Here is a 110686-nt window from a genome sequence, read left to right as displayed (position 1 = left end):
AGCGTCTCGACGAAGGCGCGCACGTAAGGCCGTTGTGACAGGCCGGCCTGTCCGGCGGCATACAGGCGCGAAGTCAGGCCGCGTTTGCCCACGGGGCGGGTGCTGATGTAGCCGCGTTCCACGTAGGGCTGCAGCGTCCAGCTCGGCAGCACCGCGATGCCGCGGCGGCTGGCCACCAGCTGCAGGATCGCCACCGTCAGCTCGGACGTGCGGCGCTGCGGGTTGATGCCCGCGGGCCCGAGCACCCGCATGATGTCGAGCAAGGCATCGGGCACGGGGTAGGTGATCAGCGTCTCGTCGGCAAAGTCGCGTGGCGTGAGGTGCGTGCGCGCCGTGAGACGGTGGTCGTTGGCCATCACCGCCAACATCGGGTACTGGAACAACGGCGTGAACTCGATGCCGCCGCTGTCATCGATCTCGGAGGTGATCGCGAGCTCGGCACGCTGGCTCACGACCAGGCCCACCGGGTCGGCGTGAAAGCCCGAGACGATGTCGAGTTCGACATCGGGCCAGTGCGGGCGGAACGCGTCCATCGCCGGCATCAACCAGTCGAAACAGGTGTGGCATTCCACCGCGATGCGCAACGTGCCCGCGCTGCCGCCGGCCATGTTGGCCAGGTCGCGTTCGGCCAGCTGCACCGCTGCCGTGACTTGCTCGCCCAGTTGCGCCAGGCGCAGTCCGGCCGGTGTGAGCCTCACCGGCTGCGTGCGCCGCTCGAGCAAGGGCACGCCGTACACGCCTTCAAGCAACTTGAGCTGGTGAGACAGCGCCGACTGCGTGAGGTGCAGGCGTTCGGCTGCAGCGCTCAGGCTCGATGCTTCGAGCAGCACGGCCAGGGTGCGCAGATGGCGCAGCTCGAGAGGAGTCGTCATGGCGGTATGAGCAAGATTCAAGTGAAGGCTGAAATACTTTCGCTTGAATCATAAAGGTGAGCTGCCTAGCATTCGCGGACTTTGCACATTCGAGGCCGACGATGAAGACGCACACCCTGGGTTTCCCGCGCATTGGCGCACACCGTGAACTGAAGTTCGCGCTCGAGCGCCACTGGCGCGGCGAATCGCAACCCGAGGTGCTGCCGCAGATGGCGCAAGACCTGCGCGCACGACATTGGCTGGCGCAGCGCCATGCGGGCCTCGACTTCGCGACGGCCGGTGACTTCTCGCTCTACGACGCGATGCTCGACCACGCGCTGATGTTCGGTGCGGTGCCTTCTCGATTCGGCTTCGAGCCCGGCACGCTGAGCCAGCAGCAGTACTTCGAGCTTGCGCGCGGCAATGCGGCGCAGGGTGCGATGGAAATGACGAAGTGGTTCGACACCAACTACCACTACCTCGTGCCCGAGCTCACGCCGGACCAGAGCTTCAGCCTGCATGCCGGGCCGCTGCTCGACGCGGTGCGCGAGGTCGAGCACCGCAGCTTCACGCCCAAGCCGGTGGTCATCGGGCCGCTGACCTTTCTGTGGCTCTCCAAGATGCGTGGCCTGCCGGCCGGGGCCGATGAAGCCGAGGCCAAGTTGGCGTTGTTGCCGCGGCTGTTGCCCGTCTACCAAGAGCTGCTGGCCAAGCTCGGCGCGAAGGCCGTGAGCTGGGTGCAGATCGACGAGCCGGTGCTGGCGCTCGACCTGCCGGAGGCCTGGGTCAATGCGCTCAAGGGCGCTTATGAGGCCATCGCGCCGCAACACCTGCAGGTGTTGCTCGCCACCTATTTCGAGTCGGTGGAACGGCATCTGCCCTTGCTGGCCACGCTGCCGATCAACGGCCTGCATCTCGACCTGGTGCGAGCCCCGCAGCAGGTAGCCGCGGCGCTTGCGCACTGGCCGCGCAATAAGGTGCTGTCAGCGGGCGTAATCGATGGCCGCAACATCTGGCGGGCCGACCTGCGCAAGGTGCTGACTCAGCTCAAGCCGCTGCATGAGCACTGGGGCCATCGCCTCTGGCTCGCGCCGAGCTGCTCGCTCCTGCATTGCCCGGTCGACGTCTCGGTGGAGTTGCGCCTCGACAGCTCGGTGCGCAGCTGGCTGGCGTTTGCGGTGCAGAAGCTCGACGAACTGGGCACGCTCAAGCGCACGCTGCTCGACGGCGAAGCGGCCGAAGCCAAGGCGCTGGACGGGAGCGACGCCGCTCAGCGCTCGCGCCGCGAGAGCCCGACGGTTCATCAAGCGGAGGTGCGCCGCCGCGTCGACGAGCTCAAAGCGGCCGATGCGCAACGCGCGCAACCCTACGCCGGGCGCAGCACCCAACAGCGCCAGCGGTTGGCCCTGCCGCCGTTCCCGACGACGACCATCGGCTCGTTCCCGCAGACCAACGAGATCCGTGTGGCGCGCGCGCGTTTCAAGCGCGGCGAGCTGCGCGAGCCGCTGTACCGCGAGCAGATGCAGCAGGCCATCGAGCAGGCGGTGCGTGAACAGGAAGCGCTCGGGCTGGACGTGCTGGTGCACGGCGAAGCCGAGCGCAACGACATGGTCGAGTACTTCGGCGAGCAGTTGTCGGGCTACGCCTTCACCGAGAACGGCTGGGTGCAGAGCTATGGCTCGCGCTGCGTCAAGCCGCCCATCATCTATGGCGACGTCGCCCGCCCCGTGGCCATGACGGTGGCGTGGACGCGTTACGCGCAGAGCCTGACCCCGCGCTGGATGAAGGGCATGCTGACCGGCCCGGTGACCATGCTGCAATGGTCCTTCGTGCGTGATGACCTGCCGCGTGAGAAGGTGGCGCTGCAGCTGGCACTGGCCTTGCGCGACGAGGTGGTCGACCTCGAAGCGGCAGGCATTGCGGTGATCCAGATCGACGAACCCGCGTTCCGCGAAGGTCTGCCGCTTCGCCGCGCCGACTGGGCGGCCTACCTCGAGTGGGCGGCACGCGCCTTCCGGGTGAGCGCCAGCGGCGTGCGCGACGACACGCAGATCCACACCCACATGTGCTATTCGGAGTTCAACGACATCTTGCCGTCGATCGCGGCGATGGACGCCGACGTGATCACCATCGAGACCTCGCGCTCGCAGATGGAGTTACTGCGCGGCTTTGGTGAGTTTGCGTACCCGAACGAGATCGGCCCGGGCGTCTACGACATCCACTCGCCACGCGTGCCCGACGCACAGGAGATGCTGGCGCTGCTGCGCAAGGCACGCGAGGTGATCCCGGACGATCGACTGTGGGTCAACCCCGACTGCGGCCTGAAGACACGGGGCTGGGAGGAGACACGTGCCGCCTTGCAGCACATGGTGCAGGCGGCGAAGGCGCTGCGCGAGGAAGCCGGCGCAGCGTAGCCGCTACGGCTTGGCGTCGGGCTTGGGCTCGGCCACGAACCCGATGCGGTTCAGGCCGGCCTTCTGCACCATGCCGATCAACTCGGCCACACGGCCGTAGGGCACGGTCTTGTCGGCGCGCAGTTGCACCTCGGTCTGCGGATTCTTCTTGGCCGCTTGCGTCAGGCGCTCGGCGAAAGCGTCGGGCGCGACCGGCTGGTCGGCAAGGTAGAGCTGGCCGCTCGGGTCGATCGCGACGGCAATGAAGTCGGGGGTGTCGCTTGCGGCCGCCGCGTCGGCCTTGGGCAGGTCGAGCTTGAGGCTGGCCGTCATCAGCGGCGCGGCGATCATGAAGATCACCAGCAGCACCAACATCACGTCGATCAGCGGCGTCATGTTGATGTCGCTCATCGGCGGCGGGGCCGTGCTGCGTTCGAGTCGGCCGAAAGCCATGGTCAGGTCGCCGTGTCGGCCATCATCTCGCGCAGGTCGTGCGCAAAACCTTCGAGCTCGGCCTCGCACGCACTCACGCGCTTGTTGAAGACGTTGTAAGCGAGCACGGCGGGAATCGCGACGGCCAGGCCGGCGGCCGTCATCACCAGTGCCTCGCCCACCGGCCCGGAGACGCGGTCGATGGTGATGCTGCCCGCGGCCGAGATGCTCAGCAGCGCGTGGTAAATGCCCCAGACGGTGCCGAATAGGCCAATGAAGGGGGCGGTGCTGCCAATCGAGGCGAGCACGACCTGGCCGAACTGCAGCTGCGTGAGCACGCGGTGCAGTGCATCGCGCAGACGGCGTGTGAGCTGCGAGGCGAGCTGGCCGCGGGCTTCAAGGGTCTCGCCTGTCGGGCTGGCGGTGGCGGCAGCCAGCAGGGGACGAAGCACTGCTTCGCGGTCGAACGCAGCGAGCTGATCCCGGCCGTTGTCGAGCGAGGGAGCGGACCAGAAGGCCGGCACGGCACGCGCGATGTCGGCACGCACGCGGTGCAGCAGCCAGCCTTTCCAGAAGATCAGCACCCAGGCGCTGATGGACATCAACAACAGGAGGGCAGCCACGCCGCAAGTGATGGCGTCGCCTTGCTGCCAGAAGCGGAGGAGGCCGCTCATGCCTCAGTTCAACCCGAGCACGTCGTTCATGCTGAACAGGCCGGTGCTGCGATCGGCCAGGAAGCGCACCGCGCGCAGGCTGCCCTGGGCATAACCCGCGCGGCTGCTGGCCTTGTGCGTGATCTCGATGCGTTCACCGGTGCCGGCGAAGAGCACGGTGTGGTCGCCGACGATGTCGCCACCGCGGATGGCGGCGAAGCCGATGGTCGACGGGTCGCGCTCGCCGGTGATGCCTTCGCGGCCGTAGACGGCGCATTCCTTGAGGTCTCGGCCGAGCGCGGTGGCCACGACCTCACCCATCGCGAGCGCGGTACCGCTGGGAGCGTCGACCTTGTGGCGGTGATGGGCTTCGATGACCTCGATGTCATAGCCCTGGTGCAGCGCGCGCGCCGCAGTGTGCAGCAGGCGCATCACGACGTTGACGCCCACGCTCATGTTGGGCGACATCACGATGGCCATGTGCTGCGCGTACGCGGCGATCTCGGCCCTTTGCGCATCGCTGAAACCGGTGGTGCCGATCACCATCTTCACGCCCAGCTCGCGGCACGCGGCGAGGTGCGCCATCGTGCCTTCGGGGCGGGTGAAGTCGATCAGCACTTGGGCATTTGCCAGGCCGCTGCGCGCATCGGCGCTGATGTGGACGCCGCTCGTGCGGCCGAGAAAGGCTGCGGCATCCTGGCCCAGCGCGGGGCTGCCCGCGACATCGAGTGCGCCAGCGAGAACGCAGTCGTCGGTGTTCGTGACGGTTTCGATCAGCATGTGGCCCATGCGGCCGGAGGCACCGGCAACCGCCACGCGAATCGCGCCGCTCACGTGCTGGGCTCCAGCGGCGGGTAGGTGCGTTGCGGCCCTTCGGGCGCCGATGCAGCGGGTTCAGGCTTGGGCGGAATCGGCAGCGCCTTGATCTCTTCGGGGCTCAGCGAGAGCGGCGGAATCTTGCCGGGCTTCTTGAAGGTGTCGATCGACGCCACGAAATCGCGCTCGGAGGGCAGGTCTTGTGCGCTGATGCTCTTGAGCTTGTCGCCGTCGAACATCACGACCACCTTGCGCTGCTGCGGCTCGGCACCTTGGCGGCGGATGGTGAAGACGTAGTCCCAGCGGTCGGCATGGAAGGTGTCGGTGAGCAGCGGCGAGCCGAGGATGTCGCGCACCTGGGTGCGGTTCTGGCCCGGTTTGATCAGCGCGACCTGCTCCTTGGTGAGCACGTTGCCTTGCACGACTTCGACGCGGTAAGGCGTGATGAAGCCGAGGAAGTTATCGCTCGACTGCAGTGAGGCGCAGCCGCCCAGCCAAGTGGCGGCGAGCAGGCCGGCTGTACACAGGATAGGAATGCGCATGATGATGGTGAGAGGGCGCGCACGGCACGCCAACCTCGATATGATTCATCGATTCTAGCGGCTGACCCTCTCCCGGCCGACCGCGTTCCACGCTGAGAACCCCGCTATGTCCAACGCCGAAGACCTCAAGAGCAGTGGCCTGAAGGCCACCTTGCCACGCATCAAGATCCTCGACGTCTTCCAGCACACCAACCAGCGTCACATGACGGCTGAAGACGTGTTCAAGGCCTTGCTCACCGAAGGCGCCGACATCGGTCTGGCCACGGTGTACCGGGTGCTGATGCAGTTCGAGCAAGCCGGCATCCTGTCACGCAACCATTTCGAGTCTGGCAAGGCTGTCTTCGAGCTCAACGAGGGCAAGCACCACGACCACCTGGTCTGCATCGACTGCGGCCGCGTCGAAGAGTTCTACGACCCCGAGATCGAAAAACGCCAGAACTGCGTCGCCCACGCCAGAGGCTTCGAGCTGCAAGACCACGCGCTCAGCCTGTACGCCGTCTGCACCAAGAAGAACTGCCAGTACAAAGGTAAATAGCACCCTGCCAGCGCTAGCGAAGCAACGCGCCCATCAAGCAACGCCCGCGGAACCGGCTTTGCCGGGCCGCTAGGCGGCGCCCCTCGGGGGCAGGAGCGCAGCGACTGGGGGGCCCTATTCCGATTTCTGCATCGCCTTCTGGTGCCGCTCGATGAACTCGCGGTAGGTGTCGATGCCGCGCAGCTGCAGGATGGTGTTGCGCACCGCTGCCTCGACCAGCACGGCCAGGTTGCGGCCGGCGTCCACCGCGATCACCACCTTGCGGACGGCGATGTTCAGCACGTCTTCGTTCAGCGGCTCGTAGGGCAGGCGCTCGAAATCGCGTTCCAGCGTCTCCTTGCGCACCAGGTGCACGATCAGCTTGAGCCGCATCTTGCGGCGCACCGCCGTCTCGCCAAAGATGGACTTGATGTCCAGCAGGCCGATGCCGCGCACCTCGAGCAGATTCATCAACAGCTCGGGGCAGCGACCTTCGATTGCGGTTTGCGAGATGCGGTACAGGTCGACCGCGTCGTCAGCCACCAAGCCGTGACCGCGAGAGATGAGCTCCAGCCCGAGTTCGCTCTTGCCGAGACCTGATTCCCCGGTAAGCAGCACGCCGACGCCGAGAATGTCCATGAAGACACCATGGCGGGTGGTGCGCTCGGCGAACAACTGGCCAAGGTAGCCGCGCACGACGTCGATCACGTGGCCGGCCGAACCGTCGGTGACGAACAGCGGGATGTCCGCTCGGTCGCACAAGGCCACGAGTTTGTCGGGCGGCGTCTGGTTGTCCGCGACGATGACGACCGGCGGCTCCAGGGTCACGATGCGCTGAATGCGCCGCTCCTGGTCTTCGGGGGACGAATCCTGCAGATACGCCACCTCGCGCCGGCCGACGATCTGCACCCGGTAGGGGTGGATGTAGTTCAGGTAGCCGACCAGGTCAGCGGCCGACTGCGCATTGCGCACGGCGGCCTCATCGAAACGCCGCTCTGGGTGAGCGTGCCCGGCGACCCATTCCCAGCGCAGGGCGGCGCGGTGTTCCTCGAACAGCGCTTCTGCGCTGATGACGGTGGGTTTCACGCGGAGAGGTCGGGTCTCGTCATCAGGCGACGGACTTCAACGGTTCCCAGTTGGAGATGAGTTCGTGCACTTTGCCGGCAGTGCCTTCGGTCTTCAGGCGCTCGCGCAACTCGCGGTCGCTCAGCATCTCGGCGATCTCGGACAGGATCTCGAGGTGACGCTGGGTTGCCGCTTCGGGCACCAGCAGGAAGATCAACAGGCTGACGGCTTCGTCGTCGGGTGCGTCGAATGGGATGGCCTGCTGGACTCGAACCACGGCGGCCAGAGGGTTCTTCAGGCCCTTGATACGACCATGCGGAATGGCCACACCGTGACCTAGGCCGGTCGAGCCCAGGCGTTCGCGGGCGAACAGGTTGTCGGTGACCGTGGCACGTGCAATCGCATGCTGGTTTTCGAACAGCAGGCCTGCGTGCTCGAACGCGCGCTTCTTGCTGGTGGCCTCTACGTCAACGAGCACGTTGCTGAGAGGCAAGATCGCGGAAAGTCGGTTCATCTGCAGGTCACGTCAGCGACGGGGTGGTCAATTATAAAAATCGCCCCCATGCGGGGCTAGGTCTGGTTGGACCGATCGGTGGAATTGTGCACTCGCTGCTGTATCGCAGCAACGAATACGGCCCCGCATCCACAGGGCTGCTGTTCCCAAGCGTGAAAAAAGCGGCCCGAGAGCCGCTTTTTGCGCCAGGAGGAGGCTGTTTAAGCCGTCGCGTCGAGCCGCTTGGCGGCCACGTGATGATGATCCTGCAGCTTGTCTTTGTGGCGGCACACCTGCCGATCCAGCTTGTCCATCAGCTGATCGATGGCGGCGTAAAGGTCCTCATGCGAGTTCTCCACGAAGATGTCTTTGCCCTTCACATGCAGCGTGACCTCGGCCTTCTGCCTTCGCTCCTTCTCTTTTAGCTTCTCCACCGACAGCAGCACATTGATGTCTACGACTTGATCGAAATGCCGCGTGATGCGATCCAATTTTGTAAGCACATACTCACGCAATGCAGGCGTCACTTCAAGATGATGGCCGCTGATCGTCAAATTCATGAGGGCTCCTTTCGCAGGGGGTGGGGGAAGCGGGAAAGGCGGGGAGTTGGAAGCGAGGATGGGGTGGAACCGAAGTCCCGTGCGAATCAGTGTGCGCCCGAACAGCCGGTGTGACAAGCGGGTGACAGCGCCGCGAGTAGGCATGTTGATAGAAGCATTTTTGCAAGCTGAATAAGCGTTTATTCGTCACATTTCGAGTTGAAGCGAAGTAAAGACGAGGGCGATCTGCGGCTTGATGGGTGTTTGAGGCGGGTGTGATAATTCGACGTTCCATTCACGGAGTGCGAATCACGCATATGGACAGCAGTCACCCTCGGTGACCGTCCGCTCTGAATTCCCTTGCGGCGCGTGAGCGCCCTGGGCCGGGGCGAGTCGGTTCTCCCACGATCTACCGTCTTGTCTTCCCTGGCCATTGCAGCAGCGCGCTCAGCGCCTGCCGGCCCCGTCGGAGCCCCCGCATGCTGAATGTGTTTTCTCTGGCCAATGGCCGGCTGTTCCAAGAAGAAATCGAAAGCCCCGATGCATTGGCCAATGTCCAGCCGGTGTGGGTGGATCTGGAGTCGCCCACTCCGGAAGAGAAAAGCTGGATTGCCCAGCACTTCGGCGTCAGTATTCCGGAAGATGTGGTCGACGACGACCTGGAAGAGTCCGCACGCTTCTACGAAGAAGACAACGGCGAACTGCACATCCGCTCAGACTTCCTGATCGATGACGACGAGACCCCGCGCAACGTGCGGGTGGCCTTCATCCTGCACAACAAGGTGCTGTTTTCTATCCACGGCGAAGACCTGCCGGTGTTCCGGTTGCTTCGCTTGCGGGCACGGCGAATCCCGGCCTTGATCGAAGATGCGAAGGACGTGCTCCTCAAGCTCTACGATGCCGACGCCGAATACAGCGCCGACGCGCTGGAGAACATCTACGAAAGCCTGGAGAAGGTGAGCGCGCGGGTGCTCAAGGAAGAGGTGAACGACCAGGCTGCTGGCCAAGCACTGGCGGCCATCGCGCGTGAAGAGGACCTGAACGGCCGCATTCGCCGCAACGTGATGGACACCCGCCGCGCGGTGAGCTTCATGATGCGCAGCCGCATGTTGAATGCCGAGCAGTTCGAAGAGGCGCGGCAGATCCTGCGCGACATTGATTCGCTCGACAGCCACACCGCGTTCCTGTTCGACAAGATCAACTTCCTGCTCGATGCGACCGTCGGCTTCATCAACATCAACCAGAACAAGATCATCAAGATCTTCTCGGTTGCCAGCGTGGCGCTATTGCCGCCGACGCTCATTGCCAGTATTTACGGCATGAACTTCAAAGCCATGCCGGAATTGGAGTGGCGGCTCGGTTATCCGTTCGCCATCGCGTTGATGCTGGTGAGCATCGTGTCGCCTTTCTGGTACTTCCGGCGCAAGGGCTGGCTCAAGTAGACCGGTGTGTCAGCTCGGGTTCACGAGAAGTGCGCAACCATGGCACGGCGAATGCTCGTTGGCGCCTACTGACAGACAAAGGGGGGCGAATGGTACCGAGCATCTTCCACCTCACGGCTCCCACCAAGCAGTTGACTTGGGAGGAGCGCAAGGTGCGGGCTCGCTTGCAAAAATTGCTGCCCGATTGGACCGGGCACCTGTGGGACGACGCAGACAATTCCGCCCTCGTCCGCGACGCCTTTCCCCACTACGCCACGCGCTACGAGGCCATCCGGTTTGGCGTCATGAAAGCAGATATCGCCCGGTGCGCTTATATGCACGCATACGGCGGCTTTTATTTCGATACCGACTACAAGCTGCTGAAGCCCATCTCCAAGGAGTTGCTCGAATGCAACTGCCTCCTCCCCATCGAGGAGGGTTCGGTCGGCAGCACGGACTTCAAGATCGGCAACGCCGTCTTCGGCTCTGCGCCCGGGCATCCCTTCTGGGCTGCGTTCATCGGCCACATCTTCGACGTGCACGCCCCGGAAAACCTGGTGGACCATCGCGGCATCCCCGACATCTCCGGCCCCCGGGGCGTGACGCTGTTCTATACGGCCAACCAGCATCGATTCCCAGACATCGTCTTCCCGAATCGCAACCTGTTCCACCCGTCGCGCACCTGGTTTGGGCTGTCGCACCGGGGCGGGCCCGACACGTTCGGCTCGCATCTGTGCTGGGCGTCCTGGCGAGGCAAATCCAAGCGTCACGCGGTGACCAATTTCTTGCGGCGCAAACTGTCTGCACCGCTTTGATGCTCAGGCGTTGGCGCGTCTTTTGAGCCAGCGCATCAACGAGCCCAGCAGCGGCAGCTTTTCATAAAGCTCCTCGGCGGCGTCCCAGTAGTCGCGGTGCAGGGTGATCAGCCCGATGGCGTCGAGTTGCAACTGCGAGCCACCTCGCACGGTCTGCAGCCCTTGGCGCAGGCGCTTGAAGCGGAAGCTGAAGTCCCAGCTGAGAAAGCACTGGTCACCTTGCACGATGATGTCGCGGACCCTGAAGCGCGGCTCATCGAGCGCGACGTACATGTGGCGGAACACGTCCTGAATGGCGGCGAGGCCGACGACGTCGTTGAACGGGTCCTTGAAGTGCGCATCGCGCGCGTAGAACTGGTCGAGCCGCTCGATATCGGCTGGCTGCAATTGCTCGAACAGATCAACGATGCGCGCCACCCGCGCATCGCTGCAGCGTGCCTGCGTCACAGGCCGGTGCTCCGGCGGATGGCACGGAAGTACAGCGCGTCACTCACGTGCGTCAACGCCTTCAGCCACAGGGTGAAGCGCTTCGGGAAGTGGATCTCGAAGCGGCCCTGGGCCCAGCCCTTGAGAATCTCCTGAGCTGCTTGCGCAGGCGTCAGCAAAGCCGGCATCGTGAACTCATTGCCTGCCGTGAGAGGTGTCTCGACGAAGCCTGGGTTGACCACCGAAGTGCCGATGCCAATCGGTTGCAGATCCATGTACAAGGTCTGCGCAAGGTTGATGAGCGCGGCCTTGGTTGGCCCGTAAGCCAGCGAGTTGGGCAACCCGCGGTAACCCGCCACGCTGGAAACCAGGCTCAGGTGGCCCGCCTTCTGGCGCAGCAGGACCGGCAAAACGGCGCCGAGCATGTGCAGCGCACCCACGTAATTCACTTGCTGATGCCGCAGCGCTTCGGCCATGTCGAACTGCGTAGCGCGCATCGCCTTGTAGTAGCCGGCGCAGTACAGCGCGAGGTCGATGCGCCCGAAGCGCTGCTCCACCTGCTGCGCTGCGTCGGTGAACGCTGCAGCGTCGGTGACGTCGAGCACCAGCCCCAGGCTCCCGGGGTGGGCTGCCTCGAAGGCCTGCAGGGCCAACGCGTTGCGCGCAGACACCACCACCTTGGCGCCGCGAGCGTGCAGCAAGCTGGCCGTGGCGCGGCCGATGCCGGTGGATGCGCCGATCAGCCAGACAACGCGGCCGTTCCAGTCGGTGATGCGGGGATTGAGTGACATGTCGGATTCAGCGTTTGTGGAAGGAGAGCGTCACTTCACCCAGGCGAATGCCGAACTTGCTCATCACCGCCTTGTTGAGCATCACGTGCTCGTCGATGAGGTACATCCAGTCGTCGAACTGCACTTCGTAGACCTTGTCGTCGACCGGCAGCTTGAGCGTGTAGGCCCACTGGAAGGCGTTGCCCGCAGCCAGGCCTTCGGCTGCGCCGACCACGTCACCGGCGGTGCCTGTGTAGCGGCCGCCCGGCAGCTTCTTCAGCTTCCAAATGCGGCGATCGGTCTTGCCGTCGCTGTAGCTGAAAGCTTCATCGAGCACGCCCTCATCACCGGTCCACTGGCACTTCATCAGCACGGTGAAACGGCGCACCACCTTGCCGGACCGGTCTGTGAAGATGCCGTGCGCGGTGACGTCGCCATTGAAATAGCGTTGCAGATCGAGCGCCGGCTTCTCAGCCGCGTAGTCCGCTGGTGCAGGTGAGGCACAGGCCACGAGGCCGAGTGCGATGGCCATCAGGGCGAGGATTTTTTTCATGTCGGAGCCTTGATCCATTGAAACCATAAAAGCGCCGCTGCCGCGAGTTTCAGCAGGCAGGGCAGCACGCAGTACGCGACCGTGAGCGCGCTCAACGCCTGCAGACTCTGGCTGCCGGGTGCGTACCCGAACGCCTGCAACACTGGCAAGGCCACGCCGGCGGCGAGCGCCAGATTGAGCTTGGTCGCGAAGTTCCACCAGCCGAAGTAAGCCCCTTCTGCGCGGCCGCCGTGGCCGGCTGTCTGGATAACACCGGCCAGCAACGCAGCCGGCAGGCTGAGGTCGGCACCGAGCGCGATGCCGCTCAGCACGCACACCACGGTGTAGGCGGCGACGTCGCCCGCGCCGAGCAAGGCCGCCCAGGCGAACACCGCGATCGCGAGCAACATGCCGGCGAGCCACGCCCGCGCGAGCCCGAAGCGGGCCACCACGCGCACCCACAACGGAATCGACAGGGCCGCCGCGGCGAAGTAGCTGGCCAGAAAGAGCGGCTCATAGCTTGGTGATTGCAAGCGGTCGCGAATGAAGAACAGGACCAGCGTCGCGGGCACCGCACTCGCGATGCCGTTGAGCAGATAGATCGCAAGCAGGCGGCGAAACGCAGAGGTCTGCAGCGGCAGCTGTAGCGAGGGTGTTGGTGAGCGCAGCAGAGCCACAGGCTGCGGCGCTTGGCGCAGCATGAACACGCCTGCCGCGAGCGCGAACGCAAACACCAGCGTGGTCGCACCCAGCCCGGCCACCGAAGGCAGCACGCTGGCCACCAGCACACCGCAAAGCGCCAGGCCTTCTCGCCAGGCGACCACGCGGGCGCGTTGGGCTTCGTCGCCACCGAGACGCGCCCCCCACGCCTGGTGGATCACCGTGATGACGCTGTAGCTGAGGTAGGTGACGGCCAGCAGGGCCGAGCACCAGATCAGCAAGGCGGAGGTAGTGTGTGGCACCGCTGGAAAGAAGAGGCCGTGAAAGCCCAGTGCCAGCACGATCGCGGCGATCGCCATCGCTCCCCAGGCCGCTGCCGCCGAGCGATCGAGCAGCTTGTCGGCCCAGCGGCCGATCAACGGGTCGACGACGGCGTCGAACAGGCGCGCACCCAGCAACACGGCGCCGAGCAAGGCGAGCGGAACGCCAAACTCGCGTGCGTAATGGTTGGGTAGCACCACGTAAAGAGGCAGCGCGACGAAGGCCAGCGGAAAGCCCGGCGCTCCGTAGCTGAGGCCGTTCTGCCAGCGCTTGGTCCAACCTGATGCGCTTGGGGCGATGGCGCTCATGAGTTGCCCAGCAGGGCTCGCCGCAACTGCGGTTCCGACGTGCGCGGCGAGAGCCAGATGCCGACGAACAGTCGCGCGAACTCCGGGTCGCGGACCTCACCGCTCGGCTTGCCGTTAAAGTAGAAGCGCATCCCCTCATCGGGCTTGTGGACGCCGGTGATGCGATCGCCCTTGGCCACGTCGGGGAAGGTCTGCGTCATCGCGGCCAGCCAGGCGGCGCTCTTGTCGTCGCCGACCTTGCCGACCTTCTTCATCTCGACCAGCGAACGCTCGGCGATGAGCTTGCCGACCAGCGAGCGGGCGTATTCCAGCTCGAGCGCCAGGGGGCGGCGCTCGAAGTCGTCGGCCTGGAAGCCTTCGGCCACCCACAGCTTCGCGCTGTAGACGTTGAGGCCGAAGTAGGTCAGCTTGCCCTGGCCAAGCAGGCGGACACCGGGGATTTCGCTGCCGAGTTCAACGGGCTGCGCGTTCGCACGTGCCCACGGCAGCCAGGCCAGTGCCAGCAACGTGCTTCGGCGTGAGAGCCCTGTCATCTCAGTCGCGCTGCAGCGTGAACTGCATGACGCCGGTGTTGCCGGTGGCGAAGGCCGCTTCGCAGTAGCCGAGGTAGAACTCCCAGATGCGCATGAAGCGAGTGTCGAAGCCGAGGCGGCGCACACGGGCCTCTTGCGACAGGAAGCTGTCGCGCCAGCGCCGGAGCGTCTCGGCATAGTCCTCGCCGAAGGAGAGCTCGTTGACGACCTTCAGGCCGGCCTTGGCGGCTGCTTCGCGGAAGGCCTGAGGGCTCGGCAACAGGCCGCCGGGGAAGATGTACTGCTGGATGAAGTCGGTCGACTTCACATAGCGGTCGAACAGGTCGTCGCGAATGGTGATGCTCTGGATGCAGGCCTTGCCGCCCGGCTTGAGCTGGCGCTTGAGCGTCTCGAAGAAGCTCGGCCAGTACTCGCGTCCGACGGCTTCGAACATCTCGATGGAGGCGATGGCGTCGAAGGGGCCGTCATCGATATCGCGATAGTCTTGGTAACGCAGGTCACCCTCGATACCGGCGTTCTTCAGGCGTTGCTGGCCCCAGGCGAGTTGTTCATGCGAGAGGGTGACGCCTGTGACGCGGGCGCCGAACTCCTTCGCTGCGCATTCGGCCAGCGCACCCCAGCCGCAACCGATCTCGAGCACGCGGTCGCCTGGTTTCGCACCGCATTCCTGGAGCGCACGCCGCACCTTCGCCCACTGCGCGTCGACCATGCTGCCGCTGCGGTCGCCTTCGAACCAGGCGCTCGAGTAGTTCATCGTCGGGTCGAGCCACAGGCGGTAGAACTCGTTGCCCAGGTCGTAGTGGGCGTGGATGTTCTTCTTGCTGCCGCTGCGCGAGTTGCGGTTGAACAGGTGCTTGGCGCGGTAGAGCAACGAGCCCCACCAGGTGCCGTAGACCACCGACTCGATCTCGTCGCGGTTGGCGATGAAGAGCGTGAGCAGGCTCGCGAGGTCTGGCGTGGTCCAGTCGCCGGCGATGAAGCTCTCGGCAAAGCCAATGTCGCCCGACCGGAGCGCGGCGGCGCAGACGTTCCAGTTGCGCAGCCGAATGGCAGCGCGCAATTCGCCGCCCGCCGGCGAGCCGAAGCGCGCGTGGCTGCCGTCGGGCAACTGCACATCGCAGCTGCCATGCTTGAGGTTCTTCATCAGCCGGAAGACGGCGCGCGCAGCGGCCGGCGCGCTGTCGGGCAGGGCAGACTCGGGCGTGGCGAGCGGGCGGAAGCGGGATGGGCTGCTGGTCGTGTTCATCGCGGTCTGTTCTCAGCGAGTGACGAATGCCTTCGGAGGCGCGGGCTTGCGGAAGAACGGCACTTGCTTGGTCCACAGCTTCAAGGCCTGCCAGTGGATGCGTGCGACAACGAAGAACGTCATCAGTGGCATGCCGAAAAAGGCCTTGAGGGCGCTGTGCCGCGACAACGGCACCAGGTGGCCCGAAACGCTGGTTTGCAGCAGCGGGCCGTTGTCGTCGTCGTGGTCGATGCGCACCACCGTTCTCTGGGAGTCCATACGCAGGCCCTCTGCCGCTGGATGCAGATGGGTCCGCAGGAAGCGGAAGCGGTAGCTGCCGGCCACATCACAGAAGGGCGACACATGAAATACCTTGGCGGCAGTCAGTTCACGGCCGAAGGCGAGTTCGGGGCCGTACAGCAAGTAGCAGTGGCGCTCGCCGAAAGTGTTGTTGACCTCGACGACGATGGCGGCGAGCGACTCGTCGGCACGGTGGCAATACCAGAAGCTCACCGGCTTGAAGGCGTAGCCCAGCACGCGCGGATAGCAGTGCAGCCAGGTCTCTCCGACCGCGTCGGTGATGCCTTCGTGGGCGAGCAGTTCGTCGAGCCATGCCAGGCTGTCGGCCCGGCCGTCGCCGTGGTCTCTGTCGTTGAAACTGAGCAGGCCGAAGCGGTTGCGCTTCAACTCCGCCGAGGGCTGTGCGCGCAGGCGGCGCATCGGCAGCATCAGGAAATAGGTGCCATAGGTGAAGCTGTTCAGGGCGGGTCGCAGGCGCGTGTGGCGCACGTGACCGGTGCCGATCAGCGGCATGGGCGGCGTGGTCACGTTCATGTGGCAACCTCTTCGGCCAAGGGCGCTTCGGCGACCCATCGCCGACGCAGCTGATCCACCACGGCGAGACCCGACATCAGGCCGTCTTCGTGGAAGCCATAACGCGTCCATGCGCCGCAGAACCAGGTGTTGCGTTGACCCTGCAATGAAGGCACGCGCTGCTGGGCCGCGATGGCAGCGGTGTCGAATACCGGGTGGGCGTAGTCGAACTCGCCGTGCACGCTGGCGGCCGAAGGCTCGCGCACCGGGTTCAGCGAGACGATCACCGGCTGGTGGAATGGCAGCGGCTGCAGGCGGTTGATCAGGTAGTGCAGGCACACGGCGGCCTGTTCGCGAGGGCCGTGCGCGGCGCGCTCGTAGTTCCAGGCTGCCCACGCTAATGGGCGCTTGGGCAGCAGCGAGGTGTCGGTGTGCAGCACCGCGCGGTTGCGGTGATAACGAATGGCGCCCAAGACCTCGCGTTCGGCTTCGCTGGCATCGGCCAGCAGCGCAAGCGACTGGTCGCTGTGGCAGGCGAGCACCACGTCGTCGAATTGCTCGGTGCTGTGATCGGTGATGACGATGGCACCCGCGGGTATGCGCCGCACGCTGCGCACCGGCGTGTTCAACCGCGCGTCGTTGATGCGCGGCAGCATCTTGCGAACGTAATTGCGTGCCCCGCCCGTCACGGTAAACCAGCGCGGCCGATCGGCCACCTGCAGCAGGCCGTGGTTGTGGCAGAACCGGATCATCGTTGCGATAGGGAAGCGCAGCATCTGGTCGGTCGGGCAGGACCAGATGCAGCCGATCATTGGCAGGAAATACCAGTCGCGGAACTGCGCCGAGAAGCGGTGCTCCGCCAGAAAGTCGCCGATCGGCTGTTGCAGCGAGGCCTCTTCCCCGCGCTCGGCCAGCGCCGTGGTCAGTTTGTTGAAGCGAAGAATGTCGGCCAGCATCTTCAGGAAGCCGGGGCGGACCAGGTTGCGCCGCTGGGCGAACACCGTGTTGAGGTCACTGCCGCTCCACTCCAGGCCGGTGTCGGGCACCTTGACCGAGAACGACATGTCGGAGGCGGTGGTCTGCACGCCCAACTCGCCGAACAGACGGATCAGGTTCGGGTACGTGCGCTCGTTGAAGACCAGGAAGCCGGTGTCGACGCCATGATTCACACCATCGAGCGTGATGTCGACCGTGTGGGTGTGGCCTCCGAAGTAGCTGCCGCCCTCAAAGAGCGTGACCTGTGCTTCCAGCGCCAGCGAATGCGCGACCGACAGGCCCGAGATGCCCGAGCCGATGACGGCGACGCGGCGCATCAAGCGATGCTCCGCGGTGTGCAGGCAGTGGGGGTTCGGGGAATGCCGCCGTCGGCGACACCCCGCTGAATAAAGATTGCTGCACAGCGCCCCAGGGGGAACAAGGGAGGGAGGAGGGAGGAGGGAAACCGCCCTGGGATTCCAGCCGGTGAAACCGACCGGCTGTGCAGCATAGAACTCGTTATGGCCGATGCACTCAGTGCGCCGACGCCGGGTTTGAGGGCTCGACTCGCCTGGAGTTCCTTCAATTTGATGAAGTTTTTTTGCACCGACGCCGCCTTGGTTTGCGAGTTGAACTTGTCGGTATCAAATATAACTCATCAGTCTTTATTTTGCATCCAGTAGTTTTTCGACGGTTTTCACGAAGCTGGCGCTGTCGGGCGAGATGCTGGTGCCGAAGCTCTGAACCGTCTTGCCGTCGCGGGCGATCAGGTACTTGTGGAAGTTCCACTTCGGGGCTTCACCGGTGACCTGCTTCAGCTCGGCGAACAGCGGGCTCTTCTGCGCACCGGCCGACTCCGCCACGCGCGACTTGATGAACATCGGAAACTTGACGCCATAGGTGTTCTCGCAAAAGTCAGCGATCGCCTTGCCGTCACCCGGCTCCTGAGAGAAGTCGTTCGACGGAAAGCCCAGCACGACGAAGCCGCGCTCGCGGTACTTGCTGTACAGCGCCTCCAGGCCTTTGTACTGGGGCGTGAAGCCGCAGAAGCTGGCGGTGTTCACCACCAGCACCACCTGCCCCCTGTACTGGCAGAGGTTTTGCGGCTTTTCGTCTTGCAGTCGGGGGATCTCGCGGTTCAGCAGTGCCGGGCAATCGGCGGCTCGGCTGGCGCCGCTCGCGGTGCACAACGCAGCGAGAACGAAGGGAAGAATGGCGGAAGCGTGGCGCATGGATTTGTCCTCGGGTGTGAAAGATCGGCCGATGTTGCGCTGAAGGCCTTTCTTACGCATGCCGGGGTTTTCTGGATGCGGTATGAGGGTTTGCGCTGGCCGGCGTGTGGGGTGAAAGACGACTTGTCATGAAGGGCGCGTCTAAAATGCCCGGTCAACCAACCAAGGCTGAACCATGCTTTACCCCGAACTCTTCAAGCAACTCGAAGCCGTGCGCTGGAACATGGACACAGACATTCCATGGGATGAGTTCGATGGCAGCCAGCTCTCCGAAGAGCAAGCCCAGACCATCAAGATGAACGCCATCACCGAATGGTCTGCCCTGCCTGCCACCGAGATGTTCTTGCGCGACAACCGCGATGACAGCGACTTCTCTGCCTTCATGAGCGTCTGGTTCTTCGAGGAACAGAAGCACTCGCTGGTGCTGATGGAGTACCTGCGGCGCTTCCGCCCCGACATGTGCCCGACCGAAGCCGAACTGCACGAAGTGCGCTTCGAGTTCGACCCGGCGCCGGCGCTCGAGACACTGATGCTGCACTTCTGCGGCGAGATCCGCCTCAACCACTGGTACCGCCGTGCCGCCGAATGGCACACCGAGCCAGTGATCAAGGCCATTTACGAGACGCTCGCGCGTGACGAAGCCCGCCACGGCGGCGCCTATCTGCGCTACATGAAGCGTGCGATGCAGAAGTTCGGCGACGAAGCCCGTGCAGCCTTCGCCAAGGTGGGCGTCCTGATGGCCAGTGCGCGCCGCACGGCGCAGGCACTGCACCCGACGAACCTGCACGTGAACGAGAAGCTGTTCCCGCGCGACACCATCCAGAGCCGTTTGCCCAATCCGCAATGGCTGGAGCAGTGGCTCGACAAGCAGATCCAGTTCGACGCCGTGTGGGAAACCAAGGTCGTCGAGCGCATCCTGCACAACATGAGCCTGTTGATGGAGCGCAGCTTCGCCAGCGTCCAGGAGCTGAATCGCTTCCGCAAGGAAGTGACGGCCGCCGTGGCCGCCAAGGTCGCTGCCGGCAAGCAGTCTGGCGTGCTACCCGCCTGAGCTTCAACGCTCAGTCAACAACGGCCCGCCTCGTGCGGGCCGTTTGCATTGACGCCCCACTCAACCCGCTTGAGAGGCCTTGCCCTTGTCCTGATCCGCTTTGCGGTCCGCCTTCACCTTCTGTGCCGAGGCCCGTTCGTCGATCACCTTGGCGTAGGCCTTGACGTCGATGCCGGCCTTGGCCAGCAGGTCTTCACCGTAAACCGCCTTGGTGGCCATCACGACCAGCGGCAGATTGGCCCAGGCTGCGCAATCGGCCATCGTGAAACTGTCGCCCGCGACGTAGGGCGAGAACCTGGCCAAGCGCTTGAAGCCGGCGATCTGCTTCTCGAGCAGCGTGCGGATGCGGACCGCGTTGCCCTCGCTCAACTCGCCGCCGAAGAAGGCCTTGGGGTAGAGCTGACGCGCAGTGAGCTCGAGGTGGGTGTCGATGAAGGTGACGAGTTCGCGCACCTTGGCGGCCTGCCATGGGTCGGCAGGAATCAGCGCCGGTTGGGGGTGCGTGGCCTCGATGTACTCGAGGATCACCTGGCTCTCGCACAAGCTGCCCTGCGCTGTGAGGATGAACGGTATCTTGCCCAACGGCGAGGCGCTTAGCACCGCTTCGTCAAGGCTGTGCGTGGGCACCTTTTCTTCGGTGAAAGGCAGGCCCTTTTCCAGCAACGCGAGTTTGACCTTGTTGTAGTAGTTCGAGGTGGTACTGCCGCACAGTGTGATCATGTCGTGTCTCCAGAATCTTGTGGCCGAAGTCTATGGCGACGAGCTCGCGGCACGTGCCACGCAGGTGACAATCCGCGCCATGACGACCTTCCTCGACAAGCTCTGCAGCCGCGATCAACTGCCCATTCGGCTCGCCGCACTCGGCCGGCCGATGGTGTTCACCAACGGCGTCTTCGACATCCTGCACCGCGGCCATGTGAGTTATCTTGAGGCGGCGCGCGCCTTGGGTGGCAGCCTGGTGATCGGGCTTAACAGCGACGCATCGGCTCGCATGCTCGGCAAGGGTCCCGACCGCCCGTTGAACGCAGAGGCAGACCGGGCTTGCGTGCTGGCCGCACTGGAAAGCGTGAGCCTCGTGACGCTCTTCGACGAGCAGACGCCGGTCGAACTGCTCAAGCTCGTGCGCCCCGACCTGTACGTGAAGGGCGGCGACTACGACATCGAAACGCTCGCCGAGACAGCCGTGGTGCGCAGCTGGGGTGGTGACGCGCGTTCGATCCCGTTCATCGACGGCTACTCGACCACGTCGCTGGTCAAGCGCATCCGCAGCTAAGGGACTTGTTCAGCGTTGCCCGAACGCGGCTGGCGGTTCACCAACACCATTCCCAGCGTCACCCCAGCCAGGGCCAGCAGCAGCCTTGCGGTGATCGGCTCGCCCAGCAGCACCACGCCCATCAGCAGGCCGAACACCGGCGTCAGCAGCGTGAATGCGGCAAGCCGCGTGGCGGGATAGTGGCGGACCAGCCAGAACCACAGCAGGTAACTGGCGAACACCACGATGACGACCTGGAACGCCAGTGAGCCGATGGCGAGTGCTGACAACCGCTGCGGCCAGGCATCTCCGTGCCACAGCGCACCCAGGCCGAGCAGCACGCCCGACACACCGAGCTGGTAAGCGAGCGTTTTCTCCGCCGACGCGCTCGCCAGCTTGGTGGCACGAATGCTCAGCGTGGTCGCCGCCCACAGGAAGGCGGCCAGCACACCGAGCGAATCGCCGATCCACTGCCGCGGCCCGATAGCCGGCTTCGTGAAGCCTTCCGCGAACGCGCTCGCGACACCGGCGAAGGCGAGCACCAGCCCTGCTGTCTGCAAAGCAGACAAGCGCTCGGAACGCGCGATGAAGGGCATGCCGAGCGCCACCAGGAACGGTGAGAAGTAGATGAACACCACCATGCGTGACGCGCTGGTGTACTGCAATCCGATGAAGACACACGCGAACTCGGCTGCGAACAACGAACCCGCGAGCACGCCGCCCGGCAAGGTGCCATCTCGCTGAAAGAGTGGGATGCCGCGCAGCCGTGCCCACAACAGCACCAGCGCCACGCCGCCGATCGAGCGCACAGTCGCCTGCACCAGCGGCGAGACTTCGCCGAACACCGCCTTGGCCGCCACGCCGTTCAAGCCCCACAAGAAGCTGCAGGCAATCAAGGAGATGACGGCGAGCCCGTCGAGATGAGATTTGCGGTCAGACATGTGAGTTTGTCGTCGGTTGGCGCAGCGACCATGCGTACGCGATCAGCACGCAGAGCGCGCCCGACAGCACACCCGTCACGTGGGCGATCGGCGCGATGCCGATGTCCCAGCCTTCGAGGTGCTGCACCGGAGCGCGCCACGGGGTCTCGGTGATGATCTTGGCGATCAGGCCGACGAGCACGCAGCCGACCACGAAGCGCTGGCCACGTGTGCCGGTGATGAGCATGTGCGCGATGACGATGGCGACGCCCGCGTGCACCACGCCCGACAAGCCGCCGTAGTGCATCAAGCCCGGCGCCATCCACAGGAAAGCCAGGTGTGTGAGCGGCCATGCGGCAAGCCAGGCGACGGCCGTGCGCGGCGGCACCCGTGACACCCAGCCGAACGCAGCCGTCAACGCCAGGCCGGTGAAATTGCCGACCACATGCATGGTGCTGTAGTGCACGAAGGCCGCTGTCCACCAGCGCCAGGGTTGCAAGGTGACGAGGCTCGGTCGCCACTCCAGCGCGCCCGACGCATCGAAGACCAGCGACAACACGCTGCCCGCCAGCAACAGCAATGCAAGAGCACACCAGGCGGCGCCGGGCCGGCGCAACACGGCGAGCGGCATCAGGCGGCAGGCGGGAAGACAGCGCGCCACACGGCGAGCACGGCATCACGCTGCGCGGCCATGCTGTCGGGGACGACCTGCGTCGGCCGCTCGTCGAGCCGCGCGCGGTGCTGGGCGCGCCGCAGTTCGCGGTAGGCATCGGCCGCTGCGCGGCCCACGCCACTTGGCAACAAGCCGCAGGCTTCAGCGCGTTGCAGCAAAGCGATGTTGCCCACGTTGTCGACCAGCTCCAGGTTTTTGCCACCATGCGCGAGCACGAGGTACTGCACGGCGAACTCGGCATCCATCATGCCGCCGGCGCTGTGCTTCACATCGAACAGGCCCGCCTTCACCGGGTGCGCAGCACGCACCTTCTCGCGCATGGCCTGGATCTCGGCGCGCAATGCGTCGTGGTCGCGCTCGGCGCAGATCACTGCTCGCCGCACGGCCTCGAAGCCGGGTGCCAGCTCGGCTGTCCCGGCGCAGAAGCGTGCACGCGTGATGGCCTGGTGCTCCCACGTCCAGGCCGTGTTGCTGCCGCGGCCCTTCTGGTAGTTCTCGTACGACTTGAGCGACGTGACGAGCAGACCCGAATTGCCGTTGGGCCGCAGGGCGGTGTCGATGTCGAACAGCTCGCCGCCCGCGGTGCGCGTGGTCAGCCAGTTGATGAGCTTGCGCACGAACGCGCCGTAGACCTCGGCGGCGCGGTCGGTGTCGGTTTCGTCGGAGTCGTCGTAAAGGAAGACGACGTCGAGGTCGCTGCCGTACCCGAGCTCCTTGCCACCCAGCTTGCCGTAAGCGATGACGGCGAAGCGCGGCAGCTCGCGGTGGTGCTGCTTCAGGTGGCTCCAGGCCCAGTTGATCGTGCACTGCAGCGTGGCGTCGGCCAACGCGGACAAATCATCGGCCACCTGCTCGACGGTGATGTGGCCCTCGACATCGCGCACCAGCGTGCGGAAGACCTCGGCGTGGTGGGCGCGGCGCAGCGTGTCGAGCAGCAGCTCTTCATCGGCCTGGCTGAAGCGGCTCCAGGCTTCGTGGCGCGCCTCGAGTTCGGCGATGAAGCTCTCGCGCTCGAAGCGCAGGTGCAGCAGGCGGTCGTCGGCCAGCTCGTCGATCACGCCGGGGTGGCGCATCAAGAACTGCGCGGGCCAGCGCGCCAGGCCCAGCAGGCGCAGTAGGCGGTTGTGCACCTCGGGCCGTTCGACCAACAGTGCGAGGTAGCTCTCGCGGCGCAGCAGCGGCTCCAACCAGTCGATGAAGCGCGTGGCGGCTTCCATCGTGCAGACGCCATCGGCCACGCCTTGTGCGGCACGCGTCACCAGGCGGGCCAGGCGCAGCTTGCTCTCTTCGCGCAGCACCCTGATCTTCGGGTGGTCGACCCACGGGCGCACGCGCTCGGCCAACTCGGGCGGCAGGCGCTCGAGGAAGAGGGCACTGTCCACCGGCTGCGGAGCCGGACCACAAGTGCGGCAACCGCCGCCGGAGCCTCCACCCACCGCCGGCGGGCGGCCGTCGTGCAGCAGGGCATCGAACTCCATGGCAACGAACTCGCGCGTCTCGCCCAAACATTCGAGCAGGTCGCAGGTGTCGCCTTCGCAGGCCATGCCGAGGCTCTGGGCGATCCAGTCGAGATCGCCGTCGGCCGTGGGCAGCACATGCGTCTGTTGGTCGTCGAGAAACTGGATGCGGTGTTCGACGCGGCGCAGGAAGGTGTAGGCCTCGGCCAGACGCACGGCGCTCTCGGGCTTCATCAAGCCGCCAGCGGAAAGCTTCTCGAGCGCCTTCAGCGTCGAGCGCGTGCGGATCTCCGGGAACTGCCCGCCGCGCACCACCAGCAGCAGCTGCACGATGAATTCGATCTCGCGAATGCCGCCGCGCGACAGCTTCACATCGTTGGCGCGCTCAGGCCGGCCGGCCGCACGGCGCTGCGCTTCTTCACGCACCTTGCGGTGAAGCTGGCGCAGGCCTTCGAACACGCCGTAGTCAAGATAGCGGCGGTAGACGAAAGGCGTGACGGTGGCGCTCAGCGCCCGCGCGCGGCCGTTGCGCACGCTTTCATAAGGCGCGACCACGCGGCTCTTCAGCCACGCAAAGCGCTCCCACTCGCGGCCCTGCACGAGGAAGTATTCCTCTAGCATCGCAAGGCTGACCGCGGTGGGGCCGGAGTTGCCGTTGGGGCGCAGCGCCAGGTCCACGCGGAAGACGAAGCCGTCATCGGTGCTGTCGCCGATCAGTCCGTACAGGCTGCGCGCCACCTGCGAAAAATACTCGTGCGCACTGATGACCTTGGGGCCGGTGGTCTGGCCGTCTTCTTCGTAAACGTAGATGAGATCGATGTCGGACGACACGTTGAGTTCGTGCGCGCCGAGCTTGCCCATGCCGACGACCCAGAAGTCGATGCGCTCGCCGGCCGGGTTGAGCGGAGGGCCATGGCGCGCATCCTGGTCGGCGAACGACTGCACCAGCGCCCGGTTGAGCGTGGTCTCGGCCAGCTGCGTCATCGAGCGGGTGATGTCTTGCATCTCGGCGCCCTGCTCGATGTCGAGCACGGCGAGGCGCTCGAGCACCAGGTGGCGCGCGACGCGCAAGGCGCTGGCCAATGTGCGGCCGCCTGCGAGCAAGGTGTCGATCAGGGCCTCGATGCTCTCGCGCATGGGCAGGCCCGGCGCAAGCAGCGTCAGTTCATCGCCGAAGCGGCGGCGCACGCGCTGCACGAAGCGGCTGTAGTCGGCGCTGGTAGAGGTGGTCTCAGGGCCCATGGCGGGCGAATTCTGCCCCACATCCTTCGCCACTGCCCGGTGGTGGCCTTGCAAGCAAGGGCGTAAGCTGCCTGCGCTGTCTCGCCGAGGGCGGCAGCGGCTTGAACGGAGAGATTTTTCATGTGGATTGCTGCGCTGCAAACCGTCGCCACACCGAGCGTCGAACGCAACCTCGACATCGCTCGCCGGCTGATCGCCGAGGCGGCCCAACAGGGCGCCGAGCTGGTGGCCCTGCCCGAGTACTTCTGCCTGATGGGCCTGAGCGACCGCGACAAGCTGGCCATCGCCGAAACGCCAGGCGAAGGCCCGATCCAGGCGATGCTGGCGAGCGCTGCGCGAGAACACGGCGTGTGGGTGATCGGCGGCACGCTGCCGCTGCGCACCGCGAATGCCGACCGCGTCTTCAACGCCTGTTGTGTCTACTCGCCCGAAGGGCAGCAGACCGCGCGCTACGACAAGATCCACCTCTTCCGCTACGACAACGGGCGCGAAAGCTATGACGAAGGCCGCGTGCTGCAAGCCGGCAGCACACCGGTGGCATGCGACGTCGGTGCCTTGCGGTTGGGCTTGAGCATCTGCTACGACCTTCGCTTTCCCGAGCTGTACCGCCGGCTGATGCTCCCACCCTGCGACCTGATCACCGTGCCGTCGGCCTTCACCCACACCACGGGTCGTGCGCACTGGGAAGTGTTGCTGCGCGCCCGCGCCATCGAGAACCAGTGTTACGTGATCGCGCCGGCGCAGGGTGGCCTGCACGAGAACGGCCGCCGCACCTTCGGCCACAGCCTGATCGTCGACCCCTGGGGCGAGGTGCTGTCGCTGCTCGAAAACGGCGAAGGTGTGGTGATGGCGAAGCTCGACGTCCAACGCATCGCCGAGGTGAGGGCGCAGCTGCCCGCACTGACGCATCGGCAGGCTGAGTTGATGTAAAGCCCCTCATGGCGGCTGGGGTCGAACTTCGGGTTTCCCATTAATAAATCGAATTGATTTATTAAAGATCGGCGCCGATACTTTGGGCAGTGCTGCATCGACGGCACCCTGATCGGTGCGGCGCGAGCTGCGCTTCCCTCACTCAAGAGACTGGAGACAAACCATGCGTTTGAACGCCTTCGTGACCCTGTCCGTTCTGCTCGCGGGTGGCGCTGCCGCCGCGGCAGATCAACCCGTCATCGGCCTCATCACCAAGACCGAGACCAACCCTTTCTTCGTGAAGATGAAGGAAGGCGCGACCGAGGCGGCCAAGGCAAGGGGCGCCAAGCTGCTGAGCGGGGCAGGCAAGGCCGACGGCGACAACGCGGGTCAGGTGACGGCGCTCGAGAACATGATTGCAGCCGGTGCCAAGACCATCCTGATCACGCCCAACGACTCCAAGGCCATCGTGCCGGCCATCAAGAAGGCTCGCGACAAGGGCGTGCTCGTGATCGCACTGGACAGCCCGACCGACCCGGTGGACGGCGTCGACGCGCTGTTCGCCACCGACAACTACAAGGCCGGCGAGCTGATCGGCCAGTACGCGAAAGCGGCCTTCGCTGGCAAGCCCGCCAAGATCGTCACCCTCGATCTTTTCCCCGGCCACCCGGTCGGCGCCCAGCGGCATAACGGCTTCATGAAGGGCTTCGGTCTGACCGCGCCCGATGCCAAGAGCAACGATCTCGGCAAGAGCGTCGAAGTGGTGTGCATGGCCGACAGCTTCGGTGACCAAGCCAAAGGCCAGACCGCGATGGAGAACTGCCTGCAGAAGAACCCCGACGTGAATCTCGTCTACACCATCAACGAGCCGGCCGCGGCCGGTGCGTACAAGGCGCTCAAGTCGGCCGGCAAGGAAAAGGGCGTGATGATCGTCTCGGTGGACGGCGGCTGCCAGGGCATCAAGGACGTCGGGTCGGGCGTGATTGCTGCCACCTCGCAGCAGTACCCGCTGAAGATGGCCGCGATGGGCGTCGAGGCCGGCGTCGAATACGCCAAGAGCGGCAAGAAGGCCGCCGGCTACACCGACACCGGCGTGACCCTCATCTCCGGCAAAGCGGTGGCAGGCGTCGACAGCAAGGACGTGAAGACTGGCACCGAACTGTGCTGGGGCAAGAAGTAAACGCCGCTCTGCGTTGAGCGTGTCGCGGAGCACCCACGGTGCTCCGCTCTCTTCACAAGCCACCGTTGGAGTGACATGAACACCTGGAAAGACAGGCTGCCCCCCCTGGGCACGCTGGGGCCCTTTCTTGCGCTGCTTGCCGCTTGCGCATTCTTTGCGTCGCAGAACAGCCGCTTCCTGACGGGCGAGAACTTCTCGCTCATCCTGCAGCAGGTGATGGTCGTGGGCGTGATTGCCATCGGCCAGACGCTGATCATCCTCACCGCCGGCATCGATTTGTCGTGCGGCATGGTGATGGCGCTGGGCGGCATCGTCATGACCAAGTTCTGCACCGAGCTGGGCTTGCCGGTGCCGCTGGCCATCGTGTGTGGGCTGACGGCGACGACCTTGTTTGGCCTGATCAACGGGCTGCTGGTGACGCGCATCAAGCTGCCCCCTTTTATCGTGACGCTGGGCACGCTCAACATCGCGTTCGCGATCACGCAGCTCTACTCGAGCTCGCAGACCGTGACCGAGGTGCCCGAATCGATGACCCTCCTCGGCAACACCTTCAACCTGGGCGGTACCGCTGTGTCGTACGGCGTGGTGTTGATGCTGATGCTGTACTTCGCAGCCTGGTTCGGCTTGCGTGAAACCGCATCCGGCCGCCATGTCTACGCCGTGGGCAACAGCCCGGAAGCAACGCGCCTCACCGGCATCGCCACGCACCGGGTGCTGTTGGGCGTGTACGTGCTGGCGGGGCTCTTCTACGGCATTGCCTCGCTGCTGTCGGTAGCCCGTACCGGCGTGGGCGATCCGAATGCGGGGCAGACAGAGAACCTGGACGCGATCACTGCCGTGGTTCTGGGTGGGACCAGCCTCTTCGGTGGCCGCGGCATCGTCCTGGGCTCACTGGTCGGGGCCATGATCGTCGGCGTCTTCCGCAACGGGCTCACGCTGATGGGCGTGTCGTCGATCTACCAGGTGCTGGTGACCGGCGTGCTGGTGATTCTTGCGGTGGCCGCCGATCAGCTGTCTCGCAAAGGAGGGCGTTGAAGTGAGCCAACCGCACATCGTGATGCAGGCCAAGGGCCTGGTGAAGCGCTACGGCCAGGTGGTGGCGCTCGACGGGGTCGACTTCGAACTCCGTGCCGGCGAGATCCTCGCGGTGATCGGCGACAACGGCGCCGGCAAGTCATCGCTGATCAAGGCCTTGTCGGGAGCGACCATCCCCGACGAAGGCGAGATCCTGCTCGACGGCAAGCCGATCCACTTCAAGAGCCCGATCGACGCACGCCGGGCCGGCATCGAGACGGTCTACCAGGACCTGGCCGTGGCCCCGGCAATGACCATCGCCGAAAACCTCTTTCTCGGCCGTGAGCTGCGCCGCCCGGGCTTCCTCGGGACGGTGCTGCGCATGCTCGACAAGAAGAAGATGCTGGCCGAAAGCGTGGCGCGCATGAACGACCTGAAGGTCGGTATCCGCTCGATGACGCAGGCGGTCGAAACGCTGTCGGGCGGCCAGCGGCAGTGTGTTGCCGTCTCGCGCGCGGCAGCATTCGCGCAGCACGTGGTGATCATGGACGAGCCCACGGCTGCACTGGGCGTGAAGGAAAGCAACATGGTGCTGGAGCTGATCCGCCGCGTTCGCGACAGAGGTCTACCCGTGATCCTGATCAGCCACAACATGCCGCATGTGTTCGAGATCGCCGATCGCGTCCACATCGCACGCTTGGGGAAGCGTGCAGCCGTGGTCGACCCGAAGAAGATCAGCATGAGCGATGCCGTGGCGGTGATGACCGGCGCCAAGTCTGTCGCCGAGCTGCCGGCGGAAGCGCTTGCCTGACGGTGCCACATGCTGAAGAACATCGACCCGCTGCTGTTCCCCGATCTGCTCAAGCTGCTGTGCGAAATGGGCCATGGCGACGAGATCGTCGTGGCCGACGCTAACTTCACCGCCGAGTCGCTGTCGCCTGGGCGTCCGGTGCTGCGCCTGCCAGGCATCGGCCTCGCCCGTGCTTGCCGTGCGGTGCTGTCGGTCTTTCCGCTGGACGAGGCTGTGGCTTGCCCGGTGGCCTTCATGCAGGTCAGCGGCTCGGCGCCCGGCAGCCACTCGGCGCTGCAGCGCGAGGTGCTGGCAGAGATGGCCTCGCGCGGCGAAGTGCGGGCCGAGCAGTGCGAGGCCGTGGAGCGCTTCGAGTTCTACAAGCGCACCCGGGCCGCCTTTGCCATCTTGCAAGTGGGTGAGATGCAGCCCTATGCCAACTTCCTGTTCAAGAAGGGCGTGATCGCCGAGGCGTTGCGCCCATGAGCGATGTCGGCGCGCGGCTGCGCCCGCGCGGTTCGAACCACGTGGGCATGCGGCAGTTCAACGAGCGCGTGGTGCTGCAGGCGATCCGGCTTCATGGCAGCCTGCCCAAGGCCGAGATCGCGCGCCTGACCAAGCTGACGGCGCAGACCGTGCAGCTCATCATCGGGCGGCTCGAGGGCGACGGCCTTGTGGTCAAGGAGGCACCCCTTCGCGGCAAGGTCGGGCAGCCCTCCGTGCCCATGGCGCTCAACCCCGACGGCGCCTTCTCCATTGGTATCCAGATCGGTCGGCGCAGTCTCGACATGCTGTTGGTAGATTTCCTGGGCCAGGCGCGCGAGCGGCTGTCGCTCTCGTATGACTTTCCCGATCCCGACACGCTGTTCGACGAAATCGAAACGCGCCTGAAAGTGCTGCGCAAGTCGCTCGGCTCGACGCGTGCCCGCGCATTGCATGGCGTCGGCATTGCAGCGCCCTTGTCCCTGGGCGGCTGGCAGACGTTGCTTGGCTCGGCGGCGCCGATCGCCGGCAAATGGGCGCAGATCGACATCCGCGCCCGCGTGGCCGCCATGACCGATGTGCCGGTCACGTTCGTGAAGGACACGGCCGCGGCGTGCGTCGCCGAACTCGTGTCCGGCTCGGGCCGCAGCATCCGCAGCTACCTTTATGTGTTCGTCGACACCTTCGTCGGCGGCGGGTTGGTGATCGACAGCCATCTGCATGCCGGTCGCCATGGCAACGCGGGTGCCATCGGTTCGCTCCCGATCGCCGTGCCCCGGGCTGGTCGCGGCGGTGTGCCCGAGCAGCTGCTCAGCGTGGCCTCGTTGCTGACGCTCGAGACCCGCTACGCAGGCGCCGGACTGGACCCCAGCGCGGTGGCGGACGAGCGCGCCATGACTGCGCCCTGGCGCACGCACACCAACGCCTGGCTGCGCCAGGCCTCCACCGGCGTCGCCATGGCGGTCAACAGCGCCGTGTGCCTGCTGGACCTGGATGGCGTCATCGTCGACGGTTCCTTCAGCCGGCCCCTGCTGCAGGCGCTGCTCGACGAGTTGTCGACTGCGCTGGACCATCACAACTGGGAAGGTGTTTCGCGTCCCACAGTGCTGCCGGGAACCATCGGCTCCGATGCGCGAGCCCTAGGCGGCGCCTTGCTGCCCCTGTACGCCAACTTCGCGCCAGACCGCGACCTCTTCCTCAAGCTCGAAGCCTGAGCGGCCGTCTCAGCGCGAGCCGTACATCATCTGCCGCGCCAGCGCGGACTTGATCGGTCGCAAGGCTTGCAGCGCTGCCAGGCCGAGCCCGCGTGCGGCGCCTGCGCCGGGCAGCTTCCAGGTGAAGCTGCGGGCGAGGAAATCGGTGGCAGCGATCATGGCCCAGCGGTCCGGGCCGCGTTGCCATTCGAGCTTGCGCAGCACGCCGTCCACGTCGGAGGAACGCGACAGACCCTGGACCAGATCGAAGGCATCGCGCAGCCCGAGGTTCAAGCCCTGCCCGGCGACCGGATGCAGGGTCTGAGCGGCGTTGCCGATGCGCACCGTGCGGCCTTGAGTCAGCGTGCGCTCGGCAATCAGCCCTAGTTCGAAGCGCTTGAGAGGCGACACGGCGGTGAGGCGGCCGACCTCAGGGTGGAAGATGGTGTTGAGCACAGCCAAACGCTGCGCGTCGTTCAACTCGCCCACCGGGTCGTCGTCGCGGTTCACACACCAGACCAATGCGGATCGTCCGTCTTTCAGCGGCAATAGCGCGGCCGGGCCGTGGCGGGTGAAGCGCTCATAGGCCACGCCGACGCGCCCGCCGGTGTGGCTTACGGTGCCGACCCAGGCCAGCTGCGCGTAGTCGTGGCGCAGCGGGGCGCGAACGGATGTCGACACCGTGGCTGGGGTGGCGGCGCTGAAGACGCCGCCCTCGGCCACCACCGCCAAGTCGAAGCTGTCGACGATGCCGGCGTCGATCTCCACACTCGCGGGCAACGGTTTCATGGCATGGACCGGCGTGTCGAAGCGAGTGACCAGCCGCGAAGGTTCGCGCTCACTGGCGGCCAGCCACGCCGTCTGCAGCGGCGCCACGATGGCGCCGTAGCTCAATACGGCACCGAGCATCGGCACATGCTCTTCGGCCGCCGAGATGCGCACTTCGGGTTCGCCCATCACATCGGCCAGCAAACCGCCGAGAGAAGGCGCCTGTTGCGACACGTGCACTTCCAGAATGGGCTGGGCTGTATCGGCCTGCCATGCGCCCAAGCGCTGCAGTAGTTGCACGCTTCCCAGCGACACCGCGAGTGTGCGCGGGTCGGCTGAAACGTCCTTCGTCAGCGGGCGACTGTCGAACAAGCTGATGTGCGCCGCGGGCAGCGCCTGTGCAGCCTGGAGCGCGAGGCCCAGGCCGACCGGTCCGGCACCCACGATGGCCAGGCGAAGAGGGATGTTTTGGTTGGGCATGAGGCAAAGCATACCCAGGTGCGCAAGCCAACTTGAACGGGTAAGAAATTGCGCCGTTTGAGACTTTTGTCACACCCTGCGGGCGGTGCTCACGGTTACCCGAATTGCCACCCACTTACTTGGGGGTGTCCCGGTTCGATGTTCGGTCCCGTGAATCGGGGGGACCGAAATGAGACTTCCACGAGGGCAAATGGCACATTGGCTTACGCGTTTCAGACGCACCAAATTTCCCCTCAGGAGCTCCCATGAAATCAAAGTTGTTTGCAGTTGCACTGGCATTGGCGGCAAGCGCCCCGGCCATGGCGGCATGCACCAGCACGTTCGAGTTGGGTGTGTTGAGCACCCCATCCGTTGAGGTACTCGGCAACAGCTTCAAGTCGGTCCAGCATTTCAACGACTGCTACAACTTCACGCTCGACGGCTCGGCAAACGCCGGCGGTATCGTCCTCGGGCTGGATGCCTCGCTGCGTCGCGACATCGATCTCGGCGGCATCACCTTGAGTGGCGGCGGCCTTTCGGGTTCGCTGAAGGACCCGACGGCCTCGGCCTTCAGCTTCAACGACCTCCTCGCCGGTGTCTACCAACTGGTGATCTCCGGTGATGTCACGGGCAATAATGGCGGCCTCTTCGGTGGCGGCCTGGTGGGTTACGGTGGCGTGCTCGTCGCGACGGCATCCTCGGTGGTGGCCCCGGTTCCAGAACCCAAGACCTACGCGCTGCTGGCCCTCGGCCTGCTTGCCATGGGCTGGGTGGTTCGCCGACGCAACGAGGCTTGAACTTCGTGATTCAAGTGATCTGAGAACTTGCCTTCACCGGCAGTTCTCAGCGATCAAACAAGGCGGACTTCGGTCCGCCTTGTCGTTTGCGGCCGTCGTGACTGCCCCTATGATCCACAACATCTTCATGGGAGATTGACATGGGCCTGATGGATTTCATCAAGAAACAGTTCATCGACATTCTGGAGTGGACCGAAGCCGGCGATGGCGTGCTGGCTTGGCGCTACCCGATGGCCGACAACGAAATCCAGTACGGCGGCTCGCTCACCGTGCGCGAGTCGCAGATGGCCGTCTTCGTGAACGAGGGCAAGCTCGCCGATGTGTTCGGCCCGGGCATGTACAAGCTCACCACGCAGACGCTGCCGGTGCTCACGTACCTGAAGAACTGGGACAAGCTGTTCCAGAGCCCGTTCAAGAGCGACGTGTACTTCTTCAGCACGCGCCAGCAGATCGACCAGCGCTGGGGCACCACCCAGCCGGTGACCATTCGGGACAAGGACTTCGGCGCCGTGCGCCTGCGCGCCTTCGGCAACTACGCCTACCGCATCGCCGACCCGAAGCTGTTCTACACCGAGATCTCGGGCACGCGTGCCACCTACACCGTGGCCGAACTGGATGGCCAGTTGCGCGGCCTGATGCTGCAGCACATCTCCGACGCCGTGGCGTCCAGCGGGGTTGCCTTCCTCGACCTCGCGGCCAACCAGATCGAGTTTGCGAAGGCCTTGCAGGAAGCCACCGCGCCTTCGTTCGAGAAGCTGGGCCTGAAGCTCGAGTCGGTGACGATGCAGAGCGTGTCGCTGCCTGAAGAGCTGCAGAAGATCCTCGACCAGAAGATCGGCATGGGCATGGTCGGTGGCGACATGGGCAAGTTCATGCAATACCAGACGGCGCAGTCGATCCCCAAGTTCGCCGAAGGTGCGGGCTCCAGTGGCGGTGGTATTGCTGGCGACGCAATGGGCTTGGGCGCCGGCGTGGCGCTCGGGCAGGTGATGGCGCAGCAGCTCTCGCAAGGCCTGCAGGGCCAGCCAGCGGCTGCGGCCCCAGCCGCAGTGAAACCCGACGACGTGATGGCCACGCTCGAGAAACTGGGTGAACTCAAGGGCAAGGGCATCCTGACGCAGGAAGAGTTCGACGCGAAGAAAGCCGAGCTGCTGAAGAAGCTCGTCTGATTCAGCGCCGATTCGGTTCGTGCAGGCCGGCAACGCTGGCCTGCTGACAACGCCTACGCCGCCCGCCCTTGGCCACAGAACCCAGCCCTCAACGCGCCTACCGTGCTGCGTGCCCCAACTGCGGCGCGCCGGTCGACTTTCGCTCGGCGGCTTCTGCCTTCGCGGTTTGCAGCTTCTGCCGCAGCACCGTGGTGCGCGAAGGCGATGCGCTGCGCAAGATCGGCGAGAGCGCTGAACTCTTCGACGACCACTCTCCTCTGCAGCTCGGCGCCGGCGGCAAGTACCAGGGCGCTGCCTTCACGATCGTCGGCCGCCTGCAGTACCGCTACAAAGACGGCACCTGGAACGAATGGCACGCGCTGTTTGACGGCGGCCCCGACAACCAGAAATCGGGTTGGCTGAGCGAAGACAACGGCCGCTACGTCATCGCCTTCGATGCGCCGCTTGAAGGCGACACCCCTGCACCCGACGCATTGCGGCCGGGGTCGCCGCAGATCGTCAACGGCCAGAGCTGGTCGGTCGGCTCGGTCACCGTCGCCAAGCTGATCGCGGCGCAAGGCGAACTGCCCTACAAGCCGAACACCGAGCGTGGCTTCGTGGTCGCCGACCTGCGCAGCTCGCGCGACGAGGTGGGCACGCTCGACTACAGCGATGCAGCAGCGCCCAAGTGGTCGGTGGGCCGCTCGGTGGCCATCAGCGAACTGACGATGACCGGCCTGGCCGACAGTGCCGAAAAGACGCTGAAGGCGCGCACCATCGAGTGCCCGAGTTGCGGCACCTCGCTCGAGGTGAAGCTCTCGACGACGCAGTCCATCGTCTGCCACCAATGCCATGCCGTGGTCGACCTGACGTCGGCTGGGCAAGGCGTGGGCGGCGACCTGGCTCACTACGCACAGGACAACGGCAGCGAGCCGCAGATTCCGCTCGGCACCGTCGGCACGCTGGCGCTCGGCGGCAAGCCTGCGCGGCCGTGGCAGGTGGTCGGCTACGTCGAGCGCTGCGAGGTGGGCGAGGACGAGCAGAGCTTCTGGCGCGAATACCTGCTGTACCACCGCGAAGAAGGCTTCGCCTTTCTCGTCGATGCCGAAGACGGCTGGAGCTGGGCTGCGCCCATCACCGGCGTGCCCACGCAGGCCGGCGAGAACATGCGCTACCAAGGCGCGCTGTACCGCAAGCTCTACAACTACGCTGGCCGGGTGACCTATGTGCTGGGTGAGTTCTATTGGCAACTCAAGCGTGGTGAGCTCACCGACAACACCGATTACCGGGGCACCGGCAATGCCAGCAGCAAGCGCCTGAACCGCGAAGTGACCGACGGCGAGGTGGTCTGGTCGGCCGGCGAAACCCTTGCCGCAGATGCCGTCGTCAAGGCCTTCCGCCTCGCACCTGACAAGAGCGCCGCCCTGCAGCGCGACGCGACGCCCACGTCGGGCAACGCCGCCAGCTTGCTGGCCAAGGTGTTCTTCTGGGTGTTCGTCATCGTGGTGTTGTTGATGCTGTTCCGCTGCAGCGACGACAACGATTCCAACTGCGACAGCCTGCGCCAAAGCTACGGCCAGGCCTCGCAGGAGTACCAGAATTGCCTGGCCAGCAACCGCAGCGGCGGCTACCGCACCGGCGGTGGCTCGTTCGGTGGTTTCTCGAGCGGTGGCGGCCACAAATGAGCGCCCTGCATCCGCACAGTTTTTCTCAAAGGAGAGTCTCATGTTGGGAATCGAATGGCTGAAGCCCGCCGTGTTCTTCGGCTCGATCCTGTACGCGCTGATCGGCGTGCTGGTGTTCTGGATCAGCTTCGTCATCGTCGACAAGGTCACGCCCTATGACTTGTGGGCCGAGATCATCGAGAAGAAGAACGTCGCGCTGGCGATCGTGGTTGGCGCGATGTGCATCGCCATCGGCCTTATCGTTTCTGCGGCGATACATGGCTGACTGTGTCGGCGACTGACACCGACACCACGAAGCGCATCCGCCCGGCCGAAGTCGCGCTGCTGGCGTCGGTCTTCGTCGTGGCTGCCTGCGGGCTGGTCTACGAGTTGGCGGCGGGGGCGCTCGCGAGCTACCTGCTGGGCGATTCGATCCTGCAGTTTTCCACCGTCATCGGCAGCTACCTGTTCGCCATGGGCATTGGCTCGTGGCTGTCGCGCTTCTTCGAGCGGCAACTGGTGGCGCACTTTCTTCGCATCGAGCTGCTGGTGGGTCTGGTTGGCGGGTTGATGCCCGCGGCCTTGTTCTCGCTGCAGACAGTGGCGGCGCCCTCGTTTCGCTTCGCGCTCTACGCCATGGTGCTGCTGGTCGGCATCCTCGTGGGGTTGGAGATCCCGCTGGTCATGCGCATCCTGAAGCGCCACTTCCGCGAGCGTTACGCGCTGAAGGATCTGGTCTCGCAGGTGCTCACCTTCGACTACCTCGGCGCCCTCGCGGTGGCCATCGCCTTCCCGCTGGTGCTGGTGCCGCAGCTCGGACTGGTGCGAACCGGCGCGTTCTTCGGCCTGTTGAACGCCGGCGTGGCGGTGTGGGCACTGTGGCTGTTCCGTGGCGAGCTGCGCCGCGTGTCGACGCATGTCATCGCGTGCGTCGGTGTGATGGCCGCGTTGCTCGCAGCCATGGCAGGTGCCGACCGCATCAGCACCTGGGCGGAAGACCGCTTCTACGCCGATCGCATCCTCTACAGTAAGACCAGCGCCTACCAGCGTGTCGTCGTGACGGCCAGCCGTGTTGGCGTGCGGCTTTTCCTCAACGGCAACCTGCAGTTCCACTCGCGTGACGAGTACCGCTACCACGAGGCGCTGGTGCACCCCGCGATGGCCGCCCACGGTGCGCCGAAGAAGGTACTGATACTGGGCGGCGGCGACGGCATGGCTGCGCGCGAGATCCTCAAGTACCCGAGCGTTGAAGAGGTCACGCTGGTCGAACTCGACCCGCACATGACGACGCTGTTTGCCGAACAGCCGCTGCTGCGCCAGCTCAACGGCGACTCCTTGCGCTCGCCCAAGATGCACATCGTCAACGCCGACGCGTTCACCTGGCTCGACCGGGACAACGGAAAAGCCGCAGGCAGCTTCGACGTGATCGTCATCGACTTTCCCGACCCGACCAATTTCTCCATCGGCAAGCTCTACACCTCGAGCTTCTATTCGTTGATCGACGCGCACCTCTCGGCATCGGGCTATGCCGTCGTGCAGACCACCTCACCACTGATCGCGCGCAAGAGCTTCTGGACGGTCGCCACCACCATCGAGGCCGCCGGCTTGCAGACCACGCCGTACCACGTGCACGTGCCGAGCTTCGGCGAGTGGGGGTTCATCCTCGCCAGTCGCAGGCCGTTCCGCACGCCCACCCAGCTGCCCGCCGGGCTGCGCTTTCTTACGCTTGCGGGCTTCCCTTCGTTGATGGAGTTCCCGCCCGACATGGCTCGCGTGCCCACCGAGGTGAATCGCCTGTCCAACCAGGTGCTGGTGCAGACCTACGAGGAAGAGTGGGGACGCACTCACCAATGAGTACGCCGAGCCGCCCCAAGTGCGAAAGCTCCCGCGTGGCGGGACGGCGCGCAGCGCCCAGGGCGCTGCCATGAAGTGGCGATGAAACTGCGTCGGCGCGCCCTGCTGGCTGCGGCGGCGTCGCTGCCCTTGAGTGCCTGCCGACGATCCGCTGAGCCGCACTACGACGGTGGCTGGGTCGGTGCACAGCACGAGCGCGGCCACCGTGTGCGAGACCTCAAGAGCGGCAGCCTACCAACACCTACCGTGCAGCGCCGCGTTGGCGTGCTGATCGTTGGAGCCGGTGTGGCAGGCCTTGCGTGCGCGCGGGCACTGTCCAAGGCGGGCGTTGACGACGTGCACCTGCTTGACCTGGAAGACGCGGTCGGCGGCAATAGCCGTGGCCACCAGATCGCCGACATGGCGTGCCCGCTCGGCGCACATTACCTGCCCGTTCCCAGTGAGCGGGCGACCGAAGTCATCGAGCTGCTGGAGGAGCTGGGGCTGAGTCGCATCGAGCACGGCAAGCGCGTCTACGACGAGCGCCATCTCTGCCACAGCCCGCAGGAGCGTTTGTTCATCGACGGCCAGTGGCAAGAGGGCCTGTTGCCCGTCCATGGTCAGAGCGACGAGACGCTCGCGCAATACCGCCGCTTCAGCGAGGCCGTGTCGCAGGCGAGCGAGACGCTCGGCTTCAGCATTCCCACCGCGCGTTCGCCGTGGACAGCGGGTCTCCAGGCGCTCGACGCCATCACGTTCAACAGCTGGCTTGATGCGCAAGGTTTCAAGTCCGCCGCCTTGCGTGGCTACCTCGACTACTGCTGCCGTGACGACTACGGAGCCGGCTCGGCCCAGGTCTCGGCCTGGGCCGGCCTGCACTACTTCGCGAGTCGCCACGGCTTTCGTGCACCTGGCTCGCGCGACCCCGAAGAGCGCGACGGCATCCTCACCTGGCCGCAGGGCAACGGCTGGCTCACCGAGCGCCTGGCCACGCCGTTGCGCGAACGCCTTCACACCGGCAAGGTGGTGCTTCGCGTCGACGAAGGCCGGCACGATGTGACGGTGGATGTGTGGGATGCGCGCGAGCAGCGCGCCGAGCGCTGGACGGCCGCGCAGGCCGTGCTGGCCACGCCGCTCTTCGTCGCCGCGCGCCTGATGGTGTCAGTGCCCTCCGCGTTGCAAGCCGCCGCGTCGCAGATGCGCTATGCCCCGTGGCTGGTGGCCAACCTGCACATCGACGAGGTGCTGCACGACTTGGGTGGAGCCCCACCGTCGTGGGACAACGTGATCCACGGCAGCGCGTCGCTCGGCTACGTCAACGCCATGCACCAGAGCCTGCGACCCTACCCCGGCCCCACGGTGCTCACGAGCTACTGGGCGCTGGGTGGCGACACGCCCGCGCAGCTGCAAGCACAGCGCGCTCGCCTTCTGAGCGACGACTGGTCGAGGTGGTCACGCACCGTGCTGGACGATCTGTCTTCTGCCCACCCGGACTTGCCTGCCAAGGTCAAGCGCATCGACCTGATGCGCTACGGCCACGCGATGAGCATCCCATTGCCCGGCGTCCGCAGCAGCCCGGCGCTGAAAGCCCTGTCTCGGACCGAAGGCCGAGTGCGTTTCGCCCACAGCGATCTGTCGGGCTACTCGGTGTTCGAGGAGGCGTACTTTCACGGCCACCGAGTTGGGCGAGCGCTCACCACGTAGCCGCCATCACCCCTTGTTCGGCCGCGAGCCAGCGCTCCACTGCGGGCGGCAATGGCTTGGCCAATGGGGCGAGGTTCATCGCGGCATACGACTCGGTGTTCGGGACCAGCCCGCTCTGTGCGACGGCGGCGCCTTTCATGTAGCCGGCGGCGTGCACGCGGCCGTCGCGCACGAACTCGAAGCGCATGTAGTTCCAGTGGGCGTCGCTCGCGTCGAGCCGAAAGCGCAGCTGATAGGTCTGGAAGGGGTTCAGGCCGCGTCGATAGCTGATGATGGCGCCGCCCGACATCGGGCGCCAGCCCTTGCTCAGCATCACGCGGGCGAAACCGGTACGCACGAAGTACTCGACCAGCATCAGGTCGATGAGCGTGAGGTAGCGGCCGTTGTTCATGTGGCCGTTGATGTCCAGGTCGTTGGGCAGCACGCGGAGCTGGCGCTCCAGCGTGTCGCCGAGCTGCAGTGGCGGCAGGCGCCATGAACGCAGCAAGGTCAGCAAGAGGCGAAGATAGAGATTCATGAAAGCACCCGAAATCGCAGCCACGCTGCGCCGCCATATTAGTTCAATAATGAACCATATGCCTCGATCAATCTTGTTTCAAATGCTGTGGACGTGACATGAAGACACCCTCATCCCCTCACGGTACGGCGGCATGGTTGGCCGTGGTGCGCGCGTACAACCTCTGCGACGCCGTCATCACCAAACGCCTGGCCAAGGTCGGCGTGCGTGTGGCCGAGCACGAGGTGTTGGCCAACCTGAGCACGGCGCCAGGCATCACGCAGCAAACCTTGGCACAGCGCTGTTTCGTCGCCAAGAGCCACACCAGCATGCTGTTGAAGCAGATGGAGGCCGATGGCCTGGTGCGCCGCGAGGCCGACCCCGCGGATGCGCGTGCGAAGCTGCTATTCCTCACGCCCTCGGGTGCGGCGCTTGCGCGCAAGACGATGAAGGTGCAGGCCGAGGTGGTGAGCGCGATGGCGTCCACGCTCACCGTGAAGGAACTGGCCCTGGTCGAGAAGCTCATGGCCCCCGCGTGCGAGGTGCTGCAGGCGATGCTCGCCGAGAGCTGAGGCTTCAGCCGAGATCAGCGCGCACTGCGGCTCAGGCCGTCGACGCCATCCAGGCTTCGATCTCGTCCGCCTTCACCGGCACGCCGCGGCTGATCAGTTCGCAGCCGTTGGCCGAGACGACCGCATCGTCTTCGATGCGGATGCCGATGTTCCAGTACTTCTCGGGCACGCCCTCCGCGGGCCGCACATAGATGCCGGGTTCGAGCGTGACCACCATGCCGGGCTGCAGCACGCGCGAAGGGTGCTTCACCACGCGCCCGCCGAGCCCGTCGGGCTGGTCGAATGCCGCTTCGTCGAGCGCGAGGTACTCGCCGGCGTCATGCACGTCGCGTCCCAGCCAGTGGCCGGTGCCGTGCATGTAGAACTGGCGGTAGGCGGCACTCGCGATCACGTCATCGAGCTGGCCATGGGTGTCGCGGCTCAGCAGCCCGGTGTCGAGCATGCCCTGCGCGAGCACACGCACGGCGGCATGGTGCGCGTCGCGGTGGCGGGCGCCGGGGCGGGTGACGGCGGTCGCTGCGTCTTGTGCCGCGAGCACGATGTCGTAGAGCTCGCGCTGGGCCGTGCTGAAGCGGCCGGCCGCGGGAAAGGTGCGGGTAATGTCGCTGGTGTAGCCGTCGAGCTCGCAGCCAGCGTCGATGAGGCACAGCTCACCGGCTTTCAGCAGCGCGTCGCTCGCGGCGTAGTGCAACACGCAGGCATTGGCGCCGGCCGCCACGATCGATGTGTAGGCTGGGCTTTGCGCGCCTTGGCGGCGGAACTCGTGCAACAGCTCGGCCTCGATCTCGTACTCGCGCACGTTGCCCGTGGGCTCGGCGCGGAAGCGTTGGGCGCTGTAGCGCATCGCGCGCAGGTGCGCATCCGCGGAGATGGTCGCCGCGCGCCGCATGGTCGCGATCTCGTCAGCGTCTTTCACGAGCCGCATTTCATCGAGTAGCGGCGCCAGGTCGCGGTGGGTGCCAGGGTTGCTGCTGCCGTGTTGCGAGCGATCACGTGCGGCCGCCAGCCAGCCGGTGACGCGCTGCTCCAGGCCGCCGGGTGCACCGAACAGCGTCCACACGGTGCTCTGGTGTTTGATGAGTTCGGGAAGCCGCGCATCGAGCCCGTCGATTGGATAAGCCTCGTCGATGCCAAGGGCCTGCGGCGCGGCTTCGGGGCCTAAGCGGCGGCCTTCCCAGATCTCCTGCTCGACGTCCTTGTTGCGGCAGAAAAACGTGCAGTGCCCGTCGGCGCGCAGCACCAAGCCGCTCTTCGGTTCGTCGAAGCCGGTCAGGTAGTGGAAGTAGCTGTCGTGCCGGTACGGGTACTCGTTGTCACGGCTGCGCATCGCTTCGGGCGCAGTCATCACGATGGCGAGCCCGCCGCCGGCAGCGCGCAGGCGCTCGGCGAGTTGCGAACGGCGCCTGCGGTACGTGTCGATGTTCATGCGGGCGATTGTTGCACCGCGCCCGGCGGGTCTGACCCTGCTAGACCTTGCCGGTCCGCTTGACGGCCGCAGGCACGTCAGGGGCCGTGGCGCGCTGGCGCAGGCGCTTGAGCTCGCGCATCATTTCGCGGTCGACCGTGGCCGGCTGTTGGGCCACTTCGGCGGCCACCTGCGTGCCGCGATCGCTCGACTTTTTGACCGCCTCGCGGTCGCCCGCCAGCTGCTGGCGCGTGCGGATGTGGTTGGCCAGGGTTTCCACGGCCTCCAGCTCGCTCTGCGCGTCGGTCTTGGGCAAGGCGACGATGCGCTTGTCGTTCATGCGCATGCTGAGGCGGCACACACGGTTGCGGTTCAGGTGGCGCAGCGTGAAGCCCGGCGCCTCGGCTTCGCTGACCGTCACGTCGCGGATGTTCTCGATCGCGACCTGGTGCACCTTGTGCCCGATGCCGCGCTGAAACCACACATAGCTGGCACTGACGGTGACGCGTTCCCAGCGGGACAGATCGAAAGCCACTGCGCCGAGCAGTGCCAGGAAACCGATGAACGTGACCCAGCCCAGGCTCCAGGCCACGCCCACCCACATGACGAGGCCGGAGGCGATCACGACGCCGACCACTTCGAGCATCGCGCGGTCGGCCGTGCCATAGACACGACGCTCATAGCCGCTGATTTCGAGTTGGCCGCTGGCCAGCGGTGCCACCACGGCGGCCAGGGCCTTGGCGCCGCGGCCCAGGAGCACATGCCCGGCCACGGCAATGGCCAGCATGAAGGGGAGTATGAGTACGTGTGTCACAAGGCGAAAGGTAACGCGAAGTTGTACGAAGGGAAAGGGCGGAGCAGAAGGCCGGCGTTTTACCGCTGACATGCGGTCGATTCCACGTGCCGAGTGGGGAAAGCCCTGTGGCTAAGATGCCGCAATTCTTAACCAGGGGTAGCCATGCAATATCGTCGATTGGGCCGCAGCGGCTTGCAGGTGAGCGAGTTGTCGCTGGGCTCGTGGGTCACGTATCACAACCAGGTGGACACGAAGTCCGCCACCGAAATGCTGGCCGCGGCCATGGATGCCGGCGTCAACTTCTTCGACAACGCCGAGGCCTATGCCGCCGGCCAGAGTGAAGTGGTGATGGGCGAGGCCTTCAAGGCCTTGAAGTGGCCGCGCATGAACTACGTGGTGTCGACCAAGTTCTTCTGGGGCCTTGACCAGGGCGGCAACCGCATCAACCACAAGGACACCCTGAACCGCAAGTACCTGTCGCAGGCGATCGACGGCTCGCTCAAGCGCATGCAGCTGGATCACATCGACTTGGTCTATTGCCATCGCCCCGATCCGCACACCCCGATCGAAGAGACCGTGTGGGCCATGAGCGACATGATCACCCGCGGCAAAGCGCTCTACTGGGGCACCAGCGAATGGAGCGCCGACGAGATCCGCGCTGCCTACGAGATCGCCGAGCGCCATCACCTGCACAAGCCGCTGATGGAACAGCCGCAGTACCACCTGTTCCACCGCAAGCGCGTCGAGGCCGAGTACGCGCGCCTCTACGAAGACATCGGGCTGGGCCTGACCACCTGGAGTCCACTCGCCAGCGGCTTGCTCACCGGCAAGTACCGGAGCGGTGTTCCGGCCGGCAGCCGTGGCGCACTGGCCAACATGGGCTTCCTGGTGAAGGGGCTGACCGACGCAGAGAAGAACGCGGCTGTGGCCAAGCTCGAGCCTATCGCGCGCGACCTGGGCGGCAACCTGGCGCAACTGGCCATCGCGTGGGTCAACCACAACCCGAACGTGAGCACCGTGATCCTCGGCGCGTCGAAGATCTCGCAGCTGCAAGACAACCTCGGCGCCTTGGCGCTCACGCCGAAGCTGACGCCCGAGGTGTTGGCACGCATCGACGACATCGCCAAGCCGTTGGCTGGATGAAGCAAGCCACCATTAATCGGAGCGAGCGGGCCGAGGGGCGCACATGAATCACTCCCACGACCTGAGCCCCTGGCAGCACGGGCATGTGTTTGACACGGGCAACCGGCGCGGCGAGCAGCGCACGCACTGGGTGCTGGCGATCACACTGATCACGATGGTGGTCGAGGTCGGCGCAGGCTGGTGGACGGGTTCGATGGCGCTGCTGGCCGATGGCTGGCACATGGGCACGCACGCACTGGCGCTCGGGGTCACCGCCGCCGCGTATTACCTGGCGCGTCGACATGCCAGCGATGCGCGTTACGCCTTCGGCACCTGGAAGATCGAGGTGCTGGGCAGCTTCGCCAGTGCCTTGGTGCTCGGGCTCGTGGGTGTGGGCATCGTCTTCGAGTCGGCCATGCGCCTGTGGAAGGCCGAGCCGATCGATGCGAAGGCTGCATTGATCATCGCGGTCAGCGGCCTGGTGGTGAACGTGGTGTCGGCGTGGTTGCTGCATGGAGCACAGGGCGGTGACCACGGACACGATCACCACGGCCATGGCCACGCGCACAAGCACGACCACCATGACCATCATGACGACCACCACAGCCATGACCACGGCCACGACAAGCACGGCGGCGAAGACCTGAACCTGCGCGCCGCCTACGCCCACGTGGTGGCGGATGCGCTGACCTCAGTGTTCGCGATCGCGGCGCTGTCTGCCGCACTGTGGCTGGGCTGGACCTGGCTCGACCCGCTGGTCGGCGTGATCGGCGCGGTGGTGATCGGGGTGTGGGCCTGGGGCTTGATGAAGCAGTCAGCGGCCGTGCTGCTCGACCGCGAGATGGATCACCCGCTGACCGAGGCCGTGCGGACGACGCTGGAGTCCGATGGCGACGCCAAGGTGGCCGATCTGCACGTGTGGCGTGTCGGCCGCGAGAGCTTCGCGGTCGAGGTCTGCATCGTGGCCGACCGCCCGCTGGCGCCCTCGGCCTACCGTGAGCGTCTCGACGTGCACAAGGAACTCGCGCACGTGTCGATCGAGGTCAACCGCTGCCCGCACGCTCCCGCATAAGCGAGAGCGAAGTCAGGTCAGAACACGCTCGACGTCAAGAAGCGGTAGCGCAGCTCCTGCTGATAACGCTGCCCGGGGCGCAGCACGCAGTCCGGCCACTCGGGGTGGTTGGGGCTGTCGGGTGAGAACTGGGGCTCCAGTGCCAGGCCGGCGTACTGGCCGTACTCGCCCACACGGGCCGGCGTGCCGGCCAGGTAGTTGCCGCTGTAGAACTGCAGGCCCGGCAGCTGTGTGTAGAGCTGCAGGCTGACGCGGCCATCGCCGGACTCCAGCTCGGCGGCCGGCTGCGAACCGTCGGCACACGACGCATCGAGCCAGTACGAGTGGTCGTAACCCCGGGTGAGCTGCTGTTGCTCGTCGCGCATGAGCGCCGCGTCCACGCGCTGCGGCTGGCGGAAGTCGAAGCCGGTACCGGCCACCGAGCGCCGCTCACCGGTGGGGATGCATCCGGCGTCCACCGGCAAGAACTCCTGCGCGGCGATGCGCAGCCGGTGTGCGCGGCAGTCGCCATCGGCGGCGTCGCCGTCGAGGTTGAAGTAGGCATGGCTGGTCAGGTTCACCGGGCACGGCGCCGTGACGGTGGCCTCGAAGCCGATGCGCACGCACAGGTCGTCGCCCAGCGAGTACTTCACGAACGTGGTCATCTGGCCGGGGAAGCCCTGGTCGCCTTCTTCGGAGACGAGCGACATCACCAGTTCGGCCGGCGTGTGCGATTCGAGCTGCCACACGCGGCGGTCGAAACCGACCGGGCCGCCGTGCAACTTGTTCTTGCCTTCGTTGGCCGTCAGCTGGTGAGCTTGGCCGTCGAGCACGAAGCGCGAGTTGCCGATGCGGTTGGCGTAGCGGCCGATGGTGGCGCCGAGGTAGGCCGTCTGGCGCTGGTAGTCGGCCAGACTCGCGCAGCCCAGCAGCACCTCGCGGCGCGAGCCGTCGGGCAGCGGCACGGAGCACGAGACCCAGGTCGCGCCGTGGTCCATGACCTGGATGCGCAGGCCGGCGGCGTTTTCGAGCGTGAAGAGGCGGGTGTCGGACGAGAGTGTCATGCGGGGTTCGATGTCTTGAGCAATTGCTCGATGGCTTGCAATTCTTCGCTGGAGAGCGCCGTGGCACCCGCCGCTTTCACGGCGTCCGTGATCTGCGCCTCGCGGCTGGCACCGATCAGCACCGAGCTCATGCCCTCGTGGCGCAGCACCCAGGTGAGCGCCATTTGAGCGAGGGTCTGCCCGCGTGCGAGCGCCAGTTGGTTGAGCCCGCGGATCGTGGCCAGTTTTTGCGGCGTGATGTCTTGCGGTTTGAGGAACAGACCCCGCGAGGCACGCGAATCGGCGGGCACGTCGCCACCGAGGTAACGGTCGCTGAGCAGGCCCTGCGCGAGCGGCGAGAACGCGATGCAGCCGATGCCTTCGTCGGCCAGCGTCTGCAGCAAGCCGCCTTCGACCCAGCGGTCGAGCATGCTGTAGCGCGGCTGGTGGATCAGGCAAGGCGTGCCCAGCTCGCGCAGCAGCTTGGCGGCCTGGCGCGTGAGCTCGGGCGGGTAGTTGGACACGCCCACGTACAGCGCGCGGCCGCTGCGCACGGCGTGGTCGAGCGCGGCCATCGTCTCTTCCAGCGGCGTGGCCGGGTCGGGGCGGTGGTGATAGAAGATGTCCACGTAGTCCAGCCCCATCCGCTTGAGGCTCTGGTCGAGGCTGGACAGCAGGTACTTGCGCGAGCCGCCATCGCCATAGGGGCCGGGCCCCATCACGTAGCCAGCCTTGCTGGAGATGATGAGCTCGTCGCGGTAGGGCGCCAGGTCGGTGCGCAGCAGTTCGCCGAAGGTCTGCTCGGCCGAGCCGGGTGGCGGGCCGTAGTTGTTGGCCAGGTCGAAGTGCGTGATGCCGTGGTCGAAGGCGCAGCGCACCAGCGCGCGGGCGGTCTCGAGGCGGTCGACGCCGCCGAAGTTGTGCCACAGGCCCAGCGACACCGCGGACAGCTTCAGGCCGCTGCGTCCGCAGCGGCGATAGGGTTGCGCCTCGTAGCGCGCATCGTGTGGCAGGTAGGCAGTCATGGGTCAGTCTCAGTGGGCGGGGCCGGCTCCGGCGCTGGCGCGGCAGACATACAGGTGGGCGGCCTCGTTTTCGGGCGAGCGGTAGTGTGCCTCGACAGCCGCCACGGCGCTCTGCAGTTTGCTCTCGGGCAGCAGCGCCACCACGCAGCCGCCGAAGCCGCCGCCGGTCATGCGCGCGCCGCCTTCGCTGCCGATGGCGGTCTGCAGAATCTCCACCAGGTGATCGATGGCCGGCACGGTGATTTCGAAGTCGTCGCGCATGGATGCATGCGACTGCGCCATCAACTTGCCCATGCCTTGCAAGTCGCCGCTCGTCAGCGCCTCGCAGGCATCGACAGTGCGTTGGTTTTCGGTGATCACGTGGCGCGCGCGGCGCAGCACGACGGCGTCTAGTTCATGCGCGCGGGTGTTGAGTTGATCCAGCGTCAGGTCGCGCAGCGCCTTCACACCGAAGTGGCGAGCCGCCGTCTCGCACTGGGTGCGCCGGATGTTGTATTCGCTGTCGACCAGGCCGCGGCGCACGCGCGAGTGTGCGATCAGCACCGCCACGCCGGCCGGCAGCGGCACGGAGCGGGCGTCGAGCGAGCGGCAGTCGATCAGCAGCGCGTGGTCTGCCTCGCCGCGCGCCGAGATGAGCTGGTCCATGATCCCGCAGTTGCAGCCGACGAAGCGGTTCTCCGCCTCCTGGCCGTTGAGCGCGATCTCGGTCGGCGTGATGTCCAGCGCGTAGGCCTGGCGAAAGAACTGGCCGAGCGCGACTTCGAGTGCGGCCGACGACGACAAGCCTGCGCCTTGCGGCACGTTGCCCGACGCCGCGAGGTCGGCGCCCCCGAATACCTGCCCGCGTGCGGCCAGGTGCTTGAGCACGCCGCGCACGTAGTTGGCCCAGCCGGCGTCTGCACGCGGCGTGATGGGCTGGTCGAGGTCGAATTCGTCGAGCGCGTTGCCGAGGTCAGCCGCGACCACGCGCACGCGGCGGTCCGCACGCCGGCTGCCGGCGACCACGGTGTGGAAGTCGATGGCGCAGGGCAGTACGTAGCCGTCGTTGTAGTCGGTGTGCTCGCCGATCAGGTTGACGCGCCCCGGAGCGCGCGCGGCGAGTTCAGGCGCGTGGCCGAAAGCGGTGGTGAAGGCTTGCTGCGCGCGCAGCAGCGGGGTGAGGTCGTTCGTCATGGGGCGGGCTGGGGTTCGAGGTAGTGGATGTCCGACACGGCGCGCAGGCGCTCGGCGGCTTGTTCGGGGGTTAGGTCGCGCTGGGCCTCGGCCAGCATTTCGAAGCCGACCATGAACTTGCGCACGCTGGCGGAGCGCAGCAGCGGTGGGTAGAAGTGCGCGTGCAGTTGCCAGCCGGGGTGGTCGGCATGGTCAAAGGGCGCGCCGTGCCAGCCCATCGAGTAGGGGAAGGAGCACTGGAAGAGGTTGTCGTAGCGGCTGGTCAGCTTCTTCAACGCGACGGCGAGGTCGACGCGGGCGGCGGCATCCAGATCGGGCAGGCGCTGCACCGCAAATTTGGGAAGCAGCAGCGTCTCGAACGGCCAGGCAGCCCAGAAGGGCACCACCGCAAGCCAGTGCGCCGTCTCGACGACGGTGCGCTCGCCATCCGCGGCTTCGCGCACCGCGTAGTCGGCCAGCAATGCGCGGCCGTGTTGCGCGAAGTAGGCGGCCTGGTGGGTGTCTTCGGCCGCAGCCAAGTCGGGCACGAAGTCTGTGGCCCAGAGCTGGCCGTGAGGGTGGGGGTTGGAGCAGCCCATCATCGCGCCCTTGTTCTCGAACACCTGCACCCAGCGCCATTGCTGGCCCAACTCGCGGCTTTGCGCGCACCAGGTGTCGACCACGGCCTCGATGGCCGGCAAGGGCAGCTCGGGCAGCGTCTTGCCGTGGTCTTCGGAGAAGCAGATGACGCGGCTGGTGCCGCGCGCGGCGTGGGTGGCGAAAAGAGGATCCGCTTCGGCGGGTGGCGACGGGGTGTCGGGCGCTAGGGCCGCGAAGTCGTTCGTGAAGACGTGGGGGCCGTGGTAATCGGGGTTGCGCTCGCCGCCAACACGCGGGTTGCCGGCGCACAGGTAGCAGCTGGGATCGTGCGCCACGCGTGGGCGGAGGTCGGGCTCGTCTTGCTGGCCTTGCCAGGGGCGCTTGGCGCGGTGCGGCGACACCAGCACCCATTGGCCGTTGAGGGCGTTGTGCCGGCGGTGGGGGTGGTCGTCTCGGTGGAAAGGGGTGTCAGTCGTCATGGGGATGCAGATGTTGCCAGTGCCAAGTGTCCTCGCACATTGGGTCCAGCGGGCGCAGCAGGGTCACGCGCGCCTTCGCTTGCTGTTGGCGGAGTTGTCGAATGTCACCGGCGTGAAGCCGGCCGCAGAATCCTCATGCCGGTTTCCCGGTGCTGGCGTCGACCCACCAGGCGGCCACGCCGGCGGGCGGGATCGTCGGGCCGCCGAGCACGAAGCGTGCGCCAGCCGGGGCTGGCACCGCCACCGGCTTGCTGCCGTAGTGGATGGCGAACTGCAACCGGCCGCGCCGGCGCAAGCGCAGGCCGCGCGGCAGCGGCTGCACCGCCAGCTCGGCCTCGGCGGCCAGGTGGGCCATCAGGTTGTCCAGGCCGTCGTCGTCGAGCCAGCCCGACAGGTAGCGGGTGTGGCCATGGCGTACCAGGGCCGGGGCGCCGTCGGCGTAGTGGGCTTCCACCTCGAGTGCGGGCGGTGCGTCCAGCAGGTCGCGCCAGCGGGTGACGGTGCCGCCAGTGGCCAGCGCGGGTGCGTCGCCCTTGGGCTGCAAGGCCAGCGAAACCCCCGGCCGCAGGCCTTCGACGCTGACCACACGCAGGCCCGGCAGCAGCGTTCGCAGCGCGCCGGGTGGCAGGCCGTCGGGAATGCGCACGTTGGCTGTCTTCGCGCCGCTGCGCGGGCCGAACAGCACACGGGCGCCGCTGCGCTGCAGGCGCTGCACCAGGTCGTCGCAGGTCTCGGCCAGCGTGGGCAACACCACCAGCGCATAGCCGCTGAAGTCGGCTGAGGCGGGCACGATGTCGATGTCCAGCCCGAGGCGGCGCAACGCGCTGTACCAGGCCAGCTGCAGGGCATGCACGTCGAAATCGGCGCTGTTGGGCAGGACGTCGGTGATCCATTTGCTGGCGTAGTCGACGACCAGGGCCACGCGGGCTTGCTGCGTGGCCTCGGTGGGCACGTCCACCAGCTCGCGGGCTACGGTGCCGGCCTCTTGGCCGCCGACGTCCACCTTGTTGTCGGGCGTGTTCAGGCCCGAGTGCATCTGCTCCTGCGCGTAGGGCACTTGCCGCCAGCGGAAATACGACACCAGTTCGGCGCCGTGGGCAAAGGCTTCCCAGGTCCAGGCGCGCACCATGCCCGGCAGGGGCAGCGCGTTCCACGACGCCCAGTTCACCGGGCCGGCCTGCTGCTCCATCACCCACCAGCGGCCCTTGCACAGGCCGCGGTAGAGGTCGTGGTGGAAGGCCGAGATGTCGGGGTGGCCGCTGCGCCGGTAGGTGAGCCGGTCCTCGTCGGGCAGATTGCGCTGGTTGTCGAGGAAGCCGAGCGGGTAGTTGTCCCAGGCGGCGACATCGAGGTCGCGGCCCATCTCGTGGTGCTCGAACTCGCCGAAGAAGCCCATGAAGTTGTGCAGCACGTCGCGGCCTGGCGCATGCGCGCGAAGGATGTCGACCTGCATGCGGTTGTAGCGCAGCACCTCGTGCGAGGTGAAGCGGCGGAAGGCCAGCAGGTGTGCCGGATTGGGCGGCGCCGGCGTGGCGATGGGCAGGCCGACGTCGTCGAAGCGTGCGTAGGCCATGCTCCAGAACACGTTGCCCCAGGCGCGGTTGAGGTGCTCGATGTCGTCGTACTGCGTGGCCAGCCATTGGCGAAAGCGCTGCAGCGCCGACGCCGAATACGAAACCGCCGTGTCGTGGCAGCCATATTCGTTGTCGGTCTGCCAGGCGATGACGGCGGGGTGCTGGCCGTAGCGCTGCGCCATGGCGGTGACCACGCGGCGGCTGGCTTCGAAGAAGGCTTCGCTCGAGAAGCAGTAGTGCCGGCGTGAGCCGAAGTTCTTGGTGCGGCCCTGTGCATCGACGGCCAGCACGTCTGGGTGCTGCTCGACGAGCCACTGCGGTGGCGCAGCCGTGGGCGTGCCCAGCACCAGCTCCAGGCCAGCACCGGCCAGCACCTCGATGGCGCGGTCGAGCCATTCCCATTGGAAGTCCCCGGGCCGCGGTTCAATGAGTCCCCAGGCGAACTCGGCGATGCGCACCGTCGACAAGCCCATGGCGGCCATGCGCTGCGCGTCCGTCGCCCACAGCGATTCGTCCCAGTGTTCGGGGTAATAGCAAACACCCAGCTTCATGCGCCGTGGCCTTTCGAGGTTTGTTGGTGGAGGCCCGTTTCCGCGTGGCGCGGGCGAGCTGTTTGGTCTTGATATGAGCAGAAAGATTAATCGCTTAACTCTGGCGGGTCAAGTTGTGAACTAGTCCTCAGCTCGAGCTCGGATTGCGGGTTTTCCCCTGTGGCGGCGCCGATTGCGTCTAGGGTTTACCCGCTTGATGAGCGTTGAGTTGGCTCCAGACAATCACGCCATAGATTAAGCGATTAACCTCGATAGAGTCAGCTGTCACCGAGACTCACCCTTCTCTGATTCCTGTCCATGACCTTGCCTGCCTCGCCACTGCCGATCACCTTGACGCTGCCTCTGGCCGCGGCGCGCGCCGAAGAGTCTTACCTGCGCCTGGGCGACTTCCAGCCGGCCCAGCACCGCCTGAACGTGAACAGCCGCTGGATCGAGCGCGATGGCCGGCCCTGGGTGCCAGTGATGGGCGAGTTCCATTACTCGCGCTTCCCCGAGGCCGAATGGGAAGTCGAGCTGCGCAAGATGGCGGCGGGCGGTGTCGACATCGTCGCCAGCTATGTGTTCTGGAACCACCACGAAGAGATCGAAGGCCGATTCGACTGGGAGGGTCGCCGCAGCTTGCGACGTTTCGTCGCGCTGGTGCAGCAAGTCGGCATGTGCTTCTACCTGCGCCCGGGCCCGTGGGTGCATGCCGAGGCGCGGCTGGGCGGCTTCCCCGACTGGCTGCCTGCGGGCGGCCCGGTGCGCTGCAACGATGCGCGCTACCTGCAGCACGTGCGGCGCTTCTACGGCGAAATCGGTGCCCAGCTGCAAGGCCTGATGTGGTGCGACGGCGGCCCGGTGATCGGCGTGCAGCTCGAGAATGAGTACGACCAGATCGGTTCGGGTCGCGGAGCAGAGCACATCACTCGTCTGAAGCAGCTGGCCATCGAAGCCGGCCTCACGGTGCCGCTCTACACCGTCACCGGCTGGCCCACGCTGGACATCCCGGCGCGCGAGGTGATCCCCGTGTCAGGCGCCTATGCCGACGGCTTCTGGAGCGGCGCTGCCGGTCCGCTGCCGGCTTCGGGCGTGTTCCTCTTCGACACCAGCCGCGCCATCGGCGAGATGGGCAATGTGGGCGGCACGCCCGCCACCGAGCAGATCGACAAGGTGCACTACCCCTTCTTCCTGGCCGAGGCGGGCGGCGGCATGCACGTCTCGTATCACCGCCGGCCGGTGGTCAGCACCGACGACGTGGCCGCCACCGCGCTGGTGCAGATTGGTTCGGGCGCCAACCTCTACGGCTACTACATGTACCACGGCGGCGCGAACCCGCAGGCGCTGGTGGCCGGCGCCACGCTGAACGAAACGCAGGCGAGCGGCTACCCCAATGACGTGCCGCAGATCGGCTACGACTTCCGCGCGCCGCTCGGTCAGTACGGGCAGCAGCGCGAGTCCTATGGGCGGCTGCGTTGCCTGCATCAGTTTCTGGCGGCATTCGGTGCCGAGCTGGCGCCTATGGAAGCCGTGCTGCGCAGCGACCCACCGAGTGGCCCGGGCGATGCGAGCCGGTTGCGCGTTTCAGCGCGAGGTGACGGCACGCAGGCGTTCCTGTTCGTCAACAACCACGTCCGCCACCATCCTCTGCCAGCCTTCGACGGCGTGCAGTTCCGTCTCGAAACCGGCGCCGGTGTTGCAGCCGTGCCGCATCAGCCGGTTATGGTGCCCACCAGTGCGCATTTCATCTGGCCGGTCGGCCTGCGCGTGGGTGCGGCTCGCTTGCACCACGCCACGGTGCAGCCGCTCACGCGCTGGAAAGAAGGCGAGCGCGAGGTGCTGATCGTCTTCGCCCATCCGGGCATCGCGCCAACCCTGTGCTTCGACGCCGCCGGCGTGCGCGCCATCGACGCACCAGCGGGACAACTCACGACGCTCGACGACGGCCGCCTGCTGCTGAGCCCGCCGCTCGGTGACGCGCCACTCGTGTTCGCGCTGACCGACGCGCGCGGCGTCGAGCACCGCATCGTGCTGCTGTCGCGTGCCATGGCCGAACAGGCACTCCACACCCGCGTGAACGGCCGCGAGCGCTTGCTGATCAGCACGTACCTGCGCTACGTGCAAGACGATGAACTCGTGCTGTCGGTACCGCACGATGCGGCATCTGCCCAGGTGCAGGTCTTCCCATGCGACGACCTCGCAGGCGGCGCAAGCAGATTCATGAGCATCGACGCCGGCCTTACCAGCATTTCGTTCCCCAGCATCGCCACCGAGCAGCTGCGCGAAAGCGCCCAGGTGCCCGTGCCGCAGATGGGGCCGCACATCGCCTGGCGCCAGCGCGCCGTGCCGATGGCGCCGGCCGATGCGTTCTACGACACCGCGACCCGCGTGCGCCTGGCCGTGCCGGCCGAGGTGCCGTGCAACCAGGGGCGTGTGCTGCTGGCCATCGACTACGTTGGCGATGCGGCACGCCTGTATGCCGATGGCGTGCTGGTTGACGACCATTTCTACGACGGCGAAACCTGGTGGGTGGGAATCGATCGGTTCGCACGCGAGGGCCGCTGGCCCCAGCTCGAAGTGGCGATACTCGCCGCCGACCCCGAGGCACCGATCTTCCTGGAAGAGGCTGCACGGTTGCGCCTGCGCGAGGCGCCCAACCGCGCGTGCCTGACGGGCGTGGGTTTGCAGTGGTGGCGCAGCCGGCGCATCGCGTTGACGCCCTTGGCGCATTGAGACGAGAAGACCTCTTATGGCTGGCGTAACCCTGAAGAACATCTACAAGACCTACGAAGGTTTTGTCGAAGTGATCCGCGATGTGTCGCTCGAGATCGCCGACGGCGAGTTCTGCGTCTTTGTCGGGCCGAGCGGCTGCGGCAAGTCCACGCTGCTGCGCATGATCGCCGGGCTGGAAGACATCTCGCGCGGCGACATGCACATCGGCGGCCAGCGCGTCAACGAACTGGCGCCATCGGAGCGCAACGTCGCGATGGTGTTCCAGAACTACGCGCTCTATCCGCACATGAGCGTGTCGCAGAACATCTCGTTCGGCCTGCGCCTGAGCGGCGTGCCCAAAGCCGACATTCACAGCCGCGTGCAACAGATCGCCAAGGTGCTAGAGATCGAGCATCTGCTCGAACGCAAGCCCAAGGCCTTGTCGGGCGGACAGCGGCAGCGCGTGGCGATCGGGCGTGCGCTGGTGCGCGACCCGGGCGTCTTCCTGTTCGACGAACCGCTGTCGAACCTGGACGCCGCGCTGCGCACGCAAACGCGCGTGGAGATTGCGCGCCTGCACCGCGAATACGGCCGCGCCAGCACCATCTACGTGACGCACGACCAGGTCGAGGCGATGACGCTCGCCGACAAGATCGTGCTGCTGCACACCGGCACCGACGTGGCCCACCACGGCAGCGTGGCGCAGGTCGGCACGCCCATGGACTTGTACGCCAACCCGTGCAACCTCTTCGTTGCCGGCTTCATCGGCTCGCCCAAGATGAACCTGCTGCCGGTGCAAATCGATGCCCTGCGCGACGACGGCGTGCAGCTTCGCCTGCGCGACGGCAGCACCGTGCTCGCCGCGGTGCATCCCGGCGTCGGCCCGATCGGCTCGCCCGCGACCCTGGGCGTGCGCAGCGAGCACCTCAGCCTCGCGTCCGGCCCCGGCGAGAACACCTTGGCCTGCCGCATCCAGTGGGTCGAACAGCTGGGCGACACGACCTTTGCCTACCTCGAGACGGCAGGTGCGCAGACGCTGGTGCTGCGCCTGCCCGGCGAAAGCGCGGTCAGCGTGGGCGACGCCATCCACGTGCGGGTGTCGCCGTCGCGCGCCCATGTGTTCGACGAGCACGGCACCGCCTTGGCGAAATTGAGTTGAACGGCAGCGCAGAGGCTGCCACCGCGTGCCGTCCGCGTGTTGACGGCGTGAGCGATCAAGGAGACAAGACATGACACATACAAGCGCACAGCGCACGAGCAAACGCAGCAGCTTGCGCCGGTTGACCGCCATTGCCGCGGCGCTGGCCACCACGTGCCTGTTGCCGGTCGCTCATGCGGCCGAGAAAGGCAACCTGCTGATCTGGATCAACGGCGACAAGGGCTACGAAGGCATCGCCAAGATCGCCGAGAAGTTCACCAAGGACACGGGCGTTGCCGTCACCGTCGAGCACCCGGAGAACGCCATCGCCAAGTTCGAGCAGGCAGCCGCCGCCGGCAAGGGCCCGGACATCTGGATCTGGCCGCACGACCGCGCCGGTAGCTGGATCACCGCCGGCCTGATCACACCGGTCACGCCGTCGAAGAAGACCGTCGATGCGATCGACCCGCTGGCCTGGAAGGCCTGGAACATCGCCGGCAAGACCTGGGGCTACCCCTTGTCGATCGAAGCCGTCGCGCTGATCTACAACAAGGACATCGTGCCCACGCCGCCGGGTTCATGGGACGAGGTGATCGCCCTCGACAAGAAGCTGGCGGCGCAGAACAAGCGCGCCATCATGTGGCCGATGACCGAGATCTACTACTCCTACGGCCTCATCTCGGCAGGCGGCGGCTACGCCTTCAAGCGCAACGCCGACGGCACCTACGACCCGAAAGATACCGGCGTGAACAACCCCGGCTCGGTGCGTGGCGTCGAGACGCTGATGCAGCTGGTCAAGGCCGGCGTGATGCCCAAGACCGCCACTTACGCCGAGGCCGAGGCAGGCGTCAACGAAGGCCGCCTCGCGATGATGATCAACGGCCCGTGGAGCTGGAACAACCTCAAGAAGAGCAAGATCAATTTCGGCGTCGCACCGTATCCGAAGGTCGACGGCAAGCAGGGCGGCTCCTTCGTTGGCGTGCTGGGCGCGATGCTGAGCACCGCCAGCCCCAACAAGGAGCTGGCCAATGAGTTCATGGAGAACTACCTGCTCTCGATGGATGGCCTGAAGGCGATGAATGCGCACGTGCCGCTGGGCGTGCCGGCCAACAAGTCGTACTACAACGAGCTCAAGGCCGACCCGTTGATCGCCGGCACCATGGCCGCCGCGCAGGCAGGCACTCCGATGCCCAACAACCCCGAGATGACGCGCTTCTGGTCGGGCATGCAGGCCGCGCTGCAAAACATCACGCAAGGGCGCGAAACGGTAAAAGACGGCCTCGACCGTGCAGCCAAGCGCATCAAGGGCGGTGAGTGATGGCGGCCCCCCAGTCGCTTCGCTCCTGCCCCCGAGGGGCGTCGTCCGGCTTGGGGCGGCCCGGCGCCGGACAGGGCCAATCTGTTCTCTGATCGCCAGCAGACGAAAGTAGAAGAACGATGAAACGAGGAGGGATGCACGTCGCGCTGGCTGTGCTCGGCGCCCTGGCGCTGCTTGCGGGCTTGGCGCTGGTCGTGGTGATGTACGCCGCGCGCCAGCACGTGGCCGCCGTGCTGACGCTGGCGGTGCTGGGGGTGGCCGTGCTGATCTACGTCAGCCCGCGCTTCTATGCGTGGCGCTACGTGGTGCCTGGCGTTCTGGCCGCCCTCGTCTTCATCGTGCTGCCGATGGCCTACACGCTGGCCATCGGTTTCACCAACTACAGCTCCAGCCACCTGCTGCCGCAGGAGCGCGCGACGGCTGTGCTGCTCAGCCGCACTCTTGCCGGTGGCGCGGGCATGGACTTCCGCCTGCTGGCTGCCGATGCCGGCCGGCACCGCGTAGCGTTGACTGCCGAAGACGGCAAACGATTCGTGTCCGAGCCGGTGAAGCTTGGGCCGCAGCAGCGCGTGCCGCTGGCCGAGACAAGCACCGACACCGACGCCAACGCGCTTCCGTTGAAAGACGTGATCGCACAGCAAGCCGCGCTCAAGCTGGTGACCGCTGTGCTGCCCGATGGCACCGAGCTGCAGCTCAGCAGCCTGCGGCGTTTCGCCGCCAGTCGCCCGGCCTTCACGCGCAATGCCGACGGCAGCCTCACCGACACCAGCGACGGTGCTCACCTCACCGCCAACCGCGCCACCGGCTACTGGGAGAGACCCGACGGCACGCCGGTGGAGCCGGGCTTTCGCACCTCGGTTGGCTGGGAAAACTACGTTCGCATCTTCACCGACCACCGCTTTCTCAACCCCTTCGTGCGTGTGTTCGCATGGACGGTCAGCTTCGCCGGCCTGAACACTCTGTTCACCTTTGCGCTGGGCCTCTTCCTGGCCGTGGCGCTGAACTGGGACGCGCTGCGCTACCGCAACTTCTACCGCGTGATGCTGTTCCTGCCCTACGCGGTGCCGGCCTTCATTTCGATCCCGGTGTTTCGCGGGCTGTTCAACGAGAACCTGGGTGAGATCAACCTCATCCTCGACCAGCTCTTCGGCATCCGCCCGAGCTGGTTCTCTGACGCCACGCTCGCGCGCAGCATGGTGCTCATCGTCAACACCTGGCTCGGCTACCCGTACATGATGATTCTGGCCATGGGCCTCATTAAGGCCATTCCGGGCGAGCTGTACGAAGCCTCGGCGCTGGCGGGAGCAGGGCCGTTCACGAACTTCTTCCGCATCACGCTGCCGCTGATCGCGCGGCCGATCGCGCCGCTGCTGATTGCCTCGTTCGCAGCCAACTTCAACAACCTCACGCTGATCGCGCTGCTCACCGCCGGCGAGCCGGACTACCTCGACACCGAGGTTCCGGTGGGTGCCACCGACCTGCTCGCGTCGTACACCTACCGCATCGCCTTCCAGGATTCAGGGCAGAACTACGCGCTCGCCTGCGCCATCTCGTCGATCGTGTTCCTGATCGTCGCCACGCTGGCGGTCATCAACTTGCGGCTGTTCAAGGTCGGCCAGGAAGCGAGGTAAGCGACATGGCCATCGTCCTCAAGAAAACCCACCGCTGGCGCGTGCTCTGCGTGCACGTGGCGCTGATCACCTTCATCACGCTGACGGTGCTGCCGTTCCTGATGATCCTCTCGATCTCGCTGCGCCCGGGCAACTTTGCCGGCGGCCACCTGATCCCCAGCCACATCAGCTTTGAGCACTGGAAGCTCGCGCTCGGCATCTCGTATGTCGATGTGGATGGGCAGCTGGTCAAGCCGCCATTCCCGGTACTGCAGTGGATCTGGAACTCGCTGAAGGTGGCGTTCATCTCGGCGACGGTGGCACTGCTGCTTTCGATCACCAGCGCCTACGCTTTTGCGCGCATGCGCTTTCGCGGCCGCACCGCCTTGCTCAACGGTTTGCTGCTGCTGCAGATGTTCCCGTCGGTGCTCGCGCTGGTGGCCATCTATGCCCTGTTCGACCGCATCGGCGAACTCGTGCCCTGGCTGGGCCTGAACAGCCACTGGAGCCTGGCGCTCGCCTACACCGGCGGCGTGGCGCAGCACATCTGGCTCATCAAGGGCTACTACGACAGCGTGCCGCGCGAGCTCGAAGAAGCCGCCGCCGTCGATGGGGCCACGCCGTTCCAGGCCTTCATCTACGTGCTGCTGCCGATGGCGGTGCCGATCCTGGTGGTGGTGTTCGTGCTCGCCTTCCTGGCCGGAATGATCGAGTACCCCGTCGCCTCGGTGCTGATGCACGACGAAGCCAACCTCACGCTGGCCATCGGCTCGCGCCTGTTCCTGTTCAACCAGCGCTACCTGTGGGGTGACTTCGCCGCCACCGCCATCCTTGCCGGCCTGCCGCTGACGCTGCTGTTCCTCGTGACCCAGCGCTGGCTGGTGTCCGGGCTTACCTCCGGCGCTGTCAAAGGCTGAACCCTGAACGCCATGCAACGCCCGCTCGCACCCCATCACCCAAGAAGTTAAGCGCTTCACCCCCTGGAAGGACGACACCTTCCATTTCAACGACCCGGCAGAGGACCTGCCACCAAGGAGACTGACGAATGAAGAAGCTTCCCCCCGTTTCGATCCGCGCCTGCGCGGGCGCAGCAGCGCTGCTCTTGGGCAGCGCTGCCCACGCGCAGTTCAGCACCGACGGCTACTTCCGTTCCGGCACCGGTGCTGGCACCAAGGACAACTCGGTGCAGTGCTTCGCCCTCAGCGGCGACGGTCTCAAGTACCGCCTCGGCAATGAATGCGACACCTACGTCGAAGTCAACCTGAAGAACACCTTCAAAGTCGGTGACCTGCAGTTCAGCGGCAACATCATGCCGGTGTACGCAGGCGGCGGCACGAGCGCCAGCGACGCCGGTCTCGGCCAGGCCTTCATCGAAGGCAACGGCTTCGACTTCGCACCCAAGGTCAACTTCTGGGCCGGCAAGCGCTACTACGGCCGCTCGGAAATCCACATCACCGACACCAAGTACACCCAGCTCGACGGCACCGGTGCTGGTGCGGACAACATCGAGGCGCTGGGCGGCAAGTTCGGCGTGGCGTACTTCCGCCGCGACACGGCCACGAACGGCGCCACCCCGCCCGCGGACACCGGTTGGGGCACCGCCTCGCGGGTCAACCTCGAATACAGCACCAACAACGTCAACCCCGGTGGCTGGCTGCGTTTGCTGGCCGGCTTCGTCAACAGCGAAGAGACCTATGTCGACGGCACGGGCAACACGGTCAAGGGCCGCAAGGGCGCATCCCTCACGATCCAGCACTACCAGCACAACCTGTTCGAGCTCGGTGGCGGCAACACGATCTGGCTGCAGTACGCGCAAGGTTCGTCGGGCCTGAACGGCGGCTTCGCCAAGGCCTTCAACAACCCGGGCACCGATGGCAACGACTGGGTGCCTGACCAGACTGGCAACAACTGGCTGGAAGACCACAGCACGGCCAAGAGCTACCGCATTGCCGACACCTTCACCTGGCAGGTCGGCGCGTTCGGCGGCCAGGTTCTGGCGCACCTGCAGGAGAGCGACAACGTGCACCCCACGTCGCCGTTCAAGACGCGCGGCACGACCGTCGGTGGGCGCATGGCGTACTCGTTCACGACCAACTTCAAGCTGGTCGGCGAAGCCGGCGTGTCGACCAAGAAGGTTGGCGACAACGACACCCAGCGTCTGGCCAAGTTCACGATCGCCCCGACCCTGGCCACCGGCACGGGCTTCTCCGACCGCCCCGAACTGCGCCTGTTCTACACGCGTGCGAAATGGAACGACGCGGCAGCGGCCGGCGGCAACGGCCTGCCCACCGACAAGACCAGCGGCAACCGCTACGGCGTGCAAGCCGAAATCTGGTGGTAAGCCGGGTGCGGATGGTTCGATAGGCAGAGCGTTTCTCAGGGGTTCGGCGGGCGCTGCCCAGCGCCCGCCTTTTTTGCCGACACGGCGCAGGAACACAGTCATGCGGATCTTCGCAAGCAGGGTGGCGGCCATCGCCGTGGGTTGGAGCATGGCGGTGGCTGCGCTGGCGGCACCGGCAGCGGTCACCGTGCAGCCCGTGAAGGACTTGCGCGCCGACTTCATCATGGGCGCCGACGTGTCCATGCTCGACCAGCTCGAGCGCAACGGCGGCAAGTTCTCCGACCAGAACGGCGAGCGCAAGGATGCGCTGCAGATCCTGCGCGAGAACGGCGTCAACTGGATTCGCCTGCGCCTGTGGCACACGCCGGTCAACGACAGCGACGTGATCGCGAACGGCCGCACGCTGTCGCGCCGCGGTGAGCCCAAGGGCGGCGGCAACAACGACCTCGAAACGACCATTCGCCTGGCCAAGCGCGCCAAGGCACAGGGCTTGAAGTACCTGCTCGACATCCACTACAGCGACTTCTGGGCCGACCCGGAGAAGCAGGACAAGCCGGCCGCGTGGCGCAAGCTCAAGGGCGCCGAGCTCGAGCAGGAGGTGCACCGCTACACCGCACAGGTGCTGGCCGCGCTGCGCAACGCAGACGCCTTCCCGGACATGGTCCAGGTCGGCAATGAACTCAATGGCGGCATGCTCTGGCCCGACGGCAAGACTTGGCAGGCCAGCGCGAGCGAGAAGATCGGCGGCGACGCCGGCTTCGTGGCGCTCATCAGCCAAGGCATTCGCGCCGTGCGCGAGGCCGACCCGAAACGCGGCACCAGCGAGCGCGTGAAAGTGGCCGTGCACCTGGCCAACGGCGGCGACAACAAGCTGTACCGCCGCGTGTTCGACCTGTTCACGCAACAAGGCGTGGACTACGACGTGATCGGCCTGTCGTTCTACCCGTACTACCACGGCACGATCGACGACCTGCGCAGCAACATCGACGAGATTTCATCGCGCTACGGCAAAGAAGTGGCCGTGCTCGAAACCGCCTACGCCTACACCACGGCCGATGGCGACAGCTGGCCCAACCTCTTCAATGCCGAGATGCAGAAGAGTGGTGGCTACAAGGCCACCCTGCAGGGCCAGACCAGTCTCGTGCGCGACGTGATCGACGCCGTCGCCCAGGTGCCCGGCGGCCGCGGCCTCGGCGTCTTCTACTGGGAGCCCGACTGGATTCCCGCGCCGCGCAGCGGCTGGCGCACCGGCGAGGGCAACGGCTGGGACAACCAGGCCATGTTCGACACCAAGGGCCAGGCGCTGGCGTCGCTCGCGGTGTTCAAGCGCGTGCGCGAAGCCGGCACGCCGCAAGACGTGCCGCAGATCCTCGCCCGCGAGCCGATGAAGCTCAACGCCTTCGTGGGCGAACTGTGGGCCCCGCCCGAGATGGTCACGCTGCCCTTCAGCGACGACGCGCAGCGGCCCGTGTTCGTGCAGTGGGAAGACGTTCCGGCCGACAAGCTCGCCACGCCCGGGCACTTCTCGCTGTTCGGCGAAGCGGTGGGCCGTTCGGTCACGCTGGTGGCCGAGGTCGACGTCACGCCACGACGCAACCTCATCGATGACTCGAGCTTCGAGAAGGGCACGCTCGAGGGCTGGACGGTGGTGGGCGAGGCCGGCGTGCTGAGCAACGAACGCAACCCCGGCAACGCGCACACCGGGCTGCACTCTTTGCATTACTGGCGCGGCGAGTCCTTCAAGGTGGAGCTGCTGCGCAAGTTCAGCGGCATCAAGGACGGCCGCTACTCGCTCAAGGCCTGGGCGGCCGGCAGCGGCGGCGAGAAATCGCTCCAGCTGTTCGCACGCGACTGCGGTGACGGCGCGCCGAAGACCGCCGCCATGGGCAACACCGGCTGGCAGAAGTGGAAGCAGTACGTGGTCTCGGGCATCCAGGTCAGCGGCGGCAATTGCACCGTCGGCGTGGCCATCGACGGCGTGACTGGCAACTGGGGCAACGTCGACGACATCGAGTTCCTGCGCGAAGACGGCGCTCCGGCGCGCTGAGAAGCAGAAGCCCACAACACTTTTCCTGGAGGCCTTCATGCCCACGTCTTTCTCAACGCGGCGCGTCGCCGCCATCGCGCTGTTGTTCGCAGCGAGCCTGTTCGCCGGCCTGGCGCAAGCCAAGGTCAAGGTGCGCCAGGTGGGCACCGAGGTCGAGGTGGAGTTTCAGTACCGCGGCGGCGCAGGCGGCGCAGTGGTGGCCGGCAACTTCAACGATTGGTCGGTCGCGTCGGCGCCTATGACACGCAATGCCGAGGGCCTGTGGATCTACGTGCTGCGCGGCGTGAAGCCGACCGACGTGCTGCAGTACAAGTTCGTCGTCGGCACCAGCCGGCAGTGGGTGATGGACCCCGAAGCACCCGACGTCGTCACCGACGGCAAGGGTGGCCAGAACGGCCTGGTGGCGGTGCGCCTGTTCCTGCGCCCGGTGGGTGCGGAAGAGATCCCCGGCGACATCGAGAAGCCCGACGCCGACCGCCCCAGCGTGGCGGTGTCGAGTGCGGCCGACGTGCCCGCCACGGTCGTGCAAGGCCAGCCCGAAGGCGGCAAGAACCTGCTGGCCAACCCGGGCTTTGAGACCGGCAGTCTGGACGGCTGGGTCTGGCGTGGCGACGCCACTGCCTCCGGCGTGGAAGACAAGGCCGAGAACGCGCACGGCGGCGCGTTCTCGATCAAGTACTGGCTCGACAAGCCCTTCAAGGTGCTGCTGCTCAAGCGATTCACCGGCCTGAAGAACGGCACCTATGCCTTCAAGGGTTGGATGGCCGGCAGCGGCGGCGAGCCCACGGTCAAGCTGTTTGCGCGCGACTGCGGCGGCGCCACGGTGTCCACCACCGTGGTCAACAGCGGCTGGAAGCGCTGGAAGCAGTACGCGGTGCGCGGAATCCGAGTGACGCAGGGCAGCTGCACGCTCGGGCTGTACGTCGACGGACAGGCAGGCCAGTGGGGCAACCTCGACGACATCGAATTCTACGAAGACGCGACCTTCACGCGCATCACCGCGGAGCCGGTGCGCTGAGCGCCATTACCTAATGCACTCAGCACCCTCCGAAGCCTGGACCAACCCCCAGTGGCGGCGCCGTGCCGTCCTGGCTGCGCTCGGCGGCGTGGCTGGCGTGACACTCGCCGGCTGTGGCGGTGGAAGCGGCAGCAGCGCCGCGCCATCACCGTCGCCTGCACCGCGCAGCGGCGGCACGCCGAGCAGCGACTTCCACACCGGCGGCGACATCTCGCTGCTCTCGTGGATGGAGACGCACCGGCAGGTGTACCGCGCAGGCGGCCAGCCCGAAGACCTGCTCACGACCCTCAGCAACCACGGCTGCACGCTGATGCGCCTGCGCCTGTGGGTGAACCCGAGCGGCAGCGACATCTTCGTCAACGACCTGGCCTACACCGTGGCGCTGGCGCAGCGCATCCAGGCCGCAGGCTTCGCGTGGCTGCTGGACATCCATTACTCCGACACCTGGGCCGACCCCGGCGCGCAGGCGATCCCCGCCGCCTGGGCCGGCCTTTCGCTGAGTGCGCTGGCCGCGCAGGTGCGGGCCTACACCGCGCAAGTGATCGCTACGCTGCGCGATGCGGGCGCCATGCCTGCCATCGTGCAGATCGGCAACGAGACGACGGACGGCATGCTCTGGCCCACGGGGCAGATCTCGAAGACGGGTTGGGGGCCCTATGCCACGCTGGTGAAGGCGGGCATCGCCGGTGTGGGCGACGGTATCGGCACGGCCGCTGCGCCGAAGATCATGCTGCACATCGACCGCGGCGGCGACTGGGGAGCCACGCAGTGGTTCTTCGACAACGTGGCCGCGCAAGGTATCGCCTACGACCTCATCGGCCTGAGCTTCTACCCGCAGTACCACGGCCCGCTGAGCGGCGCGAAGACCGTGCTCACCAACACCGCGACGCGCTACGACAAGGGTGTGATGGTGGTCGAGACCGGCTACCCCTTCGAGGGCAGCTGGAGTGGCCCCTGGGTCACGTACCCCGTCACGCCCGCCGGCCAGCGCCAGTTTCTGATCGACCTCGTGGCGCATGTGCGCACCCTCCCCAACGGGCGTGGCCGCGGCGTCTTGTTCTGGGCTCCCGAGTGGCTGCCGATCGCGGGGCAGGGCTCCAACTGGGGCGAGAAGACGCTGTATGCCGACAACGGTTCGGTGCTGCCTGGCCTGGCTGCGCTGGGCGGCCTGCTCGACCCGGCGTTGAGCTACCGCATCGTCAACCGCGCCAGCGGCATGGCGCTCGACGTGCAGGCGGCGTCGGCCACCGCAGGTGCGCAGGTCGTGCAGACGACCATCGGCAGCGCAGCGAGCCAGCGCTGGGCCGTGACGGGCAACAGCGCGGGCTTCTTCAACCTGACCGCGCGGCACAGCGGCCTGCCGCTCGACAGCGAGGGCGGCGAGGGCGCCGCGCTCATGCAGGCGAACGGGAGCGGCAGCGCCGCGCAGCAGTGGGATGTGGTCGACGCTGGCGTGGGCTGCTTCCGCATCGTGCAGCGCGCGAGTGGCCTGGTGCTCGACACCGACGCTTCGGTGGCCGACGGCGCGTTGGTGCGCCTGCGTGCCGCAGTCGATGCCTTGCCGCAGCAGCAGTGGTCTCTGGTCGCCGTGAACTGAGGGCCTGCATCCAACGCATCTGGAGAGAACCCCGTGGTCTGCCAAACCCATCGGGGCATTAGAAAGACTTGGCAAAACGACAGGAGACAAACTGTGAACAAGAAATCGTTTTTGCGCTGGGCCGCGAGTGGCCTGATCGCTGCCTGCGCCGCACTGACGCCGCTCGTGCAAGCGGCCGACTTCGCGAACGGTGCCGACGTGAGTTGGGTCGACCAGGAAGAGGCTGCCGGCTATTCGTTCTACAACAGCAGCGGCGTCAAGACGGACCCGTTCGTGCTGCTGAAGAACTTGAACGTCAACGCAATCCGCCTGCGCGTCTGGGTCAACCCGTCGGGCGGCTGGAACGATGCGGCCGACACGCTCTACAAGGCCAAGCGGGCCAAGGCGCAGGGCCAGCGCATCATGATCGACTTCCACTACAGCGACAGCTGGGCTGACCCGGGCCAGCAGACCAAGCCCGCGGCCTGGTCCAGCCACAGCCTGTCGCAGCTGAACACCGACGTGTACAGCCACACGCACGATGTGCTCAATTACCTGAAGACCAACGGCATCACCGTCGAGTGGGTGCAGGTGGGCAACGAGATCAACAGCGGCATGCTGTGGCCCGAAGGCAGCACGTCCAACTTCAGCCAGCTCTCGGGTCTCATCAACAGCGGCTACAACGCCGTGAAGGCGGTGTACCCGAGCGCACTGGTGGTGCTGCACTTGGCCAACGGTTATGACAACGCGGTGTTCCGCTGGTTCTTCGACGGTGTGAAGAACGGCGGCGCCAAGTGGGACGTGATCGGCATGTCGCACTACCCGACCGCCAGCAACTGGGCCAACCGCAACATCAGCATCGCCAACAACATGAAGGACATGGTGGCGCGCTACGCCAAGCCGGTGGTCGTGGCCGAGGTGGGCATGGACTGGCAGCAGGCTGCCGCGACCAAGAGCATGCTGGGTGACCTGCTGACCCGAACCAAGGCGCTGGGCTCCAAGGGCCTGGGCGTGTTCTATTGGGAGCCGCAGGCCTACCCCGGCTGGCAGAACTACACCTTCGGCGCGCTGGACGGCTCGGGCCGGTTCACGGTGGCGCTGGACCCGTTCTGAGCCACTGACGAGAGGGCCATCGCCATGATCCACGCCGTGTGCAAGGAATCGGCCTTCTCGGCCCGCGGGCGTGCGTACGCCCCCGTGCTGTGGCTTGCGCTGCTGCTCGGCGTTCCCACGGCCGCGCGTGCGCAGGTGTCTGCGGCCGATCAGGAGGCGATGGAGCGTGCCAAGCGCGCTGCCGAATCGCCGATGCGCTGGATCAAGCTGCAGGCCGACAGTGCCAAGGCTGCGCCGGTGTCTCCCGCACCAGCCAAGCCCGCGGCCCCAAGCCCGAAGCGCGCGGTGAGTGCAGCCAAGCCGAACGCGCCTGCGAGCCAAGGTGCTGCAGCGGCAGCACCGCCATCTGCGGCGGAAGCGGCCGCGCCACCGGTCGCGAGCAACCCGCCCGCATCGGCTGCCGCGCAGGCCGACGCAGGCTTGCCCAGAGCGCAGGAGATCGTGACGCTGGAGCGCGTCGACCCGCAGTGGGGCGACGCGCTGATGCAATCGCTGCGCAAAGGCCGCGTGGTGGTGTCGTTCGAGGTCAATGCCGAAGGGCAGCTGTCGCGCTCGCAGGTCGTGTCCAGCACCAGTTCACGGCTCGATGCCGTGGCGCTGGCCGTGTTGAAGCAGTGGCGCTTCCAGCCGATGGACATGGGGCGCAGCGCCACCGCCGAGTTCGGCTTCGACCTCGCGCGCGAGCAAGCGAGCGCGCCTGAAGAGCTGGTGCTCATCGACCAGGTCGAACCGCTGTGGGACCCGCCCCTGATGCAGACGATGCGCCAAGGCCAGGTGCGCGTGCGCATCGAAGTGGACGTCGACGGCCGCCTGGCGCATGCCGAGGTCGTCTCCAGCAGCGACAAGCGGCTCGACCCGGTGGCGCTGGCCGCGGTGAGGCGCTGGCGCTTCCAGCCGCTGGAGCAGCGGCGTGCGGCCACCGTCGAGGTCGGCTTTGACCTGGGCCGCCGTACGCCGTGACGCGTGACCTATGCTCCGGGCAATGAGTACCCACCGTGTTTTGACGTGCCCCGCCTGCTGCTGCCATGACCACGCTCGCTGAGGTCGCCCGCCAGGCCGGCGTGACGGCTGCCACCGTGTCCAACGTGCTGCGCGGGCGCGGCAAGGTCGGCGCCGAAACACGGCAGCGTGTGCTCGCGATCGTGCAGCAGCTGCAGTACCGGCCCAACCTCACGGCGCGCGCGCTGGCCGAAGGCCGCCCGCCGACGATCGCGCTCATCGTCTCCAGCATTGCCAACCCGTTCTACCCCGAGTTCGCACTTGCCGTTGAACAGGCGGTGCGCAAGCTGGGCTACTTTCTGCTGGTGTGCAACACCAACGACGACCCGGTGCAGGAGCGCGCTTACCTCGACGCAGTGGGCGGCTCGCTGGCCCACGGCGTGCTGGTGATGAATGCCGACTTCGTGCAGATCGACGAGCTGGTGGCGCTGCGCGCACGCGGCGTGCCGGTGGTGTTGTGCATGTGGGAGAAGCCCGACCAGCCACCCGCGCTGCCCAGTGTGGCGGTCGACTTCTACCGCGCCGGCGCGGTCGCCGCTGAGCACCTGATCAAACTGGGCCATCGGCGTATCGGCGCCGTGGTGGGCAGCGAGCGCAGCGGCAACCACATCTGGCGCTACCGCGGCTTTGCCGAGGCGCTGCAGCGTGCCGGCATCGCGCACGACGATGCCGATGTCTCCTTCGGCCACGACACCATCGACGCCGGCCGCAGCTCGGCCCACGCCCTGCTCGCCGGCGCGCCCGACCTCACGGCCGTGTTTGTCTCGAACGACCTGCCTGCACTGGGCGTGCTGCAGGCCGCCGCCGACATGGGCCTGGACGTGCCCGCAGACCTCTCGGTCATCGGCATCACCGACATCCAGCTTGCTCACCAGGTGCGGCCTGCGCTCACCACGGTGGCCGTGCCCACGCAGGAGTCGGCCGAGCTTGCGGTGGAAATGATCATGCACATGATCCGGCAAGACGACAGCTCGGCGCCGCTGCAGCGAGAGACTTCATTGCCGAGGCTGGTGGTGCGTGCGTCCACGGGGCGCGCACCGGTCTCGCAGCCTGCGCTGCGGCGCTGACGCCTTCGATCAGCTGCTCGGCGTGTTGAGCGCTTTCAGCCGCTCGACGGTGCCCACATCGGTCCACGGCCCGTCGTAGCGTTCGGCGCTGATGCGGCCTGCGTCCGCGCCGGCTTGCAGCAGCGGCGTCAACGGCAGCTTCTGGCCCACCGCCACGTCGGCCACCATCGCGGCGCGAAACAATCCCACGCTGGCCCAGGTGAGGCGCGGCTCGGCGCTGCGCGACGCGAGCCCGTGCTCATCGATGCCGAAATCGCCGGTCGGGTGGTGTGGTGCATTCGCCACCAGCCACAGGTGGGCGAGCGCGCCGCCAAGTGCGAAGCGTTGTGCCGAAGCGGCGTCGAAACGAAAGCCGGGCAGGAATACGTCGCCCGAGACGACCCAGAAGCAGTCGCTCGACGCATCCACCAGCAGCGGCAGCGCCTTGGCGATGCCGCCGGCGGTTTCGAGCGCGCCGCCATGGTCGCGGCCTTCGAGCGAATAGCGGATGGAGGCGCCGTAACGCGAGCCATCGCCCAGTTCGTCGACGATGCGGTCTTCGAGCCAGGCGGTGTTGATGACGACCTCGCGCACGCCGTCCCGCACCAGCGCTTCGAGGTGCCACACGATCAGCGGCTTGCCGCGCACCACCAGCAAGGGCTTGGGTGTGTGATCGGTCAACGGGCGCATGCGGTCGCCACGGCCTGCGGCGAGGATCAGAGCTTTCATGCGATGCGGCCTCGTTCGATGGCGTGCCGCTCGACCTGCGCGGGCTGGAATGCGGCCAGCAATGCATCGAGCAAACGATGCGCCTTGTGTGTGTTGTCGGCGCCGAAGTTGCACACGTAGACGTCGAGCGTCACCGCCTGCAGCTCGGGCCAGGTGTGGACTGCCAGGTGCGATTCGGCCAGCAGCACCACACCCGTCACACCGCCCGCGGCAGGGAAGGTGTGGAACAGCTCGCCCACCGGCTGCAGTGCGGCTTCGCGCACGGCATGCAGGCACAGATCGCGCAGTGCCGCCGGGTCAGTGAGCGGGGGCAATTCGAGGGAGCATCCCCTCAAGTCGGCGGTGAGGTGCAGGCCATGCATCGGCGGATTATCAGGGCCCGTAAAATGCGGGGTTTCCCCATTCAGCCGCGAGCCCATGACCGCCATCGCTTCCAACACTTCCTTGATGGCGAACGCCATCCGTGCCCTGGCGATGGACGCCGTGCAGCAAGCCAATTCCGGCCACCCCGGCGCCCCGATGGGCATGGCCGACATCGCAGTCGCGCTGTGGGGTCGCCACCTCAAGCACAACCCCGGCAACCCGCGTTGGGCCGACCGCGACCGCTTCGTGCTGAGCAACGGCCACGGCTCCATGCTCGTCTACGCGCTGCTGCACCTGAGCGGCTACGACCTGCCGATGAGCGAGCTGCGCAACTTCCGCCAGATGCACAGCAAGACGCCGGGCCACCCCGAGGTCGGCATCACGCCCGGGGTCGAGACCACCACCGGCCCGCTCGGCCAGGGCTTCAGCAACGCCGTCGGCATGGCCTTGTCAGAAAAGCTGCTCGCCAAGGAATTCAACCGTGACGGTCACGCCATCGTCGACCACCACACCTACGTGTTCCTGGGCGATGGTTGCCTGATGGAAGGCATCAGCCACGAAGCCGCCGCGCTGGCCGGCGCGTGGAACCTGAACAAGCTGATTGCGCTGTACGACGACAACGGCATCTCGATCGACGGCAAGGTCGCACCCTGGTTCATCGACGACACGCCCAAGCGCTTCGAAGCCTATGGCTGGAATGTCATTGCCAAGGTCGACGGCCACGACGTCGACGCGGTCGACAAGGCCATCGCCAAGGCCAAGAAGTCCGACAAGCCCACGCTGATCTGCTGCAAGACCACCATCGGCAAGGGCTCGCCCAACCGCGGCGGCACCGCCAAGGCGCACGGCGAAGCACTGGGCAACGACGAGATCAAGCTCACGCGCGAAGCGTTGGGCTGGGGCCACGAGCCTTTCGTCGTGCCCGAAGAAGCCTACGAAAACTGGGACGCGCGCCAGAACGGCCTGGCTGCCGAGTCGCGCTGGGTCGACGCCTTCGAGGCCTATGGCAAGGCCTTCCCCGAGCTGGCCGTCGAGCTGGTTCGCCGCATCGATGGCGAGCTGCCCAAGGGCTGGACGCAAGCGGCTGTCGACGCTGCCGTGGCGGCCCACACCAAGGCCGAGACCGTCGCGAGCCGCAAGGCCAGCCAGATCGCGCTCGAGGCCTTCACCAAGACCTTGCCCGAGCTGCTCGGTGGCAGTGCCGACCTGACCGGCTCCAACCTCACCAACACCAGCAGCACGCCGGCCCTGCGCTTCGACGAGAAGGGCGAGTCCAACGGCGGCCGCCACATCAACTACGGCGTGCGCGAATTCGGCATGGCCGCCATCATGAACGGTGTGGCGCTGCACGGCGGATTCATCCCTTACGGCGGCACCTTCCTCACCTTCAGCGACTACAGCCGCAACGCCATCCGCATGGCCGCGCTGATGAAGCAGCGCGTGATCCACGTCTTCACGCACGACAGCATCGGCCTTGGTGAAGACGGGCCCACGCACCAGTCCATCGAGCACGCTGCGTCGCTGCGCTTGATCCCCGGCCTCGACGTCTGGCGTCCTGCCGACACGGCCGAGACCGTCGTCGCCTGGGCATGCGCGATCGAGAACAAGCAGCGCCCGAGCGCGCTGCTGCTGTCGCGACAGAACCTCACCTATTCGCCCAAGAGCGGCCTCGAAGACATCTCCAAGGGCGCCTACGTGCTGGCCGAGCCGAGCGAAGTGGGCCTGAAGAAGAAAGCCCAGGCCGTGATCATCGCCACCGGTTCCGAAGTTCAGCTCGCATTGCATGCACAACTGCAACTCGCCGTGTCAGGCATTGCAGTCCGCGTGGTCTCGATGCCATCGACCAGCGTGTTCGACCGCCAGAGCACCGAGTACAAGAAGTCGGTGCTGCCGGCCGGCCTGCCCCGCATCGCCGTCGAAATGGGCGTGACCGACGGCTGGTGGAAATACGGCTGCGCCGCCGTGGTCGGCATTGACACCTACGGCGAGTCAGCCCCGGCCGGTGTGCTGTTCAAGCACTTTGGGTTCACGTCAGAGAACGTCGTCGACACCGTCAAGGCGGTGCTGCAGGCCAAGCGCTGAGCGTGCGTTTGAATGGCAACAACGAGCCGACTGTGACGTTCGTGGTCAGGTTACTCTTCGCTGTATCGGTTTTCCTGGGGCTAGTGTCCCTAGAGGCGCGTGCTCAGAATCTAACGTTCCAAAGCAATGACTCGACTCTCTCGTGCCTGACCCCGGCGAGTTCGGAGGCAAAACCGATCTCTTATCCGAAAAGCTTGCTTGAACGCAAACAAGGCGCGTTGATCAGGCTGCAGATCACCTTCAAGGGCGGCGACCTTGAACCCGAGGTCGAAGTGATAGCCAATACGGGCGATGATGATTTCGCTACCCTTGCCAGACGGCGTGCAAGCGAATACCGACTGCCTTGCATGAAGCCGGGGCAGGCTCCTGTCGTTGCGAGGCAAGAGTTTGATTTCAGACCCACAGACAGTCGGCCTGTCAGTTGGAGCGGAGTGGAGCGCCAAACGGAATCTTTTCGTGGGTGCGCCATGCTGGATGGTGAGCCGTTTCCATGGCGTCGATGGCCGGCATATCCCGACTACCTGATCAGGAAAGACGTTGAGGGTGTGGTGCTGGCCAGCATGACATTCAACTCGTCCGCGCAGCCGCCGCAGGTTCGGATCCTCTTCGACTCCGGCAGTCCTGCGTTGGCGAACGAGGTTATCCAGTACCTGCAGGGCGTGCGGCTCTCTTGCTTGCCTGCGGGTCAGTCCGTGACGGCGCGCATCCCGTTTCATTTCCGGATCGAAGGCAACAGGAGGTTCAACCTCAAAGACCTGACACTGCAGCAATTCGTGGGGGCCATCGAACCCAAGGCCGTGGAGGCGCCTTCCGGCAAGGTTCGCTTCGATCTCTCTTCGATGGGTTGCCCGTTCGATGTACTTCTCGAGCTTTGGCAACCCTACGACGAGAACATCGTGGGGGCGGTCGGGGAGCGTGATCCTCGCCGCGAGCCCTTCCTAAAATGGCTCAAGACGGTTCCTCTGGCCTTGAAGCCAGATCAACTCAAACACGTTCTGGGCGGCCACACAAGGATCTCTGTGCCTTGTGGTTCGCTGGATCTCACCTGAATCTTTTCTGTCAACTGGAGAAACGAACATGACCATCAAGATCGGCATCAACGGCTTCGGCCGCATCGGGCGCATGGTGTTCCGTGCAGCGGTTCAGAACTTCAAGGACATCGAGATCGTCGGCATCAACGACCTGCTCGAGCCTGACTACCTGGCGTACATGCTGCAGTACGACTCGGTGCACGGCCGCTTCGAAGGTGATGTGTCGGTCGATGGCAACACGCTCATCGTCAACGGCAAGAAGATCCGCCTGACCGCCGAGCGCGACCCGGCTACGCTGAAGTGGAACGAGGTCGGGGCTGACATCGTGGTCGAAGGTACCGGCATCTTCCTGACCAAGGAAACGGCTCAGAAGCACATCGACGCGGGCGCCAAGAAAGTCGTGATGACGGGTCCGTCGAAAGACGACACACCAATGTTCGTCTTCGGCGTCAACGACAAGTCGTACAAGGGTGAGGCCATCATCTCGAACGCCTCGTGCACGACCAACTGCCTGGCTCCGCTGGCCAAGGTGCTGAACGACAAGTGGGGCATCAAGCGCGGCCTGATGACCACGGTGCACGCGGCCACGGCCACGCAGAAGACCGTCGACGGCCCGAGCAACAAGGACTGGCGCGGCGGCCGCGGCATCCTCGAGAACATCATTCCGTCGAGCACCGGCGCTGCCAAGGCCGTGGGCGTGGTGATCCCTGAGCTGAACAAGAAGCTGACCGGCATGTCGTTCCGCGTGCCGACCTCCGATGTGTCGGTGGTCGACCTGACCGTCGAGCTGATCAAGGAAGCCAGCTACAAGGAAATCTGTGCCGAGTTCAAGGCGCAGTCTGAAGGCGCGCTGAAGGGCGTGCTGGGCTACACCGAAGACAAGGTCGTCGCAACGGACTTCCGTGGCGATGCCCGCACGTCGATCTTCGACGCCGACGCCGGCATGGCGCTCGACAGCACCTTCGTCAAGCTCGTGTCCTGGTACGACAACGAGTGGGGCTATTCGAACAAGGTGCTCGAGATGGTTCGCGTGATCGCCAAGTAAGCGCATCGCGGGTCTCTGACGCCCGTTGTTCTGCTCGTGACAAAGTGCCGCTCCTGCGGCACTTTTCGTTTCTGAGGGCGTTGTTCATGTGCATGCATGAGCGTGTGTCTGTAATGTGTCATCGCAGGGTGTATCCAGGCGTATGGCAGCAACATGCCAGCAACGCAACAGCCCTCACACTCATGCCATGTTTGCCCGTTCTGCCCCACGCTTTGCTGCTGTTGTCTTCATGACGCTGGCCGTGGCAGCGTGCGCACAAACGCAGACCCGCCAAGCCCTAGCGCCGGGCCTTCGTGTGCAGGTCGAAACGCAAGCCGAGTGGACGAATGTGGCCGACGTGGCCGCCCGCGTCTCGCTGATCGCCGGCCTGGCGGTGCGTGATGCCGGTGCCTCGACGACGCAGTTGTTCGCGATGACGCTCATCTGCCCGGACGAAGCCACCTGCAATGCGGGGCTGCAGCGCCTGATCGATGCGCGCGATGTATTCACGCAGGCGCGCGTCGATGCACGCCGCACGATCCCTCGGCCCATTTCTCCATCTCCTTCTGCTTCGGCCGTGCGCTGAAAGGTTGTTCGCCATGAAATCAATCCGGTCGCTGCCTTTGCCCCTGCTGGCCTCGCTCGTTCTGGCCTTGTCGGCAGCCTCCGCATCGGCGGCCGACGCGGCGCGGGTGATCGTCAAGTTCAAGACTTCGACGAACGCGCAAGCCATGTCGGCGGCGAGCAGCACACAGGCGGCCACGCATCATGCGCAAGCCTTGTCGCAGCGCACCGGCCTGGCCTTGACGGATGGTCGGGTGATCAATTCGCGCCTGCAGGTCGTTCGTGCCGCTGGCTTGAGTTCGGCACAACTCGCGGCGCGGCTCGCGAAAGAGACTGACGTGGAATATGCCGTGGTCGATGAGCGGCGCCACGCGGCGGCTGCACCCAACGATCCGCGTTACGCGGCGGGCCAGTCGGTTTCGACACCGGCCGTTGGGCAGTGGTATCTGCGTGCGCCGACATCGACCGTCCTGTCGGCCATCAACGCCGAAGGCGCGTGGACGCAGGCGACCGGCGCGGGCGTCGTGGTCGCGGTGCTCGACACCGGCGTGCGCTTCGAACACCCGGACCTGGCCATGAAGCTCTACCCTGGCTACGACTTCGTCAGCGATGCCACCATTTCCAACGATGGGGACGCGCGCGACAGCAACGCCGCCGATCCGGGCGACTGGATCACCAGCGCAGACGTCAGCGCTGGCGGCGACTTTGCCGACTGCACCGCCGAAGACAGCAGCTGGCATGGCACGCAGACAGCCGGCCTGATCGGCGCGGCGGCCAACAACGGCATCGGCATGGCGGGCGTGGGCGGCGACGTGATGATTCTTCCGCTGCGCGTACTGGGCAAATGCGGCGGCTTTGACTCCGACATCATGGCCGCGATGCTGTGGGCCGTGGGGCAACCTGTGAGTGGCGTTCCTGCGAACGCGCACCCTGCCAAGGTGCTCAATCTGAGCCTCGGGTCTGCTCCCTCTTCCAGCGGCTGCCCGCAAAGTTATGTCGACACCATCAAGGCCGTGAACGACGCAGGCGCCGTTGTCGTGGCGTCCGCGGGCAACGACGGCCTGGCCGTCAACATGCCCGCCGCATGCGCGGGTGCCATTGCGGTGGCCGGTGTGCGGCACGCTGGTACCAAGGTCGGCTACTCGAGCCTGGGCCCGCAGGTCGCCATCAGCGCGCCGGCCGGCAACTGCGTGGTGACCTCGGGCCCGTGCCAGTACGCGCTGCTGACCACGACCAACAGCGGCACCACAGGGCCTGCGAGCAGCACCTACAGCGATGCCACCAACCCGTCTCTCGGCACCAGCTTCTCCGCGCCCATGGTGGCCGGCACGGCAGCGTTGATGTTCTCGGCCAAGCCGTCTCTCACCCCAGCAGAGGTGCTCACCTACCTGAAGAGTTCGGCGCGGGCGTTTCCCAGCGTGTCGTCCACCGGTGTGGCGAGCTGCCAGGCGCCGACCAGCACGGAGCAGGACGAATGCGCCTGCACCACCGCCACCTGTGGCGCCGGCTTCCTCGACGCCAGTGCGGCGGTTGCTGCTGTGGCCACCGCCGGCCAGATCATTCCCGTGATTTCGTTCGACACCAGCACCGCGACCGTCGGCGGCTCGTTCACGCTCGACTCGTCGCGCAGTGTGCTGCCGAGCGGGCGCAGTGTGCTGGCCTACGACTGGAGCATCGTCAGCGGTGGCACGAATGCGACGGTCACCAGTGCGGCCAACGCGGCCACCGCCACGCTGTCGGGCAGCGCGCAGGGCACGGTGGTGGTTCGCCTGTCTTTGACCGATGACCTGAACAGCGTGACCACGCGTGACGTGTCGATTGCCGTGGGCGGGGCTTCGTCCTCCGGTGGCGGCACGACACCCACCACACCGACGACGACCCTGCCGCAGGGCCAGAGCAGTGGCGGCGGCGCATTGGGGCTGCATTGGCTGCTTGGCCTGACGCTGGCCATCGTCGTGTTGGCCGAGCGCAATCGGCGCCTGCGCCTGCAGAAAATCTAGCCCAGCGCGTTTGCCACCCGGGCAGGCGCTTGGTGGGGTCTTGTGCCCTGGCGCAAGATAGGCGCTTTCTCAAAAGGGTCCAACGCATGGCTGGTGTCTTTCGCGTTCGTTGTTTCGCTGCGCCCCGTTTCCTGATCGGCCTGTGCCTTGCACTGGGCATGACCGGCATGGCTTCGGCGCAATCGCCGGTGCGGCAGGCGCCGCCGGTCAGCGGCCTGATCGTCAAGATGAAAGACGCGCCATCGCATGAGCGCATGTCTGCCTTGAGTGCGGGCAGTTTGCGTGAGGCCGAGACCGGCCGCGTGCGACGCATCCTGGCGAGCGCACGCATGAGCGAGGCCCGCACCCGGCCCGTCGGCCGCGATGCATTGCACCTGGACCTCGGACGGCGCCTTCCGGTGGCCGAGGCTCAGGCGCTGGCGGAGCGCCTGCGCAGCCAGCCCGATGTCGAGTGGGTCGAGTTGAACGAGCGCGAGCACCTGCTGGCGGTTCCCAACGACCAGTACTACCGATACGTTGCTCAAAATGACACAGGACAGTGGTGGATGCGCCCTCCTGGAGAGACAGCTGGCAACTGGGTGGAGAGTTGGGGTGCGCCGGGCCTCGAAGGCGCGTGGAACGTCGAGACCGGGCGGCCGTCAGCGGTCGTGGCGGTGCTGGATACCGGCACGACCAACCACTCCGACATGAATGCGCACTATCTGCTGGGCTACGACTTCGTGTCCGACGTCACGTACTCCAACGACGGCAACGGTCGCGACACCGACCCGTCCGACCCAGGGGACTGGGTGCCTGCCGCCCAAGCGAACGATCCGAACAGCGAGTTCTACCAATGTGAGACGACCAGTTCATGGCACGGCACCTCGGTCAGCGGGATCATTGCTGCAGTGACCAACAACACCACCGGCATAGCCGGGGTGAACTGGAACGGACGTGTGCTGCCGGTGCGCGTGGCCGGCAAGTGCGGCGCGACCCTCGAAGACATCGTCGATGGCATGCGATGGGCCGCAGGGCTGCACGTGGACGGCGTCCCTGACAACGCCAACCCCGCACGCATCATCAACATCAGCTTCGGCGGCAGCGCCGCATGCGGCAACCTGTACCAATCCGCCATCAACGAGCTGGCCGGCGTCGGCGCCGTGGTCGTGGCAGCGGCTGGCAATGAAGCGAGTGGTCTGTCGCGTCCAGCCAGCTGTTCGGGAGTGGTGGCGGTGGCCGCTTTGGCACGCGATGGCCTCAAGGCCTCTTATTCCAACTTCGGCGCGGGCGTCACGGTGTCGACACTGGGCGGCGACAGCGCTGTCGACGACGGGATACTGACTCTGTACAACACCGGTGCCGAGTCGCCCGATGTCGAAGACTATTTCAACCGCGTCGGCACCAGCTTCTCCACACCCATCGTCTCAGGCGTCATCAGCCTGATGCTCAGCGCGAACCCGAACTTGACGGTGCCGCAGGTCATCGCCGGCCTGCGCTCAACTGCGAGGCCGCATGTGACCTCGAACCTCGCCGTCTGCTCGTCGACCAACAGCGGAGCTTGCAAGTGCACCACCAGCACCTGCGGTGCCGGCATCCTGGATGCCGAAGGCGCTGTCCGTTATGCGGCTGCCCCGACGCTCCAGAGCGGCGGCGGTGGTGGCGACAGCGGTGGCGGGGCGCTCAGCTGGATCTGGCTGGTCGGCCTGGGCCTGGGCGTGCTGGCCCTGGCCGGGCTGTCACGACTTGCTCGCGCAGGCCGCGAAGGGTTTGCCCAGTAGCGCTTCGGCGCGCAGGCCCGCCAGTCGGGCCTGCAGGCTGGCATCGGCGTGCTCCACACGCAGACTGTGCGACACGGCGGCCGGCAACAGCGTCGCCACCCGTGCGGTGCGCACGCCCCGTTGGGCGACGTCGTTCAAGGCCTTCTCGGCGGCCGGGCGGCTCTCGTAGCGGCCCAGTGCCAGGCCATCTTCGAGTTCGGGCGGGCTGCGCACTTCCTCGAAACTGATCTTCAGGCGCTTCAGTTCGTCGGCCTTCTTCTGCAGCGCTTCGCGGTTCGGGTACTTGCCCATGTAGACGATCCACACCGGCGGTGTCTCGGTCTTGAGCGTGGTCCAGCTGCCGGCCGGCAGCACGGTTTGCAGCACGCCCTCGGCGGCCGCGATCTGCGCTGGCGTGTAAGGCCCGGCCTCGAGGCAGGCGGGAGCCGCTTCCGTGACAGCGACGGCACTGACGGGCGGCAACACCCGCACGGCGTCGGGGTTCACCTGCTTGGCCATGCGCTCGGGCTCGCGGTCACCGGTAGGGCGCGCGCCGACCACGCCGTCGAGCATGCCTTGTGTCCATGCGTAGAAGCCGATGTTGGCTAACACCAGCACCAGCACGAACAACCTCAACATGATGGTGGGCCTTCTTCAGCCGAGGTGGCGCTGCCCTTGAGCCGCACGCTCACTTCGCCGCTGCTCACTTCACGCAGGCCTTCGTTGGTCTGGACAAGCAGTGTGCCGGTGGTCGAGACACCGCGCGCCACGCCACCCGGCAGGTTGGTTTGCGTGGTGGTGATCGCGCGGCCGCGCAGCAGGTCGCGTGTAGCAAAGCGCTCAGCAAACGGCGCGAAGCCGTGGGCATCGAATTCGAGCAGGGCCTTCACCAGCGGCTCGGCCACGCGGGCGAGTGCGGCCGGTGCCGTGGTCGTGCTGCCGAGTTCTTGCAGGCAGGCGTAGCCGCTGGGCAGGTCGTCGCTTGGCTGCACGGGCAGCACGTTGAGCCCCACGCCGACCACGGCCAGCCGGGTCGAGCCGGCCATCACCGTTTCGATCAGGATGCCACCCAGCTTGCGGCGCGCCGGCACGTCGGTGTCCACGTCTCCGGGCGGCGTGTCCATCAGCCACAGGTCATTGGGCCACTTGAGGCCGATGTACGGCGCGCCAGGCGCGGGGTTCGGGTCGAGCGCATCGGCGAGTGCCACGCCCACCGCCAGCGACAGGCCGGACCAGTCGGCCGGGTTCATCGGCAGCGAGAGCGAGAAGGTGAGCGATGCACCCGCGGCGGACTGCCACACCCGGCCCAAGCGGCCGCGCCCACCGGTCTGCTGCTCGGCGACCAGCAGGCAGGGCTGCACGTCGGCGGCGCGGCGGCCGAAGGCGGCGCTCTCGATGCTGTGCCGCACCTGCACCAGCTCGTCGGTGGCCGGCTCCACACGCACCCGAGCCCGCTCGAGCAGCGCGGTGTTGGTGGAAACGCTGCGCGCGACCACCTCGACGCTCAGGCCCGGCAGCAGCGGCTCCAGCTGCTCCCACAGCGCCTCGGCACCCCACTGCAGCGGTTCGTTCATGGGCATCGGTGGCTATCTCTTCTTCGGCGCAAGCATGGTGCCGCGGCAGTTCTTCGCCCCGCAGCGGCATTCGTATTCTTTCTTCAGCTTGGCCGTGTAGGGCGCGTCGATGCTCAGGCCGTAGTCGTAGAACAGCTCTTCGCCCGGCTTCAGCGCGCGCAAAGCCTTGATGAAAACGCGGCCATTCGTTTCATCGGCTTCGCAGTTGGGCTTGCAGGCATGGTTGATCCAGCGGGCAGCGTTGCCACCATACTTCGCGTCGATGGCGTCACCGCTTTCGAGTTCGAAGTAGAAGGTATGGTTCGGGTCCGTCGGATCGTGCGGGTGACGGCGCAGCGCCTCGGGCCACGAGATGACTTCGCCCTTGTATTCGATGATGGTCTCGCCCTTGGCGATGGGAGCCAGTGCGAACACCCCCTTGCCGTGGACGCCGCTGCGGCGCACCTGGATCCGGCGGCCGCTCGTCTTGGCCTCAGGTGCCGGTACCGCGGTGGAGGTGGTTGAATGGCGGGTCTTGGCGCTGCGGGCTTGCGTCATCGAATTGTTTGGGTACATTGAATTCATGGGTGCGCGTGTGTGTGCGTGTGCCCGCACATGTGTGCGTACGCGTATACGCGCGAGAAGACTGGATTGTAGATAGAGCGGGCGCCGATGGTCTGGCGCCTGCAACACAGAAAGAACCATGAGCAAAGCTTTGATCATTGCGGAGAAGCCCTCCGTCGCCCAAGACATCGTGCGTGCACTGACGCCCACGGCGGGCAAGTTCGAGAAGCACGACGAATACTTCGAAGGCGAACACCACATCGTCACGTCGGCCGTGGGTCACCTGCTGGAGATCAAGGCGCCGGAGGAGTTCGACGTCAAGCGTGGCAAGTGGAGCTTCGCCAACCTGCCGGTGATCCCGCCGCACTTCGATCTCAACCCGATCGACAAGAGCAAGAGCCGGCTCGCCGCCATCGTGAAGCTCGTCAAGCGCAAGGACGTGACCGAACTCATCAACGCCTGCGACGCGGGCCGCGAAGGCGAGCTGATCTTTCGCCTGATCCAGCAGCACAGCAAGAGCAAGCACCCGGTCAAGCGGCTGTGGCTGCAGAGCATGACGCCGGCCGCCATCCGTGATGGCTTCGATCACCTGCGCAGCGATAAGCAGATGCTGCCGCTGGCCGACGCGGCGCGCAGCCGCTCCGAGGCCGACTGGCTGGTCGGCATCAACGGCACGCGGGCCATGACGGCCTTCAACTCGCGCGACGGCGGCTTCTTCCTCACCACCGTGGGCCGTGTGCAGACGCCCACGCTGTCGATCGTGGTCGAGCGCGAAGAGAAGATCCGCAAGCACGTCTCGCGCGACTACTGGGAAATCAAGGCCACCTTTGCTGCACAAGCCGGCGAGTACGAAGGCAAGTGGTTCGACCCGAAGTGGAAGAAGAACGCCGACGACGTTGAGCTGCGTGCCGATCGCCTGTGGAACGAGAAGGACGCCAAGGCCATCGCCGACGCGGCCCGTGGCCAGCCGGCCACGGTGACCGAAGAGTCCAAGCCCAGCACGCAGAGCTCGCCCGGCCTGTACGACCTGACCACCTTGCAGCGCGAAGCCAACTCGCGCTTCGGCTTCAGCGCCAAGACCACGCTCTCGATCGCGCAGGCGCTGTACGAGAAGCACAAGGTGCTGACCTACCCGCGGACCGACAGCAAGCACCTGCCCGAAGACTATGTGGCCGTCGTGAAGAACACGATGGAGATGATCGCGAGCGAAGACCTGCCCGGCCCGTTGCGCGCGCTGGTGCCGCACGCAAAGAAGGCGATCAAGGAAGGCTACGTCAAGCCCAACAAGCGCATCTTCGACAACGCCAAGGTGTCGGACCACTTCGCGATCATCCCGACGCTCATCGCACCCAAGAGCCTGACCGAGATCGAGGCCAAGCTCTACGACATGGTGGTCAAGCGCTTCCTGGCGGTGTTCTTCCCGCCGGCCGAGTTCCAGGTCACTACGCGCATCAGCGTGGCCGCCGGCCACAGCTTCCAGACCAACGGCAAGGTGATGGTCAAGCCCGGCTGGCTCGCGGTCTACGGCCGCGAAGCGCAGGAAGACGATGCCAACCTGGTGGCGGTGGAAGCAGGCGAGAAGGTGCGCACCGAGAGCGTCGATGTCAACCCGCTCAAGACCAAGCCGCCGGCGCGCTACACCGAAGCCACGCTGCTGAGCGCGATGGAAGGCGCCGGCAAGCTGGTGGAAGACGAAGACATGCGCGAGGCCATGCAGGAAAAGGGCCTCGGCACCCCGGCCACCCGCGCGGCCATCATCGAAGGGCTGATCATGGAGAAGTACATCTTCCGTGACGGCCGCGAGCTGGTGCCCACGGCCAAGGCCTTTCAGCTGACCACATTGCTACGCGGCCTGGGCGTCGAAGACCTCACCAAGCCCGAGCTCACCGGCAACTGGGAGTACCAGCTGTCCGAGATGGAGAAGGGCCTGCTGAGCCGCGAGGCCTTCATGGCCGAGATCGCTGCGATGACGCAGCGCATCGTCGCCAAGGCGAAGGAATACGACCGCGACACCATCCCCGGCGACTACGCGACGCTCAAGACGCCGTGCCCCAATTGCGGCGGCGTCGTGAAGGAAAACTATCGCCGCTTCACCTGCACGGGTCCGAAGGGCGAGGGCGGCGAATGCGGTTTCTCGATCGGCAAGATTCCCGGCGGCCGCAGCTTCGAGCTGAACGAGGTGGAAGAGTTTCTCGCCAATAAGAAGATCGGCCCGCTCGAAGGCTTCCGCTCCAAGGCGGGCTGGCCCTTCACTGCCGAGCTCAAGCTGGTATTCGACGACGAGATCAAGAACTGGAAGCTCGAGTTCGACTTCGGCGAAGACGCCAAGAAGGAAGGCGAGTCCGGCGAGCCGATCGACTTCTCGGGCCAGGAAAGCCTTGGCCCCTGCCCGAAGGACCAGGGCCGTGTGTTTGAGCGCGGCAGCAGCTATGTGTGTGAGCACGCCGTCGGTGCCAATGTCACCTGCGACTTCAAGAGCGGCAAGATCATCCTGCAGCAGCCGGTGGCGCGCGAGCAGATGACCAAGCTGCTGGCCACCGGCAAGACCGATCTGTTGGAAAACTTCGTCTCCAACAAGACGCGGCGCAAGTTCAAGGCCTTCCTCGCCTTCGACAAGAAGGAAGGCAAGGTGAGCTTCGAGTTTCAGCCGCGCGCTGCCAAGGCACCTCCAGCCAAGGCGGGCGCAGCCAAGGCAGCGGCGGCCAAGACGGCCGAGGCGGCCGAGGCGAAGAAGGCAGCACCCAAGCCATCTGCCAAAAATGCCGCGGTCAAGAAGGCGGCGTCGAAGAAGGCCGCCTGAAGTTGCGCCGTGCTTTGGCACAATTTGCCCCGAGCCCAAGGGAGGGCTTGAATCAACACAACGGGGAGTGATGGCATGAAGAAGAGAATGTTGTTGGCCGTGGCGCTGCTGGTTGCCACGACCGGAGCCTTTGCACAGGGCGTGAAGGTGCGTGGCGTGGTGGGCGGCGGCTTGACTTTTGGTGGCGACACCATCGCCACCATCGACTACGTCGATGACGATGTGAGCGATGCCAAGGTGCATGCCGGCGGCCTGTTCGCCCTCAACGGCGGCATCGAGCTGCAGTTCACCGACCTGGTGTCGGCACAAGCCTTGATCGGCTACCACTTCGACCGGGCCAATGCCTCGAACGGCAGCGTGCGGTTCGAGCGCTATCCGCTGGACCTGCTGGGCCACTTCAGGGTGAACAACTGGCTGCGCTTCGGCGGCGGCGCGCGTTACACCAACAACGCCAAGATCCGCGCGACCGGGGCTGCGCACAACTTCATCGACAACGTCAGCTTCAAGCCGACCTGGGGCAGCGTGGTCGAAGCCGAGTTCTTCCCGGTCCAGTCGTGGGGCATCAAGGTTCGCTATGTGTCGGAGAAGTTCAAGGCCAAGGACTATCCGGATGCGCCGCAACTCGACGGCAGCCACGGCGGCGTCTACTTCAACTACTACTTCTGATTCGGCCCGCCTGCGGCGGGTAGCAGGCCGCCGCACCGACCGATGTTTTCGCTGATCCTGCTCAAGCTTGTCGCCATCTTGCTGGTGGTGGCGATCGGCTATGTGGTGGGGCGCATGCGCCTGCTGGGCCCCAACGACCCGGCGCGCGTGCTCAGCTACGTGGCGTTCTACATCTTCGTGCCGGCACTGCTGTTCCGCACCACCTCGCGGCTCGACTTCGCCACCATGCCCTGGGGCACGCTGGCCGCGTTCTTCGTGCCGGTGATGGCGCTGATGCTCGGCGTCTACCTCTGGCAGCGCCGGCAGCACGATCTGCCCACCGCAGGGCCCAGCGCCCGCGCCCTCACGGCCACGTTCGGCAACACGGTGCAGCTCGGCATTCCGATGGTGGTGGCGATGTTCGGCGAAGCCGGCCTCGCGATCCACGTGACCATCGTCAGCCTGCATGCGCTGGTGCTGCTGACCGTGCTCACGGCGGTGGTGGAGGTCGACCTCGCGCGCGAACGCGCGCGGCAGGGCGTGGCCGATGCACACATCGGCCGCATGCTCGTCGACACCGCGCGCAAGACCGTCATCCACCCCGTCGTGCTGCCCATTCTCGTGGGCCTGGTGTGGAACGCGCTTTCGGTGCCGATGCCACCGGTGCTCGACGAGGTGCTGGTCTCGCTCGGCCAGGCGGTGGTGCCGCTGTGCCTGGTGCTGATCGGCGTGTCGCTCGCGCAGTACGGCCTCAAAGGCGCGGCGCAGGGTGCGGTGATGCTCACGCTGCTCAAGCTGCTTCTCTTGCCGGCTGTGGTGCTGGCGGTTGGCCATTGGGGCTTCGGCCTCAGCGGGTTGCCGCTGTCGGTGGTGGTGATGGCGGCGGCGCTGCCGACCGGCAACAACGCGCTGATCTTTGCGCAGCGCTATGAAGCGCAGGAGGCCGAGACCACCGCGGCGATCGCGCTGTCGACGTTTGCATTTGCGCTGACCGCGCCGGCCTGGCTCTGGGCTGTGTCGCACCTGCATTGAGCTGCTGCATGCCTGCGGTCGAAACACGCCATCCACTTGCTGCCGGCGACGGCTACCCGGTCGAGGTGTTCACTTGGGACGACGCGTTGTCGCCTCGTGCCGTGGTGCAGATCGCGCACGGCATGGGCGAGCACGCGAGGCGTTATCGCCCGCTGGCCGAGGCACTGGTGCAGGCCGGGTGCGCGGTCGTGGCCAACGAGCACCGCGGCCACGGCGAAGAGGCCGCGCGCTGCGGGTCCAAGGGCGATCTCGGGCCGCGCGGGTTCACGGGTCTTGTCGACGACATGGTTGCCGTGAGCGACTTCGCCAACGTCCGATACCCCGGTGCGCCGCTGATCCTGCTCGGCCACAGCATGGGCTCGTTCGCCGCGACGATCTACCTGCTCGACCATGCGCACCGCGTGTGCGCCGCGGCCCTGTCGGGCACCATGGCGCTGGACCTCGCCGAGGCGGGCAGCAGCTCAGCCTGGAAGCTCAAGGGCGCGAGCGCTGCGCCGGCCGTGGCACGGCGCACGCCGTACGACTGGCTGAGCCGCAACGAGGCCGAGGTCGACGCGTACATCGCCGACCCGCTGTGCGGCTTTCGCCTGCACGTGGGGTCGCGGCAGGCGATGTATGCGGCGTATGCACGCACGACATCGGCCGATGCGCTGCGCGTGGTCCCCGCCAGCTTGCCGATCTATCTGTTCGTCGGTGGAGAGGATGCGCTGCATCGCAAGCTGGCGTACTTCCATCCGTTGGTGGAGCGGTTTCGCGCGGCTGGCTTGAGCGATGTGTCGGTGAAGATCTACGACGGCGCCCGGCACGAGGTGCTGAACGAGATCAACCGAGATGAAGTGGTTTCCGATCTGGTGCGTTGGATCGACCGCGTGTTGGGCGACTTGGCTGTTCGGGCTGACCGACGGCCCGAACAGCCTCGAGCTCACGCAACCGGCACGTGAATGTCGGTGATCAATTCCTCCGGCGGCACCACCGACGCATCGCTCACATACAGCTCATAAGGCGCCGCATCCCGCAGTGAGGGCCGGGCCGCGGGCACCCAGTCGCGGTAGATCGCTCGCCACGTCTGCCACAAGGTGTTGTATGGCCCGATGTGGCGGAACACCGCCCACTTGCCGGCGTCGATGCGCTCATACGTGATGCCTGGCGTGGCCGCCAGGTCTGGCACCGGCCCATCGAACGACAGCGCCGCAACGAAGCGGGCATCCGGGTCGTCGGGCGATTTCACTTCGTCCGGGCACACCGCCAGGCAGCCGGTCTGGCGCGGGAGAACACCCAGTGTCTCGGCCGCAGGGAACAGGCGCGCAAACGCGCGCTTCGCCGTGGCCGACATGTCGTTGTTGATGGCGCCGCGTTCGGTGGCGCACAGCAGTTGCTGGGATGGCAGTTCGCGAATCGTGGGTTGAAGCAAGGTCTTTCTCCTTTGAGAGCGTGCAGGGATTGCCACCGGCCCTGGGTCGATGCGCGGGTCCAGCAAGGCCTCTCGCGCGCCGCTCGGCGACACGCCGAACTCGCGCCGCAGGGCCTTGGCCAACGAGGCTCCGCCGTCGAAGCCGTAGTCCAGCGCGATGCTGCCCACCGGTGCTGCGGTACTTCGCAAGGCCTCGATCGCGGCGGCGAGCCGCGTGCGCAGCACGTAGTAGGCCGGCGTCATGCCGGTCATTGCAGCGAACACACGGTGAAAGTGAAAGCGCGACATGGCCGCGACGTCGGCCAGCACGCTGCCGTCGAGGTCCTCGCCCAGATGGGCCTGGACGTAGGCGACGACGCGGTTGACGCGTTGGCGGTACGAGAGTTCGGACTGGTTGCGCATGGCTCAGGGGTGATGGTGCCTCCACTGTAGGCAGGCCACCCCTGGCCGCGCGCGTCCGCGATTGCTCAGTTGCGCGGCGACGCTGTCGCCGCTACCAGCAGCCGGTGCGCTGCTGGTTCCTTGTCGCGAGTTAGCGCAAGCCGCTACTTGAGCAGCGCTGTCAGGCCGCCCAAGCGTGCCGTGTCGGCCTTGATGCCCTCGGCCACGAAGCCGGCCAGCTTCACCGCCCCCGTTTCCTGCGAGTGGGTGCGGTCGGCATTCAGGTAGTGGCCGGTGGTGGTGGCCGACGCGTAGAAGGGATACGTCGTGGCGTCGCTCACCGCCAGGTAGTAGTCGCGCCAGCCACCGGTGGCATTGGCCCCGCCCGTTCCCACGCCGATGCTGTTGTAGAACGCGATGCTCATCGCATCGGCATCGACCAGCGCCACGTCGTTGGCCTTCGCCGTGTCGATCACGGTTTGCGTGTAATTGCCCGGCGCATCGCCCTTGGTCGTGATGTGCGTGCTCTTGGTGAGGGGGAACAGGCCTTCGACGTAGGCGGTGACGGCCTTGTCCTGGTTGATGCGGGTCACCGGGGTGATGAGCACCGGCGTTGCGCCCTTGGCCTTGGCCAGCGCCACGTATTTCTCCAGCGAGCGCTGGAACGACAGGTCCTCTGCCACCGTGCCGGCGGTCAGCTTGTCCAGCGTCTTGGGTAGCTGGACTGCGCCGCTCGCATCATTCGCGTAGGTGCAGCGGTTCACCCAGTCGAGCGAGCCGGTGGTGTCGCACTTCTCGTCGTTGTGGCCCCACTGGATCAGCAAGTAGTCGCCGGCCTGGAGGTTGTCGGCCAGCAGCTGGAACCAGCCTTCGGTGATGAAGCTGCGCGAGCTGCGGCCCGATTGCGCGAGGTTCACCACGCGCGCCGTCGCGTCGGGCTTCAGCAGGCGGCCGAACACCTGGCCCCAGCCCATGCGCGGCGCCACTTGCTGGGTGTAGTTGCTGGCGGTGGAGTCGCCGACGACGAAGATGCGCGTGGTCGCGGTTGACCACGGCTTGAGCGCCGGATCGAGCGCCACGTTGCTGGTGGAGATCTCGCGCATCTCCAGGTCGTAGAGCTTGCTGCCGCGAAGCTGGTCGTCGGTGCCGCTGCCGAAGCCGTCGCGGTTGTGGCGCACCCGGTCGAGCACGGCGTCGATGCCTTGGTGGTTCGCCGCCATGGGCGTGCTCACCGGGTCGAAGCTGGCGGCATCGGCCACGCCTTCGGCTGTCAGCGCCGCGAGCACCAGGCCACGCAGTTCCGCGGTCTGCTGGGCAATGCGGGCCGGCGTCACGCCCGCGGTGTTGCAGGCGTTGATGAGCTGCACCGAGCCCTTCAGTGCGAGGTCGCTCTGCGCCACGTCGGAGGCGATCTTGTCGCTGAGCGGGTTGACGTTGGCGGTGTTGGCCGCGCTGGCCGCCACTGCTGGCAGCAGGGCCGCGTAGGCCACGGTGCCGTTGGCGGGCTGCGGCACTCCGTTGATGCTGAGAAATGCGCCGGTGGTGGCCGCTACCAGCAGCGGCGCCTTCAGCGCCGACACATCGGCGGTGTAGCTGCCGTCGGCCGCGGCCGTGGTGCTCACGCTGGCCCCCAGCGCGTCGCAGACCTTGATGGTCGCGCCCGCCAGCGGTGCGCCGGTGGCGGCCACGCCGACGAGGCGGGTGCGGGTGTCGGTGGAAGGGGTGGGTGCTGCCGGGTCATCGCCGCCGCCGCAACCCCAAAGCAAAGCAGCGGCCAGCGCGGCCGCCAGCCGGGAGGTGGTGTTCATCTTGTCTCCAGTCGTGCCGGTGCGTTGCCCGGCAGGTGTTGTCAAAGCCGGCGCGAGCTTAGACAGGGACTCGGGAGACGTCTTGACCGCGATTGCGGTTTTTGAAGCAGGTTCTTTGAAGCAGAGTCAGCGCCGCACGACCGGCACGTGGAACGCTGCCCGCCGCTCGTGGTCGGCCGGCAGGTACATCGGGTTGTCGAAGCGGCGCAGCACCGGGCCGTCGACCACGCGCCATTCGCCTTGCATCGCAAGCGCGCCATCGATCTGCTCGCGCGACGGCGCGTCGTGGCTGCCTTGCAGTTCGAACACCGCATAGGTGCCACCGGGCAGCCGCCCTCGCTGCAGCCCGGGAACCTGCATGCCCAGCGGGGCCGACAGCAAGGCCGCTCTCAACACCGCAGCGTGCGGCGCGGCCCAGGTGTGCGCATCGCCCTCCAGGTGCACCGCCCAGCCCTTGCGGCGCTCGCGCGCGATGCCCTGGGCCAGCGCGCGGGCGCGCAGCTCGTCGAAGCTGAGCCAAGCTTCGTCCATGCGTCCCTGGAAGTCGAGGTACTGGATCTCGTGCGCCGGCAAGCGGCTCACAGTGAACGACAGGCCCGTGGCCGGCCGCACAGGCACGCAGGAAGGCGACAGGCCGAACTGCTGCTTGAATGCCCGCGTGAAGCCTTCATGCGAGTCGTAGCCGCAGTCCAGCGCGAGCGTAAGCACGGAGTTCACGCCGCCCTGTTCCAGCTGCTGCTTCGCGCGCGCCAGCCGCAACCGTCGCACACGCGCCAGTGGCGTCTCGCCGGCGTAGCCCGCGAACACCCGCTCGAAGTGGAAGCGCGACATCGCCGCCAGCTCGGCCAGGTCGGCCAGGCGCAGCTGCTCGAACAGATGGCGATCGATGTGCTGGGCCACCCGCCGCAGACGGTTGAGCTTGCGCGTCGCGGCGTGGATGTTCATGCCTTCTCAGTGCTTGGCCACCGCCAGCCAGCGCTCCATCTGCGCCGGGTCGGCCAGCAGCGAGGGGCTGTCACTGCGGTGCACCACCGTACCGCGGTCCAACACCACAGCGTGCTGTGTGATCGGCAGGATCATGCGCGGGTTCTGCTCCACGATGATGGCCGACATGCCTTCGTCGCGCACCACGCGGGCGATGCTGCGCAGCAGCTCCTCCACGATGATGGGCGCGAGGCCCTCGAGCGGTTCGTCGAGCAGCAGCAGCTTCGGGTTCAGCACCAGCGCGCGTGCCACCGCGAGCATCTGCTGCTCGCCACCGGACAGCTGGTTGCCCATGTTCGATTTGCGTTCGGCCAGGCGCGGGAACATCTCGTAGGCGCGCTGCACCGTCCACGGGCCGGGTCGGGCGACGGCACTGAGGTTCTCGTCGACAGTGAGCGACTTGAAGATGTTGCGCTCCTGCGGCACCCAGCCGATGCCGGCGGCGGCGCGCTGGTAGGGCACGAGTGATGTGATCTCCTGGCCGGCCAGGAAGATGCGGCCTGCATGGCGCCGCGTCACGCCGATCAGCGAGTTCATCAGCGTGGTCTTGCCGGTGCCGTTGCGGCCCAGCAGCGCGAGCGACTGGCCTTGTTCGAGCGTGAGGTCGACGCCTTGCACCACCACCGCCTCGCCGTAGCCCGAGCGCAGGCCTTCGACCTTGAGCAGCTCAGCCATGACCCGCTCCTTCGCCTTCGCCAAGGTAGACGGCCTTCACCCGCGGGTCGGTGGAGATGCTGGCCACGTCGCCTTCGGCGAAGAGCGCGCCGTTGACCAGCACGCTCACGGTCTTTGCAAAGTTGAACACCAGGTCCATGTCGTGTTCGATCAAGAGGATGGACACCTCCGCCGGCAGCGCGTTGATGGTGTCGAAGATCTCCTGCCGTTCGCCTTCGGGCACGCCGGCCACGGGCTCGTCGAGCAGCAGCACACGTGGCTCGCAGGCAATCGCGGTGGCAATCTCCAGCAGGCGGCGCTTGCCGTAGGCCAGCACGTTGACCTTTTGGTCCATCACGTCGTCGAGGCGGAATTGCTTGAGCAGAACTTCGCAGCGCTCGGCGACCCGCGCGTCGCTGCCCAGCCGCTTCCACCAGGTGTGGCTGATGCCGAGCTGGGCGCTCACCGCGAGGGCCAGCGACTGCAGCGGCGTCAGATCGTTCCACAGCTGGTTGATCTGGAAGGTGCGCACGATGCCGCGGCGCACACGCTGGTGCGGCGCGAGCTTGGTGATGTCGTCGCCGTCGAGCGAGATGCGGCCTGAGGTCGGCTCGACCACGCCGGTGAGCAGGTTGACGAGTGTGGTCTTGCCCGCGCCGTTGGGGCCGATCAGCGCGTGGCGTGCGCCCTTTTGCACCTTGAGCGAGACGTCGTTGGTCGGCACGATGCCGCCGTAGCGCTTCAGCAGATTGTGGGTTTCCAGAACGATGGTCATTTCTTTTTCCACCACGTCCAGGGGCGGATCAGGCGATCACGGCCCACGAGCATCAGCACCACCAGGAACAACCCAAGCCAGAAGGTCCAGTACTGCGGCGTCCAGGCTGAGACCACATCGTGCAGCACCTTGAAGGCGATGGTGCCGAAGATGCCGCCGTACAGATAACCGGTGCCGCCGATGACCACGGTGAGCATCACGTCGGCGCTGCGGTGGAAGTCGAGCCCGTCGAGCGAGGCGAAGCCCGAGGTCTGCGCCATCAGCGCGCCAGCGCAACCGGCGAACGCTGCCGCCAGCGTGTAGACCGCCGCCAGCCGCAGGTTGACCGACAGACCGACGCTCGTCGCACGCAGCCGGTTGTCGCGCAGTGCCTTCAACGAATAGCCGAAGGGAGAGTGCACGATGCGCCTCGCGATCAGCATCACGATGACCAGCACGATCAGGCTGTACGAATACGCCACGCGGCCGTAGAGGTCGAACTCGAACTTGCCCAGCAGCGGACCCATCACCACGCCCTGCAGGCCATCGGCGCCACCGGTGAGCCAGTCGAGCTTGTTGGCGAGTTCGTAGAGCACCGCCGCCACGCCCAGCGTCACCATCAATCGCGTGAGGTCGGAGCCGCGCAGCACCAGCACGCTGCTCAGCGCGCCGAGCCCGGCCGTGGCGGCGATCGCCACCACCAGGCCGACCAGCGGGTCGGGCATCACATGCTTGGCGAAGAGCGCGGCCACGTAGGCGCCGAAGCCAAAGAAGGCCGCGTGGCCCAGCGAGACGATGCCGGCGAACCCGAGGATCAGGTCGAGCGACACCGCGAACAGCGCCAGGATGGCGATCTCGTTGAGCAGCAGCGCATGGTTGCCCGCCAGGAACAGCGAGGCGAAGGCCACGATGCCGAGCGCGATCTCCCACCAGCGCCAGGCCGAGGCGGCCCGCAGCGAAGCTTGCACGGCGCTCATTTGGTCGACCTCGTGCCGAACAGGCCTTGCGGCCGGAAGGTGAGGATCACGATCATCAGCGTGTAGACGATGAAGGAGCCCAGCTTGGGCGCGTAGTACTTGCCGAACACGTCGGCGATGCCCAGCAGCAGCGCGGCCAGCAGCGGGCCGGTGATGGTGGTGGTGCCGCCGACCGAGACCACGATCAGGAAATACACCATGAACTTGAGCGGGAAGGTCGGGTCGAGGCCCAGCACCTCGGCGCCCAGCGCGCCGCCCAGGCCGGCGAGGCCGGAGCCCACCGCGAAGGTAAGCAGGAACACGCGGTTGACGTTGATGCCCAGGCCCTGCGCCACGCGCGGGTCATCGACCGCGGCGCGCAAGCGGCTGCCGAAGCGAGTGCGCGACAGCACCATCTGCAGCGCAATGGTGAGCAGCCCGCAGATCACGATGATGAAGAGCCGGTACTTGCCGATGCCCACCGCCGCCAGGTCGAAGCGGCCTTGCAGCCACGAGGGCACCGAGATCATCTGCTGCTGGGAGCCGATGACGTAGTCGACGCCGGTGACGGCCATGAAGACGAGGCCGATGGAGAACAGCACCTGGTCGAGGTGCGGGCGCGCATACATCGGCCGGTACAGCGTGCGCTCGAGCGCTGCACCGAGGATCGCGGTGAACACGAAGGCCATGGGCAGCGTCGCCAGGAACGGCACGCCCAGCTTGTTCATCAGCAACACGGTGGTGTAGCCGCCGGCCATGGCGAAGGCGCCGTGGGCCAGGTTGATGAAGTTCATCAAGCCCATGGTCACGGCCAGCCCGACGGCCAGCACGAAGAGCAGCATGCCGTAGGCGATGCCGTCGAAGAGGAGGGTCAGCATGTCGACGTGTCAATGAGGCACACCGTCATTCCCGCGGGGGCGGGAATCCACGATGTGCCGCGATTCTGGATTCCCACCCCGGCGAAGCCAAGCTTGCTCAGGCAGACGGGAATGACAAGCAAGATTACTTCGCCTTGCCCGGGTCCTTGACCGCTTTCTGAACGTCGAACTCCTGGTTGTAGAGCTGCCCGTTCACGCGCTCGACCTTGCGGATGTAGATGTCCTGCACCACATCGCGCGTCTGCGCGTCGATCATCACCTGGCCGCGTGGGCTCTCGAACACCTGGCCCTTCATCGCGGCCAGCAGCGCGTCGCCGCCGCCCTTGCCCTTGGTGGCTTCGAGCGCGCTGTAGATGACACGCATGCCGTCGTAGCCGGCCACCGCCATGAAGTTGGGGCGGAACTTGTTGGCCGCCTCGAAGGCGGTGACGAACTTCTTGTTGGCCGGCGAGTTGTGCGAGGCCGAGTAGTGCTGTGCGGTGACCACGCCGAGCGCCACGTCGCCCATGTCGTTCAACTGGTCGTCGTCGGTGATGTCGCCCGTGCCGATGAGCTTGATGCCTGACTTGTCGAGTCCGCGCTCGGCGAACTGCTTCATGAAGGCCGCGCCCTGGCCGGAGGGCAGGAAAACGAACACCGCATCGGGGTTGGCGTCACGCACCTTCTGCAGGAAGGGCGCGAAATCGGGGCTCTTCAGCGGCGAGCGGATCTCGGCCACCACCTCGCCACCGTTCAGCTGAAACTGGCTCTTGAAGAACTTCTCGGCGTCGATGCCCGGCGCGTAGTCGGCCACCATGGTGACGACCTTCTTGATCTTGTTCTTGCCTGCCCACTCGCCCATGCTCACCGCGGCCTGCGGCAGCGTGAAGCTGGTGCGCACGATGTAGGGCGAGGCGGTGGTGATGACTGAGGTGGCCGCAGCCGTCACGACCATCGGCGTCTTGCTCTGCGTGGCGATGGGCGCGGTGGCCATGGCCAGCGGCGTGAGGCCGAAGCCGGCCAGCACGTCGACCTTGTCGTTCACCACCAGCTCCTGTGCGATGCGGCGGGTGGAGTCGGCCACGCCGGCATCGTCTTTGATGATGAGCTCGATCTTGCGGCCGGCCACGGTGCTGCCGTTCTGCGCCATGTAGAGCTTGGCGGCGGCTTCGATCTGCCGGCCCGTCGAGGCCGATTGCCCGGTCATCGGGAGAATGAAGCCGATCTTGAACGGCGCCGTCTGGGCAAAAGCTGTCGAGACGCACAAGGCGAGCGCAGCGGCGGACAGTCCCTTCAGGACGTGGCGTTTTTTCATGGGAGTCTCCAAAGCGAAAGGCAGTGATTGCCAGTGAATGTGCGGCATCGTCGCACTCTCCGGCAATTGGGGTGTTCGACTATCAGCTATGCCGGGGCGACATAGCTGATAGATCGATTTCAATCGGCGCGATACGCCGTGTCGAGCACCACACCGCCGCCGTTCACGCGCGAGACACAGGCGCACAGGCGCTGGTTGCTCTGCTGTTCATGGGGGCTGAGAAACACGTCGCGGTGGTCGATGTCGCCCTCGACCGAGAGCACGTCCATCGCGCAGAGGCCGCATTCGCCGCGGCAGCAATCGAACAAGGTCTCGACGCCCGCCTCGTTCAGCACGTCCAGCAGGCTGCGGTCGGCCGGCACCTCGATGCGCAGCTGGTGGCGCGGCAGCTCGACCCAGAACGGCTGGGCCACATGGTGGCCGCTGTTGCCGAAGGTCTCGAAGCGCAGGTCGGCGCTCGGCCGCCCGGCGCGTTCCCAGGCCTCGCGCGCCGCGTCGAGCAGCGCAATCGGGCCGCACACCAGCATCTGCGCGCGCGGCGCGAGCGCGGCAATCTCGGCCGCCAGGTCGATGCGCTGGCCGGCGTCGCTGCAGAAGGTCTGCAGCCGCTCGCCGAGTGTCTGCTTCAGCACGTCGCCAAGCACCAGTTCGTCGGCGTTGCGTGCCGCGTAGCGCATGCGGAGGTCGGTGCCCTTGGCCGCCAGCATCTGCGCCATGCCGGCCAGCGGCGTGATGCCGATGCCACCCGCCACCAGCAGGAACTGCGGCGCGTTGAACGAGAGCTCGAAGTGGTTGTTCGGCTCACCGATCTGCAGCTCGTTGCCCGTTTCCAGGCTCCACATGAAGCGTGAGCCGCCGCGCCCCGGCTCGGCGCGCTTCACGGCGATGCGGTAGACCTCAGGGTTGTGCAACCCGACCAGCGAATACGAGCGCGTTTCTTCGCGGCCGTCGACCATCACGCGCAGGTTCAAGTGGCTGCCTACCGTCCACGGCTTCACGCCGCCTTCGGGGCGAATCTCGAACTCGCGCACCGTGGGGCTCAGGTTGCGGTGCGCCCGGATGTGGGCGGGGTGCCATTGCTGGTTGTTGCGCATGGGGACAGTCTCAACGGGTGGTGCGGCGGCGGATCAGGCTCGCGCCGGGCAGGCGCTGCAGACTCTGGTGGCTTTGCAGTGCATGCCGCAGGTTCTGGTGGGCGATGCGCGCGTGCTCGCGCATCAGGGCTTCGGCGCGCGCACCTTCGCGCTGCACGATGGCCTCGATGACGGCGCGGTGCTGCTCTTGCGCGACGACGAGGATGTCGCGCGCATCGGGCCCGGTCGAGCGTGCCATCACGAAGCCGTTGGGCGAGGCGAAGGGCAGTGTCTTGGCGCGTTCGAGCTGGCGCGCCACCAGGTCGCTGCCTGCCATTTCGGACAGCAGCGCGTGGAAGCGGCCGTTCTGCTCCACATAGCCGGTGAACGAGTCTTCGCTCAGCTCGGGTTGCGCCAGCAGGTCGTCGATGCGGGCGATGCAATCGCGCGCCTCGGCCAGCAGCACCGAGGTGATGCCGCGCTCTGCCGCCAGCCGCGCGGCCAGGCCTTCGAGCGTGCCGCGCACTTCGATCGCGTCGTGGATGTCGGCTTCGGAGAAGTCTTTCACCGCGAAGCCGCCGTTCGGCAGCGCTTCGAGCAAACCCTCTTCCTGCAGCCGCACCAGCGCCATGCGGATCGGCGTGCGCGAGGCGCCCAGCATCTCCACCAGCGCCAGCTCGGCGATGCGGCTGCCGGGCTTGAGTTCGCCGCCGACGATCAGCTCGCGCAGCTTGAGCTGGGTGCGAACGGTCTGCGAGGTGCCGGCGTCTTCCGCTGTTTCCAGTTTGGTCGTCATGCGGCGCGCAGTGGAATCACCTTCGGCGTGCCCGGCGGCGGGGCCTCGGCCTTCACCATTTTCTCGATCAGCTTGCGGGCCCACATCGAGCCGGCGTCGATGTTGAGGTTGTAGAAGGTGTAGCCCGGGTGTTCGTCGATGGCCTGTTGCTGCGCTTCGAGAATCAACTCGTCCTCACGGAAGATGTTCGCTACGCCTTCGCGCAGCTCATGCGTCAGGCGCTGCTCGCCCAGGCAGTAGTTGCGCGCGAAGGCCCAGAAGTAGTGGCAGGTGCCGTCCGTCTCGGGGGTGATGGTGTTGAGCACGAAGCCGTTGACACCCAGGGACCGGTCGCCAGGGTGGTCGCCCTTCGGCGGCGCACCGGTGCCGGTGGGCGCCACGCCCACGTCGATGGCAATCGTGCACGGCGCTTCGAAGCGAATGATCTGCCAGCGGTCGACCTTGCCTTCGTAGCCGGTGGCGTGCTTCAGTTGGCCGGCCCAGAAGGGCGGCGCGTCGATGCCTTCCATCCAGCGCGTGACGGTCGCCGTCTTGTCGCCATGCGTGGCCACGAAGGGCGCCTCGGCCACGGCGCGCTGGCCGATGCTGGAGCCGTGCACGAAGGTCTCGTGCGTCAGGTCCATCAGGTTGTCGAGCACCAGCCGGTAGTCGCACTTCACCGTGATCAGCTTGCCGTCGCCGGCCCAGGCCGGGTCGTCGTTCCAGTGCAGGTCGGGCACCTTCGATTCGTCGGCCAGCGCCGGGTCGCCCGGCCAGACCCAGATGAAGCGGTGCTTCTGCACCACCGGGAAGGAGCGCACGCAGGCCGAGGGGTTGATGGTTTCCTGCGAGGGCATGTGGGTGCAGCGGCCGTCGCCGTTGAACACCAGGCCGTGGTAGCCGCAGGTGATCTCGTCGTTGTGCAGCGTGCCCTTGGACAGTGGTAGCAGGCGGTGCCAGCAGGCGTCTTCGAGCGCGGCCACCGAGGCGTCCTTGCGGCGGAACATAACAATCTTTTGGCCGCAGATGGTGCGACTCAGCAGGGTGGCCTTGACCTCCACGTCGTAGGCCGCGGCGTACCAGGCGTTGAGGGGGAATGACGCAAGAGCGGACGGAAGAGCAGACTTCATGACGACGACTTTCTGAATACGCGTTGTATACAGAGAAAGTCTATTCGCGATGCCCTGACCCATAAAACAAGGGTTTACCCGCGCCATATGGAGTCAGATGTATCCAGTCCATGGCCTGCTGGCTAATATCGACCCTTTCCGAGCCACGTCAGGAGACCCCATGAGCACCCGCACCCACCCTCCGTTCCGCGCCGACCACGTGGGCAGTTTTCTTCGCCCCAAGCGCCTGCTCGAAGCGCGCGAGAAGAAGGCCAAGGGCGAGATCTCGGCGACCGAACTGCGCCGTGTCGAAGACGACGCCATCACCGAGATCGTGAAGTTCCAGGAAGACGTGGGCTTGAAGAGCATCACCGACGGCGAGTTCCGCCGCACCTATTTCCACATCGACTTCCTGGAGCAGCTGGGCGGCGTGAAGACCGACATCCCGGTCACCGTGATCCGCCCGGACGGCACCGAAGAGCTGGCCCCGCCGGTGATGCGCGTGATCGACAAGGTGCGCCACATCAAGGACATCCAGCTCGCCGACTTTCAATACCTGAAGAGCCAGCTCTCGCCCGGCAGCACCGCCAAGGTGACGATCCCGTCGCCGACGATGCTGCACTTCCGCGGCGGGCGCGCTGGCATCAGCCGCGAGCACTACCCCGAGCTCGAGCCCGCGTTCTATCAAGACGTGGCCAACGCCTACGGCGACGAACTGCGCTCGCTCGCCGCCGCCGGCTGCACCTATGTGCAGATGGACGACACCAACATGGCCTACCTGTGCGACGAGCACATGCGCGAAGCCGCCCGCCAACGCGGCGACGACCCCAACGAGCTGCCGCACCGCTACGCCAAGTTCATCAACCTGGTGGTCGCGCAAAAGCCGGCCGGCATGACGCTCGCGATGCACCTGTGCCGCGGCAACTTCAAGAGCACGCACGCGGCAGCCGGCAACTACGAGCCGGTGGCCGAGGCCTTGCTCGCCGAGATGGACCTCGACGCCTACTTCCTCGAGTACGACGATGACCGCTCCGGCGACTTTCGTCCGCTGCGCTACCTGCCCAAGGGCAAGACGGTGGTGCTCGGCCTCGTCACCACCAAGTTCGGCGAGATGGAAAGCAAGGACGCGCTGAAGCGCCGCATCGACGAAGCCGCCAAGTACGCGCCGATGGAGCAGCTGTGTCTGAGCCCCCAGTGCGGCTTCTCGAGCACGGTGCACGGCAACAACATCGCGGTGGAAGCGCAGCGCGCCAAGTTGAAGCTGGTGGTGGAGACGGCGCGTGAGGTGTGGGGGAGTTGATTCAGCGGCAGGGCGCGGGAGTGATGCCCTGGCACGTCAACGAGGCAGAGGACTCGACCAATCGTGCAGCCGGCTGTTGAGTAGCTGCGCGCGCACGTCACCCGACGGCTACTTGCCACCGTGCCGCGCTGCTCGCGCTTCCGGGGGCTGACCTTGGCCGGCATACCCGCGCAACCGCTTGAGACTGATCTGCAGCCGGTCGAGCATGATGATCGCGATTGTCAGTTTGCTTCAAAAGCGGACCTTGGCGGCGCTTTGCTGCGAAGCGCTGGGCTACTTCAGAAAACGGGCTCGACAGCCTTGGTTTACTTTTCCGAGTAGGGCTCCGTTCGCCCGAAGAAGCTCGCCGTCAAGCGGCTTATTAGAGGGCGCTCACGCTCTGCTGCGACGTACTTCTTTACCGCCTCATAGCCTTCCGTGGCCGGAATGACTCCTGAGTTAATTCGGCCTACGAATCGCGCTAGTCCGATCGCTTCGATTGTCTTCTCAAGGTCCGATGAAGAGAAAGATCTTGAATCTTCGTAGGTGCTCGACACGGCAAGAATCTCCCGTTCGGTGTCACTCATTGGGCCTCCAATCTCGCCAAAGGCGACGATTGCTCAAGCAATCGCTGGATTAAGGCAATGTATGGCATCGAACGATCCAGCGCAACGTTGGCAAATCCGCCTGTGGACTTCTTGTGATCGCCCCATCTCCAGAAGCGGTAGGGCTTCACGCTGTGCACACATATGACGCCGACGCACCTATCAACTACGCGATATTTTGGGGCTGTACCTGACGTCTCCAGTGACTCCCGTCTTGAGCACATAAGGGGCATGTACAACACACTTCGGTATCCAACTCTGGGTGAGCCGCGAACCGTGAGTCGGGTTGCGGGGAAGGGATTGCTTGCCTTCAAGAAATCGTGCTCTACATAGCTTCTTTGCTCAAGGGCAACGTAGTACGCCATGAACTGCGCAGCGGGAACGGGGCGGCAAACCTCCTCATGATCCGCGGTGCGACAGCGGACCTGCATGAATTTACCTTCGTCGTCACAGAATTCGAGCAGCGTCACGCCGGTCACTCGCTTCTTTGACTCGTCACCAACGAGATGAGAAAGCTCCTCCTCAAGTGCCTGAAGCGCCAACTTAATCGCCGCATCTACGGGCCCACTGTCGGAGGTCAGCGTAGGCATTGCATGGAGTGCGGCAGCCAAGCGGTAGTAAGGGGCATGCTCCACGCTTTTTGGGCTTCGTCTAACCGAATCAAGAATCTTGGGGACGAAGGCCAGTAGCAGGGCAAGTGCGCCTAGAACCACATCGATCGGTGCTGGGCTTCTCACTGCGTTCGCGATCTGTACGAGCGCGTCAACTGTGGTTGGGGGAAGCACCGGCCCGACAAAGACGGCAGGAGTCGTGGGACCGCTGACGAGAAGTTTCCGGACCAGAAGAGGATAGATCGCGATTGCGATGACCATCACAACCCGCGTGAGCGTTGCGAGCAACCTCGGGATAGTCATCGAAGTCTCTAAGCCCGCAACAAACGGGAGCGTGTGGTGCCACACCCCGCATACGCCCTCTCGCCAGCCTCCCCGCTGATGGATTCCGTTGTGCACATATGCCCTGGCCACTTCCGCCGCAGGCGTGGATTTGTCCTTGGGTCTATGCGTAATTAGCGCCATTCGTCCCCCCATTGGCGGTCGACATTATTCAGATCAGTTTAGCGAGCACACTCGAAGACATTCCGCCTTTGACAGACTCAGACTCCATCCAGGGCGAGTGCGGAGACTCAGTTGCAGCTGAGAGCTACACGCTGGTGCCATCTATTCGGCCAAGCAAATCGCGTCAAGCCGCTCGGCTGGCGGCGCGCACCAACACTGCGGCTTTGCAGTAACGAACTTTCACTGGCGGCGGCTGCTTCCCCCTGTCGCAGGTGATCACTCGGAGCCTGCGGTGAATCTGCAACTCAACACTAGTAAGCTCGGCGCACCAACCTGCAGGAGTTCAGTTGTATGACGATCGTGGTGGCTGGTTACGATGAAAAGGGATGGGCGCGTGCGTACGGCAAACGCACCTTACAACCATTAGAGCTCCACGATCTGGCGGAGGCATACATCATCTCCGACAGCCGCCTGTCCTCCGGCTCGGGCGGCGATCGGCGCGTTGTGAGTGATGATGCGCCGAAGGTCGAGAGGCTCGGTGTAGAAGTCCGTCGACCACTGTTGGCTCCTCGTGGCTACGCCACCAACCAGACGGAGCCGCTCTTTTCGACATCATGTGGATTCGCCTACGCAGGCAACGAGTTTTTGGGAAGAACGATTACGGACCGCCTTCGTCGCGCACTGAGCTTTGAATACACCTGGATCAGCAAAAAACGGGAGGCTGGGCACTATGCGATCTGTCATCGCGACTCTCCACAGGCATTGCGCTTTTCGAATGCGAGTTACAACGATGACATCGACTTTGAGTTCAAGGATTTGCCCCCGCTTGCTAGTGCGCACGTGGCTGATACGTTAGGGGCGGTCATGCGAGAAGTCGCAGACGATATCCTGAAAAATGAAATGGAGAATCGTCGTCTCAAGGACTATCTCAAGACTAGCTTCGTCTTAGGCGCGGCATGTTACGCAAAGAAGACCGTCGCGATTCATCGGGGAAGCTACAGGCGCGACGAGTCAGTCGATCCACCATGGATTCAGCCGCTCGTTGAAGAAGTGAAACGAGACGACTTGGTCGTTTTAGGCCAAGAAAGTTGGAAGGCTGAGCTTCAACAGGTTCGCGACGAGGCAAGGAAGGTGCGAGGGCGGGTTCTAGGTCCGATGCAAGCTGCAGTGAAACGACTCATCGCAGCTGCGGAGCCTGACAATTTTGTCGGAGGCGGAGTTCAAGCTGGTGTGTTGACGGTGGAGGGATTTGAGCTGCGCACGTAGTCATGCTTCAGACTTTGCCCGGGTAGGGCCGCATCACCAATCGCCACCCCGCGTCAACGAAACGGCTTGCTGAGAAAGCGCGAGCCGGCCAGCCCGAAACGCCACGGCAGGTCCACCGCCTTGCTGATGCCGATGCGCGGCCCCGCCAACACCGACACGGGCTTCTCGCGCGGCCGCAACGCGAAGGGCGCACGATCGAGCCGCAGGCCGTTGAAGTCACGTGTGATGCCCAGCGCCTGAGCCAATCGTCCCGGCCCCGCGCACAGCAGGCGCTCGTCGTCCAGCCCGCGCCGTTCGCGCATCACATCGAGCCCCTGCAGCGGCTCGATGGCACGGATCAACACCCCCGCCCCATGCCCTTCTTCGCGGCACACGAAGTTCAGGCACCAGTGAATCCCGTAAGACCGGTAGACGTACACCCGACCCGGCGGCCCGAACATCACGCCATTGCGTTCCGTCGGCCCTGAGTAGCTGTGCGAGGCCGGGTCTTCGCGGTCGTAAGCCTCGGTCTCGACGATGCGGCCACCGACGCCGTCGACATACACCTGCGCGCCGATCAGCGCACGCGCCACCTCGTCCGAGGACGCGAGAAAGTCAATGCGGTGAGCGGCGGCAACCATGCGCGGGCACCTTAGCACCCGCGGGGCTTCGCCTAGGAGTGCAAGGCTTACGGGTACTTGCGCGCGCGGTAAGAGAAGTAGCCGTAGGTTCGGTAGCTCGGCAACAGCGTGAGCTGGAAGGCCAGCGTGCCGGTGGTGGTGTCGTATTCGGAGACGTCGGTGCTCGCGCCGTTGAACTCGCCCCAGCCCACCAGTGCATGCCCGCTGGCAAACAGCTGGGCGCTGCCGAGGTTGTAGCTGGAGTGGGCGTCGGTTGTGTACGGCGTGAAGCTGGTGACAGTCTTGCCGGCTTCGTCGAGGTCGAAGGCCAGCACGCGCGACAGCACGCCGGCCGCGCCGACGTCGAACAGGCTGAGCCGGCCATCGGCTGCGCGCCGCGCGTCGTGCGGGCTGGTGAACTTCTGCGCCGCGCTGAGGCCGAACTGGTCGCAGCTGCCGCCGAGGATCCAGCTGATCGAGCCATCGGTGCGGTTGATCTTCAGCACCGAGTCGAGGTGGCGGAACGACGTGACCCAGTTGCCGTTGCCATCGACCACCAGCGAATCCCAGTGCATGTAGTCGGCACCGTCGTTGGCGGCGTAGCCGTTGCCGCGCGCCGAGCAGGCGTACAGCTCGGGGTGGTCGGTCGACAGCCAGTTGAAGACGGCCGCGCCGTTGATGATCTCCTGCAGCCCCGTGCCGCGGACGAAGAGCGACTGGCCGACCAGCGAGGGGATGTTGGCCACCGTCTTCGCGGCACGCAGGCCGATGAGGTAGTGGCCGTCGTCGACGATCACGTGGTCGTGCCCGTCGACCGCATAGGTGTTGCCGTCGGACGATGGCAGGGCCTGCACCACGGTCAGCGTGGTGAAGCTCGCGTCCATCACGCGAATGCCGCCGGCCGCTTCGTCGTAGAAGCTGTAGCGCGTCGCACCGCCGGGGATCACCGTCTTCTTGAAGTCGAGGATGTCCTTGCCGGGCGTGCCGCGGTAGTAGTACGTGAGGCTGCCGTCGCCTGCGATCCGGTACGCGAACGAAGGGCCGTAGCCATCGGGGTCAAAGGGCGTGAGGTACAGGTCGCCCGGCTCGGCGCCGGTGTTGGTGCCGATGGTGTAGGGCGCGGCGTCGAGCGGACGGGCGCGCAGCACGTAGTTGGCCTTGGCGCCGCTGACGTTGTCGGTCACGGTGACCGGTGCGTCCGCCGCCGGCTCCAGCGTCGCAAACGTGATCGGGATGTACTGGTTGGCGCCCACGGTCACGTTGCCCGACGTGACGGTCAGGTTGCAGCCGCTGCACGAGAAGCGCAGCTGCACCGTGCCGCCGGCGAGGTTGGCGCGCAGCTGCAGGTCGTTCGACGCCGCGCTGCTCGACAGCAGGCCCGCACCGCCGACGCCGACGGCATCGACCGAGCTGATCAGCCGTGCAACGGTCGGGTTGGCCGGGTTGGCCGGGTTGCTCGGGCCTCGGACGTGGTCGAAGTCGTCATCGTCGCCACCGCAGCTCGCGAGGCCTGCCAGCGCCAGGCAGGCGACCGATGCAACAAGGAATTTCCTGGCGTGCAGCAACATGGCGGGCTCCTTCGGGTGACCGCCGAAAGAATAGCCCGATTCAGGCCGGCCGAACTAGCGGCCGAGGGAGAGCGTGGGGTTAAGCCGCCAGCCCGGTACGACGTTGACGACGCAGCAAAGCGGCGCCGGTGACGGCGTAGCAGCCCGCCACATTGCCCAGGCACACGAGCGTGTAGCTCAGGTCGTGGCTGACAAGGTGGGCATACAAAAGCGAGACCGTGGACGACGCGCACCACAGCCCCCAGGTGCCGAGCGACACATCGGCCGCGCCGTTGCGGCTGCGCCAGACGGCACGCAGCTGCGGCACATAGGCCACCACGAACACCACACCGAACAGCGCGTACAGCGCACTCACCAAGCCGAGCACAACATCACTCCGGGAAATGCGGGACGGACTGCCCGCAGGATCATCGAATCGTGTCGTGAGTGTGGGCTGCGGCGTGCTCCGGCAAAGCGCTGAAAAGCGCCGTGCGCCTGCCCTTAATCGCTGCTCTTAATCGCGCTTTACCGGCGCGCCTCGCATCAGGCGCTCGGCCAGCTCGAACAGCAGCTGCATTGCCACCGCCAGCACGGCCGCCGGAATGGCGCCCGCCAGCAGCGCCGTGTGGTCGTTCAGCGCCAGTCCGGTGACGATGCGCTCGCCGAAACCACCCGCGCCGATGAAGGCGGCGATGGTGGCCGTGCCTACCGTGATCACCGCCGCCGTCTTCACCCCGGCCAGGATCACCGGTGCGGCGAGCGGCAGGTCGATGCTGCGCCAGCGCTGCGCGGCGGTGAGGCCCAGCGCCGTGCCCGCGTCGCGCAGGCCGGCAGGCACCTGCACCAGGCCGGTCGTGGTGTTGCGCACGATGGGCAGCAGGGCATAGAGCGCGAGTGCGACGAGCGCCGGCGCGGTGCCGATGCGGCCCATCAGCGGGATCAGCATGGCCAGCAGCGCCAGCGAGGGCACGGTCTGCAGCAGGCCGGCCACCGCCATCACCGGCTGCTCAAGCCGTGGCAACGCGGCCGCCGCAGCGCCGAGCGGGATGCCGATGACGCAGGCGGCCAGCACCGTCACTGCCACCAGCAGCAGGTGCTGTGCTGCGAGGCGGCCCAGGTCTTCGGCGAAGAGCCGTTGCATCAGGCCTTGCTGACCAACCGCCTTGCCGCTGCCGCCCGTGGCGAGGAAGTCTTTTGCGATGTCAGCGAAGGCGCGGCCACGCAGCTCGGCGTCGCCGTTCATCGCGATCATGGTCGACACGTTGATGCGCCCCTCGAGCGCGGCGATCTTCTTCCATGCGGCCGGGAAGCGCTGTGCCACGTCGAGCCGGTACAGCAGCACCGCGTCGTAGCGCGGAAAGTAGCCCAGGTCATCGTCGAGCACGGTGAGCTTCAGCTCGGCGATCTTCGCGTCGGTGGAATAGATGTCGGTCAGCGCGATGCGGCCGGCGCCGAGCGCCTCGTACGCAATGCCGTGGTCGATGCCAACCGGCTTCTGCGGCAGGCCGTAGCGCGCCGCCAGCCCAGGCCATCCGTCGCGCCGCCCGAGAAATTCGTGCGACAGCCCCATCACCAGATCGGCGTGGGCCTTCAGATCGCTGATGCGCGCGATGCTCAGCCGCTTGGCGTCGTCGCCGCGCATCGCCAGCGCATAGCCGTCGACGAAACCCAGCGGCACCGCGATGCCCAGGCCCAGCGGCGCCAGCTCGCGCTGCATGGTCGCGAGGTCGGTCGGCTGCGGGTGCTTGAGAATTTCGGCATCGATGGTGCCCAGGTACTCGGGGTAGACGTCGATGGCGCCCGCCTTCAGCGCCTCGAGCACCACCGCGGTGTTGCCCAGCCCCTGCTTGTGCTCGGCGGGGCCGGCGGCGCGGGCCGTCTGCGTGACGATCTCGCCGAGGATGTACGACTCGGTGAAACGCTTGGAGCCGACCTTCAGTACCGGCTCGTCGGCCAACGCGAGCGTGCCGCAGCCGAGCGAGATGAGCGACAGCACGAGCGCGCGGCAGACAGCAGCAAGAGGCATCGTCGGGTCCAGGTGGAGGGGCCGGAACCGGCCCATGGCCCGCACGATACTTGGCAATCGCGCACGCTGCATGAGAAGCCCGCAAACCGCTACCGCGGCCAGGTGCTGCCCGTCCTGCGCGTTGCTGGTTCAGGCGTGGGCCGCGGCGCCGAAGCGAAAGCTCGACGCCGTCACGCCGCCAAAGATATCGGCCTCGTGGTAGACGCAAGTCCCGGGCTCCGCCTGCGCGGCTCCCACGGCGACCATCAACGGAAGCAGGTGGTCCTCCCGCGGGTGGGCGATGCGGGCGGCAGGCGCTTGGCGCCAGGCCACGAGCCGCGCCGATCTGTCGGCCGCGGTCGACTCCACGAGAGTCTCTTGAAGCCACCCGTCGAAGGCCTGTGAAGGTGCGCGTCCCTGCGGACCCATGAGGCGCAGGTTGTGGTAACTCAGCCCGCTGCCAATGATCAGCACCCCCTCTTCCCGGAGCGGTGCCAAGGCGCGGCCAAGCGCCAGGTGCTGCGCAGGATCGAGCGCGGTTTGCAGAGAAAGCTGAACCACGGGCACGTCGGCGTTCGGGTACATCACTGCGAGCGGCGCGAAGGTGCCATGGTCGAAGCCGCGTTGCGCATCCAGCCGAACCGGCAGGCTGGCCGCTTCAAGGAGGGCGCGCACACGCTCGGCCAGAGCTGGCGAGCCCGGCGCGGGGTAGCTCACGCTGTAGGTGTGCGGCGGGAAGCCCTGGTAGTCGTAGACCATCGGCGGCTTCGGGCTGGCCATCACGCTGAAGGCAGCTTCTTCCCAATGGCCCGAGACAACGAGCAGCGCCTTGGGAGTGATGCCGATCTGCCGGGGGATGTCTTGGAGCGACAGTTCCAGCACATGCATCATGCGGCGCATGTCCTCCATATAGGGCCACGGCCCGCCGCCATGCGAGATGAAGTAGGTCGGCAAAGTCATGGCACGTCTCCCGGCAATCGCTTGATGTTCACACACGTGGGCTGATCGGCGCCCGCTTGCTGCGGCCCCACAGCACGAAGGCGCTCAACGGCAGCAACACGAAGTTGAGCGGCAGCACCATGAATTCGCCGCGCGAGGCATGGAAGGCGATCGCAAGGATCTGCAAGACGACGCAGCCCAGTGCCGCCAGCACCGTGAGCCCCGGCTTGATGCGGGTCAGCGCCGGCAGCAGGATGCCCAGGCCGCCGGCCAGGTCCACGAGCCCGATGAACCGCACGAAGGCCACCGGCAGCTGGCCCGTCCACGGCATCATCTGGCTCAGCTCCGGGATGGGCGTGAAGAACTTGGTGAGGCCCGCGCCGCAGAACGCCACGGCAATCAGCACCTGGGCGACCCAGAGCCCCACGCGCAAGGGTGTGCCGGCAGCAGCGGGTGGGTTGGAAACGAACGTGCTCATTGGTTTTTCCTCGAAGTGAATGTCCGGCCGATGGGGTGGCGCCTGGGTTGCGACGTGCAAGGCAACGAGGTTAGTGATTCGTCCAGCGGAAATCGATGACGGTAAAGTCATTGAATCAATTCTCGAAACGGCAACGATGCAAGACCTCGACCTGAACGGCCTGCGCGTTTTCCGGGAGATCGTCGAGTCCGGCAGCTTCACTGCCGCCGCGGACCGTCTGGGCATCGCGGCGTCGATGGTCAGCAAGCACCTGGCAAGGCTCGAGCGCCAACTCGGCGCTCGCCTGTTGAACCGCACGAGCCGCCGCATGAGCCTCACCGAAGCGGGCAGCCTGTTCCACGAGCAGAACCGTCAGGCGCTCGACGTGCTGGACGCCGCCGTGGCATCCGTCGGCCAGGCCGCAGGTGCGCCGCGCGGTGAGCTGAAGGTCAGTGCGCCGGTGTGGTGTGCCACGCCGCGCTTTGCCCGCATGCTGGCCGACTACCGCCGCGAGTGCCCCGACGTGCGGCTCGATCTGCACCTGGACAACCGCATGGTGGACCTGGTCTCCGAGGGCTTCGACATGGCGCTGCGCATGACGGCCGAACCGTCGCAGAGCCTGATTGCGCGAGGCCTGTGCCCGGTCACGTTCCACTTTGTCGCGACCCCCGCCTATCTGCGCGAGCTGGGCTCGCTCGACGAGGCCGCTGCATCGCGGTCGCTGCGGATGATCTTGCCCAATTACCTCCAGATGGAGCGGTTCAAATCACCGCTGCCGGAGATCAACGCCGCCTTCAAGCTGCCGCCCGTCATGAAGTCGAGCGACAACACGCTGACCTACCAGGCGGTGCTCGCCGACATGGGCGCGGCCTTCCTCCCGGGCTGGCTGGTGGACGACGATCTCGCGGCCGGGCGCCTCGCGTTGATTCACGACGCCCGTTCAAGCTTCACGGCCACGCTGTTCGCCGTGTACACGAGTCACCGGCATCTGCCGCCGAAGCTGCGCAGCTTCATCGACTTTCTGAGCGCTCGCCTCGGCGCACCGGCCACGCAGGAGCCGGAGCCAAGCTGATCGAGGGACGGAAGACGGCGCTAGCTCTGTCGCCGTCTTCAGCCCCTCGCTCACCCCATCACCAAGCCATCCGCAACCCAGCCTGGACGACCCGGTTCTCGGTGATGTACTCCTTCAGGTCCCCGGTCGAGACCGAGAAGCCGGCGTAGAGGAAGGTTGACTTCGACAAGCCATAGCGCCCCGCAAAAGCCGCCTTGCCCAGCGTCACGTCCTGACCCGCTGCGCTCTCGTACTTCACCCCCGAGTAATTGACGCCCAAGGTCAGGGCCCCGACCGGGATCTCCACCCCCACCGTGTAGCCGTCGATCTTCGCCACCGTGAACGTGCCCTTGCCGCTCGTCACCGACAGGTTCGACCCGGTGAAGGCGCCATTGCCTGCGGTGGTCGTCAGGTCGTCATTGCGCTGGATGCCACCCAGCACCTTCAGCACCCCGAAGTTGTAGTTCGCCGCCAGGGTCAGCGACTTGTTCGTGTTGTCACCCGTCGTGCGCGACTTGTTCCACTCGTACGACACCGCCGCATTCAGTGGCCCCGACGAAAAGCCGAACTTGGTGCCATGGAAACGGTCCGCCGTTGCCTCGCCCGGAGCCAGCTGCGCGGCCACGTAGAAGCCGCCCATCGACGGCGTCTGGTACTGGATCACGTTGTTCGCACGTGGCGCATTCAGCCAGAACGGCAACGCCTTGCCCAGGTTCGTGACCCCGGTGCCCTGGTTGTTCACCGCCGCATTGCCGAACGGGTTCGACAGCCCCATCGTCGAGTCTTCCAGGATGTACTGGCGGCCCAGGCGCACCTCGCCGAACGAGGCGGAGGACAAACCCACATAGGCCTGGCGGCCGAAGGCGAGACCGCCCTGGCCCAAGGCGCCGGTGTCGGCCGACAAGCCGCCTTCCAGCACCGCGTTGGCACGCAGGCCACCGCCCAGGTCTTCAGCCACGCGCACGCCCCAGCGCGAGCCGTTCAGGCCGTTGACCACACCGTCGTTGAGCTTCCAGACGTTGGTGCCGCCGGCGGCACTGCCGGCCTTGTAGTTGTCCACGGCCAGGTCGATCAGGCCGTACAGCGTGACGCTGGACTGGGCCTGCGATGCGCCGGCCGCCAGCAGTGCGGCCGCGGCCAGGAGGGCCTTCTCGATGGTTCGGGTTTGCATGTCTCTCTCCTCGGGTTGAATGAAGTCGTTGGTCAGCACGATCTGATGAGCGCAGGGATTGCAGCACCGCGCGCGCGGTGCGGATAGCCGTGTCTCCCCCAACTGAGCGCTCATCGCGCTGCTTGAGCGATCAGCGCTCGAAAGCGGGGTTATTCCCGGTCTCGCGCGCCAGCAGCCACGCCATCAAAGCAACGGTCGCAGTGCCTGCGCCACTTCATACAAGAGCGGCAGCAGCTTGGTCTCCATCTGCTCCCGGGTGTACGAGATCGATTGCATCGTCATGCCGACTGCCCCCTTGCACTCGCCCTTGCGGTCGCGCAGCGCGGTGGCGATGCCGCACAGCCCGAGGTCGAGCTGCTGCTCGGTCACCCAGTGGTCGAGCGTGCGTGCCGCGCGCACGTGCTCGCGGAAGACCTCGGGCGTGGTGACGGTGTGCGACGTGAAGGCATGGAAGTCATGCGCGGCGATCCAGCGGTCGAGCTCGTTGTCACCCATCGCCGACAGCATCACGATGCCCGGCGTGACCACATGGGCCGGCGCACGCGCCCCCGCGTGGTAGCCGATGGACACCACGCGCGGCGAGTTGCTGCGCGCCACATAGACCACCTCATGGCCGTCGAGCACGCTGACGTTGACCGTCTCGCCGCACTGCATCGACACGCGCTGGATGAAGGGCTGCACCAGCCGCGGCAGGCGGGCCGCGCCGAGGTAGCTCTGGCTCAGCCGAAGCACGCGCGGCGTCAACCAGAACAGCTTGCCGTCGGTGCCGGCATAACCGAAGTGCACCAGGCTCAACAGATAGCGGCGGGCCGCGGTGCGCGTGAGGCCAGTGAGGTGCGCGGCCTCGCTCGGCGTGAGCCGCGGGTGGTCGTCGTCGAAGGCTTCGATCACGCGCAAGCCCTTGCCCAGCCCTTCGATCAGGTCTTTCTTGTCGATCTGAAACGCGGTCTCTTCCATGCCTTTGCTGTTGCCCTCGCTCGCCCGTGGAAACCCGAATAACGAGCGATGGTCGCTCAGCGTGAGCGATCGTCGCGCATTTCGCGGTCGACCCGCTTGTGGGTAACCCGATGCGTGCCTACGCTTCGCCTCCACTGCTGAACGAGCGCGACCACTTTTTTCTCATGAACATCTCCGGCACCACACGCGTCTTTCTGATCCTGGGCGACCCCGTGGCCCAGGTTCGTGCGCCCGAGGCCTTCAACCACCTGTTCGCACAGCACGGCGTTGACGCGGTGCTGGTGCCGGCGCACGTCTCGCCCGACGACCTCGACAGCTTTGCGCTCAACGCACTCAAGGCACGCAACATCGCCGGCCTGTGGCTGGCCATCCCGCACAAGACCGCGATGGTCAGCCTGCTCGACCAGTGCGACCGCCTGGGCCACAGCGCCGGTGCCGTGAACGCGGTGCGGCGCAATGCCGACGGCACGCTCGAAGGCGCGCTGTTCGACGGCGTGGGCTTCACCAAGGCGCTCAAGCACTTCGGCGTGCCGGTGCCGGGTAAGCGCGTGCTGGTGGTGGGTGTGGGCGGTGGCGGTGTGGCGATCGCCACCTCGCTCGCTGCCAACGGCGCGGGCCGCATCGCGCTGTACGACAGCGCCCACGGCCGCACGGCCGAGGTTGCGCAGCGGCTGTCGGCGGAGTTCGGCGTCGAGGTGGTGTCGGTCGACACACCCGACCCGGCGGGCCAGGATCTGGTGGTGAACGCCACGCCGCTCGGCCTGAAGGCCGGCGACCCGCTGCCCTTCGACGTGGCACGGCTGGATGCGAACACCGCCGTGGTCGACATCCTGATGAAGAACCAGCCGACCCCCTTGCTGCAGGCCTGCCATGCGCGCCACATCGTCGCCCACCCGGGCTTCGAGATGATGGTGCAGCAGGTGCCGGAGTACCTGTCCTTCTTCGGCTACGACGACATCGCCAGGGCGGTGCAAGCCGATCCGTCAGACGTCCGAAAGCTGTTTACCCCAGGCTGACTGAAGGGCCTTCACGAGTTCAAATCCAAACAACAGGAGACATGTATATGAACAAACTTCCACACAGCGTGACCTTCGCCGCCGCGCTAGTCGCCGCAACCACGGCCGCGCAGGCGCAGACCATCAAGCTCGCCGTGATCCAGGAGCTCTCGGGTGCCGGCGCCACCGCCGGCACCAACGCCAAGAACGGCATCGAGCTCGCAGTGAAAGAGATCAATGCCGCCGGCGGCATCCTCGGCAAGAAGCTCGAGACGATGGTCAACGACACCCAGTCCAACCCCGGTGTGGCCAAGGGCCTGGCCACCAAGGCGGTGGACGACGACGTATTCGCCGTGCTTGGCCCCACCTTCTCGGGCTCGGTGCTCGTGAGCATGGCCGAGACCAAGCGCGCGGAGATCCCCAACTTCACCGGCGGCGAAGCCACGCCGATCACGCAGCAAGGCAACCCGTACATCTTCCGCACCAGCTTCACGCAGGCCTCGTCGATGCCGAAGGTGACGCGCTACATCGCCAACAACCTCAAGGCCAAGACGGTGGCGGTGATCTTCGTCAACAACGACTTCGGCAAGGGCGGGCGAGATGCCTTCGACAAGGCCGCCGAAGCGAGCGGGCTGAAGGTGCTGGCCGACATCTCCACCGAGTCCGGGCAGGTGGACTTCGCGTCCCCCGTGCTCAAGGCCAAGCAGAGCAACGCCGACGTGCTGTTCGTCTACACCAACGAGGAAGAGTCGGCCCGCGCGTTGAAAGAACTGCGCAAGCAAGGCTGGAGCAAACCCATCATCGGCGAGACCACGCTGACCGGGCAAAAGGTCATCGACCTCGCTGGCGAAGCCGCCAACGGCGCCATCGCCCACGTGGGCCTCACGGTCGACGCGCCCAACCCCAACGTGCGCGCCTTCCGCAGCAAGTT

Annotated in this window: 103 protein-coding genes (2 of these 103 only partly in view); 48 read left to right on the top strand and 55 right to left on the bottom strand. The window is 66.1% G+C overall.

Annotated features, from left to right (window positions below):
- On the bottom strand, positions 1–872 hold the 5' portion of the coding sequence (locus AC1DYS_RS00790; RefSeq protein ID WP_477895092.1) for a LysR family transcriptional regulator. 46 nt of this gene lie to the left of the window's left edge; 872 of the gene's 918 nt are visible here — the first part of the coding sequence; its start codon is at positions 870–872; its stop codon lies off the left edge, out of view.
- 101 nt (positions 873–973) lie between these two features.
- Between AC1DYS_RS00790 and metE the strand changes: the two genes are divergently transcribed.
- Positions 974–3265 carry a 5-methyltetrahydropteroyltriglutamate--homocysteine S-methyltransferase gene (gene metE, locus AC1DYS_RS00785; protein WP_477895090.1) on the top strand — a complete coding sequence of 764 codons (2292 nt, stop codon included), beginning with the start codon at positions 974–976 and terminating at the stop codon, positions 3263–3265.
- Between the two features lie 3 nt (positions 3266–3268).
- Here the strand turns inward: metE and AC1DYS_RS00780 are convergent, their stop codons facing one another.
- From AC1DYS_RS00780 to AC1DYS_RS00765, 4 genes are read right to left on the bottom strand one after another with little or no spacing between them, the layout of a single operon-like run.
- A complete protein-coding gene (locus AC1DYS_RS00780; protein WP_477895088.1) occupies positions 3269–3697 on the bottom strand; it encodes an ExbD/TolR family protein in 429 nt (142 codons plus the stop codon).
- A gap of 2 nt (positions 3698–3699) precedes the next feature.
- The gene (locus AC1DYS_RS00775; RefSeq protein WP_477895086.1) at positions 3700–4350 is read right to left on the bottom strand and encodes a MotA/TolQ/ExbB proton channel family protein; all 651 of its coding nucleotides are present in this window, start codon (positions 4348–4350) and stop codon (positions 3700–3702) included.
- Between the two features lie 3 nt (positions 4351–4353).
- Positions 4354–5163, bottom strand: a complete 810-nt coding sequence (gene dapB / locus AC1DYS_RS00770; RefSeq protein ID WP_477895084.1) for a 4-hydroxy-tetrahydrodipicolinate reductase — start codon at positions 5161–5163, stop codon at positions 4354–4356.
- Positions 5160–5687: an outer membrane protein assembly factor BamE gene (locus AC1DYS_RS00765; protein ID WP_477895082.1), complete on the bottom strand. Its 528-nt coding sequence runs from the start codon at positions 5685–5687 to the stop codon at positions 5160–5162. The genes dapB and AC1DYS_RS00765 overlap by 4 nt, the downstream gene beginning before the upstream one ends.
- 106 nt (positions 5688–5793) lie before the next feature.
- Here AC1DYS_RS00765 and fur point away from each other — a divergent pair, with 106 nt between their 5' ends.
- A complete protein-coding gene (gene fur / locus AC1DYS_RS00760) occupies positions 5794–6222 on the top strand; it encodes a ferric iron uptake transcriptional regulator (RefSeq protein WP_477895080.1) in 429 nt (142 codons plus the stop codon).
- 114 nt (positions 6223–6336) lie between these two features.
- Here the strand turns inward: fur and hprK are convergent, their stop codons facing one another.
- The 3 genes from hprK to hpf all read right to left on the bottom strand — a co-directional run bounded on the left by hprK (position 6337) and on the right by hpf (position 8319).
- On the bottom strand, positions 6337–7287 hold the full coding sequence (hprK, locus tag AC1DYS_RS00755) for an HPr(Ser) kinase/phosphatase (RefSeq protein ID WP_047498285.1): 951 nt from the start codon (positions 7285–7287) through the stop codon (positions 6337–6339).
- Positions 7288–7309: 22 nt separating this feature from the next.
- Positions 7310–7780 carry a PTS sugar transporter subunit IIA gene (locus AC1DYS_RS00750; protein WP_477895077.1) on the bottom strand — a complete coding sequence of 157 codons (471 nt, stop codon included), beginning with the start codon at positions 7778–7780 and terminating at the stop codon, positions 7310–7312.
- A 200-nt stretch (positions 7781–7980) separates the two neighbouring features.
- A complete protein-coding gene (hpf, locus tag AC1DYS_RS00745; protein ID WP_047498281.1) occupies positions 7981–8319 on the bottom strand; it encodes a ribosome hibernation-promoting factor, HPF/YfiA family in 339 nt (112 codons plus the stop codon).
- A 458-nt stretch (positions 8320–8777) separates the two neighbouring features.
- Here hpf and corA point away from each other — a divergent pair, with 458 nt between their 5' ends.
- Positions 8778–9740: a magnesium/cobalt transporter CorA gene (gene corA, locus AC1DYS_RS00740; RefSeq protein ID WP_477895075.1), complete on the top strand. Its 963-nt coding sequence runs from the start codon at positions 8778–8780 to the stop codon at positions 9738–9740.
- An 89-nt stretch (positions 9741–9829) separates the two neighbouring features.
- Positions 9830–10534 (top strand): glycosyltransferase family 32 protein, encoded by a 705-nt coding sequence (locus AC1DYS_RS00735; protein WP_477895073.1) that lies wholly within the window; start codon positions 9830–9832, stop codon positions 10532–10534.
- Between the two features lie 3 nt (positions 10535–10537).
- Here the strand turns inward: AC1DYS_RS00735 and AC1DYS_RS00730 are convergent, their stop codons facing one another.
- The 9 genes from AC1DYS_RS00730 to AC1DYS_RS00690 form a co-directional block, all read right to left on the bottom strand.
- Positions 10538–10981: a nuclear transport factor 2 family protein gene (locus tag AC1DYS_RS00730; protein WP_477895071.1), complete on the bottom strand. Its 444-nt coding sequence runs from the start codon at positions 10979–10981 to the stop codon at positions 10538–10540.
- Complete coding sequence (locus tag AC1DYS_RS00725) at positions 10978–11751, bottom strand: SDR family NAD(P)-dependent oxidoreductase (protein ID WP_477895069.1); 774 nt, start codon at positions 11749–11751, stop codon at positions 10978–10980. Before AC1DYS_RS00725 ends, AC1DYS_RS00730 begins: the two co-directional genes overlap by 4 nt.
- A gap of 7 nt (positions 11752–11758) precedes the next feature.
- Positions 11759–12283 (bottom strand): DUF3833 domain-containing protein, encoded by a 525-nt coding sequence (locus AC1DYS_RS00720; RefSeq protein WP_477895067.1) that lies wholly within the window; start codon positions 12281–12283, stop codon positions 11759–11761.
- The gene (locus AC1DYS_RS00715) at positions 12280–13551 is read right to left on the bottom strand and encodes an MFS transporter (protein WP_477895065.1); all 1272 of its coding nucleotides are present in this window, start codon (positions 13549–13551) and stop codon (positions 12280–12282) included. Before AC1DYS_RS00715 ends, AC1DYS_RS00720 begins: the two co-directional genes overlap by 4 nt.
- Positions 13548–14084: a chalcone isomerase family protein gene (locus tag AC1DYS_RS00710; protein WP_477895063.1), complete on the bottom strand. Its 537-nt coding sequence runs from the start codon at positions 14082–14084 to the stop codon at positions 13548–13550. The genes AC1DYS_RS00715 and AC1DYS_RS00710 overlap by 4 nt, the downstream gene beginning before the upstream one ends.
- 1 nt (position 14085) lies before the next feature.
- Positions 14086–15330, bottom strand: coding sequence for a class I SAM-dependent methyltransferase (locus AC1DYS_RS00705; RefSeq protein ID WP_477895061.1), 1245 nt, complete (start codon positions 15328–15330; stop codon positions 14086–14088).
- 12 nt (positions 15331–15342) lie between these two features.
- On the bottom strand, positions 15343–16143 hold the full coding sequence (locus AC1DYS_RS00700; RefSeq protein ID WP_477895060.1) for a DUF1365 domain-containing protein: 801 nt from the start codon (positions 16141–16143) through the stop codon (positions 15343–15345).
- Complete coding sequence (locus tag AC1DYS_RS00695; RefSeq protein WP_477895058.1) at positions 16140–17435, bottom strand: NAD(P)/FAD-dependent oxidoreductase; 1296 nt, start codon at positions 17433–17435, stop codon at positions 16140–16142. Before AC1DYS_RS00695 ends, AC1DYS_RS00700 begins: the two co-directional genes overlap by 4 nt.
- A 327-nt stretch (positions 17436–17762) precedes the next feature.
- Complete coding sequence (locus AC1DYS_RS00690) at positions 17763–18329, bottom strand: glutathione peroxidase (protein ID WP_477895056.1); 567 nt, start codon at positions 18327–18329, stop codon at positions 17763–17765.
- A 175-nt stretch (positions 18330–18504) separates the two neighbouring features.
- Here AC1DYS_RS00690 and AC1DYS_RS00685 point away from each other — a divergent pair, with 175 nt between their 5' ends.
- Positions 18505–19380, top strand: a complete 876-nt coding sequence (locus AC1DYS_RS00685) for a diiron oxygenase (protein ID WP_477895054.1) — start codon at positions 18505–18507, stop codon at positions 19378–19380.
- Between the two features lie 60 nt (positions 19381–19440).
- On the opposite strand, the gene AC1DYS_RS00680 is transcribed toward AC1DYS_RS00685, so the two are convergent.
- Positions 19441–20100, bottom strand: a complete 660-nt coding sequence (locus AC1DYS_RS00680; RefSeq protein WP_477895052.1) for a glutathione S-transferase family protein — start codon at positions 20098–20100, stop codon at positions 19441–19443.
- A 79-nt stretch (positions 20101–20179) separates the two neighbouring features.
- Here AC1DYS_RS00680 and rfaE2 point away from each other — a divergent pair, with 79 nt between their 5' ends.
- Positions 20180–20653 (top strand): D-glycero-beta-D-manno-heptose 1-phosphate adenylyltransferase, encoded by a 474-nt coding sequence (gene rfaE2 / locus AC1DYS_RS00675; protein ID WP_477897227.1) that lies wholly within the window; start codon positions 20180–20182, stop codon positions 20651–20653.
- Here the strand turns inward: rfaE2 and AC1DYS_RS00670 are convergent.
- From AC1DYS_RS00670 to glnE, 3 genes are read right to left on the bottom strand one after another with little or no spacing between them, the layout of a single operon-like run.
- A complete protein-coding gene (locus tag AC1DYS_RS00670; RefSeq protein WP_477895050.1) occupies positions 20650–21573 on the bottom strand; it encodes a DMT family transporter in 924 nt (307 codons plus the stop codon). The two genes, rfaE2 and AC1DYS_RS00670, sit on opposite strands and share 4 nt — an antisense overlap.
- Entirely contained in the window at positions 21566–22183 is a 618-nt protein-coding gene (rrtA, locus tag AC1DYS_RS00665) for a rhombosortase (RefSeq protein ID WP_477895048.1), read from the bottom strand. Before rrtA ends, AC1DYS_RS00670 begins: the two co-directional genes overlap by 8 nt.
- Complete coding sequence (glnE, locus tag AC1DYS_RS00660) at positions 22183–24924, bottom strand: bifunctional [glutamate--ammonia ligase]-adenylyl-L-tyrosine phosphorylase/[glutamate--ammonia-ligase] adenylyltransferase (protein WP_477895046.1); 2742 nt, start codon at positions 24922–24924, stop codon at positions 22183–22185. Before glnE ends, rrtA begins: the two co-directional genes overlap by 1 nt.
- 120 nt (positions 24925–25044) lie before the next feature.
- On the opposite strand from glnE, the gene AC1DYS_RS00655 reads away from it, so the two are divergent.
- From AC1DYS_RS00655 to AC1DYS_RS00630, 6 genes are all read left to right on the top strand, one after another.
- On the top strand, positions 25045–25854 hold the full coding sequence (locus AC1DYS_RS00655; RefSeq protein WP_477895044.1) for a carbon-nitrogen hydrolase family protein: 810 nt from the start codon (positions 25045–25047) through the stop codon (positions 25852–25854).
- Between the two features lie 163 nt (positions 25855–26017).
- Complete coding sequence (locus tag AC1DYS_RS00650; RefSeq protein WP_477895042.1) at positions 26018–27013, top strand: sugar ABC transporter substrate-binding protein; 996 nt, start codon at positions 26018–26020, stop codon at positions 27011–27013.
- Between the two features lie 75 nt (positions 27014–27088).
- Positions 27089–28048 (top strand): ABC transporter permease, encoded by a 960-nt coding sequence (locus AC1DYS_RS00645; protein ID WP_477895041.1) that lies wholly within the window; start codon positions 27089–27091, stop codon positions 28046–28048.
- A 22-nt stretch (positions 28049–28070) separates the two neighbouring features.
- Positions 28071–28838 carry an ATP-binding cassette domain-containing protein gene (locus AC1DYS_RS00640; protein ID WP_477897225.1) on the top strand — a complete coding sequence of 256 codons (768 nt, stop codon included), beginning with the start codon at positions 28071–28073 and terminating at the stop codon, positions 28836–28838.
- 9 nt (positions 28839–28847) lie between these two features.
- Positions 28848–29303 (top strand): RbsD/FucU family protein, encoded by a 456-nt coding sequence (locus tag AC1DYS_RS00635; RefSeq protein WP_477895039.1) that lies wholly within the window; start codon positions 28848–28850, stop codon positions 29301–29303.
- Positions 29300–30514: an ROK family transcriptional regulator gene (locus tag AC1DYS_RS00630; RefSeq protein WP_477895037.1), complete on the top strand. Its 1215-nt coding sequence runs from the start codon at positions 29300–29302 to the stop codon at positions 30512–30514. The genes AC1DYS_RS00635 and AC1DYS_RS00630 overlap by 4 nt, the downstream gene beginning before the upstream one ends.
- 9 nt (positions 30515–30523) lie before the next feature.
- Here AC1DYS_RS00630 and AC1DYS_RS00625 read toward each other — a convergent pair whose 3' ends face one another.
- Positions 30524–31741 carry an FAD-dependent monooxygenase gene (locus tag AC1DYS_RS00625; RefSeq protein ID WP_477895035.1) on the bottom strand — a complete coding sequence of 406 codons (1218 nt, stop codon included), beginning with the start codon at positions 31739–31741 and terminating at the stop codon, positions 30524–30526.
- 257 nt (positions 31742–31998) lie between these two features.
- Here AC1DYS_RS00625 and AC1DYS_RS00620 point away from each other — a divergent pair, with 257 nt between their 5' ends.
- From AC1DYS_RS00620 to AC1DYS_RS00595, 6 genes are all read left to right on the top strand, one after another.
- Positions 31999–32517: an FxDxF family PEP-CTERM protein gene (locus AC1DYS_RS00620; RefSeq protein WP_477895034.1), complete on the top strand. Its 519-nt coding sequence runs from the start codon at positions 31999–32001 to the stop codon at positions 32515–32517.
- 140 nt (positions 32518–32657) lie between these two features.
- Complete coding sequence (locus AC1DYS_RS00615; RefSeq protein WP_477895032.1) at positions 32658–33686, top strand: SPFH domain-containing protein; 1029 nt, start codon at positions 32658–32660, stop codon at positions 33684–33686.
- 68 nt (positions 33687–33754) lie between these two features.
- Positions 33755–35350, top strand: a complete 1596-nt coding sequence (locus tag AC1DYS_RS00610; RefSeq protein WP_477895030.1) for a DUF4178 domain-containing protein — start codon at positions 33755–33757, stop codon at positions 35348–35350.
- A gap of 40 nt (positions 35351–35390) precedes the next feature.
- Positions 35391–35615, top strand: a complete 225-nt coding sequence (locus tag AC1DYS_RS00605) for a DUF350 domain-containing protein (RefSeq protein ID WP_047498209.1) — start codon at positions 35391–35393, stop codon at positions 35613–35615.
- 2 nt (positions 35616–35617) lie between these two features.
- A complete protein-coding gene (locus AC1DYS_RS00600) occupies positions 35618–37183 on the top strand; it encodes a polyamine aminopropyltransferase (protein WP_477895028.1) in 1566 nt (521 codons plus the stop codon).
- Positions 37184–37264: 81 nt separating this feature from the next.
- Positions 37265–38866, top strand: coding sequence for a flavin monoamine oxidase family protein (locus tag AC1DYS_RS00595; protein WP_477895026.1), 1602 nt, complete (start codon positions 37265–37267; stop codon positions 38864–38866).
- On the opposite strand, the gene AC1DYS_RS00590 is transcribed toward AC1DYS_RS00595, so the two are convergent.
- Complete coding sequence (locus tag AC1DYS_RS00590; RefSeq protein ID WP_477895024.1) at positions 38856–39383, bottom strand: thioesterase family protein; 528 nt, start codon at positions 39381–39383, stop codon at positions 38856–38858. The genes AC1DYS_RS00595 and AC1DYS_RS00590 overlap by 11 nt on opposite strands.
- A gap of 98 nt (positions 39384–39481) precedes the next feature.
- Between AC1DYS_RS00590 and AC1DYS_RS00585 the strand changes: the two genes are divergently transcribed.
- Entirely contained in the window at positions 39482–39934 is a 453-nt protein-coding gene (locus AC1DYS_RS00585; RefSeq protein WP_477895022.1) for a MarR family winged helix-turn-helix transcriptional regulator, read from the top strand.
- Between the two features lie 31 nt (positions 39935–39965).
- On the opposite strand, the gene AC1DYS_RS00580 is transcribed toward AC1DYS_RS00585, so the two are convergent.
- Together AC1DYS_RS00580 and AC1DYS_RS00575 are read right to left on the bottom strand one after the other, a co-directional pair.
- On the bottom strand, positions 39966–41360 hold the full coding sequence (locus tag AC1DYS_RS00580; protein WP_477895020.1) for an aminopeptidase P N-terminal domain-containing protein: 1395 nt from the start codon (positions 41358–41360) through the stop codon (positions 39966–39968).
- Positions 41361–41400: 40 nt separating this feature from the next.
- Positions 41401–42126 (bottom strand): hypothetical protein, encoded by a 726-nt coding sequence (locus AC1DYS_RS00575; RefSeq protein ID WP_477895018.1) that lies wholly within the window; start codon positions 42124–42126, stop codon positions 41401–41403.
- Between the two features lie 171 nt (positions 42127–42297).
- On the opposite strand from AC1DYS_RS00575, the gene AC1DYS_RS00570 reads away from it, so the two are divergent.
- Positions 42298–43278: a potassium channel beta subunit family protein gene (locus AC1DYS_RS00570; protein WP_477895016.1), complete on the top strand. Its 981-nt coding sequence runs from the start codon at positions 42298–42300 to the stop codon at positions 43276–43278.
- Positions 43279–43321: 43 nt separating this feature from the next.
- Complete coding sequence (gene dmeF / locus AC1DYS_RS00565) at positions 43322–44329, top strand: CDF family Co(II)/Ni(II) efflux transporter DmeF (protein ID WP_477895015.1); 1008 nt, start codon at positions 43322–43324, stop codon at positions 44327–44329.
- 17 nt (positions 44330–44346) lie between these two features.
- On the opposite strand, the gene galM is transcribed toward dmeF, so the two are convergent.
- The 5 genes from galM to AC1DYS_RS00540 form a co-directional block, all read right to left on the bottom strand.
- Positions 44347–45372, bottom strand: a complete 1026-nt coding sequence (galM, locus tag AC1DYS_RS00560) for a galactose-1-epimerase (protein WP_477895014.1) — start codon at positions 45370–45372, stop codon at positions 44347–44349.
- The gene (locus AC1DYS_RS00555) at positions 45369–46376 is read right to left on the bottom strand and encodes an aldo/keto reductase (RefSeq protein WP_477895013.1); all 1008 of its coding nucleotides are present in this window, start codon (positions 46374–46376) and stop codon (positions 45369–45371) included. Before AC1DYS_RS00555 ends, galM begins: the two co-directional genes overlap by 4 nt.
- A gap of 9 nt (positions 46377–46385) precedes the next feature.
- Entirely contained in the window at positions 46386–47549 is a 1164-nt protein-coding gene (galK, locus tag AC1DYS_RS00550) for a galactokinase (protein ID WP_477895012.1), read from the bottom strand.
- Positions 47546–48607 (bottom strand): UDP-glucose--hexose-1-phosphate uridylyltransferase, encoded by a 1062-nt coding sequence (locus AC1DYS_RS00545; protein WP_477895011.1) that lies wholly within the window; start codon positions 48605–48607, stop codon positions 47546–47548. The genes galK and AC1DYS_RS00545 overlap by 4 nt, the downstream gene beginning before the upstream one ends.
- A 133-nt stretch (positions 48608–48740) precedes the next feature.
- A complete protein-coding gene (locus tag AC1DYS_RS00540; RefSeq protein ID WP_477895010.1) occupies positions 48741–50732 on the bottom strand; it encodes a beta-galactosidase in 1992 nt (663 codons plus the stop codon).
- A 297-nt stretch (positions 50733–51029) separates the two neighbouring features.
- Here AC1DYS_RS00540 and AC1DYS_RS00535 point away from each other — a divergent pair, with 297 nt between their 5' ends.
- From AC1DYS_RS00535 to AC1DYS_RS00480, 12 genes are all read left to right on the top strand, one after another.
- Positions 51030–53444: a beta-galactosidase gene (locus AC1DYS_RS00535; protein WP_477895009.1), complete on the top strand. Its 2415-nt coding sequence runs from the start codon at positions 51030–51032 to the stop codon at positions 53442–53444.
- A gap of 16 nt (positions 53445–53460) precedes the next feature.
- A complete protein-coding gene (locus AC1DYS_RS00530; RefSeq protein WP_477895008.1) occupies positions 53461–54582 on the top strand; it encodes an ABC transporter ATP-binding protein in 1122 nt (373 codons plus the stop codon).
- Between the two features lie 70 nt (positions 54583–54652).
- Positions 54653–55879, top strand: coding sequence for a maltose/maltodextrin ABC transporter substrate-binding protein MalE (malE, locus tag AC1DYS_RS00525; protein WP_477895007.1), 1227 nt, complete (start codon positions 54653–54655; stop codon positions 55877–55879).
- Between the two features lie 134 nt (positions 55880–56013).
- Positions 56014–57510 (top strand): maltose ABC transporter permease MalF, encoded by a 1497-nt coding sequence (gene malF / locus AC1DYS_RS00520; protein WP_477895006.1) that lies wholly within the window; start codon positions 56014–56016, stop codon positions 57508–57510.
- 5 nt (positions 57511–57515) lie between these two features.
- Positions 57516–58406 carry a maltose ABC transporter permease MalG gene (malG, locus tag AC1DYS_RS00515; protein WP_477895004.1) on the top strand — a complete coding sequence of 297 codons (891 nt, stop codon included), beginning with the start codon at positions 57516–57518 and terminating at the stop codon, positions 58404–58406.
- Positions 58407–58534: 128 nt separating this feature from the next.
- Complete coding sequence (locus AC1DYS_RS00510) at positions 58535–59830, top strand: carbohydrate porin (protein WP_477895002.1); 1296 nt, start codon at positions 58535–58537, stop codon at positions 59828–59830.
- A gap of 100 nt (positions 59831–59930) precedes the next feature.
- A complete protein-coding gene (locus AC1DYS_RS00505) occupies positions 59931–61877 on the top strand; it encodes a glycosyl hydrolase 53 family protein (RefSeq protein WP_477895000.1) in 1947 nt (648 codons plus the stop codon).
- Positions 61878–61914: 37 nt separating this feature from the next.
- On the top strand, positions 61915–62895 hold the full coding sequence (locus AC1DYS_RS00500; protein WP_477894998.1) for a hypothetical protein: 981 nt from the start codon (positions 61915–61917) through the stop codon (positions 62893–62895).
- Between the two features lie 13 nt (positions 62896–62908).
- A complete protein-coding gene (locus tag AC1DYS_RS00495) occupies positions 62909–64492 on the top strand; it encodes a glycosyl hydrolase 53 family protein (protein WP_477894996.1) in 1584 nt (527 codons plus the stop codon).
- A 93-nt stretch (positions 64493–64585) separates the two neighbouring features.
- Complete coding sequence (locus tag AC1DYS_RS00490) at positions 64586–65584, top strand: glycoside hydrolase family 53 protein (protein ID WP_477894994.1); 999 nt, start codon at positions 64586–64588, stop codon at positions 65582–65584.
- A 24-nt stretch (positions 65585–65608) separates the two neighbouring features.
- A complete protein-coding gene (locus AC1DYS_RS00485) occupies positions 65609–66544 on the top strand; it encodes an energy transducer TonB (RefSeq protein ID WP_477894992.1) in 936 nt (311 codons plus the stop codon).
- A 65-nt stretch (positions 66545–66609) separates the two neighbouring features.
- A complete protein-coding gene (locus AC1DYS_RS00480; protein WP_477894990.1) occupies positions 66610–67650 on the top strand; it encodes a LacI family DNA-binding transcriptional regulator in 1041 nt (346 codons plus the stop codon).
- A 9-nt stretch (positions 67651–67659) separates the two neighbouring features.
- Here the strand turns inward: AC1DYS_RS00480 and murU are convergent, their stop codons facing one another.
- A complete protein-coding gene (murU, locus tag AC1DYS_RS00475) occupies positions 67660–68358 on the bottom strand; it encodes an N-acetylmuramate alpha-1-phosphate uridylyltransferase MurU (protein WP_477894988.1) in 699 nt (232 codons plus the stop codon).
- Positions 68355–68819, bottom strand: coding sequence for an adenosylmethionine decarboxylase (speD, locus tag AC1DYS_RS00470; protein WP_477894986.1), 465 nt, complete (start codon positions 68817–68819; stop codon positions 68355–68357). The genes murU and speD overlap by 4 nt, the downstream gene beginning before the upstream one ends.
- On the opposite strand from speD, the gene tkt reads away from it, so the two are divergent.
- From tkt to AC1DYS_RS00440, 6 genes are all read left to right on the top strand, one after another.
- On the top strand, positions 68806–70803 hold the full coding sequence (tkt, locus tag AC1DYS_RS00465; RefSeq protein ID WP_477894984.1) for a transketolase: 1998 nt from the start codon (positions 68806–68808) through the stop codon (positions 70801–70803). The two genes, speD and tkt, sit on opposite strands and share 14 nt — an antisense overlap.
- 194 nt (positions 70804–70997) lie before the next feature.
- A complete protein-coding gene (locus AC1DYS_RS00460; RefSeq protein ID WP_477894982.1) occupies positions 70998–71852 on the top strand; it encodes an energy transducer TonB in 855 nt (284 codons plus the stop codon).
- A 28-nt stretch (positions 71853–71880) separates the two neighbouring features.
- Entirely contained in the window at positions 71881–72879 is a 999-nt protein-coding gene (gene gap / locus AC1DYS_RS00455) for a type I glyceraldehyde-3-phosphate dehydrogenase (protein ID WP_477894980.1), read from the top strand.
- Positions 72880–73066: 187 nt separating this feature from the next.
- On the top strand, positions 73067–73444 hold the full coding sequence (locus tag AC1DYS_RS00450) for a hypothetical protein (protein ID WP_477894978.1): 378 nt from the start codon (positions 73067–73069) through the stop codon (positions 73442–73444).
- A 13-nt stretch (positions 73445–73457) separates the two neighbouring features.
- Entirely contained in the window at positions 73458–75422 is a 1965-nt protein-coding gene (locus tag AC1DYS_RS00445) for a S8 family peptidase (protein ID WP_477894976.1), read from the top strand.
- A gap of 86 nt (positions 75423–75508) precedes the next feature.
- On the top strand, positions 75509–77179 hold the full coding sequence (locus AC1DYS_RS00440) for a S8 family peptidase (RefSeq protein WP_477894974.1): 1671 nt from the start codon (positions 75509–75511) through the stop codon (positions 77177–77179).
- Here AC1DYS_RS00440 and AC1DYS_RS00435 read toward each other — a convergent pair.
- Genes AC1DYS_RS00435 through AC1DYS_RS00425 form a run of 3 tightly spaced genes read right to left on the bottom strand, consistent with a single transcriptional unit; the run spans position 77138 to position 79269 of the window.
- The gene (locus AC1DYS_RS00435) at positions 77138–77797 is read right to left on the bottom strand and encodes an SPOR domain-containing protein (RefSeq protein WP_477894972.1); all 660 of its coding nucleotides are present in this window, start codon (positions 77795–77797) and stop codon (positions 77138–77140) included. The two genes, AC1DYS_RS00440 and AC1DYS_RS00435, sit on opposite strands and share 42 nt — an antisense overlap.
- Complete coding sequence (locus AC1DYS_RS00430) at positions 77791–78738, bottom strand: biotin--[acetyl-CoA-carboxylase] ligase (protein ID WP_477894970.1); 948 nt, start codon at positions 78736–78738, stop codon at positions 77791–77793. Before AC1DYS_RS00430 ends, AC1DYS_RS00435 begins: the two co-directional genes overlap by 7 nt.
- A 6-nt stretch (positions 78739–78744) precedes the next feature.
- The gene (locus AC1DYS_RS00425; protein ID WP_477894968.1) at positions 78745–79269 is read right to left on the bottom strand and encodes an SET domain-containing protein; all 525 of its coding nucleotides are present in this window, start codon (positions 79267–79269) and stop codon (positions 78745–78747) included.
- Positions 79270–79414: 145 nt separating this feature from the next.
- Between AC1DYS_RS00425 and AC1DYS_RS00420 the strand changes: the two genes are divergently transcribed.
- From AC1DYS_RS00420 to AC1DYS_RS00405, 4 genes are all read left to right on the top strand, one after another.
- On the top strand, positions 79415–82075 hold the full coding sequence (locus AC1DYS_RS00420; protein WP_477894966.1) for a DNA topoisomerase III: 2661 nt from the start codon (positions 79415–79417) through the stop codon (positions 82073–82075).
- Between the two features lie 75 nt (positions 82076–82150).
- Positions 82151–82741: an outer membrane beta-barrel protein gene (locus AC1DYS_RS00415; RefSeq protein ID WP_477894964.1), complete on the top strand. Its 591-nt coding sequence runs from the start codon at positions 82151–82153 to the stop codon at positions 82739–82741.
- A gap of 42 nt (positions 82742–82783) precedes the next feature.
- Positions 82784–83752 carry an AEC family transporter gene (locus tag AC1DYS_RS00410; protein ID WP_477894962.1) on the top strand — a complete coding sequence of 323 codons (969 nt, stop codon included), beginning with the start codon at positions 82784–82786 and terminating at the stop codon, positions 83750–83752.
- 8 nt (positions 83753–83760) lie between these two features.
- Positions 83761–84693 carry an alpha/beta fold hydrolase gene (locus AC1DYS_RS00405; protein WP_477894960.1) on the top strand — a complete coding sequence of 311 codons (933 nt, stop codon included), beginning with the start codon at positions 83761–83763 and terminating at the stop codon, positions 84691–84693.
- Here the strand turns inward: AC1DYS_RS00405 and AC1DYS_RS00400 are convergent.
- From AC1DYS_RS00400 to AC1DYS_RS00350, 11 genes are all read right to left on the bottom strand, one after another.
- A complete protein-coding gene (locus AC1DYS_RS00400) occupies positions 84675–85565 on the bottom strand; it encodes an AraC family transcriptional regulator (protein WP_477894958.1) in 891 nt (296 codons plus the stop codon). The genes AC1DYS_RS00405 and AC1DYS_RS00400 overlap by 19 nt on opposite strands.
- Before the next feature lie 143 nt (positions 85566–85708).
- Positions 85709–87352, bottom strand: coding sequence for an SGNH/GDSL hydrolase family protein (locus tag AC1DYS_RS00395; protein ID WP_477894956.1), 1644 nt, complete (start codon positions 87350–87352; stop codon positions 85709–85711).
- 126 nt (positions 87353–87478) lie between these two features.
- Entirely contained in the window at positions 87479–88297 is an 819-nt protein-coding gene (locus AC1DYS_RS00390) for a helix-turn-helix domain-containing protein (RefSeq protein WP_477894954.1), read from the bottom strand.
- A gap of 6 nt (positions 88298–88303) precedes the next feature.
- A complete protein-coding gene (locus tag AC1DYS_RS00385) occupies positions 88304–89011 on the bottom strand; it encodes an ABC transporter ATP-binding protein (protein ID WP_477894952.1) in 708 nt (235 codons plus the stop codon).
- Positions 89004–89765 carry an ABC transporter ATP-binding protein gene (locus tag AC1DYS_RS00380; RefSeq protein WP_477894950.1) on the bottom strand — a complete coding sequence of 254 codons (762 nt, stop codon included), beginning with the start codon at positions 89763–89765 and terminating at the stop codon, positions 89004–89006. Before AC1DYS_RS00380 ends, AC1DYS_RS00385 begins: the two co-directional genes overlap by 8 nt.
- On the bottom strand, positions 89762–90721 hold the full coding sequence (locus tag AC1DYS_RS00375; RefSeq protein ID WP_477894948.1) for a branched-chain amino acid ABC transporter permease: 960 nt from the start codon (positions 90719–90721) through the stop codon (positions 89762–89764). Before AC1DYS_RS00375 ends, AC1DYS_RS00380 begins: the two co-directional genes overlap by 4 nt.
- Positions 90718–91578, bottom strand: coding sequence for a branched-chain amino acid ABC transporter permease (locus tag AC1DYS_RS00370; protein WP_477894946.1), 861 nt, complete (start codon positions 91576–91578; stop codon positions 90718–90720). Before AC1DYS_RS00370 ends, AC1DYS_RS00375 begins: the two co-directional genes overlap by 4 nt.
- 124 nt (positions 91579–91702) lie before the next feature.
- A complete protein-coding gene (locus AC1DYS_RS00365) occupies positions 91703–92872 on the bottom strand; it encodes an ABC transporter substrate-binding protein (protein ID WP_477894944.1) in 1170 nt (389 codons plus the stop codon).
- Between the two features lie 119 nt (positions 92873–92991).
- Positions 92992–93966, bottom strand: a complete 975-nt coding sequence (locus AC1DYS_RS00360) for a PDR/VanB family oxidoreductase (RefSeq protein WP_477894942.1) — start codon at positions 93964–93966, stop codon at positions 92992–92994.
- A 10-nt stretch (positions 93967–93976) separates the two neighbouring features.
- A complete protein-coding gene (locus AC1DYS_RS00355; protein ID WP_047498090.1) occupies positions 93977–94741 on the bottom strand; it encodes a GntR family transcriptional regulator in 765 nt (254 codons plus the stop codon).
- On the bottom strand, positions 94738–95850 hold the full coding sequence (locus tag AC1DYS_RS00350) for an aromatic ring-hydroxylating dioxygenase subunit alpha (RefSeq protein WP_477894940.1): 1113 nt from the start codon (positions 95848–95850) through the stop codon (positions 94738–94740). The genes AC1DYS_RS00355 and AC1DYS_RS00350 overlap by 4 nt, the downstream gene beginning before the upstream one ends.
- A gap of 160 nt (positions 95851–96010) precedes the next feature.
- On the opposite strand from AC1DYS_RS00350, the gene AC1DYS_RS00345 reads away from it, so the two are divergent.
- Positions 96011–97129, top strand: coding sequence for a 5-methyltetrahydropteroyltriglutamate--homocysteine S-methyltransferase (locus tag AC1DYS_RS00345; protein ID WP_477894938.1), 1119 nt, complete (start codon positions 96011–96013; stop codon positions 97127–97129).
- A 562-nt stretch (positions 97130–97691) separates the two neighbouring features.
- Here the strand turns inward: AC1DYS_RS00345 and AC1DYS_RS00340 are convergent.
- A complete protein-coding gene (locus AC1DYS_RS00340) occupies positions 97692–98585 on the bottom strand; it encodes a hypothetical protein (protein WP_477894936.1) in 894 nt (297 codons plus the stop codon).
- 534 nt (positions 98586–99119) lie between these two features.
- On the opposite strand from AC1DYS_RS00340, the gene AC1DYS_RS00335 reads away from it, so the two are divergent.
- Positions 99120–100034, top strand: a complete 915-nt coding sequence (locus AC1DYS_RS00335; RefSeq protein ID WP_477894934.1) for a hypothetical protein — start codon at positions 99120–99122, stop codon at positions 100032–100034.
- 53 nt (positions 100035–100087) lie between these two features.
- On the opposite strand, the gene AC1DYS_RS00330 is transcribed toward AC1DYS_RS00335, so the two are convergent.
- The 6 genes from AC1DYS_RS00330 to AC1DYS_RS00305 form a co-directional block, all read right to left on the bottom strand.
- Positions 100088–100654 carry a DNA-3-methyladenine glycosylase gene (locus AC1DYS_RS00330; protein WP_477894933.1) on the bottom strand — a complete coding sequence of 189 codons (567 nt, stop codon included), beginning with the start codon at positions 100652–100654 and terminating at the stop codon, positions 100088–100090.
- 47 nt (positions 100655–100701) lie between these two features.
- Positions 100702–102201 (bottom strand): arylsulfotransferase family protein, encoded by a 1500-nt coding sequence (locus AC1DYS_RS00325; RefSeq protein ID WP_477894931.1) that lies wholly within the window; start codon positions 102199–102201, stop codon positions 100702–100704.
- Positions 102202–102280: 79 nt separating this feature from the next.
- The gene (locus AC1DYS_RS00320) at positions 102281–102568 is read right to left on the bottom strand and encodes a hypothetical protein (RefSeq protein WP_477894929.1); all 288 of its coding nucleotides are present in this window, start codon (positions 102566–102568) and stop codon (positions 102281–102283) included.
- A gap of 126 nt (positions 102569–102694) precedes the next feature.
- Positions 102695–104206 carry a glycine betaine ABC transporter substrate-binding protein gene (locus tag AC1DYS_RS00315; protein ID WP_477894927.1) on the bottom strand — a complete coding sequence of 504 codons (1512 nt, stop codon included), beginning with the start codon at positions 104204–104206 and terminating at the stop codon, positions 102695–102697.
- Between the two features lie 129 nt (positions 104207–104335).
- The gene (locus AC1DYS_RS00310; protein WP_477894925.1) at positions 104336–105145 is read right to left on the bottom strand and encodes a DODA-type extradiol aromatic ring-opening family dioxygenase; all 810 of its coding nucleotides are present in this window, start codon (positions 105143–105145) and stop codon (positions 104336–104338) included.
- 28 nt (positions 105146–105173) lie between these two features.
- Positions 105174–105602: a DoxX family protein gene (locus tag AC1DYS_RS00305; protein WP_477894923.1), complete on the bottom strand. Its 429-nt coding sequence runs from the start codon at positions 105600–105602 to the stop codon at positions 105174–105176.
- Positions 105603–105621: 19 nt separating this feature from the next.
- On the opposite strand from AC1DYS_RS00305, the gene AC1DYS_RS00300 reads away from it, so the two are divergent.
- Entirely contained in the window at positions 105622–106653 is a 1032-nt protein-coding gene (locus tag AC1DYS_RS00300; RefSeq protein ID WP_477894921.1) for a LysR family transcriptional regulator, read from the top strand.
- 58 nt (positions 106654–106711) lie between these two features.
- Here AC1DYS_RS00300 and AC1DYS_RS00295 read toward each other — a convergent pair whose 3' ends face one another.
- Both AC1DYS_RS00295 and AC1DYS_RS00290 read right to left on the bottom strand, forming a co-directional pair.
- The gene (locus tag AC1DYS_RS00295; RefSeq protein WP_477894919.1) at positions 106712–107803 is read right to left on the bottom strand and encodes a porin; all 1092 of its coding nucleotides are present in this window, start codon (positions 107801–107803) and stop codon (positions 106712–106714) included.
- Between the two features lie 183 nt (positions 107804–107986).
- Complete coding sequence (locus tag AC1DYS_RS00290) at positions 107987–108760, bottom strand: IclR family transcriptional regulator domain-containing protein (protein ID WP_047498055.1); 774 nt, start codon at positions 108758–108760, stop codon at positions 107987–107989.
- 164 nt (positions 108761–108924) lie between these two features.
- Here AC1DYS_RS00290 and AC1DYS_RS00285 point away from each other — a divergent pair, with 164 nt between their 5' ends.
- Entirely contained in the window at positions 108925–109776 is an 852-nt protein-coding gene (locus AC1DYS_RS00285; protein ID WP_477894916.1) for a shikimate dehydrogenase family protein, read from the top strand.
- Positions 109777–109823: 47 nt separating this feature from the next.
- Positions 109824–110686 carry the 5' portion of an ABC transporter substrate-binding protein gene (locus AC1DYS_RS00280; RefSeq protein ID WP_477894914.1) on the top strand. Its footprint extends 280 nt past the window's final position, so the window shows 863 of its 1143 coding nt (coding positions 1–863); the start codon lies at positions 109824–109826; its stop codon lies off the right edge, out of view.

This window comes from Rhizobacter sp. P2_G4 (assembly GCF_056403575.1).
This window is presented reverse-complemented; position numbering and strand designations above follow the sequence as displayed.

What these genes read in the sequence shown, in the direction of transcription:
- metE (WP_477895090.1), top strand. Translation starts at nt 974, where the DNA reads ATGAAGACGCACACCCTGGGTTTCCCGCGCATTGGCGCACACCGTGAA.
- AC1DYS_RS00780 (WP_477895088.1), bottom strand. Translation starts at nt 3,697, where the DNA reads ATGGCTTTCGGCCGACTCGAACGCAGCACGGCCCCGCCGCCGATGAGC.
- AC1DYS_RS00775 (WP_477895086.1), bottom strand. Translation starts at nt 4,350, where the DNA reads ATGAGCGGCCTCCTCCGCTTCTGGCAGCAAGGCGACGCCATCACTTGC.
- AC1DYS_RS00765 (WP_477895082.1), bottom strand. Translation starts at nt 5,687, where the DNA reads ATGCGCATTCCTATCCTGTGTACAGCCGGCCTGCTCGCCGCCACTTGG.
- fur (WP_477895080.1), top strand. Translation starts at nt 5,794, where the DNA reads ATGTCCAACGCCGAAGACCTCAAGAGCAGTGGCCTGAAGGCCACCTTG.
- AC1DYS_RS00750 (WP_477895077.1), bottom strand. Translation starts at nt 7,780, where the DNA reads ATGAACCGACTTTCCGCGATCTTGCCTCTCAGCAACGTGCTCGTTGAC.
- hpf (WP_047498281.1), bottom strand. Translation starts at nt 8,319, where the DNA reads ATGAATTTGACGATCAGCGGCCATCATCTTGAAGTGACGCCTGCATTG.
- corA (WP_477895075.1), top strand. Translation starts at nt 8,778, where the DNA reads ATGCTGAATGTGTTTTCTCTGGCCAATGGCCGGCTGTTCCAAGAAGAA.
- AC1DYS_RS00735 (WP_477895073.1), top strand. Translation starts at nt 9,830, where the DNA reads ATGGTACCGAGCATCTTCCACCTCACGGCTCCCACCAAGCAGTTGACT.
- AC1DYS_RS00725 (WP_477895069.1), bottom strand. Translation starts at nt 11,751, where the DNA reads ATGTCACTCAATCCCCGCATCACCGACTGGAACGGCCGCGTTGTCTGG.
- AC1DYS_RS00720 (WP_477895067.1), bottom strand. Translation starts at nt 12,283, where the DNA reads ATGAAAAAAATCCTCGCCCTGATGGCCATCGCACTCGGCCTCGTGGCC.
- AC1DYS_RS00715 (WP_477895065.1), bottom strand. Translation starts at nt 13,551, where the DNA reads ATGAGCGCCATCGCCCCAAGCGCATCAGGTTGGACCAAGCGCTGGCAG.
- AC1DYS_RS00710 (WP_477895063.1), bottom strand. Translation starts at nt 14,084, where the DNA reads ATGACAGGGCTCTCACGCCGAAGCACGTTGCTGGCACTGGCCTGGCTG.
- AC1DYS_RS00705 (WP_477895061.1), bottom strand. Translation starts at nt 15,330, where the DNA reads ATGAACACGACCAGCAGCCCATCCCGCTTCCGCCCGCTCGCCACGCCC.
- AC1DYS_RS00700 (WP_477895060.1), bottom strand. Translation starts at nt 16,143, where the DNA reads ATGAACGTGACCACGCCGCCCATGCCGCTGATCGGCACCGGTCACGTG.
- AC1DYS_RS00695 (WP_477895058.1), bottom strand. Translation starts at nt 17,435, where the DNA reads ATGCGCCGCGTCGCCGTCATCGGCTCGGGCATCTCGGGCCTGTCGGTC.
- AC1DYS_RS00690 (WP_477895056.1), bottom strand. Translation starts at nt 18,329, where the DNA reads ATGCGCCACGCTTCCGCCATTCTTCCCTTCGTTCTCGCTGCGTTGTGC.
- AC1DYS_RS00685 (WP_477895054.1), top strand. Translation starts at nt 18,505, where the DNA reads ATGCTTTACCCCGAACTCTTCAAGCAACTCGAAGCCGTGCGCTGGAAC.
- AC1DYS_RS00680 (WP_477895052.1), bottom strand. Translation starts at nt 20,100, where the DNA reads ATGATCACACTGTGCGGCAGTACCACCTCGAACTACTACAACAAGGTC.
- rfaE2 (WP_477897227.1), top strand. Translation starts at nt 20,180, where the DNA reads ATGACGACCTTCCTCGACAAGCTCTGCAGCCGCGATCAACTGCCCATT.
- AC1DYS_RS00670 (WP_477895050.1), bottom strand. Translation starts at nt 21,573, where the DNA reads ATGTCTGACCGCAAATCTCATCTCGACGGGCTCGCCGTCATCTCCTTG.
- rrtA (WP_477895048.1), bottom strand. Translation starts at nt 22,183, where the DNA reads ATGCCGCTCGCCGTGTTGCGCCGGCCCGGCGCCGCCTGGTGTGCTCTT.
- glnE (WP_477895046.1), bottom strand. Translation starts at nt 24,924, where the DNA reads ATGGGCCCTGAGACCACCTCTACCAGCGCCGACTACAGCCGCTTCGTG.
- AC1DYS_RS00655 (WP_477895044.1), top strand. Translation starts at nt 25,045, where the DNA reads ATGTGGATTGCTGCGCTGCAAACCGTCGCCACACCGAGCGTCGAACGC.
- AC1DYS_RS00650 (WP_477895042.1), top strand. Translation starts at nt 26,018, where the DNA reads ATGCGTTTGAACGCCTTCGTGACCCTGTCCGTTCTGCTCGCGGGTGGC.
- AC1DYS_RS00645 (WP_477895041.1), top strand. Translation starts at nt 27,089, where the DNA reads ATGAACACCTGGAAAGACAGGCTGCCCCCCCTGGGCACGCTGGGGCCC.
- AC1DYS_RS00640 (WP_477897225.1), top strand. Translation starts at nt 28,071, where the DNA reads ATGCAGGCCAAGGGCCTGGTGAAGCGCTACGGCCAGGTGGTGGCGCTC.
- AC1DYS_RS00635 (WP_477895039.1), top strand. Translation starts at nt 28,848, where the DNA reads ATGCTGAAGAACATCGACCCGCTGCTGTTCCCCGATCTGCTCAAGCTG.
- AC1DYS_RS00630 (WP_477895037.1), top strand. Translation starts at nt 29,300, where the DNA reads ATGAGCGATGTCGGCGCGCGGCTGCGCCCGCGCGGTTCGAACCACGTG.
- AC1DYS_RS00625 (WP_477895035.1), bottom strand. Translation starts at nt 31,741, where the DNA reads ATGCCCAACCAAAACATCCCTCTTCGCCTGGCCATCGTGGGTGCCGGA.
- AC1DYS_RS00615 (WP_477895032.1), top strand. Translation starts at nt 32,658, where the DNA reads ATGGGCCTGATGGATTTCATCAAGAAACAGTTCATCGACATTCTGGAG.
- AC1DYS_RS00605 (WP_047498209.1), top strand. Translation starts at nt 35,391, where the DNA reads ATGTTGGGAATCGAATGGCTGAAGCCCGCCGTGTTCTTCGGCTCGATC.
- AC1DYS_RS00595 (WP_477895026.1), top strand. Translation starts at nt 37,265, where the DNA reads ATGAAACTGCGTCGGCGCGCCCTGCTGGCTGCGGCGGCGTCGCTGCCC.
- AC1DYS_RS00590 (WP_477895024.1), bottom strand. Translation starts at nt 39,383, where the DNA reads ATGAATCTCTATCTTCGCCTCTTGCTGACCTTGCTGCGTTCATGGCGC.
- AC1DYS_RS00585 (WP_477895022.1), top strand. Translation starts at nt 39,482, where the DNA reads ATGAAGACACCCTCATCCCCTCACGGTACGGCGGCATGGTTGGCCGTG.
- AC1DYS_RS00580 (WP_477895020.1), bottom strand. Translation starts at nt 41,360, where the DNA reads ATGAACATCGACACGTACCGCAGGCGCCGTTCGCAACTCGCCGAGCGC.
- AC1DYS_RS00575 (WP_477895018.1), bottom strand. Translation starts at nt 42,126, where the DNA reads ATGCTGGCCATTGCCGTGGCCGGGCATGTGCTCCTGGGCCGCGGCGCC.
- AC1DYS_RS00570 (WP_477895016.1), top strand. Translation starts at nt 42,298, where the DNA reads ATGCAATATCGTCGATTGGGCCGCAGCGGCTTGCAGGTGAGCGAGTTG.
- dmeF (WP_477895015.1), top strand. Translation starts at nt 43,322, where the DNA reads ATGAATCACTCCCACGACCTGAGCCCCTGGCAGCACGGGCATGTGTTT.
- galM (WP_477895014.1), bottom strand. Translation starts at nt 45,372, where the DNA reads ATGACACTCTCGTCCGACACCCGCCTCTTCACGCTCGAAAACGCCGCC.
- AC1DYS_RS00555 (WP_477895013.1), bottom strand. Translation starts at nt 46,376, where the DNA reads ATGACTGCCTACCTGCCACACGATGCGCGCTACGAGGCGCAACCCTAT.
- galK (WP_477895012.1), bottom strand. Translation starts at nt 47,549, where the DNA reads ATGACGAACGACCTCACCCCGCTGCTGCGCGCGCAGCAAGCCTTCACC.
- AC1DYS_RS00545 (WP_477895011.1), bottom strand. Translation starts at nt 48,607, where the DNA reads ATGACGACTGACACCCCTTTCCACCGAGACGACCACCCCCACCGCCGG.
- AC1DYS_RS00540 (WP_477895010.1), bottom strand. Translation starts at nt 50,732, where the DNA reads ATGAAGCTGGGTGTTTGCTATTACCCCGAACACTGGGACGAATCGCTG.
- AC1DYS_RS00535 (WP_477895009.1), top strand. Translation starts at nt 51,030, where the DNA reads ATGACCTTGCCTGCCTCGCCACTGCCGATCACCTTGACGCTGCCTCTG.
- AC1DYS_RS00530 (WP_477895008.1), top strand. Translation starts at nt 53,461, where the DNA reads ATGGCTGGCGTAACCCTGAAGAACATCTACAAGACCTACGAAGGTTTT.
- malE (WP_477895007.1), top strand. Translation starts at nt 54,653, where the DNA reads ATGACACATACAAGCGCACAGCGCACGAGCAAACGCAGCAGCTTGCGC.
- malF (WP_477895006.1), top strand. Translation starts at nt 56,014, where the DNA reads ATGCACGTCGCGCTGGCTGTGCTCGGCGCCCTGGCGCTGCTTGCGGGC.
- malG (WP_477895004.1), top strand. Translation starts at nt 57,516, where the DNA reads ATGGCCATCGTCCTCAAGAAAACCCACCGCTGGCGCGTGCTCTGCGTG.
- AC1DYS_RS00510 (WP_477895002.1), top strand. Translation starts at nt 58,535, where the DNA reads ATGAAGAAGCTTCCCCCCGTTTCGATCCGCGCCTGCGCGGGCGCAGCA.
- AC1DYS_RS00505 (WP_477895000.1), top strand. Translation starts at nt 59,931, where the DNA reads ATGCGGATCTTCGCAAGCAGGGTGGCGGCCATCGCCGTGGGTTGGAGC.
- AC1DYS_RS00500 (WP_477894998.1), top strand. Translation starts at nt 61,915, where the DNA reads ATGCCCACGTCTTTCTCAACGCGGCGCGTCGCCGCCATCGCGCTGTTG.
- AC1DYS_RS00495 (WP_477894996.1), top strand. Translation starts at nt 62,909, where the DNA reads ATGCACTCAGCACCCTCCGAAGCCTGGACCAACCCCCAGTGGCGGCGC.
- AC1DYS_RS00485 (WP_477894992.1), top strand. Translation starts at nt 65,609, where the DNA reads ATGATCCACGCCGTGTGCAAGGAATCGGCCTTCTCGGCCCGCGGGCGT.
- AC1DYS_RS00480 (WP_477894990.1), top strand. Translation starts at nt 66,610, where the DNA reads ATGACCACGCTCGCTGAGGTCGCCCGCCAGGCCGGCGTGACGGCTGCC.
- murU (WP_477894988.1), bottom strand. Translation starts at nt 68,358, where the DNA reads ATGAAAGCTCTGATCCTCGCCGCAGGCCGTGGCGACCGCATGCGCCCG.
- tkt (WP_477894984.1), top strand. Translation starts at nt 68,806, where the DNA reads ATGGCGAACGCCATCCGTGCCCTGGCGATGGACGCCGTGCAGCAAGCC.
- speD (WP_477894986.1), bottom strand. Translation starts at nt 68,819, where the DNA reads ATGGCGTTCGCCATCAAGGAAGTGTTGGAAGCGATGGCGGTCATGGGC.
- gap (WP_477894980.1), top strand. Translation starts at nt 71,881, where the DNA reads ATGACCATCAAGATCGGCATCAACGGCTTCGGCCGCATCGGGCGCATG.
- AC1DYS_RS00450 (WP_477894978.1), top strand. Translation starts at nt 73,067, where the DNA reads ATGTTTGCCCGTTCTGCCCCACGCTTTGCTGCTGTTGTCTTCATGACG.
- AC1DYS_RS00445 (WP_477894976.1), top strand. Translation starts at nt 73,458, where the DNA reads ATGAAATCAATCCGGTCGCTGCCTTTGCCCCTGCTGGCCTCGCTCGTT.
- AC1DYS_RS00440 (WP_477894974.1), top strand. Translation starts at nt 75,509, where the DNA reads ATGGCTGGTGTCTTTCGCGTTCGTTGTTTCGCTGCGCCCCGTTTCCTG.
- AC1DYS_RS00435 (WP_477894972.1), bottom strand. Translation starts at nt 77,797, where the DNA reads ATGTTGAGGTTGTTCGTGCTGGTGCTGGTGTTAGCCAACATCGGCTTC.
- AC1DYS_RS00430 (WP_477894970.1), bottom strand. Translation starts at nt 78,738, where the DNA reads ATGCCCATGAACGAACCGCTGCAGTGGGGTGCCGAGGCGCTGTGGGAG.
- AC1DYS_RS00425 (WP_477894968.1), bottom strand. Translation starts at nt 79,269, where the DNA reads ATGACGCAAGCCCGCAGCGCCAAGACCCGCCATTCAACCACCTCCACC.
- AC1DYS_RS00420 (WP_477894966.1), top strand. Translation starts at nt 79,415, where the DNA reads ATGAGCAAAGCTTTGATCATTGCGGAGAAGCCCTCCGTCGCCCAAGAC.
- AC1DYS_RS00415 (WP_477894964.1), top strand. Translation starts at nt 82,151, where the DNA reads ATGAAGAAGAGAATGTTGTTGGCCGTGGCGCTGCTGGTTGCCACGACC.
- AC1DYS_RS00410 (WP_477894962.1), top strand. Translation starts at nt 82,784, where the DNA reads ATGTTTTCGCTGATCCTGCTCAAGCTTGTCGCCATCTTGCTGGTGGTG.
- AC1DYS_RS00405 (WP_477894960.1), top strand. Translation starts at nt 83,761, where the DNA reads ATGCCTGCGGTCGAAACACGCCATCCACTTGCTGCCGGCGACGGCTAC.
- AC1DYS_RS00400 (WP_477894958.1), bottom strand. Translation starts at nt 85,565, where the DNA reads ATGCGCAACCAGTCCGAACTCTCGTACCGCCAACGCGTCAACCGCGTC.
- AC1DYS_RS00395 (WP_477894956.1), bottom strand. Translation starts at nt 87,352, where the DNA reads ATGAACACCACCTCCCGGCTGGCGGCCGCGCTGGCCGCTGCTTTGCTT.
- AC1DYS_RS00390 (WP_477894954.1), bottom strand. Translation starts at nt 88,297, where the DNA reads ATGAACATCCACGCCGCGACGCGCAAGCTCAACCGTCTGCGGCGGGTG.
- AC1DYS_RS00385 (WP_477894952.1), bottom strand. Translation starts at nt 89,011, where the DNA reads ATGGCTGAGCTGCTCAAGGTCGAAGGCCTGCGCTCGGGCTACGGCGAG.
- AC1DYS_RS00380 (WP_477894950.1), bottom strand. Translation starts at nt 89,765, where the DNA reads ATGACCATCGTTCTGGAAACCCACAATCTGCTGAAGCGCTACGGCGGC.
- AC1DYS_RS00375 (WP_477894948.1), bottom strand. Translation starts at nt 90,721, where the DNA reads ATGAGCGCCGTGCAAGCTTCGCTGCGGGCCGCCTCGGCCTGGCGCTGG.
- AC1DYS_RS00370 (WP_477894946.1), bottom strand. Translation starts at nt 91,578, where the DNA reads ATGCTGACCCTCCTCTTCGACGGCATCGCCTACGGCATGCTGCTCTTC.
- AC1DYS_RS00365 (WP_477894944.1), bottom strand. Translation starts at nt 92,872, where the DNA reads ATGAAAAAACGCCACGTCCTGAAGGGACTGTCCGCCGCTGCGCTCGCC.
- AC1DYS_RS00360 (WP_477894942.1), bottom strand. Translation starts at nt 93,966, where the DNA reads ATGCGCAACAACCAGCAATGGCACCCCGCCCACATCCGGGCGCACCGC.
- AC1DYS_RS00355 (WP_047498090.1), bottom strand. Translation starts at nt 94,741, where the DNA reads ATGACGACCAAACTGGAAACAGCGGAAGACGCCGGCACCTCGCAGACC.
- AC1DYS_RS00350 (WP_477894940.1), bottom strand. Translation starts at nt 95,850, where the DNA reads ATGAAGTCTGCTCTTCCGTCCGCTCTTGCGTCATTCCCCCTCAACGCC.
- AC1DYS_RS00345 (WP_477894938.1), top strand. Translation starts at nt 96,011, where the DNA reads ATGAGCACCCGCACCCACCCTCCGTTCCGCGCCGACCACGTGGGCAGT.
- AC1DYS_RS00340 (WP_477894936.1), bottom strand. Translation starts at nt 98,585, where the DNA reads ATGGTCATCGCAATCGCGATCTATCCTCTTCTGGTCCGGAAACTTCTC.
- AC1DYS_RS00335 (WP_477894934.1), top strand. Translation starts at nt 99,120, where the DNA reads ATGACGATCGTGGTGGCTGGTTACGATGAAAAGGGATGGGCGCGTGCG.
- AC1DYS_RS00330 (WP_477894933.1), bottom strand. Translation starts at nt 100,654, where the DNA reads ATGGTTGCCGCCGCTCACCGCATTGACTTTCTCGCGTCCTCGGACGAG.
- AC1DYS_RS00325 (WP_477894931.1), bottom strand. Translation starts at nt 102,201, where the DNA reads ATGTTGCTGCACGCCAGGAAATTCCTTGTTGCATCGGTCGCCTGCCTG.
- AC1DYS_RS00315 (WP_477894927.1), bottom strand. Translation starts at nt 104,206, where the DNA reads ATGCCTCTTGCTGCTGTCTGCCGCGCGCTCGTGCTGTCGCTCATCTCG.
- AC1DYS_RS00310 (WP_477894925.1), bottom strand. Translation starts at nt 105,145, where the DNA reads ATGACTTTGCCGACCTACTTCATCTCGCATGGCGGCGGGCCGTGGCCC.
- AC1DYS_RS00305 (WP_477894923.1), bottom strand. Translation starts at nt 105,602, where the DNA reads ATGAGCACGTTCGTTTCCAACCCACCCGCTGCTGCCGGCACACCCTTG.
- AC1DYS_RS00300 (WP_477894921.1), top strand. Translation starts at nt 105,622, where the DNA reads ATGTCCGGCCGATGGGGTGGCGCCTGGGTTGCGACGTGCAAGGCAACG.
- AC1DYS_RS00295 (WP_477894919.1), bottom strand. Translation starts at nt 107,803, where the DNA reads ATGCAAACCCGAACCATCGAGAAGGCCCTCCTGGCCGCGGCCGCACTG.
- AC1DYS_RS00290 (WP_047498055.1), bottom strand. Translation starts at nt 108,760, where the DNA reads ATGGAAGAGACCGCGTTTCAGATCGACAAGAAAGACCTGATCGAAGGG.
- AC1DYS_RS00285 (WP_477894916.1), top strand. Translation starts at nt 108,925, where the DNA reads ATGAACATCTCCGGCACCACACGCGTCTTTCTGATCCTGGGCGACCCC.